The organism is Nonomuraea sp. NPDC059023, from assembly GCF_042740095.1.
Lineage (GTDB): Bacteria > Actinomycetota > Actinomycetes > Streptosporangiales > Streptosporangiaceae > Nonomuraea.
The window spans coordinates 55,687-164,803 of the sequence record NZ_JBHYIO010000018.1 but is presented as its reverse complement, the minus strand read 5'-3'; the positions used below and the strand labels follow the sequence as shown (position 1 = coordinate 164,803).

The following is a 109,117-nucleotide window of genomic DNA, read 5'->3' as shown; positions in this document are numbered from 1 at the left end:
CCGCTGCCCCAGGTCTCCGACAGCACGCGCGGCACGTTCAGTGATCGCGCGGGCGCGAAGCCGCGCCAGACGGTGTATCCGGCGAAGGCCGGCCCCGGATAGCCGGGAAACAGTTGTGCGCGCAGTGCGCTGTTGACCCCGTCGGCCGCCACGACCAGGTCGGCCGATTCCGCCACGACGCCGTCGAGTGCGCGCAGCACGACCGTGGCCTGCCCGGCGTCTGTGGTGACCTTCTCGGCACGGCGGCCCACGCGCAGCGTGCCGGGTTGGAGCCCGGCCAGGAGGAGGCGATGCAGTTCGGCCCGGTGCAGGGCGTAGAACGGGGCGCCGTAACGGCGTTCGACGCCTTCCGCCGGGATGTGCCCGACGCGGGCGCCCTTCTCCAGGCGGATCTCCAGGGCCTCCTGGCGCTGACCGCGCTCGCGCAGGGCCGCCCCGAGGCCGAGGTGGTCGAGGGCCTTGACCGCGTTGGGGGCGATGCCCACGCCCGCGCCGACCGGCGCGATGGCGGGCGCCCGCTCGTACACCGTCACCTGCCAGCCGCTCGATTGCAGGGCGTAAGCGGTGGTCAGCCCGCCGATTCCGGCGCCGACGACGATCGCCGTGTTCCCGCTCATCCAAGATCCTCCATTTCAAACGATCGCTTGAAACGATCGATTGAAACGCATGCTATAGCATGGCCGCGACACCCTGGAGCAGGAGGTACGGTGGCCACACCCACGCGGGAACGGTTGATCGAGACCGCCATCCGGCTGTTCGGCGACCACGGGGTGGAGGCGACGTCCCTGCGAACGCTGACCGAGGAGGCCCGCACCAACATCGCCGCGGTCAACTACCACTTCGGCTCCAAGGACGGCCTGCTCCGCGCCGTCATCGACCAGACCATGCACCCGGTCAACGACGAACGCCGCCACCGGCTGGACGCCCTCGAATCCGCCCCCGAGCCCCCCTCGGTCGCCGATCTGGTCCGCGCGTTCGTCGAGCCGGGAACCGAGCTTCTGGAAAGCCACGGCGACAACGGGCCCGCCGTGGCCCGCTTCATCGGCCGCCTGGTCACCGAGCCCGACCCCGCCGTCCGCCAACTCTTCGCCGACCAGGTCGACCCCGTGGAGGGCCGTTACCTCACCGCGCTCGGCCACGCCCTGCCCGGCCTCGACGACGACGCCGTCCGGTTCGCCTACACCAGCATGCTGGGCCTGCTCAGCCTCCACCAGTCCGGCGCCTTCACGGCACTCGACTGGCCGCACCGCCTCAGCCCCCGCACCGGCCGGACCGCCTCCGCCGACCGCGAGCGCCTCATCACCTTCATCACCGCCGGCATCCTCACCACAAGGGACAGGTCAAACGCTTAGCCCTTGAGATAGTCAATGCGCATGACTACAGTTCCGGCCATGGATTCCGCCGTGCTGTTCGAGCGCCTGTCCGCCCTGGTGACCGTCGAGTCTCCCTCCGGTCACGCGGAGGGGCTGGAGGACTGCTACGCCCTGATGCGCTCCTGGGGAGAGCCGCTGCTCGGCAGGCCGGCGGAGATCGTCACGGTGAACGGCACCCCGCACCTGCTGTGGCGCCCGCCCGCGGAGGGTGGAGTCCTGCTGCTCGGCCACGCCGACACGGTGTGGCCGCTCGGCACCACCGGCCGCCGCCCGTTCCGCGCAGAGGGCGGTCGCGCGTACGGGCCGGGGGTCTTCGACATGAAAGCCGGGCTCGTGACGGCGTTCGCCGCGCTTGCCGGGTGCCGCGATCCCGGGCCGGTGGGCATCCTGGTCACCGGTGACGAGGAGATCGGCTCGCCGACCTCGCGGGCGCTGGTCGAGGAGATGGCCGGGGCCCGCGACGCCGTACTCGTGCTGGAACCCAGTCAGGCGGGAGCGCTCAAGACGGCGCGCAAGGGCGGGGCGTTCTACAGCGTGGAGATCACCGGCAGAGCGGCCCACGCGGGGCTGGAGCCCGAACGCGGGGTCAACGCGCTGCTCGAACTCGCCGCGCAGGTGGTGGCGGTGTCGGAGCTGGCCGACCCCGAGCGCGGCACGACGGTCACCCCGACGGTCGCGCGCGCGGGCACCGCCACGAACACCGTGCCCGCGCGGGCGCACCTGCGCGTGGACGTCCGCGCGTGGGAACTGGCGGAGCTGGCACGCGTCGACGAGCGCCTGCGCGCGCTCGCCCCCGCCGTCCCGGGAGCGGTGATCCGGGTCGACGGCGAGATCAACCGTCCGCCGCTGGAGCCGGCGAGCTCCCGGGAACTGTACGCGGCGGCCCGCAAGGCCGCGGCCCACCTCGGACTGCCCGATCCCGGAGAGGTCGCGGTCGGAGGCGCGTCCGACGCCAACTTCACCGGCGCGCTGGGCATCCCCACGCTCGACGGGCTCGGCCCGCTGGGGGACGGCGCCCACGCCGAGCACGAGTGGGTCGACCTGGACTCACTCGCCGGCCGGGCCCGGCTCGTCGCCGCCCTGATCGACACGCTGACGCGCCCGTGACCGTTCGGCGCGTACCTCGATCGCGTCGAGCATCATCTCCAGGCCGACGTCGAAGGCGGACGGGCCGCCGAGGCTCGGGAGCCGGTCGGCATGATGGGCGATGGCGGGGTACTTGCCGGCGTCCAGTTGCCGGTACTCCACCTGCCAGGCGAGCTCGTCCCTGCGCCGCACCTCCGGGTCGAGCGCGTGGACGGCCGCCTCCAGGCTCGCCACGGAACGGACGAAGCTGCCGAACGCGCGCTGCACCACCGCCACCTCCTCGTCGGCGACTCCGGCCCGCCGTACGGCGTCCAGGGTGAAGTCGACGCTGGAGAACTCCGTGGGCCGCCGCGTGGTGCGCATGACCATCTGCTGGGCGAACGGCGCGTAGCGGAGGTAGTGCTCGCGTACCCGCTGGGCGATGTCGCGCAGGTCGGCCCGCCAGTCGTCGGTGGGCGTGACCGTGCCGCCGTAGGAGCGGGCCCTGAGGCCGTCGACCAGTTCGAGGAGCAGTTCGTCCTTGTCCTTGAAATGGCGATACAGCGAGGTCGGGTGGGCCTCGAGCTCGGCTCCGAGCTCCTGGAAGGTCAGCGCGTCCAGGCCGTCGCGCAGCGCGATCTTCTCGGCGGCCGCGAGGATCACCTCCCGGTTGAGGCTGTCACGCGCGCGGCGTGGCCGCGCCTCCCCCTTGGAACCCTTCTCCTTCGACTGGCGCGTTGATGCCACCAAAGCCTCCCTCGTCTGCCGATGCACGCATTTTCGCACCACCTGATCGCAGTGACGGGCTAAAGCATAGTCAATGCGAATGACTAGAAACATGCCTAATACCCTTGCCTGGGTTCTGACTTGCCCATACTCTCCCTCTCATCACCCCCAGAAAGGTCAGAGCATGAGCACCAGGTTCAGACTCGGAGCAATTGGGCTCGCCGCCCTCGCCCTCCTCGCGGCCTCGTGCACGAGCGGAGGCACCGGCACGGCCCTGAAGTCCGACGCCCGCCCCGCCACGGCCGCGCCGGTGCGTCAGGGGGGAAGCATCGTCATCGGCGCCGAGCAGGAACCGGACTGCACCGACTGGATCGCGAGCTGCGCCACCTCGATCTGGGGCACGTTCATCATGGACATCCCGACGATTCCCCGGGTGTTCGAGCCCAGGAAGATCGACGGCACGTGGGGGCTCGCGGCCACGAACGTCATGGCGTCGGAACCCGAGGTCACCGCCGGGCCGCCGCAGAAGGTCACCTACCGGATCAACCCGGCGGCCGTCTGGTCGGACGGCGAGCCGATCACCTCGGAGGACTTCGCCTATACGGCGCTGGCGATCCGCGACGGCAAGGACGTCCTGAACCGGACCGGATACAGCCACATCACCAAGATCGACACTCCTGACCCCAAGACGGCGGTCGTCACGTTCGACGCTCCGTACGCGAGCTGGAAGGGCCTGTTCAGCGACGGCGGCGGCCTGCTCCCCAGCCACCTGCTCAAGGGCAAGGACCGCAGCGCCCTGATGAAGGACGGCTACACCTGGAGCGGCGGCCCGTGGAAGATCGAGTCCTGGACGAAGGGCGTCTCGGTCGTCCTCGTGCCGAACCCGAACTACTGGGGCGACAAACCCAAGCTCGACAAGGTCACCTTCCAGTTCACGGCCGACACCGCCGCGGCGTTCCAGGCGTTCAAGACCGGCCAGCTCGACGCGCTCTACCCCACGCCCCAGCTCGATTCGATCGACCAGATCAAGAGCGGGCTGCCCAACGCCAGCTCGATCGTCGATCCCGAGTCGGGCAACCTTGAGGCGATCTGGTTCAACAACGCCAAGGCGCCCTTCGACTCCGTGACGTTCCGCAAGGCCGTCTCGCACGCGATCGACCGCAAGGCCGTCGTCACCCGCCTGTACGGCGCGCTCGGCGTCACCGAACCCGCCCAGAGCGCGCACACCCCGCTCGTCGGCCGCTACGGCGGCACCGACTTCGCCCAGTACACCCCCGACCTCGCCAAGGTCGACTCCCTGATGCGGGGCGACGGGTGGGCCAAGGGATCCGACGGCATCTGGGCCAAGGCGGGAACCCGGGCGGCGTTCTCCGTCAGCACGATGACCGGCAACAAGCGCCGCGAGCTGACCGAGCAGATCCTTCAGGAGCAACTGCGCGCCGCCGGCTTCGAGGTGAAGATCGACAACACCTCGGCCACGGACCTGTTCGCGAGCAAGCTCCCCAAGGGCGACTTCCAGATGGGCCTGTGGACCCTCGTCGACACCTTCCCCCAGCCATCGCTCGCCGCGTCCTTCTCCTCAAGCGCGATCCCCACCGAGGACAACGGCCGCTCCGGGCTCAACATGTCACGCATCGACCTGCCCGGTCTCGACAAGGTGCTCGACACGGCCGCGTCATCGCTCGACGAGGCCGAGCGCGTCGAGATCTCCCACCAGGCGGACAAGCTTCTCGCCGACTCCGCCGCCCTCCTGCCGCTCGACGTGATCCCCAACATCCTGCTGTGGAACAACAAGATCGGCGGCCCGCTGGCCATCGACCCCGCGCGCGGTCCGTTCTGGAACCTCGCCCAATGGGGCCTGGCGAGCTGAGACGCCGATGTTCGCCTACCTCGCACGGCGGCTGCTCTACTCGGTACCCGTCGTCCTCATCGCCTCCTTCCTGCTCTTCTGGGCGGTCAGGATCGCCTTCGACCCGCTGGCCAAACTGCGCGGCGGGCGTGACCCCGGCGCGCTCGCCCGCGCCGCCGAGCGCCTCGGCCTCGACCAGTCGATCCCCGTGCAGTACTGGCACTGGCTCACGCGGTTCGTCACCGGCGACTGGGGAGTCAGCTCGCGTACGGCGGGCCCGGTCCACGGCCTGATCCTGCCCGCCCTCGGGACCACCCTGCAGCTGATCGTCTGGGGTGTCCTCGTCGCCGCGGTGGTCGCGCTGGCCGTCGGCGTCTACTCGGCGGTGCGGCAGTACTCCGCCGGCGACCTGGCCTTCACCGGGCTGTCCTACCTCGGGGTCGCGATGCCGCCGTTCTGGCTCGGGCTGATCCTCATCCAGATCCTCGCGGCCTGGCCGCAGGAACTGCTCGGCCTGACCGATCCCCCGCTCTACTTCGTGGGCCTGCACTCCCCCGACGGCGGCGGCCCGCTCGACTACGCGCGCCATCTCGTCCTGCCCGTGCTGACGCTGACCGTGGGCCTGGTGGCGAGCTGGAGCAGATTCACCCGGGCCACCATGCTCGACGCCCTCACCAGCGAGTACGTGCGGACCGCGCGGGCCAAGGGAGTGCCGAAACGCCGGATCGTCACGCGGCACGCCCTTCGCACCTCGCTCGGCCCCTTCGTCAGCGTCACCGCCGTGGACGCCGGCCTGCTGTTCGGCGGGCTCGTGGTCACCGAGCAGATCTTCGCCATCCAGGGCATGGGCCGGTTGTTCCTCGACTCCCTGCTCGCGGGCGACGTGTTCGTCCTCGTGCCGTGGACGCTCGTGGTCGCGGTGGTCGTGATCGTGTTCAACCTGCTGGCCGACCTCGCCTACGCCGTACTCGACCCGAGAGTGAGGCTCCGATGACAGCGGAACGCACCCCGTGGCAACTCGCGCGCCGGCGGTTCCTGCGCCACCGTCTGGCCGTCGCGGGGCTCGCGGTGCTCCTCCTCCTGCTGCTCGGCTGCTTCGGCGCGGACCTGATCGCCCCCTACGAGCGCGGCGCCCAGAACCTGATGCTCGGGCCCGTGCCGCCGTCGGCGGCGCACTGGTTCGGCACCGACGAGCTGGGCCGCGACTACCTCACCGAACTCCTGTACGCGGGGCGGATCTCGCTCGCTATCGGCCTGTGCGTCGCCGTGCTCGCCACCGTGGTGGGCACCGCGCTGGGGGCCGCGGCGGGGTTCTTCGGCGGCTGGGCGGACGAGATCATCATGCGGATCACGGACCTGTTCATCGTCCTGCCCGCGATCGTGGTCCTGGCGGTCGTGCTCCAGGGCGCCGGCCGTTCCCCCGTCGTGATCGTCCCGGTGCTGGCGGCGATCGGCTGGACCACCGTGGCCAGGATCGTCCGCGGCCAGGTGCTGTCACTGCGGGAGAAGGAGTACGTCGCCGCGGCCACCGTGCTGGGCGTGACCAGGTGGCGCATCATCGTGCGACATATCCTGCCCAACCTCACCGGTGTCATCGCCGTCAGCACCTCTCTCGGCGCCGCGAGCGCGGTGATCGTCGAATCGACGCTCTCCTTCCTCGGGTACGGCGTGCAGCCTCCGGAATCCAGCTGGGGCAACCTGCTGAGCCAGGCGTCCGGGCTGATCGGCACCGGCAAGGTCTACCTGCTGTACTTCCCCGGCCTGTTCATCCTCCTGACGGCGCTGGCCATCAACTTCCTCGGCGACGGCCTCAGAGACGCCTTCGACCCGAAGGGAGCACGCCCGTGAACGCCCTGCTGGAGGTCGACGACCTCACCGTCCAGCTCCCCACGGACGCCGGCACGGTCGCGGCCGTCACCGGGCTGTCGTTCTCCGTCGCGCCCGGCGAGACGCTCGCCATCGTCGGCGAGTCGGGCTCGGGCAAGAGCGTCACGTCGATGGCGGTGCTCGGGATCCTGCCCGGCCGCGCCCTGGTCACGGGGTCGATCCGGTTCCGCGGCGAGGAGCTCCTGGGCCGCTCCGAGTCCGACCTGCGCGCCCTGCGGGGCAGCCGCATCGCGATGATCTTCCAGGACGCGCTGACCGCGCTCACGCCGGTGCACACCGTCGGCGCGCAGATCGCCGAGGCCATCAGCGTGCACGACGCCTCGCTCACCCGCGCCGCGCTGCGCGAGCGGGTCGTCGAGCTGCTCGACCTGGTCGGCATCCCCTCGCCGGCCAGGCGCGCGAGCCAGTACCCGCACGAGCTGTCCGGCGGCATGCGGCAGCGCGTCATGATCGCGATGAGCATCGCCAACGAACCGGACCTGCTCATCGCCGACGAGCCGACGACCGCCCTCGACGTGACCGTGCAGGCGCAGATCCTCGACGTGATCAGGCGGATCCAGCGACGCACGGCGACCGCGCTCATGCTGATCACCCACGACCTGGGCGTGGTGGCCGGGGTCGCCGACCGGGTGCTGGTGATGTACGCGGGCACCAAGGCCGAGGAGGCCGCCGTCGAACCGATCTTCTACACGCCCGCACACCCCTACACCAGGGGTCTGCTGGCCTCGCTCCCCCGGCTCGACGCCCGGCACGGCGAACGGCTCTACCAGATCCCCGGCCAGCCCTCGCGGGCGCCGGGCTGCCCGTTCCATCCGCGCTGCGAGCACGCGCGCGCCGGTCTGTGCGACACGACCGTCCCGTCGCCGGTCCGGATCGGCGACGGCCATACGGCGTCCTGCCTGCGCGCGGCGGAGCTGGAGGAGGTGCGGCCGCGATGACGGCGCTGGAGGTCACGGACCTGGTCAAGACCTATCCCGTGCGCGACGGGGCGTTCCGCCGCCGGTCCGGCACCGTGCGGGCGGTCTCCGGGGTGTCGCTGCGGATCGAGCGTGGCAAGACGCTCGGGCTCGTCGGGGAGAGCGGCTGCGGGAAGTCCACGCTGGCCGCGTGCCTGGTACGGCTCGTCGAACCGACCTCGGGCCAGGTGCTTCTCGACGGCACCGACTTCACGGCGCTGCCGTCCGACCGGTTGCGCCGGGCACGGCGGCGTATCCAGATGGTCTTCCAGGATCCGTACGCCTCGCTCAACCCCCGCATGACCGTCCGGGCGATCCTCACCGAGGCCCTCGAAACCCACGGCCTGGACACCGGGCGCGTCCCCGAACTGCTGGAGCTCGTCGGACTCGACCCCCTGCACGCCGGACGGTTCCCGCACGAGTTCTCCGGAGGGCAGCGCCAGCGCGTCGGCATCGCCCGCGCGCTCGCCGTCGAGCCCGACGTGATCGTGCTGGACGAGCCGGTCAGCGCGCTGGACGTCAGCATCCAGGCCGGCGTCATCAACCTCCTGGAGGACCTCCAGGACCAGCTCGGGCTGACGTATCTCCTCATCGCGCACGACCTGTCGGTGGTACGGCACGCCAGCGACGAGGTGGCCGTCATGTATCTCGGCCGGATCGTCGAGCAAGGACCGCCGGACGAGCTCTACCAGCGTCCCCGCCACCCCTACACCCAGGCGCTGCTGTCGGCGGTGCCGATCCCCGACCCGCGGGCCGAGCGCGCCCGCCGCCGGATCATCCTGACCGGCGACGTCCCGAGCCCGACCGACCCCCCGTCGGGCTGCCGCTTCCGGACCCTCTGCCCGAAGGCGAGCTCGATCTGCGCCGCCGAGGTCCCCCCGCTCGTCACCGACGCGCGGGGCCACGGCGTCGCCTGTCACAAACCGGAGTTGATCCATGTCCTCTGACGCCTGGCGCGACCGCTTCGACACTCCGATCATCCAGGACATCCGTCCCTGTCCCGGCGACCTCAACCTCGAAATGATCTACGCGGCCGGACTCAGCGACGCCGAGGTGTCCCTCTGGAATCCGGCCACCGGCGAGACCCTGCGGGTGCCGGATCTGCCGCCGCACGTCGCGAACCCGGTGCCCGCCGCGGACGGGCGCGCCATCCTGGTGCTGCGCGACGAGGACGGCGGCGAGGTCGGCCATCTGTGGTCCTGCCCGGTCGACGGCGAACCCGTGGACCTCACCCCCGGGCTGCCTCCTTACACGCTGCGCGGCATCGACGTCGCGCGCGACGGCTCGGCGGTCGTCATCGCGACGGTCACCGACGAGGGATTCACGCTCTACCACCTGACCGGCTCAGGCCCCCACCGGCTGTATCGCAGCAGGAACGAGGCCTGGAACAGCCTGGTCTCCGCCGACGGAACGCTGGCGAGCATCGACACCACGGACCACAACCCCGGCATCCGCCGCTTCGCCGTCACGGTGCTCGACGCCGCCGACGGCGCGGTGCTGGCGTCGGTCTCCGACGGGCCGCTCGCGCCCGTGCGCGGAGTCCGGTTCTCGCCGGTCGCCGGGGACCCCCGGATGCTGCTGAGCACCGAACGCACCGGGTACGCGCGGCCCGCCGTGTGGAACCCCCTCACCGGTGAGCGGACCGACGTCGAGGCGCCCGAGCTGGCGGGCGAACTCGTCCCGCTCGACTGGTCCGGCGACGGCGCCCGGCTGCTGCTCGTCCACGTCGACGGCGGCCTGCACCGCGTCTACGAGTACGACCTCCAGGCGGGCCGGCTGCTGCGCGTGTCCCATCCCGACGGCGCCTACTTCTTCCCCGAGGTGGCGTGCGCGGTGACGAACCAGTGGAGCTCGCACTACGGACCGGACGGTCAGATCCGGCTGCTGCGCCAGCGCGCCGACCTGCCGTTCGAGATGCTCCGCCTGGAGCGCGGCGACAGCGAGCCGCGCGTGGTCATGGCCCCGCGGAACGTCGTGCCGGGCATCCCGATGCGTTCGGTCACCGTCACCTCCAAGGACGGGACCGCGCTGCAGCTCTGGGTCGCGGCGCCGGCGGGCGCGAGCGGGCCGGTGCCGCTGGTCCTGCGGGTGCACGGCGGCCCGAACCTCGCCGACGTGGGCGGATACCACCCCGCCGCGCAGGCGTGGCTGGCCGAGGGCTTCGCCTACGCGTCGCTGAACTACCGGGGTTCCGTCACGTTCGGCAGGACGTTCCGCGAGGGGTTCTGGGGAGCCGTCGGCGACCGCGAGCTGGAGGACGTCGAGGCGGCCTGGCGGTGGCTGGTCGACGAGGGCATCGCCGACCCGTCTGCCGTGTTCATCCGCGGCTCCTCCTACGGCGGCTTCCTGACGCTGCTCTCACTCGGCCGGTTGCCCGGCCTGTTCGCGGGCGGATTCGCGTTCATCGCGCTGGCCGACTGGAAGCTCGCCTACGAGGACATGCACCCCGCCCTGCAGGCGGCCTGGCGCGGGTTCCTGGGCGGGCGGCCCGAGCTGGCGGAGGAACGTTTCCGGCTGAGCTCCCCCATGACCTACGTCGAGGACGTACGGGCGCCGGTGCTGATCAACCAGGGGCGCCACGACACCCGCACCCCGGCCCGCCAGGCCGAGGAGTACGCCCGCCGGCTGCGCGCCGCCGGCGGGGACGTGCTGCTGCGCTTCTTCGAGGGCGGGCACGGACCCGTCGGCAACGACGGCGTGGTGGGCAAGATCGAGCTGGAGATGGAGCTGGCCCGCAAGGCCTTGCGCGGGGAACGCTGGTCCTGAGGGGCCCTCCCGGCCGGGGTCCCGTCTCAGGCCCCGGTCAGGAACGCCTTCAGCTCCGCGGCGACCAGGGCGGGCGCCTCCTCCGGGAGGTAGTGGTCGCTCGGCAGGGCCGTACCGCTGAGATCGTCGGCGTAGTCGCGCCAGACCTTCAGGACGTCGTAGGTGCGGCCGACGAAGCTGTGCTCGCCCCACAGCGCCAGCACCGGGCAGCGCACGCGACGGCCCGCCGCGGCGTCGGCCTCGTCATGCTCCAGATCGACGCCCGCCGCCGCCCGGTAGTCGGCGCACGACGCGGCGATCGCGGCGGGCTCGGAGAAGCAGCGCACATACTCGCGGACCGCGGCCTCGTCGTACGCGGCGCCGCCGGAGTGCCGTGCGGTCATCCGGCCGCGGATCCAGAACTCGGGATCGTTGCCGATCAGCCGCTCGGGGATGCCGTTCCCGGCGGCGAGGAAGAACCAGTGGTAGTAGCCGAGGCCGAAGGCGGCGTCGGCGTGCGCGAACGTGTGCCGGGTCGGCACGATGTCCAGGACGGCGAGCGCCTCGACGGCATCGGGGTGGTCGAGGGCCATCCGGTGGCCCACCCTCGCCCCCCGGTCATGGCCCACCACGAAGAAGCGCTCGAACCCCAGCTCCCGCATCACGCCGAGCTGGTCACCGGCCATCGCCCGCTTGGAGTAGACGTCGTCGGTGACCGGCTCCGGTTTGGCGCTGTCGCCGTACCCGCGCAGGTCGGTCAGCACGACCGTGTGCCGGGACGCCAGCGCCGGGGCCACGTCGTGCCAGATGAGGTGCGTCTGCGGGTAGCCGTGCAGGAGCAGCACGGGCGGCCCGTCGCCTCCGGCGACCGTGTGGATGGCGACGCCGTCCACGTCGATGGTGCGTGCTCGGAACGTGCTGGGCAGCGGGACGCTCATGCTTTCCTTCACGGGGCTTCGGCAGTGGGTGGTACCGATTCGAGCAGGTCCGTCAGGTCGGCGTCCAAGAGCGGCTACCTATCTGACCGATCGTCGCTGCCTATCGGTGGAACCAGGGCGAACTCAGTACGCCGCCACCTGGTCGAGGTGTGCCCGGACGGCGGCACGGTCGACGCCCAGGTGGTTCAGGAGCTGCGCCACCGGGTCCGGCTCGCGTTGGGCGAGCAACGCCAGGAGCAGCTGGACGGGCGCCTGGGCGTTCCTGTTCTTACGTGTCGTTGCCTTGATCGCGTGATTGACGGCGGCTCGGGCACCGGTGGCGAGCGCGGTAACGGGCACCGGAGGGTGCCGGAGCGGCCCGGCTTGCGGCGCCTGGCCGACGTCCAGGCCGATCGCGCGCAGGGCCGCCGTATCCAGGTCGGCGAGCGCGGCCCGTGCGGTGGCCAGATCCACGCCGAGCGCGCGGCTCGTGACGGAGCCGGGGTCGCCGAGCAGGCCGAGCAGGAGGTGCTCGGTGCCGATGCGACGGTCGCCGCGCTGCCTGGCTTCTTGAGCCGCGGCCTTGACTGCCGCCGCGAAGGGACTCTTCTCGCTCGCGAACATCGCGGTGTCTCACTTTCCGTATCTGGCGTGCACGGATTGCCGGGACATGCCGAGTGCGTCGCCGATCTGCTCCCAGGTCCACCCCTGCTCGCGGGCCAGCGCCACCGAGACGGCCTCGACCTGTTCGGCCAGCCGGTGCAGCGCTCCCACCGCGCGCAGCCCGACGGCCGGGTCGTTCGACCTGATGTGTTCGGACAGCTTCTCCATATCCACGTTGTCAGGCTAGATTGACAGGCCAGCTATGTCAATCTAGCCTGACAAGCATGGACGATGTTGTGATCATCGGTGCGGGGCCCGTCGGGCTCATGCTGGCCTGCGAGCTGAGCCTGACCGGCGCCCGCCCCGTCGTACTGGACAAGCGAGCGGAGCCGGGCCAGACGCCCAAGGCCAACGGCCTGGGCGGGCAGATCATCGACCTGCTGGAGCACCGCGGCCTGCTGGAACGCCTGAGCGCCGACAGCCCCTTCTGCGGGGTCCCGCCGGGCTTCCCCTTCGGATCGGTCCCGCTGCGCTTCACCGGGGTCGCCGGCATCCCCCTGCGCATGCTGATGATTGCGCAGCCCCGGCTGGAGCGGCTGTTGCGCGAACGGGCGGCCGAGCTGGGCGTGTCGATCCGCTGGGGGCACGAGCTGGCCTCGCTCACGCAGGACGAGTCCGGAGTGAGCGCCCAAGGCGCCGGATTCGGCCTGCGCGCCCACTACGCCGTGGGCTGCGACGGAGGCGGCAGCCGGGTCCGCGAACTGGCCGGAATCGGTTTCCCCGGCACCACCGACGAGGAGGAACTGTGGATCGGCCACTTCACCGCCGGCACCGAGACCGGCGTGTTCGACCACCCTCAGCTGGCCGGGCTGAAACCGGGCTGGAACCGCACCCCGGCCGGGCGGATCCTGGCCGCCTCACTCCAGCCCGGCGTCCACATCGTCGGCGTGCGGGAGAAGGGCCGGCACCCGGCCGGGCCGGTGACCCTCGCCGGCTTCCGGGCGGCCATCCACCGCGTACTCGGCGACGACCTGCGGCTGGGCGAGCCGATCTGGCTGTCACGCACGAGCGCCCAGGCCCGGCTGGCCGACCACTACCGAGCCGGACGGGTGTTTCTCGCCGGTGACGCCGCCCACCTGTTCCCCGCGGGCGGCTCGGCGCTCAACGCCGGCATGACGGACGCGGTCAACCTCGGCTGGAAACTGTCCGCCACACTCAAGGGCCGAGGCCCGGAGCACCTGCTCGACAGCTATGAGTCCGAGCGCCGTCCCGCGGCTGAACGCGCCCTGCTGCAGACCCGCGCCCAGGCGGCCCTCGATCGCCTGCCGCGGGAGGAGGGCGAGGCCCTGCGGACGCTGCTCACCGAGGTCTTCGCCTACGAGCAGCCCCTGCGCCACATGGCGGCCCTGCTGCACGGCTCCGACCTCCCGTACGGCGCCGCCACCCACCCACTGACCGGCCGCCTGCTACCCGGCCTGCGCCTGACCACCGGCGCCGGTGAACGACGACTGACCGAATCCCTGCGGCAGGGCCGCCCCGTCCTGCTGGATCTCGGCGGTGAGGCCAGACTCGCCGACGACGCCCACCACTGGATCGACGTGGTCCGAGCGCACTGCGACAACCCTCCCGCCGACGCCCTCCTGATCCGTCCCGACGGAATCGTGGCCTGGGCGGGCACCGACGGGCTGGCGACGGCCGCAACGGAATGGTTCGCACCCCGCACCTGAAGGCGGGCCGTCGCGGGCAAACGCTCAAGACCGCCCGGAACCCGCACGCGAACCCGGCGACGGCACCGTGGACGTGGCGGGCAGGGTGAGGGTCAGGACGGCCCCGCCCCCCGCGTGGTTGGCCGCGGTGAGGGTGCCGCCGTGCAGGCGCGCGTTCTCCGCGGCGATGGCCAGGCCCAGGCCGCTGCCCTCGGTCCGGGCGCGGGCGGCGTCGCCCTTGGTGAACCGGTCGAAGACATGCGGCAGCAGGCCGGCGGGAATGCCGGGCCCGTCGTCGGAGACGGTGACGACGAGCCGGTCGGCATCAGCCCGTACCCGGACGAGCACCGGCACCGCCGCGCCGCCGTGCCGCAGCGCGTTGCCGACGAGGTTGGCCAGGATGACGTCCACGCGGCGCGGGTCGAGGCGGGCGCGCAGCCCGGCCGGGATCTCGGTGCGGACCCGCTCCTGCCAGTGCCGCAGCGCGAGCGTGTTGGTGATGAGCTCGCCCAGGTCGACCTCGTCGAGGTGGAGTACGGCGGCGCCGGCGTCGAACCGTGACACCTCGATCAGGTCCTCGACGAGGCGGGTGAGTCTGCGTGTCTCGTCGGATACCAGGTGCAGCGCCTCGGCGGTGAGCGGCGCGAGCCCGCCGCCGGAGGCGTCGGCGTCGAGGACCTCGGTCACCGCGCTCATGGCCGCGAGCGGGGTGCGCAGTTCGTGGGAGACGTCGGCGGCGAACCTGCGGGCCCGAGCCTCCATGGCGCGAAGCGTGTCGGCGTCGGCCTGGAGCGTGGCGGCCATTGTGTTGAAGGTCCGGCCGAGGTCGGCGAGCTCGTCCTCGCCGGCGACGTTCACCCGGGTGTCCAGCCGGCCGCCGGCCATCTGCACGGCGGCCGCACGCAGCCGCCGGACCGGCCGCAGCAGCCGGCGCGCCGCCAGCAGCGCGGCCAGGATGGAGGCCACGGCGACGGGCAGCGCGGCGGCGCGTGCGGCGGCGGCCAGCGTGTCCACGTCCTGCTGCTGGGAGGTCAGCGGGAAGGACGCGTAGACGACGAGCGGTGCGGGACCGTCCGGGCGGGCGGCGGCGGTGACGGGAAGGGCCACGGCCAGCCAGGGTGACCGGACGTGGTGGAAGCGCTGGGCCAGCGCCGTGGTCGCCGTGGCCGCGCGGGCGCGCAGCGGCGCGGGCAGCGGCGGTGCCGGCGCCCCGGCGGTGACGAGCGGGCCGCCGCGATAGGACAGGGCGGTGCGCTGACCGCGCGCGCCCATCGCACGGTCCAGTTGCAGCGCCAGGGTACGCAGGTCCGCCTCGGCGGGGTCGGCGGGCAGGTCGGGCGCGCGGGAGGTGACATGGGCGCGCAGTTCCTGCAGGGCGTCGGCTTGGGCGCGTTCCACGATCGCGGTGCGGCCCTGATGAAAGGTGACGGCGGCGGCGACCAGCGCGCTGAGCGCGGAGACCAGGAAGAACGCCACGACGAGCTGGGCTCGCAGGCCGCGGGCGAACGCCGGCCGGATCACAGCGGGCCGAACCGGTAGCCGAATCCGCGTACGGTCTGGATGTAGCGGGGATTGCGGGAGTCGTCCTCGATCTTGGCCCGCAGCCGCATGACGCACGCGTCGACCAGCCGGTAGTCGCCGTGGAAGGTGTGCTCCCACACCTGTTCGAGGAGCTGCTGGCGGCTGAAGGTCTGTTCGGGCGCGGCCGACAGGAACAGCAGCAGCTTCATCTCCGTGGGCGCCAGCGCGAGTTGCGCGCCCTTCTTGAGCACGCGCAGCGCGACCCGGTCGATGAGCAGGTCGCCCTGGGTGGTGCGCGCCTGGTTGCCGGAGGCCGGCGGTGCGGTACGGCGCAGCACCGCGCGCATCCGGGCCTCGATGACCTCGCCGCTGGCGGGTTTGATCACGTAGTCGTCGGCCCCCGCCTCCAGGCCCACGACGATGTCCACGTCGTCGTCGCGCGCCGACAGGATCACGATGGGCACCTGGCTGAAGGCGCGGATGCGGCGGCAGGTCTCCAGGCCGCTCATGCCGGGCAGCATCAGGTCGAGCAGCACGATGTCGGGGGCGCCGGCGACGAGTTCGGCCAGCCCGTCCTCACCGCTCGACACCGCCACGGGCTCGTGGCCGTGGTGGCGGAGGCCGAGGCTCACGCCCCGGCGTACGGCCGGGTCGTCCTCGATCAGCAGGACCCGGGTCATGAGAAGCCTCCCTGCCCGACGGGGTCGGCCGTCCCGTTCTCGTCACACCTGACCCGCCAGGGGTTGTCCCCCATGCCGGGTTCCAGCACCTCGATGACGGCATCGCCACCGGCGTCCGAGGCCGCGGCGGCCGTGCACACCACCTGACTCACCGCAATGGCCCGCATGTCGCGCACCAGCCACGGCAGGCGTACTTCCACTCCGCCCTCCGTGGCGCGGGCCTGGACCGGCCGCGCCGCCGGCGGCAGGTGCGTGATCAGCCCTCGGGCGCGCTCGTCCGCCGTGGGACCCGCCCACAGCTCCTTCATGGCCTGCGGCAGCCGGTCGCCGGCCAGGGCCGGGCGGGAGACCGGCCAGGTGCCCTGCGGCGTGACGAAGTACACCCGCAGGAGGCGGCTGCCGCTCGCGGTCAGGCTGCCCCGGACCAGCTGACCGGCGGGGTGGGCGTCGGTGTCGGTGATCCCGCAGCCCGCAAGCGTCGCCGCCACGACCACGACCGCCAAAACGCGGCGCAGGACCACCGGCATGTGTCGTCTCCTGTTCACTGGTCGAGTCTGCTCAGGTCCACCGTCCCGGCGCCCGGCACCGGTCGCGGGATCGCCGCCCACAGCCCCAGCGCGGTCACCGCCGTGACGGCCAGCGCCGCCCATCCGCGCCGCCCGGTGGCCCATCCGGCGCGCAGCCGTACCGGATCCTCGACGGCGGTCTTCGAGACTACCGCAGCCAGCAACGACAGCCCGATCGCGGCGATCGTCCAGGCCCAGTTCCAGGCCCAGCTACCGGGTCCGGGCGCCGGCCGCGGGAGCAGCAGGTAGATCGGCCAGTGCCACAGGTACAGGCTGTAGGACAGCTCGCCCAGCCGGCGCGGCGCGGCACTGCCGATCAGCCGGCCCATCCGCCCGTCCGGCACGTGGGACAGGAGCGCGATCAGCACGGCGCTGCCCAGGGAGTGGGCGAACATCCCTCCCTGGAACAGGCCAGGCGCCTTCTCCCCCGCGGTCACCACCCACGAGGCGCCCAGCCCGCACAGCAGCAGAACGCAGATCACGTCCGTGGCCGGGCGCGGCAGGCGGGCCACGACGTTCCGTGCGGGCGCGGTGGCGGCGGCGGCGCCGAGCAGCAGCGAGAACGCCCGGGTGTCGCTGCCCTCGTAGGCGCGGGTGGTGTCTACCGCCGCCCCGAGCTTGATCATGAGCAGGAGTGAGACGAGCGCGCCGGCGACCGCGACGAGAGCGACCCGCCGCTGCCCGCCCGGCCCCCGCCCGGCCACGGCGACGATCAAGGGCCAGGCCAGGTAGAACTGCCATTCGACGCCGATGCTCCACAAGTGGGCGAACAGGCGGGTGCCGGAGGCGTCCCAGTAGCCGATCTGCTCGCCGATGTAGTGCCAGTTGACGCTCTGGGCGGCCACCCACGGCGCGTCCTGCAGTGCGGACCTCAGCATGTCCGGCCTGGCGAACGCCCAGGCCAGCAGCAGTGTCGCCACCACCATCAGGGTCAGCGCGGGTAGCAGGCGGCGGGCCCGGCGCGCCCAGAAGGCCGCCAGGCCGAGCCGGCCGTGCCGGCCGAGCTCGTCCAGCAGCAGGCCGGTGATCAGAAAACCGGACAGGACGAAGAACAGGTCGACGCCCAGGAACCCGCCGCCCAGGTGCCCGGCGTGAAACAGCAGGACCGCGGCGACGGCGAGCCCGCGCAGCCCGTCGAGCGCGCCGATGTGCGCGCGGCGGGAGGTCGCGGGCATCAGCCGCAGCCGAGTTTGACGAACTGCTCGTCGCCGGTCCATGGCCCGGTGGCCCAGTCGGCGGGGGCGGCCGGGGTGAAGCCCGCCAGTTCCCCGAGTCGCTTGGTGAACCAGGTGGCGAAGGCCGCCGACCCCTGCTGGCAGGAGTGGATGCCGTCCTTGGCGCGCTGGGCCTTGCCGGCCGTGTAGTCGCTGCCCCACAGCTCGGCGGCGTCCAGATAGCGCACGTCAGCGCCTCCGGCGGCCTTGGCGGCCATCGCGGGCGCCCTCTTGATCGCGGCCTCGTGCGGCTTGAAGAACTCGTCGATCTTGAACGGCGGCGCGGACACCAGCACGAGCCGGGCACCGGCGTCCTTGGCCGTCCGGGCGAGCTTCTGATAGGCCGACAGTTGCTGGCGGGCGGTGCCCCAGTCGTAGCCGGTGAGCTGGTAGGCGATCACCGTCGGGCGGAAGGAGGAGAGGTCTTCCTTCAGCGCCTTCCAGGTGTCGGCGGCTATCTTGCTCGTCACCGGGTGGCCGCCGGCCACGAGGGTGCCGCCACCGGCGGAACTGGCGTTCTTGAACGCCGCCCCACCGGCCTTCAACGCGGCTTCCAGGGCCGGGGCCTGCGCGCCGGCGATGGAGTCGCCCATCCACAGCACCCGGACGTCGGTCGCGGCCTTCTGCGGGTTCCGGGCCGTCTCGTCGGCCGCCGCTTGTCCGTCGCCTGCCGACGCGCCGCAACCCGCGAGCATGACCACCGCCGCCATGGTCACGGCCGCCGCGGCACGGCGGCGACCCGCCGGCCCTTGGGCAAACCGGACATTCAGGGAGAGATTCATCGATCGCATGGCCGTCAGGCAACCAGGCGAACCCGGAGATCACCGGCGTTGTCATCGTTTCATCACACAATGAGAGACTTGCCGTCATAGAAGCGGGCGGGTACCCCGAGCGACGCCGGCAAGCCTTCCCCATCAGGTTAGACAATTACCCAGAAAAACATCATTCATGGATTATTGACGCCTTTCAGGGAAGGGCTCCAGCAGGTTTGGAGCCGGGCTCTAGTCACCCACGCCACTATGGGTAGATATGCCCAAAGTTCCGTTGTAGAAGAGGGTCACATGGCATTCCCCCACCGGTGGCTCGCGCTGCTGATCGTCCTTACGGCCATGTTCATGAACCAGCTCGATGTGACGATCGTCAACGTCGCCCTGCCCTACATTCAGCGCGAGCTGGGGGCGGGCGTCTCACTGCAGCAGTGGATCCTGGCCGGGTTCGCGCTCGCGTTCGCGTTGCTCCTGGTCACCGGGGGGCGCCTGGGGGACATCGCGGGCCGCAAGAAGGTCTTCCTCGTCGGCGTCGCGGGGTTCACCGCCGCGTCCGCGCTGGCGGGCCTCGCCCAGAACGGCCAGATGATGGCCGGCGCGAGGGTGGCGCAGGGGGTGTTCGCGGCGCTGATGGTGCCGCAGGTGCTGTCGGTGATCCAGGTGATGTTCCGGCCGCCCGAGCGCATCAAGGCGATGGGGCTGCTCGGTGTGGTCGTCCCGATCGCCTCGGTGGCCGGGCCCGTTGTCGGCGCCCTGCTCACCGCCGGGCCCGGCTGGCGCTGGATCTTCTGGGTGAACGTCCCGATCGGCGTGCTCACGTTCGCGGGCGCGGCGCGCATGGTGCCCGAGTCGAAGTCGGACCGGCCGCTGCGCCTCGACATCCCGAGCGTGCTGCTGCTCGGGCTCGCCTCGGTCATGCTGATGTTCCCGCTGGTGCAGGGGCACGAGCTGGGCTGGCCGCAATGGGCGGTGGTCTCGATGACCGCCTCGCTGCCGGTGTTCACGGTCTTCGGCCTGCGCCAGTTCCGCCGGGAGGGTTTCTCCCCGCTGGTCCCACCGGCGCTGTTTCGCAACCGGTCGTTCGTCGCCGGATCCATCCTGATGGCGCTGGTCTTCTCCGGCATCATGTCGTACATGATCGTGCTGGTATGGGACTTCCAGGTCGCGCACGGCTGGACTCCCCTGCGCATGGCGCTGACCGGCCTGGGCTGGACGATCGGCCTCGGCCTCACCGCCACCCTCGCGATCAGGTACGGCGCCGTCGCCGGCCGCCGGCTCATCGCCATCGGCCTGGTCGTCATGGCCGCGGGCATGGCCGCGCTGATCGTGGTGCTCCGGCTGCACGGCGGCGCCACGCACTCCTGGCAGGTCTTCGCCTGTCTCCTCGGGGCGGGCATGGGCTCCGGCCTGGTCGTGCCCATCCTGGTGGACCTGGTCCTGGCCGGAGTACCCGCCCGCGACGCGGGCGCGGGATCCGGCGTGGCCAACGCCACCATCCAGCTCGGCACCGCGGCGGGCGTGGCCGTCGTCGGCGCGATCTTCTTCGGCCTGGTCGGCGCCGGACCGCGCGACCCGGCGGCCTGGGCGGGCGCCACCTGGCAGACCCTGCTCTACAACGCCGGGGTGTTCCTCGCCGCGGTCCTGCTGGTCCCGCTCCTGCCCCGGCGCACCCGTACGCACGGTACGCCGGCGGGCGACCGGCAGGTGCCCACCGGCGCTTCCTGAATTCTTCCCGCCCATAATAGGAACAGGCGCACGCACAAATCGGGGAAAGAAAATCGTTTGCGCCTATTAAAAGGATCTCTGCATAATGGTGAGAGATTCTTGTCAAGGCGGTGCAACTTTGTAACACTGATCACGTGGGGTGGCGCGAGGACTCCGCAGCCCGGCGACGCGTGCACCAAGCGGCGGGCCGGCGGTGACCATCGCGTACGTAATGTTCGAGCGCACTTCATGTGCCATTCATTACAGTCCTGCACCGGGGGGCAATACCCATGGCTAAGGGGATACGGTTCGCAATCTTGGGACCGTTGGACGTGCAGCGTGGAAATCGGACGATCGCGGTCAACGCCGAGAAGCAAAGAGCGATCCTCGCCACGCTGCTGCTGTCGGCGAACCGTGTCGTGCTGGCGGACGACCTCATGGAACGGCTCTGGGAGGACCGCCTGCCGCGCTACGCGCGCGCCTCGCTGCAGACGCATCTGGCCCGGTTGCGCCGCACGCTCGGCGACGTGGAGGTGATCCACACCATCCCCGGCGGCTACCTCATCGAGTCCGACCAGGACCACCTCGACCTGCTGCGGTTCCGCGCCCTCGTCGATCGGGCCGCGAGGGTGGAGAACGCCGGCGACCTGCCGGGCGAGCTCAGCCTCCTGCACGAGGCGCTGGCGCTGTGGCGCGGCACCGCGCTGGCCGGCATCCGCTCCGACTCCATCCTGCGCGATGAGGTGCCGCAGCTCACCGAGGAGTGGTTCCGGTGCCTGCACCGGCGTTTCGACGTGGAACTCGTGCTGGGAAACCACGACGGCGTCGTCCCCGAACTGCGAAGGCTCGTCCGCAAGTATCCCTTGCGCGAGCGATTGTGCAGCCAGTTGATGATCGCGCTGTTCCGCTGCGGCCAGCAGGTGGAGGCGCTGAAGGCGTTCGCGTCCGTTTCCGCCGTGCTGCGCCACGAGTACGGGCTCGACGTCGGCGACGAACTGGAGCGCCTTCAACACGCCGTGCTGACCGGCGACCCCGACCTCGTCTCCGTAAACGGTTACCGAAGAGGAGGCAGGGATCTGGGCACGGCCGTCTCCTCATGGACGACGCCGCGCCAGTTGCCCGTCGGCATCTCCGACTTCGTGGGACGGACCGAGCTTCTGAAGCGGGTCGACACGGTCCTTGACCCCGGCGGGACCGGCTCGATGGCGATCGTCACGCTGACGGGGCCCGCCGGCGTGGGCAAGACCACCACGGCCGTCCGGATCGCCCATCATGTCCAGGACCGGTTCCCCGACGGCCAGATGTACGTCCGGCTGAACGGGACGGGCGAGCATCCGCGCACGCCCGCCGAGGTGCTGGGCGAACTGCTGGAGGCGACGGGGCTGAGCCTGCCGGCGATCCCGGAAGGCCAGGAGCAGCGATCGGCGCTCTTCCGGTCCCGGCTGGCCGACCGCCGGGTCCTGCTCGTCTTCGACGACGTGCGGGACGTCGAGCAGGTACGCCCGCTCCTTCCCGGCACGCGGACCTGTGCCGTGCTCATCACCAGCCGCCGCCTGTTGTCCGCGCTGGCCGGGACCGTCTCGGAGCGCCTGGTCTGCCTGTCGAAACGCGAGTCGCTCGACCTGCTGACCGTCCTGGCCGGACGCCGGCGGGTCCAGGAGGAGGCCCTGGCGGCCGAGGAGATCGTCGCCGCCTGCGGATACCTGCCGCTGGCGCTGCGGATCGCGGGGGCGAGGCTCGCGGCCCAGCCGCTGGCGCGCCTGGGGTCCCTCGCCGCCCGGCTGCAGGACGGGCACCGCCGTCTGGACGAGCTGCGGATCAGCGATCTCGACCTGCGGCGCAGCCTGGAGCGCAGCTACGTCGCGCTGGACTCGCCGGCCCGCGCCGCCTTCCGGCGGCTCGGCCTGCTGTCCGACACCGTGGTCACGCCGCTGACCCTGGCCGCGCTCGCCGACCCCGCCGACGAGCGGCTGGCCGACCGGCTCATCGAGCACAACCTGCTCGAACCGGTCGGCCTCAACACGCTGCTCGACCCGACGTACCGCCTGCACCCCCTGTCCTCCCTCTACGCGGCCGGCCTCGCCGAGCACGACGACCCGGTGATCACGAGCGCGGCCCTGCGCCGCTACACCGACTCCATCCTCGCCTTCGCCGAACGGGCGTCGGGGCACCTGCCCCGGGCGGTAGGCCAGCTCCCGCCGGAGAGCGGTATCGGCGCGCCGGTCCCCGCGCACGACATCTCCCGCGTCGACGAGCGCCCCTGGCGGTGGCTCGCCGCCGAGCGCGACCATCTCCGTGCGATGGTGGTCCGCTGCTGCCGGTACGGCTGGCACGAGCGGGCCGCCCGCATCACCGAGATCATCGCCCAGCTCGCCAGCCACAGCGACGACCTGGCGACGCTCATCCGGTTGTGCATCGTGGTCCGCGACACCGCGTGGGCCAACGGCGACGAGCGGACCGGGTGGCGGGCCGAGCACTGCCGCGCCCTGCTGCTGCTCAGGCAGGGCCGGGTGAGCGAGTCACACCGGCTGATCGTCAAGTGCGTGAGCAACTTCGAACGGCTTGAAGCCGCCGGGGAGCTGCCGTACAGCCTGGCGGTCCTGGCCTTCGTGAGCGTGACACGGTCGAAGGCCGGTGACGGGCTGACGCTGGCGAAGCGGGCGTACCAGCTGGCCAGGGGGCTCTCCGACCCGCACGCCGAGGTCCTCGCGCTCGGCACCACCGCCGACGCGCTGCTGGGCCTGCGGCGCAAGGCCGAGGCGCGCGCCGCGCTTGAGCGGGTGCTGCGGCAGTCGCGCGAGCTGGGCGAGACCCGTCTGGAGGCGGTGACGCTCAACCGGCTCGGCTGGTCGTCGCTGCGCGTCGGCGATCTGCGGTCGGCGCCCCTCCGGGCCCACGAGGCCAGGGAGCTCACCGGCATCGGCGACCGCTACGGCAAGGCGCGTCCGCTCGCGCTGCTCGGCGCCGTCGCGCTGGAGCAGGGGCAGTTCGCGGAGGCGATGCGGCTGGCCGAGGAGAGCCGCCGCACCTTCGCCCGGCTCGGGGACACCTGCGGCGAGGCGGAGGTCGCCTGCCTCGAAGGAGAGATCCATCTGCAGGCAGGCAGGGCGCGGGACGCCGTCGCCCTCCTGGTTCCGAGCCTGAGCCGGCTCAACGAACTGGGCGCGTACCGTGTGCGGGAGCGTGCCTCGCGCATCCTCGCCCAGGCCAACATCGCGCTCGGCGAGCACCAGCGGGGCGGCCGGTGGGCCGGGGAGTTCGCGGCGCGCTCGCTCAGGCGGGACGGTCGCAGCGGCGCCGCCTGAGCCGGGCGCGCACGACGCGGACCGCCACGACGGCGCCCACGATCGCCGGCGGGATCAGCGTGCCCCACAACCCCAGCTCGGAGCCGAACTCACGATAGGAGACGCCGACGGCCGCCCCCACCCCCACGTAGAGGCACGACCAGGCCACGGCCGCCGGCAGGGCCCAGCGGATGAACCGCCGGTACGGCATGGCCAGCGTGCCCGCCGCGATCGGCACCAGGGAGTGGATCACGGTGACGAACCGCGACCCGAAGACGGCGGGTCCGCCCCGGCGGCGGAGAAAGCTCTCGGCCTTGTCCCATTTGCCGGCTCCGATGCGCCGGCCCGCCCAGCTGTGCCGGATCGACGGCCCGAACCGGCGGCCCAGCACGTATCCGAGCGTCTCCCCCGCCAGGCACCCGACGGTGGTGGCCGCGACGAGCAGGACGAACCGGAGCGGCGAGTCGACGGTGGTCCCCGCCAGCAGGACCACCCCGTCGCCCGGGACGAAGAGCCCGACCAGCAGCGAGGTCTCCACGGACATGAACAGCAGCGTGGCTCCGCAGAGCAGCAGGGGGTGGGCGTCGGTCAAGTATTCGATCAGCCCCATGCTGGGCGATCTCCTCTGAATGGTGTGTTGACTGGCCGATAGCCGCGTTGTCAGGGTCATCTCAGGGGCGGCCGGGCAAACGTCAGGGTTGTTCCCGATGGCACCCGTCACCGTACCTGACGAGCATGGTGGTACGCGGTCGGTGACCGGCGCCCGCCTCTCCCGTGCGAACGACAGCTTCGAAGGAGTGGTCCCATGATCTCCTGTCCTTCGGGACATCCGATCGACGGTGCCGAGGACGAGCCTCGAGCGCTGCGGCTGCTCATCGGCACCGACACCTACCCGCCCGACGTGAACGGCACGGCCGGCTCCGCCTACCGGCTGGCCCACGCCCTGGCCGCACGAGGGTACGACGTGCACATCGTGTGCCAGTCCGAGCACGGGCCGCCCCGGGTGGAGAGGGCGGGCGGCGTGACGATGCACCGGCTGCGGTCGGTACGCACGCGGGCGCGGCGGGCGAAACGCGTCACCGTGCCGCTCCTGCTCATGGGCACGCTCACGAAGTTGCTGCGGCGGATCGCCCCCGACGTGGTCCACGTGCACAGCCACTTCCTGGTCGGGCGCACGCTGATCAACGCGGCCCGCCAGTTGTGCGTGCCCGTGGTGGCCACCACCCATGTCACGCCGCCGATCCACCCGCCGCCCCGCGCGCCGTCGCCGGCGGGGCGGGGGTCCGTGGCGAGCAGCGCGGTGGACGATCTCGTGGGGGCCCTGGCCTGGCGCGATCTCGCCCGGGTGTTCGGGCGCGCGGACCACGTCGCGGTCCCCACCCGGGGCGCCGCGGAACTGCTCGCCGACAAGGGCCTCACCCGGCCGGTCGAGGCGGTGCCGTGCGGCGTCGACCTGAGCCGGTTCCGGCCGAGGGAGGAGCCGAAGACGTGGGCGCGCGCGAAACTCGGCCTGCCCGACCGGGAGACCGCCTTGTTCGTCGGCCCGCTGGACGCGGAGAAGCGGCTCGACGACCTGCTCCGCGCCCTCCGGTACGTGTGCCGGCAGGCGGACGCGCAGGTCGTCCTGGTGGGCGCCGGACCCGAGCGACCGCAGCTGACGCGGCTGGCGGACTCGCTCGGCGTCGGCCGCCGCACCCACTTCCTCGGGCACGTCGCGGAGGACGACCTGCACCTCGCCTACGCCTCTGCCGACGTGTTCGCCATGCCGAACGTCTCCGGCCTCGAGAGCGTCGCCACTCTTGAGGCGATGGCCAGCGGCCTGCCGGTCGTCGCGGCCGAGGCGAACGCGCTCACGCACCTCGTCCAGCAGGGCAAGACCGGATATCTCTACCGCACCGGCGAGGTACCGGTGTTCGCCCGCCTCCTCACGCGGGTGCTGACCGACTCCGAACTGGCGGCGACGATGGGCGGGATCGCCCGCGCCGTCGCGGTCACCCACGACCATCTGCGCTCGCTCGCCAGGTTCGAGGAGATCTACACCGGCCTCACCCAGACGTACGGCCGGCGCGTCCAGCAACTGGCCTAACCGGCTGTCTTGTCCGCCACCAGGACCCGGAAGGCCAGGCCGGGGACCTCGTGCCGGCGGCCGTTGGTGAACCCGGCCGCGGCCAGCATCCGCGTGTAGGACTGGACGGTGTGCACCTCGCCTTCGAACGTCCAGGTCAGCATCAGGATCGAGAACAGGTGCGGGGCCGGGTCCTCGGCGGGCGGCGCGTCCAGGGTGAAGCCGACCAGCACGATCTTGCCGTCGGGCTTGACCGCCGGGGCGAGCCTGCGCAGCAGCTCTCCCGCGCGCTCCTCGGAGAAGTGGTGCAGCACGTTCGTGACCAGGACCACGTCGTACGGCCCGCCGAGCGGCACCTCGAACATGTCGCCCGGCAGCCGGTGGACGCGCTCGCGTACCCCCATGCGCTCGGCGTGCTGCTCGGTCAGCGGGAGCACGTTGGGCCAGTCGAGCGCCCACATCCGCGCGTGCGGGTTGCGCTGGGTCAGCGTCAGTCCGTACATGCCGTGGCCGCAGGCCACGTCCAGCACGTCGAGGCTGTCCCGCCCGACCGCCCAGGGCTCCAGCGCGTCGGCGACGACCCGGGCCGTGGGGCGGGCCACCGCGACCGCGTAGGACGCGAAGTCCTCCCAGTACGCGTAGCCGGGGGTTTCGGCGTGGACCTCCATGACGGTCCCGCCGTGGCGTACGGCCTGGTCCAGCCGCTTGAGCGCGTCCCACTCCCAGTCGCTGGCCATGACGTGGACCATGTCGCCGAAGTACGCCGGGCTCTTGCTCACCAGGAACTGCTCGGCTCCGGCGAGCAGGGCGAAGCGGCCGTCGTTCTCCTCGGCCAGGCCGACGGCGGCGAGGGCGTTCAGCAGGATGCGCATGCCGCGCACGTCGCTGCCCAGGCGGCCCGCCACGGTCTCGGCGTCGGCCGGCCCCTCCTCCAGGCAGTCGAACACGCCCATCGAGACGCCCGTCCTGAGCAGGCTCGTCGTCTTGTACGCCTGCATCATGCCGAGCAGCGACTCGCGGGTGATGGATTTCTTGCCGGCGTTCATCGTCCCTCCCTGTCGTCGACGAGGTGGACGGGAGAGCCTCCCGGCTCGGCCTCCCATCGGTAGAACTCCCTGGCCATCGCATCCCGCGGAGAGCGCCAGGTCTGCGGGTCGTACGGCTCGATGAACTCCGTGAGCCGCTCGCTCAGCCGCCGGAACTCCGGGTGCCGGCGGATCTGGCTCATCGTGTGCTGGGCGTTCTCGCGTACCTCCATGAGCTGGAAGTACAGGCCGTGGAAGGAGAAGAGGCTGCGGCTCACGGCGCCGCCGAGCCGGGGCAGGTCGGTTTGGTCTGATTCGGCGAATAACCGGGCGACGTCCGCCTCGGCGGAGGGCCGGATGCGCGCGACGACCAGGATGCGTTCCATGCGGTTTCTCCTCGGCGTTTCGCTGACGGCCCTCGGCCGCGCGTCGGGCGGAAGCGGGGAACGGAAACCAGACAACGATCTGGCCGTCAGTCTGCATCGGCGGGCTAGCACGGGGCTCGAATCCACCTCGAGGACCTCGACCGCCCTTCGACCTGCCCTCTAGTCGCGGCCACGAGCATGGCAGGTGTCCGCAAGCTTTGGAGGCGGCATGTACCCCCCTTCCAGCACCCCGAAGCCGCGCGAAAGGCCGCGCTGGATCGTCACGCTGTTCCTGACCGACATGTGGGAGAGGTTCAGCTTCTTCGGGATGCAGGCGATCTTGATCTTGTTCGCGGTCGCCCCCGCGAGGGAGGGCGGGCTGGGCCTGCCGCACTCGACCGCGGTCGCCCTGTACGGCGCCTACGTGGGCCTGATCTTCGTGCTGTCCCTGCCCGGCGGCTGGCTCGGCGACCGGGTCCTGGGCGAGCACCGCGCGACGCTGTACGGCGGGATCGTCATCGCGCTGGGCCACTACCTGCTGATGCTGCCGGTCCGGCCCACCGCCTACCTCGGGCTGGTGACGATCGCCGTGGGCACCGGGCTGCTGAAGCCCAACATGCTGGCGCTGCTGGGGCGGTTCTACGGCCCCCACGAGAGCAACCGGCGCGAGGCCGCGCTCGTCGTCTTCTACGTCGGCATCCAGATCAGCGCGCTGCTCGCGCCCCTGGTCACCGGTTTCCTGGGCGAGCGCATGGACTGGCACCTCGGATTCGGGGCCGCCGGGCTCGGCATGACGTTAGGGGTGATCCAGTACGCCGCCGGCTCACGGAGGTTCGGCGGGATCGGCAGCGTCCCGGCGCAGCGGGCGAGCCGGGCCGAGCTGCGCACCGTGGCGGTCCGGGTGGCGGTGACCGGCGGCGTCATCGGCGTGCTGCTCGCGGCGGCCGTCCTGTCGGGCGGCTTCGCGATCACCCACGGGATCGCGCTCGTCGGGCTCGTCACCCTGCTCGCGCCGTTCGCCTACCTCGCGATCCTGCGCCGGCGGGCGCGGCTCAGCCGGGCCGAGAACCGCCGGTTGTCGGCGTTCCGGTGGATGCTGCTCGCGGTGGCGCTCTTCTGGATGTTCGTCATCCAGGCCGGCTCGACGCTCAGCCTGTTCGCGCAGCGGCACACCGCGCGCGAGGTGGGCGGCTTCCTGATCCCGGCGAGCTGGTTCCAGGCGGCCATCCCCTTGTTCATCCTCGTGACCGCGCCCGTCGCGGCCTGGTTCTGGACCCGCGGAGGCGGGCGCGTCGGCGTGGTGGACAAGATCGCTTTCGGGCACGGGCTGGCGGCGGTCGGCTTCACCGCGATCAGCGTGGCGGCCGTGCTGGCGGCGGGCGGGCCGGCCGTCTCGCCCGTGTGGCTGCTGTTCGTGCTGCTCACGCTGGCGGTCGGGGAGGTGATCCTCGGGCCGACGGTCATGAGCGCGACCGTGGACCTGGCCCCTTCCGCGTTCGCCGGCCGTACCATGGCGCTCTACTGGATGTTCGCGGGTGTCGGTGGCGGGCTCGGCAGCCTGCTCGGCCGGGTGGTCTCCGGTGGGGATCCGCAGCCCGGGTATTTTCTCGGGCTCGCCGTACTCGCGCTCGTGACGGCCGTGGGGTTCGCCGTCGCCAGGCGGCGGCTCGCGGCCGCGATGTCGCCCTCGGACGCGGTGGCCGTATCCTCGGCGGTGTCCTGACCTCACGCCAAATAATGCGCGAAAGAAAGACGAAAGCGGCAGTTTACCAGCATCGACTACAAAGGGTGAAGGGACCGCACTCCCCGGTAGGCAGAACCCCGATCGTGCCGACGCCGCTACGTGAGGAAACGATGCGACATGCGCTTTCAAGTGCTCGGAACCCTGGAGGTACTGGAAGGTACGCGGCGGTTGACCCCGAGCGCGCCGAAGCAGCGGACCGTGCTCGCGCTCCTGCTGTCCTCGGCGAACGAGGTCATGCCGACCGACGCGCTGGTCCAGGAACTCTGGGAGGGGCACCCGCCGGTGAGCGCGCCCACCACCCTGCAGACCTACGTCTACCAACTGCGCAAACTGCTGTCGCGGGGCGACCGGGAGGCCGACGGGCCGCGGCTCGTCACCAAACACGGCGCGTACCTGCTGGCCGTCGAGGACGACCTGCTGGACGCCGTCCGCTTCGAACGGCTCGTCCACGCCGCACGGCAGCACCTCAAGACGAACAAGCTCGAACCCGCCTCGGCGGCGCTGTGCCAGGCCCTCGGCCTCTGGCACGGATCGGCGCTCGCGGACGTGGTCACCGGGCCCCGGCTGGCGATCTACACGACCCGGCTGGAGGAGCTGCGCGTACACGCCACCAAGCTCAAGATCGAGGCTTGGCTGCGGATGGGCCGGCACCACGAGGTGATCGCCGAGCTCAAACAGCTCACCGCGGTCCACCCGCTCGACGAGTGGTTCCATCTGCGGCTGATGGAGGCGCTCTCGCTGGCCAGCCGGCGGCATGAGGCGCTGGAGGTCTATCACCGGCTTCGCTACATCCTGCGCGAGGAACTGGGCCTTGAGCCCGGCTCGGAGATGCAGGAGCTGCAGCGGACGGTGCTGGCCACCGGCCATGTACCCGGCCTAGGCCACGGCCCGCTGTCCGGGCGGCACGGGCCGGCGTCCACGCGAAAGGCCGACTGCGTCCTGTGAGCTCACGACCTCATGGCCACCATGAGGTCGGCGAGCGCCGTGGTGTGCCGGGCGTCACGAAAGCGCGGATCCGCCAGCACGTCCTGGAGGAAGCCGATCGTCGTGCGGATGCCGCGCCCCGTGACCTGGAACTCGCTCAGCGCACGCGCCATCCGGGCGATCGCCTGGTCACGATCGGGCGCCCACACGATGACCTTGGCCAGGAGGGAGTCGTACTCGGCGCCGATCGTGACGCCGTCGGCGCCGTGGGTGTCGACCCGGGTGAACGGTCCCCCGGGCGGCACGAAGCGCTCGACGACGCCCGGCGTCGGGAGGAACCCCCGCCCCGGGTCCTCGGTGTTCACCCGGCACTCGATCGCCACGCCGCGCGGCACCACGTCCTCCTGGCGGAGGGAGAGCGGGCGGCCGGCGGCGATCAGCAGTTGCTCCCTGACGACGTCGACCCCGGTGACCATCTCGGTCACGGGGTGCTCGACCTGGACCCGGCAGTTGGCCTCGATGAAGAAGTACCCGCCCGCGTCGTCGACCAGGAACTCGAACGTCCCTGCGCTCACGTAGCCCACGCGCCGTGCCAGGGCGAGCGCGGCCTCCCGGATGCGCCCGGCGAGCCCGGCCGCCAGTCCGGGCGCCGGGGACTCCTCGATCAGCTTCTGCCTGCGCCGCTGGACGGTGCAGTCGCGCTCGCCCAGGCTCACGAGGCCGCCGTGGAGGTCGCCCAGAACCTGGACCTCGATGTGGCGGGCGTGCTCGACGTACTTCTCGACGAAGACCCGCGCGTCGCCGAACACCGCCTGGGCGTTCGCCCTCGTCTCGGCGAACGCCCGCGGGAAGTCCCGCGCGTCGCCGACCACCGCCATGCCGCGGCCGCCGCCGCCGGCCACGGCCTTGATGATGACGGGGTATCCGATCGTGTCGGCGACCTCCTTGGCCTCCGGCCCGCTGTGGAGCGGGCGCGGGCTACCGGGAAGGACGGGCAGCCCCGCGGCGGCGGCGAGGTTGCGCGCCTGTGTCTTGTCCCCCAGGGAGGCGATCACCACCGGTGACGGGCCGATGAAGGCCAGCCCCTTCGACGCGCACATCTCGGCGAAGTCGGCGTCCTCGGACAGGAAGCCGTAGCCGGGGTGGACGGCCTGCGCCCCCGTGCTCAGCGCCGCCTCCAGGATCGCGGGCGGGTAGAGGTAGCTGCGCTTGGCCATCGCCGGTCCGATCTGCACCCGCTGGTCGGCCAGCCGCAGCGCGGGCGAGTCGCGGTCCGCCGTCGAGTGGATCATGATGACGCGGAGGCCGAGCTCGCGGCAGCTCCGGGCGATGCGCAGCGCTATCTCGCCCCGGTTGGCGATGAGGACCGACGAGAACATGGAGCCTCCAGGCGCGCGGTCGTCCTTCACGAGGTGGCGAGCGGGGCGACGGCGAACAGCTTCTGCCCGTACTCGACCGGCGTGCCGTCGGGCACGAGGATGTCGACGAGCCGGCCGGAGGTGTCGGCCTCGATGGGATTCATGAGCTTCATGGCCTCGAGGATTCCGATCTGCTGCCCCTTCTCGACCATGTCGCCGATACCGGCGAACGGCGCGGCCCCGGGCTCGGGCGCCAGGTAGAAGGTGCCCACCATCGGCGCGCACACGTGGTGCACGCCGGGTCCGCCGGGCGCCGGATGCACCTCGTCGGGTGCGCCGGGCGCCGGAGCCGGGGCGGGTGCCGGAGCCCCGGCGGCCTCCGGCCGTTCCAGCTCGACGACCGTGTCGCCGGACCGCAGCCGCACTCTGCGCATGCCACCGCCGACGGCGATGAGCTCGGCGGCGTGGTGGCACAGCTCGGCGATCAGCGCCCGTTCCATCGGGTCCGCCGCGCTCATCGTGGCCTCGCGTCGTACTGGCGGAACCGCTGGCGGCGCTCCGCGATCAGCTTGCGCGGCTCATGGATGGCCAGATCCTCGAACGCCTCGGACACCGCCGCCGCCAGCAGTCGCGCGGTCGCCGCCGGGTCCGCGTGGGCGCCCTCCCCCGGCTCGGGGATCACGCCGTCGACGATCCGGTGCCGCAGCAACTCGCGGGCGTCCAGGCGGAGCGCCTCGGCGGCCAGCGGCGCGGCCGCCGGGCTCTTCCACAGAATGGACGCGCACCCCTCGGGGCTGATCACCGAGTACACGGCGTTGGACAGCGCCAGGACACGGTTGGCGACGCCGAGCGCGAGCGCCCCTCCGCTGCCGCCCTCCCCGGTGACGACGGTGACGACCGGCACGGGCAGCGCCGACATCAGGCGCAGGTTCTCGGCGATCGCCCACGCCTGGCCCTCCTCCTCCGCCTCGATTCCGGGGTACGCCCCGGGCGTGTCGACCAGCGTGAGAATCGGATGTCCCAGCTTGGCGGCCAGCCGCATCAACCGGGCCGCCTTGCGGTATCCGGCCGGCGTGGGCATGCCGAAGTTGCGCTCGACACGCTCCCTGGTGGTGTGGCCCTTCTGGTGGCCGATGAAGACGATCGGCCTGCCGCCGAGCCGGGCGAGCCCGCCGACGACCGCCGGGCAGTCACCGCTCAGCCGGTCACCGTGCAGTTCCAAGAACTCCTCCAGCATGTAGCCGGCGTAGTCGAGCGTCGTGGGCCGGTCGGCGTGCCGGGCGAGCTGAACGGCCGTCCAGCCGTCTCTGACCGGCAGCCGTTCCGGCTGGAAGACGAGCTGGACCGGCTCGGCGGCGGGCGCGCGCTCGGCCGGCTTCCGCAGGGAGCAGAGGCGGGCGAGCGTGGATCGCAGCGCGGCGCGGGGCCGTACGTCGTCGATGAGCCCTTTCGCGCGCAGGAACTCCGCGGTCTGGAATCCGCTGGGCAGTTCCTGGCCGATCGTCTGCTCGATCACGCGCGGGCCGGCGAACCCGATGTGGGCGCCCGGCTCGGAGAGGATGACGTCGGGAAGCGTCGCGAAGGACGCGGCCACCCCGCCGTAGGTCGGATCGGTGATCACCGCGATGGTCAGAATCCCGGCCTCGTCGAGCTCGGCCAGGGCCTGGCTGGTCCTGGCCATCTGCATGAGCGACAGCGCGCCCTCCTGCATACGCGCGCCGCCCGAGGCCGTCACCAGCAGGAACGGCACCTGCTCCACCAGCGCGACCTCGGCCGCGGCGACGATGCGCGCTCCCACGCCGACGCCGAGGCTGCCGCCCATGAACCGGAAGTCCATGGCGGCGGCGACGGCCGCGTGGCCCTCGATCGTGCCGCGCACGCACAGCACGGCCTCGTCCATCCCGGTCTTCGCGCGCGCCTCGCGCAGCCGGTCGGGATACGGCCGGCTGTCGACGAACCCGAGCGGGTCTTCGAGGGTCGGCGGCGCCTCGATCGCCCGCACCGATCCGTCGTCGAAGATCTGCTCGATCCGCTGCCGGGCGGTGAGCCGGGTGTGCGACGCGCACCCCGGGCACACGCCGAGATCGCGGGTGAACCGCTTGCCGTACACGATCTCCCCGCACCGCGCGCAGCGGATCCATTCGGCGGCTTCGGCCGTGGGGGGAAAAGTGATGGTCATCGTCGCTCCTCCTTTTCCTCGCTCGACCACCCGTCGGCGAAGTTCGTCCGCCCGATCGCCTGCAAACCGGCCCATACGTGCCGCCCCACCGCGTGCATGATCCGCCGCGGGTCCCCGGGGCCCGGCCGTCCTTCAGAACTGGTCCACGACTTCATAGATCCCGTAGCCTTTGCCGCTGTCGTGGTACGACCGGAGCGCGGACGTCTGCCCCTTGTGCCACGTGCCCTGCTCCCAGGCGGTGAACTGCGACAGGCTCGTCCACTCGCTGAGCACGGCGAACTCGCTCGGCTCCCGCGCCGACTGCAGGAGCTGGCTGCTCAGCAGCCCCCCGGTGCCGCGCATCCCCAGGCTGACCCGCCGGTAGGCGTCGATCACAGAGCCTTCGTCGCCGGCGGCGGCCGCGTAGTAGACCAGGACGCGGACCGCGCCGCTCACCGGCCCGCCTCCGAGCGATCGCGGCCGAGGTCGTACACCACGTGCAGGGTCGTCATCGTGCCGTGCGAGCGGTAGGGGTGCAGCTTCTCGCGGTGCTCGACGTGCGCGTCGCTCTTCTCGAACACGCGGAACGCGGCCTCGCCGGCCCAGTCGCTCATGATGTAGTAGACGCCCTCTTCCTCGGCGCTCTTCGACAGCCACTGGCCGACGTTGGCCGGATTGCCGCCGACCACGTCCGCGACGGAGTACCAGACCCGCTCGAAGTCCTTCTCCTTGCCCGGGAGGATCTGCATTCTCAGCATCACCCGGAACACCTGCGCCTTGTCGCCCATCTCAGATCCCTCCGTCGACGTGGACGGTCTCGCCGGACATGTAGCGGGAGCGGTCGCTCGCCAGGAACAGCACGACGTCGGCGATCTCCTCCGGCTCGCCGAGCCGGCCGAGCGCGGTCATGGCACGGTAGCGCTGCTCCTGCTCAGGGCTGAGGCCCTCCGCGGCGTGGGTGGAGATGATCCCGGGGGCGATCACGTTGATCCTGATCCCGCGCGGGCCGAGTTCCTTGCACAGCGATCTGGCCAGGCCGAGGACTCCCGCCTTCGAGGCCGTGTAGTGCGTACGCAGGGGCACGCCGGCCATCGCCGCCTTGGAGCCGATCGCGACCACGGAGCCGCCCTCCGACATCAGCGGCAGCGCGCCGCGTATCACGAGGTACATGCCGGTGAGGTTGGTGTTCAGCACCCGCTGCCACTCGTCCAGTTCGAGCTGGGCGAACGGGATGTGGCTGATGGCGCCGGCGTTGTGCACGACGACGTCCAGCGTGCCGAGCCGCGTACGGCATTCGTCGATCAGCCTGACGACCTCGTCCGCCTTGCCCACGTCGGCCTGGACGACGCCGTGCTTGCCCGGTGTGGCGGACAGGTCTTTCTCCAGCCGCGCCGCCGCCTCGTTGTCGGCGCGGTAGCAGGCGACGACGTTGCAGCCCTCCTGGGCCAGGCTGAGCACGACCGAGCGGCCGATCCCTCTCGTGCCTCCGGTGACCAGGACGTTCTTGCCCTCAAGCCGAAAGCTCATGATGGTTCTCCTCTGGGTTCGCGGTTCAGAGCAGCGCGACTGCGGCTCCGGTGTTCAGCGTGAGAGCGAGTACGGCCAGCCCTGTCCGGGTCCTGTTCCACCGCGCCCACCGGCGGCGGAAGGCGTCCAGGTCCCAGCCGGGCGGCAGCGCGTCCGGATCCTGCGCCTTGACCCAGCGGTTCATCGGAACGTTCCGGGTGAGCGAGACGGCCACCACCGAGCCGGCCGCCAGGGCGGCGGCCGCGCACAGCAGCCGCCCCGCCGGGCGCGGCTCCGCCGCCGCGACGAGCACGTCGGCCAGGACGGTGACCATCAGGCAGGCGGGCTGGAACGGGTCGTAGCGCCCGACGGCGAACGCGTGGGCCCTGACGTAGTCGCCGGCCGTGAGCGTCATGTAGAACGGCACGACCCCCAGCACGGTGGCCATCAGCACGCCCGCGGAAAGGCCGTTGGCCAGCAGGGCCAGCGGTAGCGCCACCTCGGTCATGGCCGGCTCACGGCTTCCCGGCCCGCTGCGCCGCCCGCTCGACCTTCTCCTTGATCAGTTTCATCTGGCCGGGCGAGCTGCCGTTGATCCGGTCGGTCATCTGCTCCAGGTTCACCGGGGAGTCCGGCCTCATGCGGAAGTCCTGGATCCAGCGCATCTCCACGCCGCCGGGCACCTCCGCGTACTCCCAGTGCAGGTGCATGTACTCGAACCAGCCCAGCTCGGTGCGGTGCGCCTGCACCGTGCGCGTCCTGGCGTTGGCGGTACGCTCCGACACCCACGACCAGGCGTTGCCGTCCTTGTCGGGATGCATGGTGAGGCGGAAGCGGACCATGTCGCCCTCGCGGTGCAGGACCTCGGCCTTCGCGTACTCGCTGAAGAGGTCCGGCCACGACTCGACGTCGTTGGTCATGGTCCAGACCAGCTCCATCGGAGCCGCGATCACGATCGCGTTCTCGGTGTGTCCCCCGGCCATCGCTAGTTCACCGCCGCCCGCTCGTTGACGTAGTCGAGGACCGCGCGCGGCGTCTCCAGCGTGGCCGCCACCTCGTCCGGCACGATCACGCCCCAGTCCCGCTCCACGCGGCTGGCCATTTCGAGCACGGCCAGGGAGTCGTAGGCGAGGTCCTTGAACGTGGTGTCGATGATGTCGCCGTCGAGGTCGATCGACTCGTCCTCACCGGCGCTGAGCCGCATCAGGGATCGCAGGTCGTCGAGCGTGAGTTCTTTCATCGGTCTCCTCCTGTCGCGGAGCTGTTGGGTGCGCGCAGCACGAGCGCGGCGTTGAACCCGCCGTACCCGCGGGCGATGATCAGCGCGGAGCGCACCCGGCAGGGACGGGGTTCGTCCCTGACCAGGTCGATCTCGTAGTCCGGGACGAGCTCGGCCACGCCGACCGTCGGCGGCAGCACCGAGTCGCGCATGGCCAGCAGCGCGGTGGCCACGTCCAGGGACGGCCCGCCCGCGTACATCCGGCCGGTCATGGTCTTGGGCGCCGTCACCGGCACCCCGTGCGCGCCGAAGACGGCCGCGATCACCCCGGCCTCGGCCCGGTCGAGCTCCGGGGTGCCCGCGGCGTCGGCGAAGACCACGTCGACGTCCCCCGGCGTCAGGCCCGCCTCGGCGAGTGCCAGCTCGACGGCCCGGCGCAGTCCGGGCGGGCGTCCGGTGCACGGGGCCGGATCGAACGTGGCGGCGTGGCCGGCGATCACGCCGTAGACCTTCTCCGCTCCGCGCGCCCGGGCGCTCGCGGCGTCCTCGACGATGAGGATGGCTCCGCCCTCGCCGGCCACGTAGCCGTTGGCGCCGGTGTCGAAGGGCCGGTAGGCGAGCGCGGGATCGCCCTGGGTGCTCATCAGGCCGTTGGCGATCTGGCAGGTCAGGCCGTACGGGCTGAACGGGGCCTCGGTGCCGCCGCTCACGACCAGGCGGGCGCCGTCCTCCAGCAGCCGCCGGGCCTGCGCGAGCGACTCCAGGCCGCCGGCCTGCTCGGCGACCACGACCCCGCACGGGCCGCGCATGCCGTGCCGGATCGAGATCTGGCCGGTGGTCGCCGCGTAGAACCAGGCGATCGACTGGTAGGCGCCCACGTGCCTCGGGCCCTTGCTCCACAGCTCCTGGATCTCGCGCTGGCCGAACTCCACCCCGCCCGCCGAACTCGCCGTGACCACGCCCATCTCGTACTCGGGCAGGGCCGACGGGTCCACGCCCGCGTCGGCGAGCGCCATGTCGGTGGCCACCAGCGCCAGGTGGGTCCAGTGGTCGGTCTGCGGGATCAACCGGCCGGGCACGTGGCCGGCCGCGACGAAGTTCCCGATCTCCCCGGCCACGCGCACCGGGTAGGAACCGCTCTCGAATCGCCTGATCGTGCCGATCGCCCTCGTCCCGCTCAGCGTGGCGGACCAGTGCGCCTCCGCGCCGAGACCGGTGGGGGCGACGACACCGATCCCGGTGATCACGGGGGCGCTCGTCATGCGACCTCCAGTCCCGGCGCGGTCAGCACCATCGCCGTCTGGAAGCCGCCGAAGCCGCTGCCCACACTGAGCACCACGTCGACGGGCTGCTCGCGCGCCACGTGGGGCACGTAGTCGAGGTCGCACTCCGGGTCCGGCGTTTCGAGGTTGGCCGTCGGCGGCACCGTGCCGTGCTCGATCGCCAGCGCGCTGGCGGCCACCTCGATGGCCCCGATCGCGCCGAGCGAGTGCCCGACCATCGACTTGATCGAGCTGACCGGGGTCCGGTAGGCGTGCTCGCCCAGGCCGCGCTTGAACGCCGCCGTCTCGTGCCGGTCGTTCTGCTTGGTGCCGGAGCCGTGGGCGTTGATGTAGCCGACGGCGTCCGGGTTCAGCCTGGCCTGGTCGAGGGCGACCCGGATGGCCTCCGCCATCTCCCGGCCGTCCGGCTTCAACCCGGTCATGTGGTACGCGTTGCCGCGCGTGGCGTACCCGGCGATCTCGCAGTAGACGTGAGCCTCGCGGCGCCGGGCGCGTTCCAGGTCCTCCAGCACGAACACGGCCGCGCCCTCGCCCAGCACGAAGCCGTTACGCTCGCGGTCGAACGGGCGGGAGGCATGGGCCGGGTCGTCGTTCCTGGGCGAGGTCGCCTTGATCGCGTCGAAGCAGGCCACGGTGATGGGCGAGATCGGGGCGTCGGTCGCACCTGCCAGTACGACGTCCGCCGAGCCCTCGGCGACCAGCCGCGCCCCGTACCCGACGGCGTCGAGCCCCGAGGTGCAGCCGGTCGAGATGAGCGTGACCTGGCCCTCCGCGCCGCACGCCCAGGCGACCTCGGCGGCCAGCGAGCTCGGCACCAGGTGCCCGTACAGGTGCGGGACGCCGTAGGAGGAGTCGACGAGCCAGCCGCGGCCGGAGTCGCTGACGACCACGTACTCCTCTTCGAGGCTCATCGTGCACCCGACCGCGCTGCCCAGGGTCACACCGGTGCGCGCCGGCTCCAGGTCGGAAAAGCCGAGGCCGCTGTCGGCCAGCGCCTCCCGCGTGGAGACGACCGCGAACTGCGCGGCGCGGTCCATGCGGCGGATCTCGCGCGCGCTGAGCCCCTCCGCGGCCGGGTCGAAGTCGCATTCGGCCGCGATGCGCGACCGGAACGCCCCGGCGTCGAACATCGAGATCCTCCGCGTCGCGGTACGGCCGGCCGTCAGCAGTTCCCAGAACGCCTTGCGGCCCGTGCCGCCAGGAGCCACGACACCGATGCCGGTGAGGGCCACCCGCCTGCGGTTCATCTCTTCTCCCCCACGTTGAGCGAGGGCTCGGCGGGGCTGGGCAGCGGCTCGGTGTCGACGTGGCCGAGGTCCGGCCGCGGCGCGAGCGGGCCGAGGTGGAAGACGACCATGGCCTGCGCGTCGCCGGTGTTCTCGACCCGGTGCCGGACGTCGATGGGAATGTGGAGCGCCTCGCCCGGACCGAGCCGGACCGGTGTTCCGTCCACCACGACGGTCAGGTCGCCCCGGACGAGACAAAGGAACTCCTCCGAGTAAGGGTGGTAATGCTCGGACACGAACTCCCCCGGTTCCAGCGTGAGCATTCCCATGAATCCGGACGTCGCGCCCACGGTCGCGGGGCCGAGCAGAACGCGAATTTCACCGCCACGCCGCCGATTGGGTGTGATCTCACTGGCTACGATCTTGGCTGCCCGAGTAATCGTCATGTCGAAGCCTCCCCTTCAGGCGGACTCTGCTTGAAGCAGCATGACCGCGCCGGCTAGAGGAATACTCGAAGCCTGCTCAAGCCCTTCGGCAAATGGCGCCCGGCGCCATTCCCCCACCGATATTCGAGTCCGCCTCAAGGTGCCGGACGGATACTTCGGGTGGCGACAGAGGGAGGAGCGACATACGTGATGGCCCACATTCTCACCGCAGCCGTGCTGGTCACCAGCGGGCTCGCCGCCGGTGTGCTGTTCACCCACGCCGTCGGCGTGTGGCCGGCCCTGCAGGCGATGACACCGGAGCGCTACGTCGCCGCCCACAAGTTGCTTGGCCGCGCCTACGACCCCATGATGCCGATCATCGTCGGCGTCTCCACGGTTCTCGACATCAGTCTGGCCTTTATCACAGAAAACAGCCTGACCCAGAATCTGTTCATCGCCTCGGCCGTATGCCTGGTCGGCGTCGGCGCGGTTTCACAGACCAGGAACGTGCCGATCAACAGGCGGGTGAAATCACTCGACCCCCAGGCCATTCCAGTCGACTGGAAAGACCCGAGAAGCGCCTGGGGCAAATGGAACATGGTCCGGACGACATTCGCCGTGCTCGCCCTCGTGGGAAATGCCGCGGCGGCCGTCTCCGCGTTCTGAAATCAGATCTCGGCCGAGAGGATTCACATGTCCGCGACCGGCAGTGTGCGGGGCGCCGGCCTCGCCCCGCCCCGCGACCCCGCCCAGCGCAAGGCCGACGTGCTCGGCGAACTCGAGACGGCGAGGTACGCCTGGCTGGCGACCGGCGGCGAGTCCGGCGCCCACCTCGTCCCGCTCGGCTGCGTGTGGGACGGGGCCCGCCTGGTGATGGCCACGCGCCAGCAGCACGTGACCGTGCACAACCTGCGCCGGCGCGCCGAATGCCGCGTCGCGCTCGGCGATCCCACCGACGTCGTCCTCATCGACGGCACCGTGGAGATCACCGCGCACCGCGACCTGCCGCCCGACGCCCCGGGCGTGCTCGCGGACCTGCCGGTGAACCCCACCCGGGTTCCGGGCTGCGTCTATCTCTTCCTCACGCCCCGGCGCATCCTCGCCTGGCGGCACCGCGGCGAGATCCCCGGCCGCACCGTGATGACCCGCGGCCGCTGGGTCGTCTGACCCGCTCGAGAAGACCTCGGAGGAGCACAGATGCCTGAGGTGACGGTGCCGATCGGCGGCATCCCTCATTCGGCCCTGACCGACCCGTATCCCTTCTATGAGCTGTTGCGGGCGCAGGGCCGGGTCCACCACCTGGACACCCCCATCGGGCTGAAGGCGTGGTTCGTCCCGCACTACGAGGACGCCCGCCCGCTGCTCGGCGATCCCCGCTTCAGTAAGGCCGTGCACCACTCCGACGTGGTCAGGGAGGACGGGCAGAAGGCCGAGAGCTCGTTCGCCGACAACATGGTCAGCACCGACCCTCCCGAGCACACCCGGCTGCGCAAGCTGGTGCAGAAGGCGTTCACCCGCCGCCGGATCGAGCTCCTGCGCCCCCAGGTGGAGCGGTTCACCGGCGAGCTGCTCGACAAGATGGAGACGGCGGGCGAGGTGGAGCTCATGGAGGACTTCTCCTTCCCGCTGCCCATGATGGTCATCGGGGAACTCCTGGGACTGCCCCCGAATGACCTCGCCGACCTGCGCGAGAAGAGCATCTTCTGGTTCATGGAGGAGGAGTTCACCGGCAGCCCGGTCGACGTCTTCCGGGCGCGGCAGGCCGGCATCGGGGCGTACGTGCGCGACCTGATCGAGCGTCGGAGGGGCACCCCCAGCGACGACCTCATCCAGGGGCTGATCGAGGCCCGCGACGGCGAGAACCGGCTCTCGGAGCGGGAGCTCGTCGCGACGGTGATGCTGCTCATCTTCGCCGGCTTCCTGACCACCGTGAACCTGATCACCAACGGCATGTACGCGCTGGTGCGCAACCCCGGCCAGCAGGCCCTGCTCGCCGCGCGGCCCGACCTCATCGGCTCCGCCGTGGAGGAGTTCCTCCGCTACGACAGCTCGCTGGCCGTGATCGAAGGCCATGCCACAGAGGACATCGAGATCGCCGGAACCCTGATCCCGGCGCACTCCCTGATCATCGTCCCCGTGCACTCGGTCAACCGCGACCCGGAGGCGTTTCCCGACCCGCACCGGCTGGACATCACCCGCAACCCCAACCCGCACCTGGCCTTCAGCCACGGTGTGCACCACTGCCTGGGCGCGCCGCTGGCGAGGCTCGAAGCGCAGGTGGCCATCACCGCGCTGCTGCGCCGGTTCCCGAACATGACGCTCGCCTGCGATCCCGGCGAGGTGCGCTGGCACCGCGACTTCTTCCAGCGGTCCCTGCACGCGCTTCCCCTGCGGCTCAACCCCTGACCGTTTTCCTCTGGACCGTTGAGAAAGGACGCCGGATGTCCGCAACACCCCTTGTCAGGACAGCAACGGGATTCTTCCAGGCGCAGGCCCTGTTCGCCGGGATCGAGCTGGGGCTGTTCGCCCGCATCTGCGCCGCGCCGGCCACCGCCGTGGAGATCCAGCGCGAGTTCGGCCTGCATCCCAAGCTGACGAGCGACTACCTGGACGCGCTGGTCGCGATGGACCTGCTCGTTCGGAACGGCTCCGCGTACGGCGCGGCCCCCCTGACCGCGGCCTACCTCGACCCGCGCCGGCCCGAGTACATCGGCGGCTTCCTCGCCCACAACCAGCGCCGGCTCTACCCGGCCTGGGGCAAGCTGCCCGGCTTCCTGCGCTCCGGCGAGAGCCTGGTGCGGCAGCTGTCGGAAGCCGACTTCACCGATGGCCTGTACGCCGACCCCACGCGCACCCGCCACTTCGCCGACGCGATGGACGGCTACGCGGTGCTGCTCGGCCGCCCGCTGGCGGAGAAGTACGCGTGGGACACGGTCAAGTCCTTCACCGACCTCGGCGGCTGCCGGGGACTGCTCACCATGCGGCTGGCCGCCGCCCACCCGCACCTGCGCGGGGTGACCTTCGACCTGCCCCCGCTGGAGCCGCTCTTCGACGAGCTCATCGAGAGGGAGAGCGGTGCGAGCGACCTGCGTGACCGGGTCAGCTACCAGGCGGGCAGCTTCTTCACCGACGACCTGCCCGACACCCAGGTGTACATCTTCGGCCACGTGCTGCACGACTGGGTGGACGAGCGCCGCAGGGCGCTGGTGAACCGGGCGTTCGAGCAGTTGCCCCCGGGCGGCACGCTGCTGATCTACGACAGCATGATCGACGACGAGCGGCGCGACGCGGCCTTCGGACTCCTGATGAGCCTCAACATGGCGATGATCAGTGGATCCTCGGAGTACACGGCCGCCGAGGGCCTCGGCTGGTTGAGGGAGGCCGGCTTCGAGGTCCGGCGGCCGGTCGCGCTGAACGAGCTCAGCACCCTGCTCATCGGCGACAAGCCGCTCTGACGGCACCGCGGTCTCCGGTCGGGGCTTCAGGCGGCTCCGGCGGAGAAGGCGCGTTCCTTCAGCATCGGGATCCGCTGGGCGGTGCGCAGGAAGGTGCGGAAGCCCAGGCGGGCCAGCGGGCTCCTGGTGACGAACCGCCTGGCCGTCTTCAGGGAGTCGCGCACGGCGGCGAAGCCGTACTCGGTCATCTGTCTCTCATAGGCGGCGATCGCCGCGACGACGTCCTTCCCCTGCGCGGCGGTCAGTTCCCGGCACAGCAGCCGGGCGTCGCGCAGCGCGGTGTTGGCCCCGAGGCCCAGGTGCGGGGCCATGGTGTGGATGGCGTCGCCGAGCAGCGTGACGTTCGTGGCGGCCCACGGCCCCGTCGGTACGGCACTGCGGATCGGCAGCAGCGACACCGTCTCCGGCGGGGTCAGGTCGATCATCCGGAGCAGGTCCGGGTGCCAGTTGCCGATCATACCGGTGACGAGGTCGCGGATCTCGGCGCCCGGCAGTTCGGCGGCGTCCGCGGGGAACTGCCGGGTTTCCGCGCCGAAGGCCCACAGGATGTAGCTGCTGGTGTTGTCGTGCATCGCGCCCTCGCGCTCGCTGGCTCCGATGCCACCGGGCAGCACGACCGGATCGCCGCCGAAGTCGTGGGGCGCGCAGAACATCGAGTAGCCCCTGGCCGGGACGATGTTGGTCAGGCCCTCGTACAGGTGGGCGGGGATGAGCCGCTTCGTCTCCTCGGTGAGCGGGAACTTGCCGGCGACGCGGGTGATGCCGGTGTCGATGCGCTCGGCCTGCGGAAGGTACTGCTGCCGCACCCGTGAGCCGCTGCCGTCGGCGGCCACCAGGACGTCGGTCGTCTCTGTGGAGCCGTCCGCGAAGTGCAGCGTGATCCGGCCGTCGGCCCCGCGCTCGTAGCGCTCGAACGTCCGGCCGAAGCGCACCACCTCGTCCAGGCCGGTGAGGAGGATCTGGCGCAGGGTGATCCGGCTGACCGAGTGGTGGTCGCGCCAGTTGGCGTCGCGCTCGCCGGCCTCCAGCTTGATCAGCGGCCGCAGCCGCTCGGTCATGAACACGAAGTCGAGCCCGCCCCTGCCGGTGGTGGCCAGGAACGCCTGCCACAACTCGGGGGACATGCACGCGCGCAGCGCCTGGGCGCCGAGGGGGTTGATGTGCAGCCGGTAGCCCTGGAGGCGGTTGGCCGGTGTGCGGTCTCGCTCGTACACGGTGACGTCGACGCCCGCGTTGTGCAGGCCCTGAGCCAGGCAGAGCCCGCCCACCCCGGCGCCGACGACTGCTACGTGGAAGGTCATGCTTCCCCGTCCCGACGATCATCCATTCGGATGACTGTCTCAACCAAACGTATGGATACTTAGAAGGTAACCCGGATCCTCGTACGCGGCAATCGCTTTCATCGGCGACGACCACCTTCGTGCCGTTGACGGTCTCGACGCCCGCCACTCGCCCTGACCAGCCATCACCCGCGACCGCGCCGGGCAATATTTACGTTTTCTTGACGCCTTGATCGCGCGGCATCGACCTTCGGGCTCAGTAGCGTGCATTCGTCTGACATGCCGCAAAAGTGGAGGTGGCCCGGTGGCCGGCGCTGTCCGGGAGCGTACGATGCGGCAATGGCTGCTGAAGGGGCTCAAACGCCCCGAAGGGCTGAGCAGCGCACCCCATGAGGAGGAAACGCCCGAACACCAGCATTCCTGGTGGCAGGTCATGTGCCTGACCGGCGTCGACTACTTCTCCACGCTGGGCTACCAGCCCGGCATCGCCGCCCTGGCCGCCGGCGCGCTGAGCCCCATCGCGACGCTCGTCCTGGTGGCGCTGACGCTCTTCGGCGCCCTGCCGACCTACCGGGCGGTGGCCGAGCAGAGCCCGCACGGGCTCGGGTCGCTGTCGATGCTGGAGCGGCTCCTGCCGGGCTGGCGCGGCAAGCTGCTGGTGCTGTTCCTGCTCGGGTTCGTGGCCACCGCCTTCATCGTCACCATCACCCTGTCGGCGGCCGACGCCACCGCGCACATCCTGCACAATCCGTTCGTGCCGGAGTTCCTGGCGAGCTGGCAGGTTCCCGTCACGCTGGTGCTGATCGCCGCGCTCGGCGGGGTGTTCCTGGCGGGATTCAGTGAGGCGATCTCCATCGCCGTCGTGCTGGTGGCCGTCTACCTGCTGCTCAACGTGGTCGTGGTGGGCTCGGCCGTCCAGCATGTGCTCACGGCGCCGGAGAAGGTGACCGGCTGGCAGAACGCGCTGAGCACCGACTACGCCAGCCCGCTCGCCATGGTCGCGGTCGCGCTGTACGTGATGCCGAAACTCGCCCTGGGCCTGTCCGGCTTCGAGACCGGCGTGGCCGTCATGCCGCTGGTCAAGGGTGACGTCGCCGAGCGGGTCAAGGGCGCGCGCAAGCTGCTGACCACGGCCGCGCTCATCATGAGCGTCTTCCTGATCACCTCCAGCTTCGCCACCACCGTGCTCATCCCGCCCGCGGAGTTCGCCGAGGGCGGCGCGGCCAACGGCCGGGCCCTGGCCTACCTCGCCCACCTGTACCTGGGCGACTGGTTCGGCACCGCCTACGACCTGTCCACCATCGCCATCCTGTGGTTCGCCGGAGCCTCCGCGCTGGCGGGCCTGCTCAACATCGTGCCGCGCTATCTCCCCCGGTACGGCATGGCCCCCGACTGGACCCGGGCCTCACGCCCGATGGTCCTGGTCTTCACCGCCATAGCGTTCGTCATCACCATGGTCTTCGACGCCGAAGTCGAGACCCAGGGCGGCGCCTACGCCACCGGCGTCCTGGCCCTCATCCTGTCCGCGGCCGTCGCCGTCACGCTCTCGGCCTGGACCGCACGCCGTACCCGGCCCGCCCTGTTCTTCGGCTTCGTCACCCTGGTCTTCGCCTACGCCACCGTCGCCAACATCATCGAACGTCCCGACGGGCTCGTCATCGCCCTGCTGTTCGTGCTGGCCATCGTGGTCGTCTCCCTCATCTCGCGGGCCACCCGCTCCACCGAACTGCGCGTCACCCGCATCTCCCTGGACGACGCGGCCCGCCGCTTCATCAACGAGGCGGCCGAGCTCTACCTCATCGCCAACGAACCCCATGGCAGGGACGCCAAGGAGTACGTCGACAAGGCCCGCGAAGCATGGGAACTGCACCGCCTGCGCACCAGCGAGGGACTCCTCTTCCTGGAGGTCACCGTCCCGGACGCCTCCGAGTTCGCCGGGGAACTCCGCGTCACCGGCGAGGAACGCCACGGCTTCCGCATCCTGCGCATGCACAGCACCACCGTCGCCAACTCCATCGCCGCCCTGCTGCTGCACCTGCGCGACCAGACGGGCAAGACCCCGCACGTCTACTTCCACTGGGCCGCCGAAGGCAACCCCATCGGCGCCCTGCTGCGCTATCTCGTCTTCGGCGGCGGCGACATCCCGCCTCTGACCCGCGAAGTCCTCCGCCAGGCCGAACCCGACCCCGACCGCCGCCCCGTCGTCCACGTCGGCTGACCTCCGTGGTCAGTACGGCTGGGCGGGGCGGGCGGCGTGGTGGCAGGCGGCGAAGTGGTCGCCGACCGGTTCCAGGACGGGTTCCCGGCTCGAGCACTCGTCGGTGGCCTTCCAGCAGCGGGTGTGAAAGCGGCATCCGGGCGGCGGCGCGACCGGGCTGGGCGGGTCGCCGCCGAGCATGATGCGCTGACGTCCCCGCAACGACGGCCGGGGCACCGGCGCGGCGGACAGCAGGGCGCTGGTGTAGGGGTGCGCCGGCGTGCCGTACACCTTGGCGGCGGGCCCGATCTCGGCCACGCGGCCGAGGTACATCACGCCGACGCGGTGCGAGACGTGCCTGACGACGGCGAGGTCGTGGGCGATGAAGACCAGCGCCACGCCGAGGGTGCGCTGGAGCTCGGCGAGGAGGTTCACGACCTGCGCCTGGACGGACATGTCGAGCGCGGAGACCGGCTCGTCGCAGACGATGACGTCGGGCTCTGTGGCCAGTGCGCGGGCGATGCCGATGCGCTGACGCTGGCCGCCGGAGAACTCGTGGGGGAAACGGTTCATGCGGTCGGGGTCCAGGCCGACGAGGTCGAGCAGCTCGCCGACCCGCGCCCGCCTGCCGGAGGCGCCGCCGGCCAGCCGGTGCACCTGCAGAGGCTCGGCGACCAGGTCCTGGACGGTCATGCGCGGGTTGAGCGAGGTGAGCGGGTCCTGGAAGACCATCTGGACGCTGCGCCGCACGTCGCGGGCGGGGAAGGGGCGGCCACGGAAGGTGACCTCGCCGCTGTCGGGCTTCTCCAGCCCGACGAGCATCCTGGCCAGCGTGGACTTGCCGCATCCCGACTCGCCGACGATACCGAACGTCTCACCGGCGTGCAGCTCCAGGCTCACCCCCGACACCGCGCGTACGGCGCCGCCCTTGGACAGCAGGCCGCCGCGGTAGGTCTTGTGCAGGTTCACCGCGCGCAGCACGGGCTCAGCCGACATCGAGCAGCTCCTTGGTGTGGTGACAGGCGGCGGCCCGGCCGGAGCCGCCGTCCAGGAGGGTGAGTTCCGGGCGGGTCCCGGTGCACAGCGCGGTGACCCGGTCGCAGCGGGGGGCGAAGGCGCAGCCGGCGGGCAGTGAGGACGGGCTGGGCGGCTGGCCGGGGATGGCGCGCAGCTCGCTGGCGGGGCGTTCAAGGTCGGGGATGGCGCCGAGCAGGGCCCGGGTGTAGGGGTGCGCGGGCCGTTCGAACAGCTCGTAGACGTCGCCGGTCTCCACGATCCGCCCGGCGTACATGACCGCGACGCGGTCGCTGACCTCCGCGGCCACGCCGAGGTCGTGGGTGATGAGCAGGACGGCGGTGCCGAGCTCGCGGCGCAGCCGTTCGATGAGCTCCAGGATCTGCGCCTGGACGGTCACGTCGAGGGCGGTGGTGGGCTCGTCGGCGATGATCAGGTCGGGTTCGAGGGCGACGGCCATGGCGATGAGGATGCGCTGGCGCATACCGCCGGAGAACTGGTGGGGGTAGTCGTCGATCCGCTTGCCGGGGGCGGGGATGCCGACGAGCTCCAGCATTTCGATCGAGCGTGCCCTGGCTTCGGCGCGTGTGGCGCCGACGTGGACCCGGAACAGCTCGCCGAGCTGGTCACCGATGCTCAGGACGGGGTTGAGCGCGGACAGCGCGTCCTGGAAGACCATCGTCATGTCGTTGCCGCGCAGCGCGCGCCGCCGCTCGGCGCTCATGGTCAGCAGGTCGTGCTCGCCGAGGCGGGCCACCCGCGAGCCGACCTGGACCCCGGGGTGGTCGAGCAACCCCATGATCGCCTTGGCCGTGACGGATTTTCCCGATCCGGACTCGCCCAGCAGGGCGAGGGTCTGGCCGCGCTCGATCACCAGGTCGACGCCGCGCACCGCGGGGAGCAGGCGTCCCGAGGCGGTGAACGTGACCTGGAGGTCACGCACCTCAAGAACCGTGTCGCTCACAACGCCTCCCCTATCCAGTGACGGAACTTTGCATCACCCTGATGCTTCATGCCTGAAAACACCTTCAGTATTGACCTGTATGAATGATTCTGGCAAGCTCCAAGAAAAATGCCGAGAGGAGACAAAGGGTGCTAGAAGCGGCAAAGGGCTACACCGGCTACCGTTCGTACGAATATCTGGAGGCGGGTCCCGACTACCGGGTCTTCGACCTCGCGCCCGAACTCGGCCGCGTCCCGGCCTACCAGGGGCTGGAGCTGAGCGCGGAACAGGAGACACGCGTACGCCGCCTGCTGACCGACAGCCTCGTCGTCTCCCTGCACGACCACCCCTCGGTCTTCCCCGAGGACATCGGCCAGACCGTCGACTACAACCGGACGGCGCGCCACCACACCGGGTACAAGGGTCTGGCCCACTCCGGCATTACGGTCGTGTTCGACAACCTCATGGACGGCACCTGCTGCATCACCAGCCAGGCCGGCTGGAAGTGGACCGACGTGGTGGCGGACATCGGCATGCGCCTGTCCGACCTCGCCCACCAGGACTACCTCCTCAAGGTCGAGCGCCTGGCCCACGTGCGCGAGGCGCACGAGAGCGGCCGGATGGGCCTGGTGCTCGCCCTGGAGGCGGCGACCATGATCGAGAACGAGGTGGACCGGATCGACATGCTGTACGGCTTCGGCGTACGGCAGATGGGCATCGCCTACAGCGAGGCCAACACCCTGGGCAGCGGCCTGAAGGAACGCCGTGACGGCGGCCTGACCACCTTCGGCGAGCGGGCCGTGCGCCGCATGAACAAGCTCGGCATCGCCATCGACGTCTCCCACTCCGGCGACCAGACCTCGCTCGACACCATCAGCCACTCCACCAAGCCGATCCTCATCACCCACGCCGGCGCCCGCTCCGTCTGGCCGACCAACCGGATGAAGCCGGACTCGGTCATCAAGGCGGCGGCCGAGCGCGGCGGCGTCATCGGCCTGGAGGCGGCCCCCCACACCACGCTCTCGCCCGACCACCCCAGGCACTCGCTGGAGTCGGTCATGGACCACTTCACCTACTGCGTGGACCTGGTCGGCATCGACCACGTGGCCTTCGGCCCCGACACCCTCTTCGGCGACCACGTCGGACTGCACGACGCCTTCGCCCAGCACCTGTCGATCAACGAGGCGCACGCGGGCACGACCTACCCCAAGGTCGAGTACGTCGACGGCCTGGAGAACCCGACCGAGTGCTTCTGGAACATCATCGGCTGGCTGGTCACCCACGGTTACTCCGACGAGGAGATCACCAAGGTGGTCGGCGGGAACGTCATGCGCGTCCTCGAGGAGGTCTGGATCTGATGCGACGTGGATTCCCCCTGGCGGCCGCGGCCGCGATCGCCCTGCTCACCGCGTGCAGCACCCCCAGCGTGCCCGGCTCCACCGGCCAGGGCGGATCCCAGGCGCCGGCGACGGGTGACCGCCTGACCATCGGCACCACCGCCGACGTGGTCAACTACAACCCGCTGGTCGGCAACAGCCGTACCGACTCGTGGGTGACGAACCTGATGTACCCGCACCTGACGCAGATGGACGAGGCGGGCAAGCGCATCCCCTACCTGGCCACCGAGTGGTCCTACTCCGAGGACGGCAAGACCGCCACCGTCAAGCTGCGCGACGACATGAAGTGGTCGGACGGCAAGCCGGTCACCGCCGACGACGTGGTGTTCGCCGTGACGGCCGTGCAGAAGGAGAAGTTCGGCGTGGTCGCCGGGCTCATCACCGCCATGGAGAAGGCGGAGGCGGTCTCCCCGACCGAGGTCAGGTTCACGCTCAGCCGGCCGGACGGCACCTTCCTGGACAACGTCGGCTTCTGGCTGCCGATCGTGCCCAAGCACGTCTTCGAGAAGGCGCCCAGCGTGCAGAAGTTCGCCAACGACGCCGACTGGGTGAGCGCGGGGCCGTACAAGCTGACCAAGGTCGAGCGCGGGCAGCGCTACATCATGGAGCGCGTGGAGCCCTTCGGGCCGGGGCAGCCGACCGTGAAGGAGATCGTCTTCCGGGTCTTCCCCGACGTCAACACCGAGGTGCTGGCGTTGCGCAACGGCGAGATCGACCTGATCGGCAACGTGCTGCCGCCCTCGACGGCCGCCGACCTGAAGAACGACCCGAAGCTCAAGCTGGTGCAGGTGCCCTCGCTCGGCTGGGCGCACCTGCAGTACAACACCAAGCGCAAACCCATGGACGACGTACGCGTCCGTCAGGCGCTGGCCCACGCCGTGGACTACGAGGCGATCAGGAACATCGCGCTCAAGGGCTACGCCAAGTCGGCCAACTCCAGCGTGCTCACCCCCTCCCAGCCCGACTACGCCGACCCGAGCGTGTCGGAGTACGCCTTCGACCCGGCCAAGTCCAAGCAGCTCCTGCGGGAGGCCGGGGTCACGAACCTGAGCCTGAGCATGATCTACGACCAGGCCGACCCGAACATCGCCCGCTGGGCGCCCATGGTCAGGGACGCGGCCAAGCAGGCCGGGATCGAGATCAAGCTGCAGGGCCTGGAGCGCAACACCTACCTGGACAAGACCCTCAAGCGCGACTTCGACATCTACGCCGGCTCCTGGGCGATCATGGACAACCCTCCCGCCAACCTCGGCCTGGCCTTCAAGACCGGCGGGTTCATCAACTACGCCCAGGTCAGCGACCCCAAGCTGGACAAGCTGATCGACGAGGGCCAGCGCGCGCTGACCCGGCAGGAGGCCAAGGCGCCCATCCAGGAGGCCGCGAAGATCATCCATGACCAGGTCTACGACAACGTCCTGTACGTCGAGACCTTCAACATCGCCCACTCCACCAAGTGGACCGGGTTCAAGCCGATGCCCAGCGAACTGCTGTCCATCGTCAACCCGCTCTCGCTGGCCGCAGTGAAGCCGGCGAGCTGATCCCGATGCGGTTCGTCGTCACCCGGCTGCTGCGCGGCCTGCTCACCCTGTGGTTCGCGGTCACCGTGACCTTCTTCCTGGTGCGCCTGCTGCCCGGCGATCCCGTGCTGGCCGTGGCCGACCCGAACATGACCGAGGAACTGCGCGCCAAGCTGCTGGCCGACTTCGGCCTGGACCAGCCGCTCGGCGTGCAGTACCTCAACTACCTGGCCCAGCTCGTCCAGGGCAACCTCGGGATGTCCTTCAGGCAGTCGATCCCGGTCACCACCGTGCTCATGGACCGGCTGCCGTGGACGCTGATCCTGACCGGCTCGGCGATGCTGGTGACGATCGTGCTCGGCATCCCGCTGGGCGTGCTGGCCGCCACCCGGGCCAAGGGCTGGGTGGACCGCGTCATCCAGCTGACCGGCATCACCGCCCAGTCGTTGTTCGTGCCGAGCGTCGGCATCTTCCTCATGTACGTCATGGGCGTCACGCTCGGCTGGTTCCCGATCGGCGGCGCCGTCGACCTCGACGCCACCGGCCCGGCCGCCTGGCTCAGCATGCTGCACCATCTGGTACTGCCCTGCCTGTCGCTGGTCCTGATCCAGCTCGGCGGCTACGTCCTCACCATGCGCTCGACGCTCATCGAGGCGCTCGGCGAGGACTACGTCGCGCTGGCCAAGGCCAAGGGGGTCAAACCGCGCGCGGTGGTGTGGAAGCACGCCCTGCGCAACGCGCTGCTGCCGACCACCACCATCGCCGGCCTCCAGCTCGGCACGCTCGTCGGCGGCGCGGTGCTGACCGAGACGATCTACGCCTACCCCGGCATCGGCCGGGCCATCTACGAGGCGGTCGGCCAGCTCGACTTCCCCGTACTCCAGGGCGCGTTCGTGCTGCTGGCGGCGGCCGTGGTGGCCGCGAACCTGCTGACCGACGTGGCCTACGGAATCCTCGACCCCCGGGTGCGCACCTCATGACGGCCGTCATCACCGACCTCACCCCCCGCCGGCGGACCTGGACCGCGTTCCGGAGCAACCCGCTCGGCCTGGCCAGCGCCGCGATCCTGCTCGCGCTGGCGGTCATCGCGCTGTGCGCGCCGCTCATCGCGCCCTTCCCCGAGGGGTACGGCGAGGACACCTTCCAGCCGCCCTCCGCCGAGCACTGGTTCGGCACCGACGACATCGGCCAGGACGTCTTCGCCCAGGTCATCTGGGGCACCAGGGTGAGCATGGCGGTCGGCCTCAGCGCCTCCGTGCTGGCCATCGTGATCGGCCTGGTGGTCGGCATCTGCGCCGCCTACTTCCGCCGCCTCGACACCCCGCTCGGCGTGCTGGTCGACCTGTCCCTGTCGCTGCCCGTGCTGCCGCTGATGATCCTGGTGGCGGCGCTGGCCGGGCCCAGCGTACGGACGCTGGTCGTGGTGATCGCGCTGTTCAGCTGGCCCGAGGTGGCCCGCGTGGTGCGCTCGTCGGCGATGGCGATCGTGCCCATGCCGTTCGTCTCGGCGGCGAAGGTGATCGGCGGGTCGGCGTTCTGGATCGTGCGCAAGCACCTGGTGCCCGGGGTCGTCCCCGTGGTCGGCGTCTCCGTGGTGCTGACCACCTCGCGGGCGGTGCTCGCCGAGGCCGGGCTCTCCTTCCTCGGCCTGGGCGACCCGAACAGCTGGTCCTGGGGGACCATCCTGCACAAGGCGCAGCAGTCGGGCGCGCTGGCCTCCGCGTGGTGGACCACGCTCTTCCCCTCACTCGCCATTCTCCTGCTCGTCCTGTCCACCACGCTGCTGTCGGTGGCCTACAACGACGCGCGCAACCACCGGAGCGCCTCATGAGCTTCTCCCAGCGCCTGCCCCTCTCCTTCTACGACACGGCACGCGAGCGGGTCAGGACCGCCATGGCCGAGCTGGGCCTGGACGCCCTGCTGCTCGACGACCCGCTCGACGTCGCCTACCTGACCGGGTTCACGCACTTCCCGAACGAGCGGCCCGTCGCCTGCTGGCTGCCGCTCGACGGCCCCACGGTCCTGCTGGTGCCCGACCTGGAGCGGGAGTACGCCGCCGACCAGGGAGCACACGCCGAGCTCGCGGTCTACCCGGAGTTCCCCGGCGTGCGCCCGCCGTTCGAGGTGCTGGCCGATCAGGTGCCCGCGCCCGGCGCGGCCGCGTACGCGCCCTCCACGAGCGTCGGCCGCGCCGCCGCGCTCGCGCGGGCCTTCCCCGGCACCCGCTGGCGGCCGGCCGACGTGCTCGGCCCGGTACGGCAGCGCAAACTGCCCGAGGAGGTCGTGCTGCACGAGGAGGCCGCGAGGATCGCCGACGCGATGATCGCGGCAGGCGTGGAGCTGGTGCGCGACGCCCTGGCCGCCGGCGGCGAGCTGCCCGCGGAGAGCGAACTGGCCGCCCACGTCATCGGCTACGGCTCCCGCCTCATGTACGCCGAGCACACCGACGTCGTCGTCGTGCCCATGCTCACCGGCGGCCTCGTCTACGGCGGCCCCAACTCCGCCCAGCCCCACCGCCTGCCCGGCGGCGAGCGGCTGCGCCGCGGTGAGACCTTCATGCTCTCGCTCGGCTGCGCCGTCGGCGGCCGGTTCGTCGAGAGCGAGCGCACCTTCGTGATCGGCGAGCCCACCGCCGAGCAGATCCTCTACTACGAGACCGTGCGCGAGGCCCAGGAGGTCGGCACCCAGACGCTGCTCGCGGGCGGCACCTGCGCGCAGGCCAACGGCCGCTGCCTGTCGGTGATCAGGGACGCCGGGCTGGGCGATTACCTCAGGCACCGCCAGGGCCACGGCATCGGCCTCGGCTTCCACGAGCCGCCCTGGCTGGAGGACGGCGACCCGACCGTGCTGGCCCCCGGCATGATCCTGTCCAGCGAGCCCGGAGTCTACGTGCCGGGGCACGCCGGTTACCGCATCTCGGACACCGTGCTGGTCACCGAGGGCGCGCCGCGCCGGCTCACCTCCTACCCGCGCGAGCTGTCCGACGTCGTCATCTGAAGGAGTCACGTGTTCGTCGAGATCAACGGCAACCCGCTCAACGTCGAGGTGCTCGGGGAAGGAGAGCACACGATCATCGCGCATCACGGCGCGCCGGGACTCGGCTCGCTGGCCGAGCCGCGTTCCAGTTTCGGCCGGCTGGCCGACGCCTACCGGGTCGTGGTCTTCGACGCCCGCGGCTCGGGGGCCAGCGGCGAGGCCGGGCCGTACACGCATGAGCAGTGGGTCGCCGACGTCGAGGCGCTGCGCGAGTGGGCGAGCGCCGAGCGGATCGTGATCGCGGGCGGCTCCTACGGCGGGTTCATCGCGATGGAGTACGCGGCCAGGCACCCCTCGCGCGTCAGCGCCATGGTGCTCCGCGACACCTCGGCCGACAACGCCAACCAGGAGCTCGCCACCCGCAACGCCGCCGCCTCCGCGCGGGTCAGCATCGACCGGGCCAAGCTCGACCGGATCATGACGGGGACCGTGCGCGACGACGCCGACCTGCGCGAGTGCTGGCTGGAGATCCTGCCGCTGTACGACCACGACTACGACCCGGCGGCCGTGCGCGCGCGGGCCGAGGCCACGCCGTACCACTACCGCACGCACAACTACGCCTTCGCCCACAACCAGCCGGACTACGACATCAAGCACCTGCTGCCGGGCATCACCGCGCCCGCCCTCGTCACCGTGGGCCGCCATGACTGGATCACCCCCGTCTCGTGCAGCGAGACCATCGCCGCGCTGATACCCGGCGCCGAGCTGCGCGTCTTCGAACACTCCGGGCACTCGCCGCAGGTCGAGGAGGCCGAGCTGTGGGAGGCGACCGTCCGCGCGTTCCTGGGCAAGGCGCTCGGCGCCCGGTGAACTCGCCTCAGCCAGAAGGTGCCCGCGCGGCGGTGAACGCGCGATGATGCCTCCGATGAATGATCTCGATGAGCTCGACCGCAGGATCCTCGCGGCACTGCACGTGAACGGCAGAGCCAGCTGGACCGACATCGCGCAGGTGATCGGCACCTCCACCACCACGGTGGCCCGGCGTGCCCAGCAGTTGTTCGCCTCCGGGGCCGTCCGCGTCGCGGTGCTGCCGAACCTGGAGCACGATGGGCCGGTGCACGTCTTCATGGTGCGCGTCAGTTGTGCCCCCGGCAGCCAGCTCCAGGTGGCGGGGCTGCTGGCGCGCAACCCCGACATCCGGTTCGTCGCCATCGTCACCGGCGCCCACGACATCGTCTTCGAGCTCGTCGCGCCCAAGGCGCGCGACCTGTACTCCATGCTCGTCGACTACGTCCACCACATCCCGGGCACGCTCAACAGCAGCGCCGACCTGGTCCTGCACACCTACAAGGTGACCTACGACTGGAGCCTGCAGCTGCTGGACCAGGCCGACAAGACGCTGGCCGTACCGCCGAAGCCGCAGTCGTGCGAGCCCGGCCACCTCGACGAGGTCGACCGCGGCATCCTCGCGGCCACCCGCGTCGACGGCCGCGCCAGCTTCCAGTCGATCGCCGACGGCCTGGGCATCAGCGAGAGCACCGCCAGGCGGCGGCTGGAGGCGATGCTCGAACGGGGCTGCGCGACCGTGGCGACCTTCATCCCGGCGGCCGCGCTGGGTTTCGAGGCGGAGATCCTCTTCTGGCTGTCGGTCGAACCGGCCATGCTGGACAGCGTCGCCGAACGGCTCAACGCCGAGCGCGGAGTCCGGCTCATCACGGCGACGCTGGGGCAGGCGTCGCTGATGTGCGAGGTGATCATGCCGACCACCGCCGACATCCACCACTTCACCTCGCGGACCCTGGCCTCCATCCCCGGCATCCAGTCATGGACGGCTAACGTGCAGGTGCTGGCGGTCAAGCGCGGCTACCTGATGTGGCCGTGGGCGGAGGCCCGCGTCGAAGCGGCACTCGCCGAGCCGCCCGGCTAGTCACGGTCGCACGCCGCTAGAGCGGGAGGGCGGTGATGTCGACGTTTCCACCGCAACTGAGGATCCCTACGACCTCATCGCGTACCGGCAGATAGGCGCCGTCGAGGACGGCGGCCAGGACGGTGTCCAGATCGGGGACCTGCTCGATGAATTCGGCGGCCGCCGTTCCGGCGCCGGCGACGGTCATGGGGTGGTCGAAGGGGTGGATGAGCGACGCGCCGGTACGCGCGGCGAAGTGCTCGGCGGCGGCGAGGCTCTCCTCGTAGACGGCGCCGGTGACCGTTACCGAGGCCTGGTACCCGGCGAGGCGGCGGAGCTTGATGGCCGGGCAGGTCGTCGGGACGAAGACCGTGGCCGGTACGCCGAGCAGGCCGGCCGCCCAGGCGACGGCCTGGCCGTGATTGCCGCCGCTGGCCGCGCAGACGCCGGCCCGCGGGATCTGGGCGGCGAGCAGGCTGTTGAGCGCGCCGCGCGCCTTGAACGCGCCAGTGACCTGCAGCGACTCGAGCTTGACCCAAAACCCCGGATGGGCGGTCCCGAGCTGGCCGGCCTCGATCCGCATCGCCGGTGTCCGCCGGACTCGGCCGTCCAGCCGGGCTCGGGCGACGGCGACGTCCGCGCCCGTCACCTCGGCGGGTCCGGCTACGAGCGCCGGCTCGGCGGGTGCGGCGCTACCGGCCACGGTGGGCGACCGCCTGGAGTTCGATCTTCGCGCCGAACGGCAGCGCGCCGGCCTGGAAGGTGAAACGCGCCGGAGCGACGGACGGGTCGGCGAACCTCCGCCGCCACCAGTCGTTGAACTCGCCGTAGTGGCCGATGTCGGCGAGCACGCACTGCACGAAAACGATGTCCCGGGCCGAATACCCGGCCGCCTCGGCGATGTTGGTGACGTTACGCCAGGCCAGATCGGCTTCGCTGGTGAACGTGCCGGCCGTGTAGGTGCCGTCGGCGCCGAGGGCGGGCATTCCGCTGATGAAGCAGAAGCCGTTCGCCGCGGCGGCGAGGCTGAACGGGAAACCGGACGGCAGGCCGGGTCCAGATGTCGTACGCATGACGGTCAAGACAAGGCTCCTTGTGGGCGGATGGTCACAGGGACCGCAGGGTCTCGCGCAGCGCCAGGGCGCCCTCGACGCCGAGGGACTCCTCGATCCGACGTTGCGCGCTCTCCCAGAGCGGCGTGGCCGCCTTCAGCGCTTCGGCGCCCGGCGGGCTCAGATGAATCATGGTCGTCCGCCGATCCGCGGCGGTGGTGGCGAGGCGGACGAACCCTGATTTCTCCAGGACGCGCACGTTGCGCGCCACCGTCGATCGCTCGAGCTCGACCGCCTCGGCGAGCCGTTGGATCGACACCGGACCGGTGGTGTGCAGCTTGCGCAGCAGCGCGAACTGTGCGGCGTTGATCGCCGCGGGCTGCAACGCGGCGTCATAAAGAGCCGTGACTCTGCGCGCCGCGGCACGCAGAGTCGTGCAATGACACTGGGCCTCCATGAACCACCCGGGCTGGCCCGGCTGCGCTCTGACAAGGCCCGACCTCAACCAACCCCTCACCGGATCCCGGGGTGTGGTCGCGCATCCCGAGTTGATCACGGCTGAGGAGACCCGGGGGCTCTGCACGCGGGGCATGGCGATCGCCGGACGGCGGCCCGGCCAGGACTCCGACGCCCGGCCCTGGGGTACCAGCCCACGGGTACGCATCGTTCGAGGTGGACCGGGCCACCTTCGTCAGGCGGTTCGTGGACAGGATTACCGGGAAAGGCGCGTGAGTGCGCCGCCGGCCGGCGTCCACGAGAATGCCGATCGCGCGGGCTTCGTGATCACCGTCAGCGAGCTGGGATGAGGCGAATGACCACCACTCTGTTCGACCGCCGGACGGGCGGGCTCCGCCCCGACCTGCCGACGGCGGTCTTGCACGATCACCTCGACGGCGGGCTACGGCCTGCGACGATCATCGAGCTGGCCGATGCCATCGGCCACCGGCTTCCGTCGGCCGACGAGCATGAGCTGGCCCGATGGTTCGTCCGCGGTGCCGAGCAGCGTGACCTGGTGGCCTATCTGGACACGTTCCAGCACACCACGGCCGTCATGCAGACGGCTGAGGGGCTGCGCCGGGTGGCCCGCGAGGCCGTTCTCGACCTGGCCGCCGACGGCGTCGTCTACGCGGAGGTGCGGTTCGCGCCGGAGCAACACCAGGAGCGGGGGCTGCGCCTGGACGAGGTCGTGCAAGCCGTGCAGGACGGGCTGGCGGAAGGGATGGCCGAGGCCTCGACCCCCGGTGGCTTCCCGATCGTCGTCAACACGATCATCTGCGCGTTGCGGACCGAGCGCCGCTCGCTGGAGATCGCCGAGCTGGCCGCCCGCCGGCGGCGCCGTGACCCCCGGGTCGCCGGGTTCGACCTGGCCGGCGCCGAGACGGGCTGGCCCGCCTCGCTGCACGCGGCGGCGCTCGGCCTGGTCCGTGCGGAGCTGGTCCGGCTGACCGTCCACGCCAGCGAGGAGCCGGCCCTGTGGCTCATCTCCGATGCGCTGGAGCACGGCGCGGAACGGATCGGGCACGGCGTCCGGCTGGCCCAGGACATCACGGATGTGGACGGCCCGGCTCCCCGGCTCGGCCGGTTGGCAGGCTATGTCCGGGACCGGCAGATCTGCCTGGAGATGGCGCCAACCTGCCATGTGCAGATCGGGGCCGTGGACTCCCTGGAACGTCATCCCATCGGGCCGATGCTCCGCCTCGGCTTCAACGTCACGGTGAACACCGACAACCGGCTGATGTCCGGAGTGAAGGTCAGCGGCGAGATGGCCGCCGTGGCCGACGCTCACCAGCTGACCGTCGCCGAACTGCACCGGCTGGTCGGCAACGCGATCCGCTCCGGTTTCGGCGACCTGGACGAGCGGCAGGAGATCATGACCACCATCGTCGACCCGGCCTGGCGGGCCGCCGGCGGATGACGACCGGGCCAGCGTCTTCGATGCTGCGGAAAACCACAGGTACGGACGGGTAAGCGCCTCATTCCACGCGGTGACCGGCCCGTCCTACCGTACCTCGTCATGATCGGAAAATTGCTCCACGTCCGACGACGCCTGGCGGCCGGACTGGCGGCCGTGCTCACCCTGGCCGTGGTGATCATGCTGTCGTTCATGACCGACAGCACCATGCAGTCCTTGCCGGCCGGCGCCCCGGGCGAGCAGTTCAGCGCCGAGCGCGCGCTGGTGCACCTGAAACGGTTCGCCGCCGAACCGCGGCCCATCGGCAGCCCCGCGAGCAAGCGCGCCCAAACCTACCTGGCGGGGCAACTGCGCGCGGCGGGGCTGCAGGTGGAGGTCCAGCGCGCGGTCGGCGCCTGGTCCGCGGCGGGGCTGGCGGCGTTCGGCCAGGTCGACAACATCGTGGCCCGGCTGCGGGGAACGGACCCGACCGGCACCGTGCTCATCGCCGCGCACTACGACTGCCCGGCTGCTGGTGGCCGTGGCATCGGCCGTGGTGCCGCCGGCGGTGTCGGCCGCCCTGGCGCAGGGGTTGTGGGAACTGCTGGTGTCCTGGCGGCCCGCCTACGACCTGATGGGCGGGCTGCTGCATCGCCCGCTGCCGTACCGGGCGGCGATCGCGGTCCTGTGCGCGCTGGCCGTCCTCGGCTGGTACCTGCTCCTGCGGCGCAGGCTCGGCCCGGCTGCGCTGGCGGTCGGGGCGCTGACCTGGCTCGCCGGGCTGGGTCTGCTGTGCTGCCAGGTCGCTCCCGGGGCGTCCTTCCTGTTCACGCTGCCGGCGCTGGCGGGCGCGGCCGGCTGGTCGGGCGCGCTCCTGCTCCGCGCCCCGGCCTGGGCGCGGGCGGCTGTGGCGCTGCTGGGTCCGGTCACGGCCGCGATGCTGCTGCCGGGGCTGGCCCGTGACGTCTTCGACGGAATGGGGCTGGCGCTGGGCGGGGTGAGCGCGCTGGTGCTGGCACTGTTCGGGCTGATCGTGGTGCCGGTCGGGGAACCGTTCCTGCCCGATCCCGCCACCCGGCCGAAGCGGGCCGCCGTCCTCGCGGCGCCGTTCACGGCCCTTCTCCTCGCGGCCGGGCTGGTCGCCGCCGGGCTCGTGGCGGACGTCTTCGACGCCGATCGCCCGCAACGCACCCATCTGGCGTACGTCATGGACGCCGGCACCCGTACCGCCCACTGGGTCAGCGCCGACGCGGACCCGGCGCGGTGGACCAGGCAGTACGTGTCCGGCCACGACGTCTCCGCGCTGCCCGCCGGGTACGCGCGGGGCACGCTGTGGACCGGCCCCGCACCGGCGATCGCCGCCGAGGGCCCGCGGGCCGACGTCCTGGCCCACCGAGCGGACACGCTGAAACTGCACGTGACCGCCGGGAAGGGCACGCGCTCGGTGACCCTGCGGTTCGACCGGCCGATCACCCACGCCACCGCCTCGGCCGGCCGGTTCGGGTCGGTGGGCGTGCCCGTCACCGGCGCACGAACCGGCACCTGGCCCGCGGAGATCCGCTTCCGCGGCCTCCCCGCTCAGGGCGTCCAGCTCACCGTACGTCTACGGGACAAGGACCGGATCCGCCTCACGGTGATCGCCGAGACCGACGGGCTGACGGGGGTGCCCGGCTTCGTCCCCCGACCTCCTGGCCTGGTCGCCGCCACCCGAGAGGACGGCGATCTCACCGCGGTCACCCGCGGCTACACCCTGACCGGGCCCTCCTAGATCTCGAAACCCCGGCGTGGCTCGGCCTGTCGGAACGATGGTCCCAGCCTCGCCGGACCAGCACGTCGCCGTCGATGACGTAGGCGTGGTCGAGTCATTCGGTGCGTCTCCGATGGGGTACGTCCGCGACCTCCGGCCGGACCGGATACGCCATGACATACTCTCGACCGGTGACCGGGCCGGAGAAATCGCGTTATCGCTGGGGCGGTACCCATCTGGCATTCGTGGCCCACCGCCGCCCGAAGGTGGTTCCCGTATGACGGTGCTGATGGGGGTGGTGGGGCCCGCCGTACACGGGCTGGACCCCGAGGACGACGAGCCGAAGGTGCTCGGGGTGTATCTCGCGGACGCCGAAGACGTCTGCGGACTGCACGGGCCGGCCGCACTCGCGCGCACATATGTGAGCCCGGGCGGCGACCTCACGATGCACGAGCTCCACAAGTTCGCGACCCTCGCGCTCGAAGCCGATCCGGCGGCGAGCGAACTGCTGTGGCTCGGCAGCCACACGGTCTGTACCGAAGCGGGGCACGCTCTCGTCGAGCTCCGCGAGGCGTTCTTGTCGGCGCCATGCGTGCGCAAAGCCTATGGAGGCGCGGCCCTGCGGCTGTTCCGCCGGCCTTCGCCGCCTGCCGACGAGGACGCCGAGCTCATCACCGCGTACGCACGAGACTGCCTCCGGCTCCTCCGGCAAGGGCGTGCACTGCTGACGAGCGGGCATCTGATCACCGACATGACGGCGCAGCGCGAGGACGTGCTCGCCGCGGCTGAGCTGGCCACGCGCAATCCGAAGGCGTTCTCCGCCGTCATCAGGACGGAGCTGGCGGCGCTCGACTCGATCGACTCGGTGCTGCCCGGCCGCCCTGACACCGCGCGGGTGAACGCCACACTGATCGAGCTGAGGCTGGCGAGCCTCCGGCAGGCGGCTCCCTAGCCTGCGCGACGCCGGCCTGGCGATCGTCCCGCTCGCGGGGCGGGACGTCCTCACACGGGGCTCTATGGGCGGCCGGCGACGGCCAGGTTGACGCCGAGGGCGATCAACGCCGTTCCGGTGAGCCCGTCAACGGCCTTGCGTACGGCCGGCTTCGCGAACAGCCGGCGCAGCGCCCCCACGAGGTTGGCCACCAGGAGGAACCACAGGACGGTCCCCACCACCGCGATCAGCGACAGCACCAGCGCGTCGCCCAGCACGGCCTCGCCGGAGACGAACTGGGGCACCAGCGCGATGAAGAACAGCGCCGCCTTGGGGTTGAGCACGTTCGTCAGCAGCCCCTCGCTGAACGCCGCCAGCGGGCCGCGCCTTCCGGGGTGGGGCAGGTCCAGCCGCAGGTCACCGTCTTTACGCAGCGCCGCGTGCCACGCCCTGACCCCGAGGTACAGCAGGTAGCCGGCCCCGACGACCTTGACCACGGTGAACGCCACGGCCGACGCCGCCAGCAGGGCCGCGATGCCGCTCGCCGCGGCCAGCACCCAGACGAACACACCGGCCGAGACCCCGGCCGCGGCGGCCATGCCGTACGCGCGACCGGAGACGGCGGAACGCCGGACGACCACGGCGAAGTCAGGCCCGGGAGACATCGCGCCGAGCATCATCACACCCGCGAAAGCCACCATTTCCGCCGCATTCATCACGACGGCCACCCTAGTACTTGTCATCGCAGGCACGCCCGAAACGGGCACTCCGGGGCCGGCGCAGAGATCGTCAACCTCGGCCATAGAATATCCGGGTGATCTTGGATCTTCCCCCGGGTGAGTTCGGCGCCTATCTGTTCGACTGCGACGGGACCATCGCGGATTCCATGCCGCTGCGCTTTCTCGCCTGGCGGCAGGCGCTGGGCGAGTGGGGATGCGAGCTCTCCGAGGAACTGTTCTACGCGTGGGCCGGTCGGACGGTGGCCGACATCATCGCCGATCTCAATGCGAGCCAAGGGCTGGCCATGCCGGTGCCGGCCGTCGCTCGCCGCGGTGAGGAGCTCTGCCAGGAGATGCTGCCCCGGCTGACGGCGGTGCCCGGCGTGCTTGAACACATCGAAGCCGCGTTCGGCCGCATCCCGTTCGCCGTCGTCTCCGGTAGCGACCGTGAGTCGGTGACGGCCACGCTGACCGCCCTGGGGCTGCTCGACAGGTTCGAGGTGATGGTCTGCGCCGGTGACTATCCGCGGGCCAAACCCGCCCCGGACCCGTTTCTGATCGCGGCCCGGCAGCTGGGCGTCGACCCGGAGCGCTGCCTGGTCTTCGAGGACGCCGACAACGGGATTCAGGCCGCTAAGGCCGCCGGCATGGCCTGGGTGCGCGTTCCTCCGCCGGGGCAGCGCTGACCGCGTCAGGCCGGGGACGGCTTCGGGTGCTGCACGATGGAGGAAGTGGAGCGGACGACGCCGATCCCGGAGACGGCGCGGCCGTCATTGTCCTTCCAGAGCTCGAAGTTGTAGCGGCCCGGGCGCAGGCCGGTCCAGGTGTGCACTTGCCAGGAGCCGCACTCGAAGCGGGCGGACGCGCCGCCGGGGCGTAAGGCGATCCAGTACTCGGTCATCCCGGTGGGACAGGAGAGGTTCGCCCAGACCTCGAGGTCGCCCTCCGCATGCTGCGTCCACTCGCGAGAGGTCACCTGCTTGTACATGTTCGTGACCTTCCAGGGGAAGCCGCTGGCCGGGGATACCGGCGGAGAGGCCGAGGCGGGAGTCGCGTTCGCGGGACCCGGTTCCCGGCTGGAGAGCCAGAGGTATCCGCTACCCCCGGCGACGGTCACGACGGCGAGCGCGGCGGCCAGCGGGAGCCGCCAGGACCCGCGCCGTGGCGGCTGGCCGGCCGGTTCTCCCGGAAGGCCGGGGGGCGATCCCGGCTCCCCCGCGACTGCGCGCCACCGGGCCTCCCAGGCGTCCGGATCCCCGCCACAGGCCTCGACATACGAGCGGACGAAGTCCAGCGGCGGCAGCTCCGCCGGATTCAGCCGCCGGGAGATCGTGCTGGAGTGGTAGCGCATCCGCTGCCCGACCTCCTGCAACGACATCTCGCCTCGCAGCCGGCGCAGATCGTCGACGAACTCCGCGACGGGACCCGTTTCGCGGTCGATCGGCTGATCCTTACGTCCACCTCGCGACATGGCCCGCTCCGGGTTGTTGCGGTTGTTGTTGCTATTGATGCGCAGCCCGGAAGCGATGACAAGAGCAGTCAGGTATGGCGAGCTGGCACTGTCCCCCCAACTCCCGACCAAAGGAGATGACGGATGTCAGGCCGAGTCCGGACACTGCTGGGCGCCCTCTCCATCATCGTGGCCACCCTGGCCCTCACACCGGCGGTGGCGTCCGCCGACAGCGTCCTGCACCGCGACACCTATTCCTACGCCGGCGGCTACAAGATCAACCTCACGATCTTCGGGAACGCCGCCCGGGCCCGGGGCATGTGCACCATCACCAACCTGCCGGAGTCGATGATCATCCGCGCCTGCCAGCTCCTCCGCAGCACCTCCGGCGGCGCCGGCACGGAAAGCGGCAACGGCTGGCAGCGGCACTTCCCCAGGGCCTACTCCAGGATGCTGGGGCTGGCCTGCGGCACCTTCTACCGGGTGTTCATCCGCTTCCAGGCCGTGAGCGCCAGTGCGCCGTCCACTGCCTACGGCTCGTGGTGGCGCCCCTGCTAGCAACCACGTGATGGCCCACCCGTAGATGCCGGGCATTCGCTCAAACGAGCCTGGGCGAATGCTCGGCACTTGACCTTGACACCGTGACAAGGCCTTCACTGTCGCCAAGGAGGTGGTTCCCATGCCCGACTCGAACAGATCCGGCCACGATCCGCTCGACATCGCCCGAGGGGCGATCTACAAGTCCCAAGCGGGCGAACGCGAGCTCCTCGACCACTACCGGCAGGTGCTGGACACCTGGCCGGTTCCCGCCGAGCACATACGGGTACCGACTCGCGAGGGCGAGACCTTCGTCCTCGCCTCCGGCCCGCGGGACGCGCCGCCCCTGGTGCTGCTGCACGGCTCGGGCGCGAACACGTCGATGTGGCGCGCGGACGTCGGCACCTGGTCGCGGCACTTTCGTACGTACGCGGTCGACCTCGTCGGCGAGCCCGGCCTGAGCGCGCCCTCGCGTCCCGCCCTGGACTCCGGCGCCGTGGCCCTCTGGCTGGACGACGTGCTGGACGGGCTCCAGGTCACCGGCGCCGCGTTCGCCGGCACGTCCCTCGGCGGCTGGACGGCCCTGGACTACGCGATCCGTCGTCCAGGACGCGTGACCCGCCTGGCCCTGATGTGTCCCGGTGGTGTGGGACGGCAGAAGGTCGGCTGGATCTTCAAGGCCCTCCTGGCCCGCCCCTTCCGGCGCGGCGGGCTACGCGAGTCGGCCATGGCCGTCGCGGGACTGGACGCGGACAGGGACCGGCAGGCGCTCGACGCCGTCGTCCTGACGTTCACACACTTCAACCCCCGCAGGGAAAAGCTCCCGGTCTTCCCCGACGACGCGTTGCGCGGCCTCACCATGCCCGTCCTGGTCATCGTCGGTGGCCAGGACGCCATGTTCGACTCCCACCAGAGCGCGCGGCGTGTCCGAGAGTGCGTCCCGCACGCGACCGTGACCCTGCTCCCCGAAGCCGGTCACGCCATCTTCGGCCAGAGCGAGCCGATCGCCGAGTTCCTCCGCCGAACCTGAGAACTCCTCGCCAAGGTGCAGTCACCCGGCGCAGGAGGAACGGCAGCTCACGGAGCGTGGGCCTCCAAGAAGCCGAACGCCCACAACCCCGGCCCGCCGCGCCGAGCCGCCGTAAGGTGATCACTGAGCACAACCTCGCCGCAACACCGGCGGGAGTGCGATGTGTGTGCTTATTCGCAGCCCTCTTTTCGGAGGAGTGTGCGCATGAGGTCCTCGGGCATCGGCGTTCTGCTGACGATGAGCCCGGCCTTGCCGTACTCGGTCAGTGAGCCGCCCGTGACGTACATGGAGTCGGGGACGGAGTCCTTCTCCTCCACCTCCGAGCCGTTCTGGACCGCGTAGTCCTTGACGGAAAGCCCCAGGGCGGCCAGGCTCGCGCGCACCTCGTTCACGCGGCGGTTGTAGAAGGGCTTGCAGTGCAAGGGTTCGCCCTGGCCGGTCAGGGCGGCGATGATCGCGTACTCCTCCCCCGGGCGGGCTTCGCGGCCGAGCCTGAGGGTGGCCGTGCCGGTGAAGTCCTTGGCCACGGTGATGCCGATCGGGCACGTACGGCCCACCCCCAGGTCACAGCCCAGGCGGTCGATCGTCTTGATCTGGTCGGCATGGGGGAAGGAGCCGCTGGTCCAGCCGGGGGCGTCGGGGCTGATCTCGCCGACGTTGCTCGGGGTGGCGGGCACCACCTCCAGGGAGATGTCGAGTCCGGCCTCGCGCAGCTGGCGTTCGTACACCCGGGAGTCGGCGTACAGGTCATTGACCTCGATGACGTAGCTGTCGGCCGTCTCCTTGATGGCCAGTGCCGAGGCGGGCTCGGAACTCAGGAGCGCGGCAGCCGACCAGCCCATCGCGGCGAGCGCCGCGGCCACCGGCAGTGCCACCAGCGGACTCCAGCGGACGCGGGCCGTACGCGGCTCGGGCTCGGCCGTGTCCATGATCTGCGTCATCAGGTCACGCGCGACCGGCGTGAGCCCGGGGCCGGGGTCGCGTGCCATCCGCTTGAGGAGTTCGTCCTGGGCGAGGGTCATGCTTTCTCCTTGACGAGGCTTACGGCGCGCCTGCCGTACACGCTGAGGTCGATGTCGGTGGCGGCCAGTTCGGCGGCCAGGCGTTTGCGGGCACGGTGCAGGCGCTGGCGGGCCGCCACGCGCGAGCACCCGAGCACCTTGGCGATGTCATCGGAGCCGAGCTCCTCCCATCCGGCCAGCGACAGCAGTTCCCTGTCGTCATCCGACAGGCGGGCGAACGCCTCCCACGCCCCCTGCGGCAGCGGGTCGGGCGGAGCGTCGGCATACAGCGCGAGTTCCTGCTGCAGGCGCTGGGTCAGCGCCGAGCGGCGCAGCGTGGTGCGGTGGTGGTTGGCCAGGGTCCGTCTGGCCGTCGCGTACAACCACAGCCTGGCCCCCTCGCCTTCCGGCACGTCCGCCAGGCGGCGCCAGGCCGTGGTGAACGTATCGGCGATCACGTCGGCGGTGTCGTCCGGGCGGCCGGTCCGCCGGCGGACGTAGGCGGCGACGGCCGCGTAGTGCTCGGTGTAAAGCTCCTCGAAACGCCGCCGGGACTCCGTCGGTGCCACATTGCCGTCCTTCCGATTGACCGTTGCCACATGCGAGTTGATGTCCGGCAATCTCCGGATGTGACAGGAGGGAGGCCCCGCGCTGGAGACAGAGCGCTTGTTCGGTCAGCGGGTGCGTTGGGCGATGAGGACCTCCAGGCCGTCGAGGAGGCGCTGGAGGCCGAATTCACGGCTTCTGTCCGGGGCCGGGTCGCCGGCGGACGCGATGGCGGCGCTCAGCGCGGGAAAGCCGTCGGCGACCTGGGTCGAGCAGGGCGCTGAGGGCGGGGCTGGGTGCAGGCCGAGGTGACGGATCGGGTGTTGCGGACGTGGCCGCCGAGCAGGAGGACGGCGTCCATCTGCCTGCTGCCCGACGGACTCGCCTCGGCCTGGCGGCTTTCCCACGCCACCACCATCCCCGCGACGGGCGCCGTCGCCCTGTGCCACCGCCGCCCCTAAAGTCACTTGGGGTCGTTGAGCGCCATGCGGGCGGCGCGCATCTCCGCGTACATCTCCCATGGTCCTTGCGGGAGGACGTGCCCGGTCTCCAGGAAGGTCTTGAGGTTGGCCAGCACGGACGGCCATCCGGCGGAGACCGAGACGTGTTCGCCGTGGTCGGACAGGTTCTCGTGGGTGACGGTGAGGCGGACGATGTCGCCGTGCGGCTCGATGTCGAAGGTGACCCGGCCGGGCCCGCCGGGCCGCTCCTCGTTCGGGCCGGACCGGGTGATCACCAGCCGCTTGGGCGGTACGGCCTCCAGTACCGTGCCCACGAGGTCGACGATCCCGGAACCATCGGTGCGCGGGTGCTCCCAGGCCGAGCCGACCTGCCAGTCGGAGACGTTGCGGTGCTCTGCCCAGTATTCGGCGGTCACGTCGGCGTCGGTCAGCGCGTGCCAGACGCGCTCCGGCGCAGCCTGGATGAAGGTGACGTACACAAAGGCCGGCAGGTCAGCCATTGTCGTGCTCCTCTCCTCGTCGCTTCAGGTGGCTCAGCGAAGACACTACCTTGACCCGTCAAGGTACGACAGCCCGATCAGGTCCTGCGTGAGATGACCATGACGTACTCGCAGGGGGCGTTGGTTCGGTTGGCGAAGCCGTGGTCCGCGTCGGCCTGGAAGACCAGGGAGTCGCCGGCGTTCAGGGTCTCGATGATCCCGCTCACCCACAAGCACGAAGACCACGTGAGCGGCCTGATCGCACCGGACGGGTCCGAGGCGTTCACCAAACTCGAACGCGTGTGGATCGGCGCGGGCGACACCTCGGTGTTCACGGGACGGCTCACGCCGATCCGCGACCGGGTCGTACCCGTGCCGGAGAGTGTCGCGATCAACGACTGGGTCACCGCGATCCCGACACCGGGCCACACCCCCGGCCACACCGTCTACGACGTCAGGAGCGGCACCGGCCACCTTCTCGCCTGGGGCGACACCGTCCACGTTCCCACGCTCCAATTCGATCAGCCGAAGGTCTCCTGGGAACTCGACGGGGACCAGTCCCAGGCCCGCACCGCGCGAGCGGCCCTCCTCGAACGGCTGACCCAGCCGCACCACTTCGTAGCCGGCGCCCACCTCGACTCACCAGGCATCGCCCGCGTAACCCCGTCCGGGGGCGGTTACGCGCTGGAATACCTCGCCCCGCCGATCGGCTGATCGAGCCTGTCGGCTCTCGAGCACCCGGACAGCCTCCAGAACCGTGCTCATTTCTCGTACGGCTCGGCCTCGATCCGCAGAACGTTCGCGAACTGCCCGAACATCCAGTAGTAGCCGATGACCTGAATCAGCTCGACGATCTGGCGGTCGCTCAGTCCGGCGCGGACCGGTGCGAACACCGCGTCGTCCACCGGCAGCCCGCGCGCCACCGCCGTCGCGAAGGTGAGCACGGCCAGATCGATGCCGCCGAACCCGGAGTGGTCGCCGCGGTAGACCGCCGCGCGCTCGTCCGGCGTGATCGGCACACCGGGCGGGTTGTGCCGGACGCGCAGATAGTCCGCGCCGAGCACGCAGGCGGTGGCGTTCGCCGCGAGTTCGCGCAGCCGCGCCGGCAGCTCCAGCTCTCTGATCTGCTGCAGACCCACCCGCATGAGCGTCGCCGCGCTCGCTTCGGAGTGAGCGACCATCATGAACAGATGGGAGTTCGGCGGCAACCTCGCATGCCACTCCCGCAGGTCGTCGGGCAAGGCGGACATGTCCGCGTACGGGATACGGGCCATGCCCAGAGCCTAGGTCACCGGGTACCTGGCGGGGCGGCGCCGATGGCGACCCGTATCGACCACGCTCGACCGCGTCAGAACGCCGATGCAAGGAGTCATCCAGGGTGCCGGCCACAACCGAAGTGTGGGTGGCAAACCTCAACAGAAGGATGAACATGGCCAACACCATCGAGAAGTTCCCCGTGGCCACCCCGGTCACCACCGAGGACGCGCAGCGCATCGTCGACCAGATCCGCGCCGACGACGAACTGGCCTGGCAGGTCGCCGCCGAGCTCGACCGCGATCCACGGCTGCTGCTCGCCAGGCTGTTCGCGCTCTCGAGGGCGCAGCAGACCGGGCTGTCCCGGATGAGGCTGGAGCGTACCCGTTCCGCGTTCGCGCCGGTCGCCCGGGCTCTGCGCGAGGGTGACCCGGTGTTCGTCCGGGTCGACCCGGCGCCCTCGGTCACCACCGCCATCACGGGGTCGTTCAAGGTCACGGTCGACAACGACGGCGTCAGCGTGGAGGCCTCCATCTCCTGCTGAGGACCGTCCGTAGTATCGGCCCGCTCCTGGTGGGGCGGGCCGTCCCCCTGCCGGCGCACCCAAGCCATGTCAGGTCATACACAAACCGCCCGTGTCAGCAGGGCGGAGGAGTCGGTGGACAGGCCTAGGGTGGCCGGTGGGTGCCCGGCCTCGGCCAGCAGGTCGCCGACGGCGGCGATCATCAGGCCGTTGTCCGTGCACAGCGCGGGCGGCGGGACACGCAGGGCGATGCCCGCCGCGGCGCAGCGCGCCGCCGCCACCTCGCGCAGGCGTGCGTTCGCGGCGACGCCGCCGACGATCAGCAGGGTACGCACGTCGTGCTCCAGGCAGGCGGCGACGGCCTTGCGGGTCAGGATGTCGACCACGGCCTCCTGGAAGGAGGCGGCTATGTCCGGCACGTTCCGCTCGCCGCGCTCGACGTGGCGGGCCACGGCGGTCTTCAGCCCGGAAAAGGAGAAATGGTAGCCCTGGCCGAGCATGGCGCGCGGGAAGGCGATGGCGGCCGGGTCGCCCTCGGTGGCCGCTCGGCTGACCGAGGGGCCGCCGGGGTAGCCGAGGCCGAGCAGGCGGGCCACCTTGTCGAACGCCTCCCCCGCGGCGTCGTCGCGGGTGTCGCCCAGGTGCGCGATCGGGTCGCGGGCCAGGTCGCCCAGCATGAGCAGCGAGGTGTGGCCGCCGGAGACGATCAGCGCGATCGAGCGCTCCGGCAGCGGCCCATGCTCCAGCGTGTCGGCGGCGACGTGCCCGGCCAGGTGGTGCACGCCGTACAACGGCTTGTTCCAGGCGAGCGCGAGTGACTTGGCGGCGGCCAGCCCGATCTGCAGCGCGCTGGCCAGTCCGGGGCCGGAGGTGACCGCTATCGCGTCGACGTCGCCGGGCTCGATCTTCGCCTGTTCCATGGCCGTGCGCAGGCAGGGGACCAGGGATTCCAGGTGCGCCCTGGCGGCGATCTCCGGCACCACGCCGCCGAACCGGGCGTGCTCGTCCATCGAGGAGGCCAGCGCCGCGCCCAGGACGCGCCCGCCGGCGACGACGCCGACGCCGGTCTCGTCGCACGAGGTCTCGATCCCCAGGACAACGGCCACACCGACTCCTTATCGCGATTGATTTGCAACTACGAATAATATGCGACTCATGAGAACGGCTGAGGTCAAACGGCGCTTCCTGGATCACTTCTCGGCCGCGGGGCACACCGTGGTCCCCAGCGCGCCCCTGCCCGCCGACGACCCGAACCTGCTGTTCGTCAACGCCGGGATGGTGCCGTTCAAGCCCTTTCTGCTCGGGCAGAACGCCCCGCCGTACCCCCGGGCGGCCAGCGTGCAGAAGTGCGTGCGCACCCTCGACATCGACGAGGTCGGCAAGACCACCAGGCACGGCACGTTCTTCCAGATGAACGGCAACTTCTCCTTCGGGGACTACTTCAAGGAGGAGGCCATCCGGCTGGCCTGGACGCTGTCCACCACGCCGGTCGCCGACGGCGGCTACGGCCTGGATCCGGCCAAGGTCTGGGCGACGGTCTACCACGAGGACGACGAGGCGTACACCATCTGGCGCGACGTCGTCGGCCTGCCCGAGGAGCGCATCGTGCGCCGGGGCAAGAAGGACAACTTCTGGTCCATGGGCGTGCCGGGACCGTGCGGCCCCTGCTCGGAGCTCTACTACGACCGCGGCCCCGCCTACGGCCCCGAAGGCGGTCCCGAGGTCGACGAGGACCGCTACCTGGAGTTCTGGAACCTCGTCTTCATGCAGTACGAGCGCGGGGAAGGCACCGGCAAGGAGGACTACCCGATCCTCGGCGAACTGCCCGCCCGCAACATCGACACCGGCATGGGCCTGGAACGCATGGCCGCGCTGCTGCAGGGCGTGGACAACATCTATGAGATCGACGAGACCCGCCCGATCCTCGACGCCGCCGCCGCGCTGACCGGCACGCCGTACGGGGCGAACAAGGATGACGACGTACGGCTGCGCATCGTCGCCGACCACGTCCGCACCGCGCTCATGCTGATCTCCGACGGCGTCACCCCCGCCAACGAGGGCCGGGGTTACGTCCTGCGCCGGATCCTGCGCCGCGCGGTGCGTGCCGTGCGGCTGCTCGGCCACGACGGACCGGCGCTGCCCGAGCTCCTTCCCGTGGCCCGCGACTGCATGGCGGCCTCCTATCCAGAGGTGGCCGCCGGCTTCGAGCGCATCTCCTCCTACGCCTACGGCGAGGAGCGGGCGTTCGACGCCACCCTCAAGCAGGGCAACGTCGTTCTCGACCGGGAACTGGCCGCCGCTCCCCTCCGGCTGCCGGGAGCCACCGCGTTCCGGTTGCACGACACCTACGGCTTCCCGATCGACCTGACCGTGGAGATCGCGGCCGAACGCGGCCTGGAGGTGGACGTGGACGGATTCCGGCGGCTGATGGGCGAGCAGCGCCGGCGTGCCAAGGACGACGCGCAGGCCAAGAAGCGTGGTCACGCCGGCACCGGCGTCTTCCGCGACGTGCTCGGCCGCGTGGGCCCCACCGACTGGCTGGCCTACCGGACGCTCGAAGCCGACGCCACCGTGGTGGCCATCCTGCGGGACGGCGTACCCGCCGAGACGGCCGCGGAAGGGGAGATCGTCGGGATCGTGCTCGATCGCACACCCTTCTACGCCGAGTCCGGCGGCCAGGACAGCGACGCCGGCGAGTTGCGCGGCCCCTCGTTCGCCGGGGCGGTCCTCGACGTGCAGCGGCCGCTCAAGGGGCTGATCGTGCACCAGGTCCGGATCACCGGCGGCTCGGTCGGCGTCGGCTCCGCCGTACATGCCGCTGTGGACGCGGACTGGCGGCTGGGCGCGCGGCAGGCGCACTCGGGCACCCACGTCGTGCACGCGGCGCTGCGCGAGGTGCTCGGACCCGCCGCCCTGCAGTCCGGCTCCTACAACCGGCCCGGCTACCTGCGGCTCGACTTCTCCTGGCGCGGCGGGCTGTCCACGGCCACGCGCAGCGAGATCGAGGAGGTCGCCAACCTCGCCGTCCGCCGGGACCTGCCGGTCGAGGTGCGGTTCATGCCGCTGCCCGAGGCCCGCGCCGAGGGCGCGCTGGCGTTGTTCGGCGAGACCTACGACGAGACGGTCCGCGTCGTCGAGATCGGCGGCGCCTGGTCGCGCGAGCTCTGCGGCGGCACCCACGTCGAGCACGCCGCGCAGATCGGCGCCATCGCGCTCACCGCCGAGTCCTCCGTCGGCGCCGGCCAGCGCCGCGTCGAGGCGGTCACCGGCATCGAGGCCTTCCGCTACCTGGCCCGCGAACGCGACCTCGTCGCCCGCCTGGCCGAACAGCTCAACGCGCCACGCGCCGAACTCCCCGACCGCGTCGCGGGCCTGCTCGAACGCATGAAGCAGGCCGAACGCCAAGCCCAGGAACTGCGCGAACGCCTGCTCACCGCCGAGGCGGCCGGCGTGGCCGACGCGGCCCGCGACCTCGGCCCCGCGCTGCTGGCCACGGCCCGCACCGACCTCGACCCGCGTGTGCTGGCCGAACTGGTCCGCGACCGCCTTCCGGCCCGCGCCGCCGTGGTGGCGGTGGCCTCACCCGGCGGCTTCGTCGTGGCGCTCAACGAGGCGGCGGGCGGCGCGGGACTGTCGGCCGGGACCCTGGTCAAGGCGGTGCTCGACGGCAAGGGCGGCGGCGGACCGCTGCTGGCCCAGGGCAGGGCGCCCGCGGACCCCGAGGCGGCCTTCACCGCGATCGCCACGCTCATCTCCCGATGATCACGGAGCAGCAATGCCAAGATTCCAGGGTGGACATGACCGACATCACGCGCGCGATCGCGGCCGCGACTTCGGTCGCCGCGTCACTCGACCTGCCGGCCGGCGACGCCATCGTTCTCCACAACTCGAACAGGGTGGCGCTGCGGCTGACGCCGTGCGACGTCCTTGCCCGGGTCGCCCCCGCGGAGCATGAGGCCGCGCAGTTCGAAGTCGAGCTCGCTGTACGGCTCGCCCGCGCCGGATGCCCGACCGGCCTCCTGGAACCTCGGGTGGAGCCACGCGTGTACACGCGCGACGGCTTCACGGTGACGCTGTGGACCTACTACGAACCCGTGACCCCTCACATCTCACCAGCCGACTACGCCAAGGCACTGGAGCAACTTCACGCCGGCATGCGCGAGGTCGACGTGCCGAGCCCGCGGTTCACGGATCGCATCGCGGAGGCGGAAGAGGTCGTCGCCCATCCGGCTCTCTCGCCAGGACTCGCCGCCGCGGACCGCGCGTTCCTCAGCGGCAGGCTGGGCAGCCTGCGACGGGCGATCGAGGACCGCGGCGCCGTGGAGCAACTGCTCCATGGCGAGCCGCATCCGGGCAACGTGCTCGCCACGATGAACGGCCCGTTGTTCATCGACCTGGAGACGTGCTGCCGTGGACCCGTCGAGTTCGATCTCGCCCATGTCGCCGAGGCGGTCTGCGCGCACTATCCGAACGTTGACCGAGGACTGCTGGACGAGTGCCGGCAGCTCGTGCTCGCGATGGTCGCGGCGTGGCGTTGGAAACGCGGCGACCAGCTTCCGAACGGGAGCCGGTTCGGGGAGGAACTCCTGCGGTCGCTGCGCGAGGGTCCTCCTTGGCCGACACTCGACACGGTCGCCAGGCGACTGGATGGTGGGTAGAGCGACAGGCCGAGGGCCGCTCTGGTGTTCGGGACGGCGGGGTCTGTTCGTAGGGACGCGGTGGGCTTTTCGTTCTTACGCACTCCGCGGGCCGCATATCACCACCAATGGCATGACCCGCTCCAAACGACCCGCCCGGCGGCGTCAGGTCAGGACGCTTCGAAACGGACGGATCTGATTGTCGTCAGGCCGCCGTCCCACGTTTCGTTGGGGATGAGCGCATGATGCAGGTGGTCTTCGTTGCACGAATATGTCGTATAAAGAAGCGCTTTGAAGTTGGTCTTGTTCTGCGCGAGGCTGACGTCCGCGTGGAGGTCGTAGCACCCCTCCTTTGGGTCCTGGATTGTCGTCCAGGAAGAGTCGGAGACGGTGCGGTAATAAAAGGCCGAGCTCATGTCAACCACCTCTCATAATGCCGCGTGATGGGCCGGACCGGAAATCTGACCTGCTTGCGCAGCCTCATGTACCCTCCTCGATCTCCCGCACCCTGGGATTGAGGTAATCGTTGCCAAAGGCGATCGCTATCTTGGACTATCCGGGTTCACCGATCAGAAATCCTCCGCCGCGTCGTCAGTTCTGGTAGCCCCTCACCACCCGTGGAAGGATTGACGACCATGACCGACGCCAGACCGCCGGGCGACGACGAGGCCACGTTCATCGCGGCGGTCCGATCGGACGACACGGCGACGTTCGCGCTCCTCACCGAGCGCCACCGCCGTGAGCTGCAGGTGCACTGCTACCGGATGCTCGCGAACTACGAGGACGCCCAGGACATGACGCAGGAGACGTTCCTGCGAGCGTGGAACAAGCGGGAGTCGTTCAAGGGCCACGCCACGCTGCGGACCTGGCTGTACCGGATCGCGACGAACGCCTGCCTCGACTTCCTGGACAAGCGCAACGACCGCACACCCGTGCCGGCCGAGTTGCTGAACCTGCAGCCGTACCCCGACCGGATGCTCCCCGAGGACCCGCAGGACTCGGTGGTGGCGCGGGAGACGATCGAGCTGGCGTTCATCGTGGCCGTCCAGCACCTGCCGCCGCGGCAGCGGGCGGTGCTCATCCTGCGCGACGTCCTGGGCTGGCCGGCGTCGAAGGCCGCCGACGCCCTCGAACTGACCGTCGCATCGGTGACCAGCGCGCTGCAGCGGGCGCGCGTGACGATGCGCGAGCAGCTACCCGGCCGCCGCCTCGACTGGCGCAGCCCCGCCACCCACGAGCTGTCGGATGACGAGCGCGGCGTGGTGAAGTCGTACATCGACGCCCATGAGCGCAACGACCTCGACGGGCTGATGGCCCTGCTGCGCGACGACCTGCGCTTCGCCATGCTGCCCGACCCTGGCACCTTGATCGTCACGGCCAGAGACGCGGTGGACGGCTGGGTCTCCGGCGGGCTCTTCCAGCGCGGCCACGACGACTGGCGCTGCGTCGCCACGACGGTCAACCGCATGCCCGCCGCCGCGCTGTACCTCCGCGCCCCCGGCGACGCGGAGTACCGGTTGTTCGCCATCGCGGTCCTGCACATCGTCGACGGGAAGATCGCCGAGCTCACCGGATTCGACGCCGCCGGCAAGCCATGGCTGGGCCTGCCCCCTGTGATCGGGCAAGTCCCCAACATCACCGAAGTCACTGGGGAATGAGCAAGGGGCCCGGGGAAGGCTCCCTCATCGCCTCGTCTGGTATCGGGTCAGGACCACGCCGCCGGGGAACGTCCGTGTCTCCAGCAGGGTCAGGTTCACCCAGCCGTCCAGTGCCGTGAAGAACGGCGTGCCGCCGCCGACCAGGACCGGGTAGGTGGCCAGGGCGTACTCGTCGATCAGCCCGGCCCGCATGGCCGCCCCGGCGAGCGTCGCGCCGGCGATGCCCATCGGGGCGCCGTCCTCGGCCTTGAGCCGGGTGATCTCGGCGACCGCGTCGCCGGTGACCAGGCGGGTGTTCCAGTCGACCTTGTCGACCGTCGAGGAGAACACCACCTTCGGCGTGTCCCGCCAGTTCCGCGCGAACGCGATCTCCGCCGGGGTCGCGCTGGGCTGTTGGTCGCCGGTCGGCCAGTAGGAGCTCATCGTCTCCCACAGCTTGCGCCCGTACAACGACAGCCCGATCGCCCGCTCCCGGTCGAGCCACCACTGGAACAGCTCGTCGCTCGGCGGCCCGCCCCAGCCGATGTCGTCGCCGGGCGCGGCGATGTAGCCGTCCAGGCTCAGGTTCATGGCGAAGATCAGTTTCCGCATCGTGCCGGCCTCCTTTGAGTCGCTCTCACACGTACAGACGGACGCGGCGCGGAAACCTAATCGGTCGCGGATGGTCCCCCGGGTTCCGGATTCAGCACGGCGTACGCGGTGAGCTCGAACACCACCTGAGCCGATCGGCCGCGCTCTGGCGTGTGGTTCACGTAGGAGGTCAGGCCGTGAGGGCGGCCTCTGCTTCCCGGTACATGACGCTCGGGTCCTCGGACAGCCACGCCTTCACCTGGCGGCTCCAGGCGTCGGCGAGCACCTCGGGCCGGTGCGCCTCGATGCCGTCGAGGGCCGCCGCGACGACCGCCTCGGGCGCGGTCTTGTCGCCGTCGTACCAGGCCATCATGTCGGTGTCGGCGGCGCCCAGGTGCAGGCCCGTCACCAGGGTACGCTGGCCGGCCAGCTCCAGGCGGACGCTGTTGGTGAGCGCCCACTCGGCGGCCTTGGCCGCGTGGTAGGCGCCCTGGCCGTTGAAGGCGAGCCAGGAGATCGCGGACAGGACGTTGAGGATCGCGCCGTCGGCCAGTTGCGGTGCGAAGGCGCGGATCACGTTGAGGGTGCCGTAGAAGTGGGTGTCCATCTCGCGGCGGATCGTGTCCAGGTCCCCGGCGATGAGGTTCGTGCCGGTGGAGATGCCCGCGTTGTTGATGACGATCTTGACGTCGGGTGCCGCGGTTGCCGCGGCGGCGACCGACGCCGGGTCCGTGATGTCCAGGCGCAGCGGGACGACTCCCGGTACGTCGATGAGGTCGGGACGGCGGGCGGTCGCGTACACCTTGCCGGCGCCACGGTCGAGGAGGGAAAGGATGAATTGCCGGCCCAGGCCCCGGTTGGCGCCGGTGACCAGCACATGTGCTCCGTTGATCTGCATACCGGTTAGGCTAAAACCTGACGTTGACGTCAGAGGCAAGTGTTGTGATGGAGGTCACGGTGCGTATCGGCGAGTTGGCGGCGCGATCGGGCGTCAGCGTGCGGGCCCTGCGTTACTACGAGGAACAGGGGCTGCTGGAGGCGGACCGGAGCGAGTCCGGGCAGCGTCACTATCCCGAGTCCGCGGCCGACCGCGTCGAGCTGATCCAGATGCTCTACTCCGCCGGTCTGTCCAGCCGGACCATCGCCGAACTGCTGCCCTGCGTCGATGCCCAGGTCAGCACTCCCGAATCGCGTGCCCGGCTGGCCGCCGAGCGTGATCGCATCAACGCGCAGATCACCGCGCTGACCCGCACCCGTGACAACCTGGACACGGTCATCGCCTCCACCGGAACCCCGGCCAGCGGCTGCGCGTGGATCGGGGACCAGGATGCCGCTGCGCGGACGGCTCACTCCGCCGCGCGGTGATGGCCGCGCTCTGGCCCGCACGCCGGCCGTACCTCGGCTGAACCCGATGCAGGCCCGGACGGCGGGACATGTGGCGACGAACGACACGCCTCCGGTGGGCCCGTCCAGGGCCGGAGCTTGTCGGGGTTGCGTACCGCCCAGATGCGCTTGATCCGGTCGCCCGCGATGTCGAAGGCGAACACCGTCGTGGTGACGCCGTCCTGCCGGGCGACCAGGCCGGGCTGGCCGTTGACCGTGTGCTCCACCAGCGTCAGGCCGGGCGCCCGGCCGAGAATGCCGATCCAGGTGTACGCGATCCGCTCGCCGCCTTCGATGGGCTGAAGCAGTGCGCTGACCAGGCCGCCACTGTCGGCGACCGACGTGGCGTGCGGGTCGAGCAGAGCGATGAGGGCGCCGATGTCCCTGGCCTCCCACGCCTGCTTGAACTCCCTGACGATGCCGGCCTTGCGCCCGTTCGGGGTCGCGGAGAGCTGGGCGGACTGGACGCGACGGCGGGCCGAGGAGGCCAGCTTGCGGCATGACTCAGGGGTACGCCCGACGATCTCGGCCACCTCGGCGAAGGGATAGCGGAAGACGTCGTGCAGGATGAACGCGACGCGCTCGGCCGGCGTCATCGCTTCGAGCACGACCAGGAAGGCCATGCCGACCGACTCGTCCAGGGTGACCCGGTCGGCCGGGTCGGCCGGGCGCGCGCTGTTCCACTCACCGGGTTCGGGCAGCGGCTCGGGGATCCACTGGCCCGTGTACCGCTCCCGCCGCGCCCGTGCCGAGCCGAGCAGGTCCAGGCAGATCCGGCCGGCGACCCTGGTCAGCCACGCGCTCGGGGACTCGATGTCCTCCCGCTGGCGCGGCGACAGGGCGTACCAGCGGGCGTAGGTCTCCTGCACGGCGTCCTCGGCGTCGGCCAGTGAGCCGAGGAGGCGGTAGGTGACGTTGATCAGCCGGCGCCGCTCCTCCGTGATCGCGCTCAGCCCGGGATCGATGGGGGTGGTCATGGTGTGAAGGACTCCCTTGGTCGCGTCTTCCTCACCGGTCAGACGACGTAGCGCCCCGGATTGTGAAGTGGCGCGTCACTTCACAATTCGCGGCACTGCATCGTCATAGCGGCGAATCCGCCATCCAGAAGGCGGACAACCAGGAGGCAGCGATGAACGACTTTCAGGCGGCCGCGGACCGCGTCGAGATCGAGGCGCTGCGCGGCGAGTTCACCGACGCGGCGATGATGGGCGACCACGACCGCTTGGCGTCCCTGTTCACCCGCGACGCCGTGTACCGCATCCCCGACGCCGGCATCGAGCATGCCGGCCGGGAGGCGATCCGCGCCGGCGCCGGGCAATTGTCGCAGGCGTGGGACTACTTCGTGCAGACCACGCATCCGGGTGCGATCCTGCTCGACGGCGACACCGCGTCCGGCCGCGCCTACATCTGCGAACTCGGACGCCTGCGCGACGGCGGCTCGATGCTCAACTACTCCCTCTTCCACGACCGCTACCGGCGTACCCCCGAGGGCTGGAAGTTCACCGAACGCGTCTTCGAGGTCAGGTATTACGACACCACCCCGCTACCGGGCTCGGCCCAGGTGATGGCGGCACCGTTCACGGAACCGGCGTCGGAGTAGCGCCTGGAGCGAACGGCGGCCGCGCTGAGGGCGCACAACTTCGCCGTCGAGATCCTCGACGACGTCGCCGCGCGTACCCACCTCAAAGCTTTGATCCCCGCGGGCGCCGGAGTGTTCACCGCGTCCAGCGAGCCCCTGCGCCTGTCCGGCATCGACGGCCTTCTCGTCCTCAACGCCGAACCCCACCCGGGACGCGCGACCGTCCTGCTGCTCCGCGAAGCCATCGGTTTCTGACCCACCCCGCGGCGGACCCTGGCGCGCGGGGGGTGGGTGGCTGTGATGGGTCAGGGGGTGATGGCGTACTCGGTGAAGTGGCCGCAGGCGGTGAAGCCGAGGCGACGGTAGACGGGTTCGCCGTCGGCCGATGCCTGCAGCACAGCGGTCTCGTAGCCCGCGGCGCGGGCGGTGCGCAGGGTGGCCAGGGTGATGGCGCCGCCGTAGCCGCGGCGACGGGCGGTGCGGAGAGTGGCGATGTTGTAGATGCCGGCGACGCCCGCGGACAGGAAAACCTCGGCCGAGCAGACGGGACGCTCGTCGACGTAGCCGACCAGGTACCGGGCCGGGCAGTCCGCGGCGAGCGCCCATGGAGCGGCGTCGGCGAAGAACCGGCGCACGGTGGCGGCGGGCGGGATCCAGTTCGCGGCGAGGACCGTGGCGTAGTCGGCGAGCTGGGTGGGGGTGGTCACCGGGCGGATGTCCAGGCCGTCGGCGTACGCCTCGGGGAGGGGCGCACGCAGGTCCTTCCACATGCCCGTCTCGGTCTCCGAGACTTCGAGCCCGGCGGTCTTGAGATGCTCGGCAAGGTCGGCCGGTGTGGAGGCGGGGCCCACCCACCAGGAGAAAGGGCGGCCGGTGGCGGCCAGGGTGCGGGCGGTTTCCGCGGTGCGCGCCAGGGCGGCGGCCGGGGTGAAGCGGGCCGCCGCGACGATGTTGAAGGTGTCGTCGGCCAGGCCGCTGTCGGCGATCAGCAGGTCTCCCGTCTCGGTGACGGACGCGCCTTCCAGGTTCCGGTGCAGGTGGCAGGCATGCTCGGCGAGATTCTGCTCCATCGCGAGCGCAAGGCCGGGTTCATTGATCGACGGATTCGTATCCACGACGATCATTGCAGCATTCCGGCCGCGGCACTCGCACGCGCATTCTCCGTTCCGGTCCGCGACCTCGGGTGAGGACCCGCTTACAGGAACCGCGCCGCCTGTCGTAGCGCTGTGAGTGCGCTGTCATCGTCGATCGGCATCGTCGAGAGCGTCAAGAACAGCTCGGTGACAAGAACAACTCGGTGACAAGAACAGCTCGGTGACAAGAACAGCTCGGTGAAAGGTACGACATGACAGGCAACGGGCACGACAAGACCCAGCAGATCCTCGACCGGGCGGTGGCCGAGCTCGACATCCCCGGCATCGCCATCGAGGTCAAGAACGCCGATGGTTCCTGGTTCGGCACCGCCGGGGTGTCCGACCTCACGACCGGAGCACCGCGCGTACCGGGAGAATTCCTGCCCATCGGCAGCGGCGCCAAGGGCATCACCGCCGCGACGCTCCTCACCCTGGAGGCCGAGGGCCGGGTGGACCTCGAGGACCCGGTGAACAAATGGCTGCCCGGAGTGCTGACCAATGGCTACGACGGCGACCGGATCACCATCAGGCACCTGCTCGGCAACACCAGCGGCCTGTTCGCCACGGGCCTCGCGCCGGGGCTGATCGGCAACTACGCCAGCCGGTCCACGTTCGACGAGCACCGCTTCGACGAATGGACCCGTGCGGAACTGCTGAAGCTGGCGGTCTCCGAGCCGCCCGTCGGGCAGCCCGGTGAGCGCTTCCTGTACGCCAACGGCGGCTTCTACATCGCCAATGCGATCATCGAGAAGATCACCGGCAACACCTACGCCGAGGAGATCCAGCGCGCCGTCATCCAGCCGCTCGGCCTGACCAACACCTACCCGCGCAGCGGAGGGGACACGGGATACCGCGGCCCGTCGCCGCGAGCGTACTCGACCCAGTTCTACAAGGACGGCGTCGACCCCGCGGACGTCACCACGGAGAACTGGGAGTCGATGTTCGAGGAGCCGGGGCTCGAACCCCTCGACGTCACCGAGTTCAACACTTCCTGGGAGACGGGGAACATCGTCTCGACCACCGGCGACGCCATCCGGCTCCTCGACGCCCTGGCCGGCGGCACCCTGCTGCCTCCGGGGCAACACCGCAAGATGTGGACCACGGTCTCGACCGAGGGCGCCGGCTGGCTGCCGCACACCCGCTACGGCCTCGGCATGTTCGAGCTCGACAAGACGGTGACGGGCGGACTCACCATCCGCGGCATGGCCGGCAGCTACTGGGGACACATGTTCTTCGCGTTGAGCAGCCCGGACAGCGGGGTCGCCTTCGCCTTCCACACCAACACCGAGGCGAAGAACTGGGACGTGCCCTTCAGCATCGCCGAAGCGGAGTTCGGCTTCACGATGGGCGCGTAAACACGGGGGCACGGGCAGCCGGGCGGAGATCCCGCCCGGCTGCCCGTTCACCGGCAACCCTCCAAAGGACCATCAGTCATTTCATCCTTACGTCGCATGGGCACACCTGTTGCACGTGATCAATAATCTGGACGAATCGCCCACCCGACAGTCGCGGTGCCCTGCCAATCCGCTTGATGACCGGAGAAGCATGCCAAGATCCGTTCGCATCCTCAGCGTCGTTCTGATGACGGTCACGGTCCTGAGTCCCCTCGAAACCGCGGCGGCGGTCGTTCCTGAGAGCGCCGCCACGCCCGCCGGCCGGGCCATCGCCTGGGCGCCGTGCGCCGCGGACCCGACCGCGGACTGCGGCACCTTGACCGTCCCCATCGATTGGGCGAAACCCGGCGGCCCCACCATCGACCTGGCCGTGGCCAGGCGGAAGGCCACCGATCCCACGGCCAGAACAGGCTCCCTGATCATCAACCCGGGTGGCCCCGGCGAATCCGGCGTCGACTTCGCCCTGAGCCGCAAGGGCTACTTCAGCGAAGAGATCACCCGAAGGTTCGACATCGTCGGGTTCGACCCTCGCGGCGTGGCGCGCAGCAACCCTGTGATCTGCTCCGCCGAACTCATGCGGCAGGCGCCGGCGGACCCGTTCCTGAAGAGCCAGGCCGACTTCGACCGATGGCTCGACTACAACGACCGGCTCCGCACCGACTGCCGGGCCAGGACCGGACCGCTGTTCGACCACGTCGACACGCTCAGCGTCGTCAACGACCTGGACACGCTGCGCGCCGCCGTCGGCGACAGGAAGCTCACCTACTACGGCCTTTCCTACGGCACGCTGATCGGGCAGCTTTACGCCGAGCGGTTCCCCCGCCGGGTCCGGGCGCTCGCCCTGGACAGCAACATCGACCACAGCCTGCGCACCACCGCGTTCCTCGACACAGGGGCCGCCGCGGCCCAGGACTCCTTCGCGGAGTTCGCGGCCTGGTGCGAACGAGACAGCGCCTGCGCACTGCATGGCAGCGACCTGCGCGCCTTCTGGGCGAAGCTGCTCGCCCGCGCCGAACGCGGCGAGTTGCACTTCCCCGGCGAACCCACCCGGGTGCTGACCAAGCTCGACCTCATCAGGCTCCCCTTCCAAGCCGCCTACGGGCCCTACTGGCGCGAACTCGCCGAGATGATGGTGACGATCAGCAACGGCGCCATGCCCTCGAAAGCGCTGCCGGAGATCTTCACACGTGAGCCGGCGCAGCGTCAGGCCCCGCACACCGCCAACCCCATGCGGATCGTCTGCCAGGACTTCCACCTGCCGATCCGGGACTACCGCGAGTTCGCGGCCCTCCTGCGCCGCTCGCAGCGCATCGCGCCTGACATGCGAGTGAGCCCGCTCACGTTCTCCTTCACCATGGCCTGCCTCGGCGAACCGGCCACGATCCCCAACCCCCAGCACCGGCTGAAGGTCGACGGAACCCCGGCCTTGCTGCTGGGCAACGCACGGCATGATCCAGCCACGGGCCACGCCTGGGCGGTGAACGCGGCCGGCCAGATCGGCGGTGAGGCGCGGCTGCTGACCTACGAAGGCTGGGGACACAGCATCTACAACCGCAGTGAGTGCACCCGCGGCGCGATCGACCGCTACCTCATCGAGCAGACGCTTCCCGCTCCTGGCATGCGCTGCCCGGCGGTGCCCTACCCGAGCACATCGACCCCGCCCACGCTCACCGCCCCCCTACCTGACCTGCCCGGCCGGTTCTGAAGGACGGCCGACAAGGTGACCCCCTCAGCCGCAGGAAACCGACGACACGGCCCCGTGGCGAACGCCGTCAAAGCCCGCCTCACCACGGCGGGCCAGGCGGCTCGGCAGGTGGAGTTCGGCGGAGGCGAACAGGTCGCGCTCTACGGGGAGGCCACTCTGCGACTTCTTCGCCGCGGTGCCGGGGCTTGCGCCGGACGGTGATGCCCAGGTCCCGGCGTAGGGCGGCGGCCATTCGCGGCGGTCAGGACCCGGCGGCGGCGCGGTCGCGGTGGGCGCGGATGTCGTCGTGGTGGTCGGAGGCCCAGCCGATCAGCTGTTTGACGATGTCGAGCAGGCCGTGGCTGAGGGGGGTGAGGGCGTACTCCACGCGCGGCGGGACCTCCGCGTAGGCCGTGCGGGTGACCAGTCCGTCCTGCTGAAGCTGGCGCAGGGTGTGAGTGAGCATGCGCTGGGAGATGCCGGGGACATCGCGCTGGAGGTCGGTGTAGCGCAGGGCGCCGTCCTCCAGGATCGCGATGATCAGCATGCTCCACTTGTCGCCGACCCGGTCCAGGATCTGGCGGATGAAGGCCATCTGGTCGGCCGGGATCGCCGCGCAGGGCCCCCGGCTCGCGGCGCTCGCCGGTCCCCCTGCGTGCTCCATGACGCACATCTCCCTCCGTGACGCACAGTGATGTGCCTTTTGTAAGCCTCTCCATACTGTCCTATCTTGACGTTACGCACAAATAGTAGGAATTAGAGGGGCTGCTGTGAAAGTCGCCCCTGATGCGGACTGGACAGCTCCGCCGACTCAAGTGAAAGCGAACTGATCATGCCTACTCTCGCCATCGTCGGCGCCGGCCCCGGCATGGGCCTCGCCATCGCCCGTACCTTCGGTTCCCAGGGCTACAACGTCGCTCTCATCGCCCGCAACCGGGCCAAGCTCGACGCGCTCGTCGGCCGGCTCACCGCGGAGGGCATCACCGCCGCCGCGTTCCCGGCGGACGTGCTCGACCACGACGCGCTGGCCCAGGCCCTCAAGGATGCCGCCGCTCGCTTCGGCGGCATCGATGTCCTGGAGCACTCCCCGGCCCCGAGCATCGGCTCCCTGGCCCTCGCCTCCCCGTCCGAGACCAAGCCGTCCGATGTGCAGGGGCTGATCGACTTGCTGTTCTACAGCGCCATCACCGCCACCCAGGCCGTCCTGCCCGCGATGCGCGAGGCCGGCGCGGGCACCCTGCTCTACACCAACGGAGGCGGCTCGGTCGATCCCCACCCGATACTCGGCAACGTCAACGCCGCCCAGGCAGCGTTGCGCAACTGGGTGCTCAACCTGCACAAGGAGCTGGCCGGCACCGGTATCCAGGCCGCGCACGTCGCCATCGGGGTGTGGATCGGCGGGGGCGGCCCTCCCGGAGCCCCGACCGCGGAGGCCGAGGAGATCGCCCCTCTCTACTGGGACCTGCACACCCAGCGCGACGAAGCCGAGCGCGTCTTCACCGTCTGACGTCTCCCAGCTCTCCCCATAAAGTCCCGATCCGCCGCGGCGTTCGTGTGGTGCGACCTGGCCGGCGCCGGGCTCAAGGCGTGATCCTTAGGCGTCTTGAACAGGCTAGGCTGGCGCTCGATGTCCTCCCAACCTCCTCACGCACGACCGAAACGGCTCAAAGCGCCGACCGCCCCGAAGCTGCCCTCGCCGCTGGCCGCGGCGCGACCGCCCGAACACGACCTGCAGGACGACGGCACCTACCGCGGCCTGGAATTCCACGGCAGCGACCTGGCCGACCGCCAAGCGGAAGCAGTCGACTACGAAGGCTGCCGTTTCGTCGTGACCAGCTTCGCCGGTACCCACTTGCGCCAGGCCGGGTTCGCTGACGTGGAACTGGAACGCTGCGACCTGTCCAACATGACGGCGAGGGCCTCGGGCATGCATCGCGCCCTGGCATCAGCGAGTCGGCTGACCGGCATGAGCTGGTCCGAAAGCACATTCCGCGAGGTGCTCTTCGACAACTGCCGCGCCGACCTGACCGGATTCCGATTCTCGACGTTCAAGAACACCGTCTTCCGCGACTGCGTCATGTCAGAAGCCAATTTCCAGAACGCCGACCTGCGCGGAGTCCGGTTTGAACGCTGCGATCTGAGCGGAGCCCAGTTCTCCCAGGCGCAAATGGACGGCACGCACTTCTCGGACTGCGTGTTGCTGGGCATCGGCGGGGTCACCAGCTTCAAGGGCGCGATCATCAAGAGCCGGGACGCGCAGGGGCTGGTTTTCGCCCTGGCCGGCGCGATGGGAATCACCATCGAGGAATAGCCACCCGCCTGGCCCAGGAAGTCTGTGACTGGTTCGACCGGATCATCGGGAAGCAGCCCTGACCTTCCGATGCCGGAGCGGCCCCAGGAGAAGCGGGCAGGGAACTCCCTGCAGCGGGGCTGACAGGTGATCTAGATCCCCGCCATCCACCGAACGGCTGATTCGAGGTTCAGCCTCGGGCGGCCCGTGGTGTGGCCGCACGGTCGATTCGGGAAAAGCGGCAGATCGCGATGCTTTTGCCATGGCAATCATCGAAGTCACCGGCCTCCGCAAGACCTACGGACAGCTGAACGTGCTGGAGGGTGTGTCGTTCTCCGTGGCGGAGGGCGAGATCTTCGGCATCCTGGGCCCCAACGGCGCCGGCAAGACCACCACCGTGGAGTGCGTGGAAGGGCTGCGCAAGCCCGACGGCGGCACGATCAGGGTGCTCGGCCTCGACCCGGCCGCCGACGGCCGGGCGCTGCGCGAGCAGATCGGCGTCCAGCTCCAGCACACCCAGCTGCCCGACACGATCAAGGTCTGGGAGGCCCTGGACCTCTACGCCGCCTTCTACTCCAGGCCGCGCGACTGGCGCGAGCTGCTGGAGCAGTGGGGGCTGGCCGACAAGCGCGACGCCCGCTTCGGCAAGCTGTCCGGCGGCCAGAAGCAGCGGCTGTTCATCGCCCTCGCGCTGATCGGCAACCCACGGGTGGCCTTCCTCGACGAGCTGACCACCGGCCTGGACCCGCAGGCCCGCCGCGCCACCTGGGAGCTGATCAAGCAAGTACGCGACAGCGGCGTCACCGTGGTGCTGGTCAGCCACTTCATGGACGAGGTCGAAGAGCTGTGCGACCGGGTCGCCGTGGTGGACCGGGGCCGGGTCGTGGCGCTGGACACACCGGCCGGCCTGGTCGACGGGCTCGACGCCGCCCACGAGATCCGCTTCACCCTGATGGCTCCCTGCGACCCGGTGGCGCTGCTGGCCGACCTGCCCGGCGTCGCGGAGGTCACCGTGACCGCCGACCGTGTGGTCGTCAGCGGCCGGGGCGACTTCGCCACCGCCGTCACCGCCCAGCTCGCCCGCCACCACGTGCTGGTCAGCGACCTGCGCATCGACAAGCGCACCCTCGACGACGCCTTCGTCGCCCTGACCGGCCGCTCCCTCTGACTCCGATTACGCAAAGGACTTCCGCCATGACCGCTCTCACCAAGCTCGCCACCGTCGAGGTCAAGCTGCTGGCCCGCGAGCCGGGCTCGATCGTCTCGATGCTCATCCCCCTGTTCGTCCTGCTGGTGTTCGGCAGCTCGATCCAGCCCGGTGACACCACGCTGCTGCCGATGACGCTGGCCATGTCGGTCGGCCTGGTGGGCCTGTACCTGCTGCCGACCACCCTGGCCTCCTATCGCGAGCGCGGGATCCTGCGCCGGATGTCCACCACGCCGGTCCGGCCGTACACGCTGCTGGTGGTGCAGTTGACCCTGCAACTGGTGCTCGTGGTCATCGCCTGCGCGCTGCTGGTGTCGGTCGCGGGCAGCGTGATCGGCGCCCACGTCCCCGGTGCCGCGCTGCCGCTCGCGGCGGCGCTCACGCTCGGTGTCGCGGCGATGTTCTCCATCGGCCTGCTCATCGCCGCCCTGGCCAAGACCGGCCGCTCCGCCAACGGCGTCGGTGTCCTGCTGTACTTCCCGATGGCCTACCTGGCCGGTCTGATCCAGCCGGTCAACCAGATGCCCGCCTTGGTGGCGGGGATTGGCGAATACACTCCTCTGGGTGCTTTCAGGCAGGTGCTCGCGCAGGTCTGGACAGGCCAGCCGCCGAGCCTGATGCTGCTGGTCGTCCTGGCCGGATACGCCGTGCTCATCGGTACGGCGGCGGCCAGGTTCTTCAGGTGGGAGTAGGGCATGACGACGGCGGATGGGCGCCTGGAGCGGTGGGAGCGGCTGGTCGCCCGCCAGCTTGAGGCCGCGCCGTACCTCTTGCTGGTGGTCTCCGCCGTCCTGGCCTGGCAGAACGAGTCGCAGGGGCGGATGCTGACGCTGGGCCTGGTGGCGCTGGCCGCCGTCTGGATCGCGGTGATGTCCCGCCTCGGGGCTGTCTACGTGATCGGGCTGATCGTCCTGATCGGGGTGCTCTGCACCCGCAGCACGTGGTTCGCGAGCTTCTTCGCCTTCACCGGCTACCTGCACTCCTGGAGCCATCTGCGGGGGCTGTGGCGGTTCGCCGGGGTGACCGCGACCGCCGCGATCAGCGTGGCCGCCTACCGGAGCGGGCTCCCCCGGAGCGCCGGAGACGTCATCTCCTTCCTGTTCTTCACCGCCGCGATCGTCGCGGCGGTCGGGCTGTTCAGCTTCGTCGGCGAGGTCACCACCGAGCGCAGCGCCGAACGCAAGCGCATGGTGGCGCAGCTTGAGGAGACGATGCGGGAGAACGCGGGTCTGCACGCCCAGCTGCTGGTCCAGGCCAGGGAGGCGGGCGTGTTCGACGAGCGGCAGCGCATGGCCGGCGAGATCCACGACACCATCGCCCAGGGACTGACCGGTGTGGTCACCCAGCTTCAGGCCGCCGTGCACGCCCGCGAGAGCGACACCGACTGGGAGCGGCACGTCGGCAACGCCATGACGCTGGCTCGCGAGAGCCTGGCGGAGGCTCGCCGCACCATCCACGCCGTCGGGCCCGCGCAACTGGAGTCCACGCCGCTGCCGCAGGCGCTCGACGAGCTCACCGCCCGCTGGGCCGCCCTGCACGAGGTGCGGGCCGACTTCACCGCCACCGGTACGGCTCGCCCGCTGCATCCCGAGGTGGAGGAGACCCTGCTGCGCACCGCCCAGGAGGCGCTGGCCAACATCGCCAAGCATGCCGGGGCCGCCAGGGTCGGGCTCACCCTGTCGTACATGGACGACACCGTCACCCTCGACGTGCGCGACGACGGCTCGGGCTTCGACCCGGGACACGCCGCCGACAGCGGCGGCTTCGGACTGACCGCGATGCGCAAGCGGGTCACCCGCCTGGCGGGCACGCTGGAGATCGAGTCGGAGTACGGCGGCGGCACGGCCGTGTCCGCCAGCGTGCCCGCCATCGCCCGGAGGGACACAGGTGTCTGACACCCCGATCACGCTGCTCATCGCCGACGACCACGTCATCGTGCGGGACGGAATCCGCGGCATGTTCACCGGCGACCCCGGCTTCGAGGTGCTCGGCGAGGCCGGCGACGGGGCGCAGGCCGTGCGGCTCGCCCGCGCCCTCGACCCGGACGTGGTGCTGATGGACCTGCGGATGCCCGTGATGGACGGCGTCACGGCCATCAGGGAGCTGGCCAGGATCGGGGTGCGTGCCCGGGTGCTGGTGCTGACCACGTACGACACGGACAAGGACGTCCTGCCCGCCATCGAGGCCGGGGCCACCGGGTATCTGCTCAAGGACGCCGGGCGTGACGACCTCATCCGGGCGGTGCGCTCGGCCGCCCGCGGTGAGGCCGTGTTGTCACCGTCCGTCGCCACCCGGCTGCTGGGTCAGGTGCGGGCTCCCGCCGATCCGCTGAGCGCCCGGGAGCTGGAGATCCTCCGCCTCATCGCCGACGGCGCGACCAACCGTGAGGCCGCCGCGCAGCTGTTCATCAGTGAGGCGACGGTCAAGAGCCATGTGTTGCACATCTACGCCAAGCTCGGGGTCAACGACCGGGCCGCCGCTGTGGCGGTCGCCTTCCGCCGGGGGTTGCTCTCCGTCGACGGCGCCTAGTCAGGGGCCTGTCTCAGAGTCGAGCTTATCGATCTTGTGGCGAGCGCGTCCTCACGTCGAGGCGGCGAAGCGGCAGTGCCCAGCCTCGGGCTCGGCCCCGGAGGGGCGGCCGGAGGTGCAGCCGCCCCTGTCTCCCCTGCCAGCAGGCGACCATCACGAAGGTGACGCTGACCAGCAGCGCCCACGCTCCGAACTTGGCCGGATGGACCGGCTGCCACGTGTCCCGCTGATGGGGGTACTGCCAGGCGCCCAGGTAGGTCGCGATGTTCTCGGCCACCCACAGGAAGAATCCGATGAGGACGAGCGACTGTGCCAGCGGCATCTGGTAGCGGTGCCCGCCCACCGTGAAATGCACCACCGTCCCCCACGTGGCCAGGACGAGCGCGAGGGCGAGCGGGACGCGCAGGTCGATCCACCAGTGCTGGGTGATGAAGTTCGCGTAGATCGCCAGCGCGACCAGCGTCACCGGCACCGTTCGGTAGGCCACCAGGCGCAACGAGAAGATCCGCCAGGCCGCGCAGACGTAGCTGCCCACGGCGGCGTAGAGGAATCCGCTGTACAGCGGCACCCCGCCAACCTTGGTGAAGGCGTGCCCGGGATAGCTCCACGACCCGAACCTCACCTTGATCAGCTCGAAGGCCAGCCCGACCAGATGGAACCCGGCGATGACCACCGTCTCCTGGGTGCTCTCCCATCGCAGGGTGCGGAAGATCACCGTCACGGCCACGGCGTAGACCAGGAGTGCGTCATAGCGCGGGATCGGCAGCGGCAGCACCGACGAGGCGGCCAGGCCGGCGAACATGGCCACCGCGAATCGGCACGACCTGGCCTCGGCGTACGCGAAGCGGATCAGTTGGGCGGCAGAGAACGTCATGCTCTGTCCGATTGCCCCCGCGACGCCGGAGTTCTGGGGGCATAGGGGAGGTTCGGTGCAGAAATCAGGAAGCCGTACGATCGATCACCAGGCGAATCCGCCGGCATAGGTGTCGCCGCGCCAGACGACCCTGTGCGGGAAGGCTCCGGCGGCCGTCGGGGTGAGGCCGACGCGGAGCAGTTCGTGGTTCTTGCCCCCGCACGGCCGGTTGCCGGCCGTGGGTTCGTTCTCGTTGTCCTTGCCGACCAGGAGATGGCGGCCGGATCGGTCGAGTGCCATCGACACGATCTCGCCGCAGGTCAGAGTCAGCACCGTGGCCACCTTCCGGTCCCCCTCGTAGAGGTGCAACTCGGACGGCTGTTCGTAGCTGCCCTTGCGCACCCGCAGGGTCCGCCCGTCCGGCAGAGGATGGGGCAGGGTGTGGCTGCCGTTCTCGCGGGGCGCACGGACGAGGAGCGCCGCGGGTGACGGGCCCGACGCGGGGGTACGCACGTCGATGGCGCCTTCCCAGGCCTTCACCGACTCCGGCTTCGGCGGGTGGGTGACCCCGGTGAAGTGGATGTCGTCGGGGAGCACCAGCGTGTGGGCGTCCTTCCAGTAGAAGCCGTGCGCGGCCACCCGCCACTCGACACCTGGTCCGAGGACGCCGACGTAGGTGGTCTGCTTGCGATCACGGCCTTCGGTCCAGCGGCTGTAGGCGACGCGGCCCTCGGGCGAGAGCACGATCCGGTCGACGCTCCCGTTCAGCTTGCCGGACAGCGCTTGGCCGAGCTTCGCCTGGCCGTCGGCGTCCACCGTCAGGCGGTGGATGCGCGAGACGAAGCCGCGCGGCGACCACGAGTCCCGGCCCTGCCGTAAGGTCACGCTGACCACGTAGTCCCCCGGGTCGCGACCGGCGGCCACCGCGTTGATCTGGGTGGTGCGCCTGCCCAGGTAGGGCAGGTACTCATGGGCGACGCGGCCCGTGTCCAGGTTCACCGTCTCCAGGTAGCCGGCGGCGATCAACGCGTACCGGGGGGTGCCGTCGTCGGCGACCGGTGGCGCAGCCAGCCGTTCCGGCAGGATCCTCACGGCCGGCACGGCGATCGCGATCACCCCGAGCGCCGCGCACAGCCGCAGCACCGAGCCCCGGTCCGGGCGTACGCGCAACCCGGCGGCGCCCGCGAGCATGACCATCGTCAGCGGAGAGACGACCCAGCTCAGGACCACCGGCAGGACACGGAACGGCGCCGGCTCCGGCAGGCAGCCCGGCGGCGGTTCCGCGGGCGGCCTGAGCACCTCCCCGGCGACGGCCAGCGCCTCGGGCAGCGCCAGGAGCCCGAACCCGAGAACCGCGGCCACCAGGTGGACGCGGGCGTTGTCCCGCCCGGCCACGTACAGGGCGATCACCACCAGGAGGAACGGCCCCGCCAGAAACAGCACATCCGCGGCCATCTCGGCCAGGGCGGCGGCCGTGCGGCGGACGGGGCCCACCGGGTGCGAGATCGGCGCCCCGGCACACAGAACCCGCCGCGGCGGCGTCAGCACCTCCCAGACGATCTCCCATAACGCGTACGAGGCCGCCAGCCACCACCAGAACACCGGAGGGTGTCGCCGCGGCCGGGGAGCCGACACGGAGAGCACGGGCGGCCCACCCTTTCTCCCCGATCCTGCCGAATGATCACGAACCTTACCGCGCCGAGCGTCGGGCAGTGGCCGCGGCCCTCTTGACCCTGGTCAGGGTGCCCTCCTATAGTCAGCCGCCTAACCGTCTGGAAAGTATCCAGACGGTTGTGCTCAGGAGGAGCCATGTCCCCCAACCGCCGCGACGTCCTGCGCGGGCTCGGCCTGGCCGCGTTGGCCGCCCCCCTCGCCGCCTGCGCGACCGCGAGCCGTACCGCCGCTCCTGCTCCCACCGCCACCGCCGCCGCGACGTCGGCGGCCAACCCGCTCGGCGTGCAGGCCGCGAGCCCGCTCGAAGTGGTCATCTTCAGCGGCGGCAACGGCGACAAGTACGCCGTCGACCTGCACGAGGCCGCCTACAGCAAGGCCTACCCGAAGGCGAAGATCAAGCACGTCGCCACCCAGAAGGTCGGTACGCAGCTGCGCCCGCGCTTCATCGCCGGCGACGTCCCCGATGTGATCAACAACTCCGGGCCCGAGGCCCTCGACCTGCAGGCCCTCGTCCAGGAAGGCCACCTGGCCGACCTCACCCCGCTGTTCGAAGCCCCCTCACTCGCCTTCCCCGGCAAGAAGGTCAAGGACACCCTCGTCGGCGGCGTCTACGAGAACTCCCTGATCGACGGCGTGCCGCGGGTGCTGCAGTACACCGTCGCCCACCGCGCCCTCTGGTACAACGCCAAGCTCTTCGAGGCCAAGGGCTGGGCGGTGCCGAGGACCTGGGCGGAGTTCAACGCCCTCGGCGAGGAGGCCAGGAAGGCGGGGATCGCCCTGTTCGCCTACCCCGGTCAGGTCGGCCCCTTCTACCAGCTCTGGAACCTCGTCTACAGCGCCGCCAAGATCGGTGGCAACAAGGTCATCATCGACATCGACAACCTCGCCGACGGCGCCTGGACCGCCGAGCCGGTACGGCAGGCCGTAGCGGCCTGGGCGCAGATCCAGAAGGACTTCGGCGACAAGGCCTACTTCGGCCTCGACCACACGCAGACCCAGATCAAACACCTGCAGGACAAGGTCCTGTTCTACCCGTGCGGCTCCTGGCTGGAGAACGAGATGGCCAAGGACAAGCCGGACAGCTTCGAGTACGCCATCGCCCCCGTCCCCAGCATCGGGGCCGCCGACGCCATGCCGTACGAGGCGATCTTCGTCGGGGTGTCCGAGGCCTTCTTCGTCGGCGCCAAGGGCAAGAACCCCCAGGGCGGCCTGGAGTACCTGCGGCTGATGCTCTCCAGGGAGGGCGCGCGCGGCTACACCGAACTCACCAAGAACCTCACCGTGGTCAACGGCGTCGTCGACGGTCTCCGGCTCACCTCGGCGGTCGACAGCGCGGCCAAGGCCCAGGAGGCGGCGGGCCGGAACACCATCACCGACGCCCGCTTCGAGACCTGGTACAAGGAGCTGTTCGACTACGCCCAGACCCAGACCAACTCGGTCATGGCCGGGCGCAGCAGCGCCGAGCAGTTCTGCGCGAACATGCAGAAGAAGGCGGACGAGCTCAAGAACGACTCCGCGATCACCAAGCAGACCCGGAGCGTCTGACCGATGCGGCGGCACGGCTTCGTCGCGGGGTTCCTGCTCCTGCCCGTCGCGCTCTACCTCGTCTTCGTGATCAGCCCGTACGCGCAGGCGTTCCAGATCGCGCTGACCGACTGGCGGGGCGTGTCGGCCGGGCTCGACTACGTCGGGCTGGACAACTTCGGGCGGCTGTTCGGCAACGACGCCTTCTGGCAGGCGATCCGCAACCACATGGTCCTGCTCGTCGCCATGCCGCTCGCCACCGTCGCCCTGGCCCTGGCCTTCTCCTACCTGCTCCACGCGCAGGGCGGAGTCAAGGGCTCGGGCTTCTACCGGGTCGTCTTCTTCCTTCCCCAGGTGCTGGCGGTCGCGGTGGTCGGCGTGCTGTTCAAGGCCGTCTACCGCCCCGACGCCGGCGGCGTGCTCAACGGCGCGCTGATGAAGGTCGGGCTGGAGCCCGCCGGCTGGCTGACCGACCAGCGGCTCGCCCTCTGGTCGATCATCGCCGTCATGGTCTGGCAGGCGGTCGGCTTCTACGTGGTGCTCTTCTCCGCGGGCATGGCGGCCATCCCCAAGGACGTCTTCGAGGCGGCCTCGCTGGACGGCGCTGGCCGGCTGACCCTGTTCTTCCGCATCACGCTGCCGCTGATCTGGGACACCGTCCAGGTTGGCTGGATCTACCTCGGCATCGCCGCCTTCGATGCCTTCGCCCTGGTCAACGTGCTCTCCATCGAGCAGGGCGGCCCCGACGGCGCCACCACGGTGCTGGCCACCGAGATCTACAAGAACGCCTTCGGTTACTCGCGCTTCGGCTACGCCTCGGCGATGGGCGTGGCGCTGTTCTTCCTCACCCTCACCTTCGCCGCGGTGACGATGCGGGTCACCAGGCGCGAGAGGATCGTGTACTGATGCGCCGCAGGCTCTTCGGCGGCCTGTCCCAGGCCGTGCTCGCCGTGTGGGCGCTGCTCATCATCGGCCCGCTGATCTGGACGCTGCTCGCCTCCTTCAAGAGCAACTCCGAGATCTTCGGCGACGCCCTGCAACTGCCCGGTGAGCTGCGCTGGGACAACTGGCTGCGGGCCTGGGAGAAGGCGAACGTCGGCACGTACCTGCTCAACACCGTGGTCGTGGTCTTCTTCGGCGTGCTCGGCACCATGCTGCTCAGCTCGATGGCCGCGTACGTGCTGGCCCGCTACCGTTTCCCCGGCAACCGGGCGATCTACTTCCTGTTCGTCTCCGGGATGGCGTTCCCGGTCTTCCTGGCCCTCGTCCCGCTGTTCTTCGTGGTCGACGGGCTCGGGCTGCTCGACTCGCACGTCGGGCTGGTGCTGGTGTACATCGCGTACTCGCTGCCGTTCACCGTCTTCTTCCTGACCTCCTTCTTCCGCGGCCTGCCGGACGCGGTCGCGGAGGCGGCGATGATGGACGGCGCCTCGCACACCCGCACCTTCTTCCAGATCATGCTGCCCATGGCCAAGCCCGGCCTGGTCAGCCTGACCATCTTCAACGTGCTCGGCCAGTGGAACCAGTACCTCCTGCCGCTCGTGCTCCTGCCCGGCGACAAGCACAAATGGGTCATCACCCAGGGCATCGCCGACATCTCCACCATCGCCGGATACGAGGCCGACTGGCCCGCCCTGTTCGCGGCGCTGAGCATGACGGTCCTGCCGGTCGTCGTCGCCTATATCGTCTTCCAGCGACACATCCAGTCCGGGCTGACCTCAGGAGCCGTGAAGTAAGCATGTCCACCGGGAACCCCACGGTCTTCCGCACCCTCAACGAACGCGCCGCACTCGAACTCCTGCTCCGCCACGGCGGGCTCACCCGCGCCGAGCTGGAACAGCACACCGGCCTGTCCAAGGCGTCGGCCGCGGAGGTGCTGCGCCGCCTGGAGAACGGCGGGCTGGCACGCAAGGCCGGCACCAAGCCGGGCAACGCCGGGCCGGCCGCGCAGATGTGGGAGCTGGAGGGCGGCGCCGCGCTCGTCGCCGGGGCCGACCTGACCGCGAGCTCGGTGGAGGTCTCCGTCGCCGACCTGACCGGTACGACCCTGGGCCGCCACCGCGCCGAGGCGCCCGGCCCCGGGGCCGACGCCGTGGAGTTCCTGACCGCCGCGGTCGCCGCGGCCGCCGCCGAGGCCGGGCTCGGGCTCGACGACCTCGACCAGATCGTGCTCGGCGTGCCCGGCATCGTCGAGGCCGGCGGGCAGCGGCTGCGCCAGGCGGTCCAGTTGTCCGGCTGGTCCCACCTCGACGACCTCGCCGACCTGTGCGACGCGCTCGGGGCCGAACGGTTCCGGCTGGAGAACGACGTCAACCTGGTCGCCATCCGCGAACTGGCCGACCGCGAGGGACAGAGCTTCGTCCTGCTGTGGATCGGCGGCGGCGTCGGCGCGGGCGCCGTGCTCGACGGCGCGCTCTGGCGCGGCGTCACCGGGCGCGGTGGCGAGGTCGGCTCCGTGACCGTGCCCGACCCGGCCCGCCGCGGCCGCCTCTACGGCCCGGAGGGCGGTCCGCTCGGCGCCCTCCTCGGCGCCGCCCCCCTCGCCGCCCTCGCCGCCGCCCACGGCCTGCCCGCCTCCGCGGGCAGCGGGCTGGCAGAGGTGTCCGCCCTCCTGAGCGCCGGCACCTCGCCCGCCTTCCTCGACGACGTCGCCGCCCGCGTCGCGGTCGCCGTCACCGCCGCCGTCGGCGTGCTCGACCCCGGCTGCGTCGTCCTTTCCGGCCCCCTCTGCGTGGCCGGCGCCGAGCCGCTGCGCGCCCGCGTCGCCGCGCTGCTCGCTCCCACCGGCCTGGCCCCGGTCACCGTGGCCGTCGGCCGCGCGGGCGGCGGCAGCGTGCTCGAAGGCGCCGTCCGCTACGCCCTCGATCTGGCCCGCGAGCGGGTCTTCCAAGCCGGTACGGCAGGCCGTACCGGAGAGCAAATCCCCTAACGAAAGCTGAGACATGTTGCGCACGCTGGTCATCGCCGCCCATCCCGACGAACCCGAGATCTACGCCGGCGGCACCGCCGCCCTGCTTGCCGGGGCCGGGCACGCGGTGAAGTTTCTGACGCTCACCAACGGCGACGCCGGCCACCACGAGATGGAACGCGCCCCCCTGGCCCGCCGCCGCGCCGAGGAGGCCTGGCGCGCGGCCGACGCGCTCGGCGTGACCACGTACGAGATCTTCGACGACGTGCACGACGGTTTCCTCGAACCCAGCGTGGAGCTGCGCGTGCGCGTCCTGCGCGAGATCCGCGGCTGGCGTCCCGACCTGGTGATCGCCCTGCACTCCGACGGTGGCGGCCACCCCGACAACCGCGCCGCGGGCGTGCTCGCCGGGCAGGCGGTGGAGTTCTCCACCACCCGCAACGTCGAGTGCGGCAAGCCCGCCCTGGACCGGCAGCCGGTCTGCCTGCTGATGACCGACTACGTCTCCGGCCCCGTCCACCGGGACGACGTCGTCGTTGACGTCGCCCCGGTGCGGGAGGCCAAGCTTGACGCCTGCCTGGCGCACGCCTCCCAGTTCCTGGAGTACGCGCCTTTCCAGCGTGGGCTGCTGGCCAAGGTGCCCGGCCCCGCTGACGTGGCGGCCTGCCGTACGTTCGTGAGCGAGTACTGGGCCGAGCACATCGGGCCGGAGACCTTCCAGCTCGCCCCCTACGGCCGGCGGCCCGCCGAGGGCGAACTGCTCGACCTGCTGCCCTTCGCCACGGTACGGCCGGCTGACACAGCGCCGGTCAGCGGTTGACCAGGACGAAGGCGTTCGGCGGGTCGCCCGGGGCCCGCCGCGGCTCCCCGTCCTGATCGGCGTGGCCTACTTGGTGGACCAGAGCGGCTTGTTGCTCTTGGTGTAGATCACGACGTTGCCCTCGTTCTGGACCGCCAGGTACGCGCCGGGGTTGCCTGCGGTCTTGGTGGTCCACACCGCCTGGTTGGTGGCGCTGTAGATCACCAGGTTTCCCTCGTTCTGCATGACGGCGCGAGAGCCAGGCCGGTCGGCCGTGGGCGTGGTCCAGAGCGGCTTGTTCGCCCGGTTGTACAGGACGAGGTTGCCCTCTTTCTGCATGATCAGCCGGTATTCGCCGTTGCGTGACTGGACGCCCTGGCCGGCCTTGAGCGTGTGGCCCGAGGGCAGCGAGCCGAGGTAGCCGTGCCTCGACCACAGCACCTCGTTGGCGGCGGAGTAGAGGACGAGGTTGCCGTCATTGTGCACCGCCAGGTACGCGCCGGGGTTGCCGGCCGTGTTGGTGCTCCACAGCGGCTTGTTCGTGACGCTGTAGATCACCAGGTTGCCCTCGCGCTGCATCGTCGCGTACGCCGCGGCCCCCGCGGTGGGGCTCGACCAAAGAGCGTCGTTGCCCGGACCGTAGAGGACGAGGTTGCCCTGGACCTGCTGGATCAGCTTGTACGCGCCGTTCGCCGACTTCACGGCCTGATTCGGCTTGAGTTTCTCCCCCGCTGTCAGCTTGTTGTCCGCAGGATCGGCCCAGGCGGAAGGCGCAAGCGCCGCCCCCATGACCGCCGTCAGCAGGACACTCGTCCCCAAACCGCCCAGCACCGCTCGCTTGAGTGAAGCCATCGACAACACCGTCTCCGTATCTTTCGTGTAGTGACGTGGCCAACCACCCTAGGGACGGATGATCTACGGGGTTGACGGTCGTTCGACCCGCAATGCGTTACGCGTCCGTCCGGTTACAGATCGTCGATGCCGATCAGGCCGTCCTGCAAGGCGCGCGCGACGAGGGTCGCCTTGGTCCTGGCCTCCCTGCCCACGCTCGCGTACTTGATCCGCACGCGGTCCAGGTAGGAGCTGACCGTGCGCGGCGTGATGCCCAGCCGCTCGGCGACGAGTTCCTTGGACTCGCACTGAAACCACTCGATCAGCACCTCTTCCTCGCGCAGGGAGAGCTGCGGCCGGTCGGGGCGGGTGTTCACGCCGAACGCCCCGGCCAGCGCCGGCGGCGTGTACGGCCGGCCATGGGCGGCGGCGACCGTGGCCGCGACCAGATGCTCCTTGCCCTCGGCCTTGGTCAGAAAGGTGAAAGCGCCGAGGTCCAAGCAGGTCAGCGCGGTGTTCTCGTCCTCGCGCATGGTGTACACGATGACCTGCCTGCCGTCGTCGGCAAGGCGCCTCAGCTCGTCGTAGGCCGGCTGCGGCCCGGAAAGCTGGAGATCGAACACGACGACCGCGGCGGAGTCGCCCGGCGGCGTCCAGGCGACCTCCGCGCCGGCTCCGGCGGCGACCACGTCGATCGGCGGCGTCGCCGCGGCGAACCATGCCTGTGCCCCGGCCACCACCACCGGATGGTCCTCGACCAGAGTCACCGTGATCGCCAGCTCGTCTCCACCCACGCTCGACCCTCCGATTCCACATGATGAACCTGTACTCGCCCCGGCCGGTGACCCGGCCGCGCGTAATCCTTCGCGTCGCCGACGGCGCTGACCCGGACCCGGTCAGACGCCCGGACCAGGGTGACCCGCGCGTCGGCGGTGACCGCGGCCAGCATGGCCGACACCGGCTCGATCAGCTCGCGCCTGACCTCCTTCGGCGGCGTCCGGGGGACGCCCCGGACGGCGAACCGCACCGCGACCCCGCGGCGCTCGGCGACCGCGATCACCGCCCGCAGTTCGTGCGCCAGCGGATCGGGCACGTCGTCGCTCTCGGCGAACAGCCGGCGCATCTTGGCCGCTTCGTGCACGCTCCGACGCCGGACGTCCGGATCGCCGGGATCGAGCGAGCCGTATCCGAGCCCGGCCAGCAGCGGGACCAGCGTGGGCAGCAGCGCCGCGTACCGCTGCCGGTGATCGCGGTGCCGGTGCTCGGCCGCCTCCTCCTCCGTCCGGATCAGCTCCTCCTGCGCCGCGGCCTTCCGCGCCCGCACGGAGATCCGCTGTACGGCGTGGCCCAGCAGCCCGAGCGCCAGCTGGAACCCGTACACCGACACCGCGGCCACGGCCATCGCCGCCCAGGTCCTGAGGTCGGGCATCCCGGGCGCCGCCATCTTGACCACGGTCAGGCCAAGGACCGTGGCGAGGAACGCGGCCAGGAAGCGCAGGCGAAGGTCGAACAGCAGCAGCACGCCGTGCCAGCCGGTCAGCCCGAAGTACCAGTCGGCCGGCTCCAGGTGGCTGCCCGGCGGAGCGGATCCGGCCGCCGCGGCGGCGGCGAGCAGCGCCAGGCCCACCCCGGCCGCGCGGGCCCCGTGCGGGATACGCCCGCCGCGGGCCAGGAAGACGGCGGCGCCGGCGGCCACGACAACGAACAGGACGAATGCCGTGACCTGCGGCCAGAGCAGGCTGTAGCGGGAGCCGTTCCGCAAGAGCTCAGGCAGGGACAGGCTGAACTGCACGGTCACCGCGACCGCCAGCACGGAGATCCGCACGCCGCGCAGCAGCCGATCTTCGATCTGTGTGGCGAGCCGGTCGATGCTCTCCTCAGCCATCGCCCTCCACCGGCCACATCCAGCGGAGCGTGGTGCCCTCGCCGACCCGCGAGATCACCGTCGCCCGGCCACCGGCGTCGGCCATCCGGCCCACGATCGAACCGGAGATGCCGCGCCGGTGCGGCCCCACGTCATCGGGTACGAAGCCGCGGCCACGGTCACGCACCTCGACGATCACCGTGCCGTGCTCGTCGAGTCCGGCGCGCAACGACGCCTCCGCGACGCCCGCGTGCCGCGCCACGTTGGTCAGCGCCTCGCGGACGCCGTGAAAGATCGCGAGCGCGGGCCGGGCGGGCAGCGGCGGCATGGCGTCGGGCCCGCCCCGGACCAGAACGTCGTCGTGACGTGCCGCGGTGGTGAGAAGGGCCGCCAGGTCGACTGGGCCGGCGCCCGCCTCGGGTACGCCGGCGATCGCCTCCAGGTCGTGGCGTGCCCGCTCGGCCACCTCCGCTTCGCCGTACCCCTCGGCGACCATCAACAGCGTCGTGCTCGCGGTGTCGTGCAGCGTCACCAGGTACTCGCGCTCGGCCGCCCGCCTGGCCGCCGCGACGGCGGCCTGCCTGCGGCGGGCGGCGATCCGCGCGCTCAACCGGTCCGCCACCCGCGCCTGAGACCTGACCAGCAGATAGGACAACCGTGACAGGATGATCTCGACCAGCACCCGCACGCCCGGCAACACGGCCGGCGCCCACACGCCGGACTGCGCGGCGAATCCCGCGACGTAGGACCCGAGCCCCAGCATGGCCAGCCCGATGCCGACCCGCGGCCTGCTCGGCCACTCATACGACGAGGTCACGGCGGCGATCGAGATCAGCGCCAGCGTCCACCCACCGGCGTACCCCGGACCGGCCAGCGCCTGCGCGGCCCCGATCGCGACGAGTACCACCGCATCCATAGCGATGACACCCCCGGCCCATCCCGGGGTACGGCGCCCAAGGGCGAGCAGGCGGAAGACGGACCAGGCGAGCACGACCGCCGCCACCGCGAGCGCCAGCGGCCGTCGTTCGGCCGGTACCTCCAGCACCCCGAACACCGCGCAGGCGGCGCTCACCGCCGAGCGCAGCCACACCGCGTACCGGATCGCCGTCCGGTTCAGCTCCCGCTCGGCCGGACCCGCCTGCCCGGCCGGTGACTCATCCCCGCGCCCCGGTTTCCCGCCCGGACGCGGTCCACGCAGCACCCCGATGCGGCGATACCCCCACTTCTCACCGAATAACCGAACATCACCCGTGTGTGGCAGCCTACCGACGCCGCGGCAACGTCTCGAAGGCCCGCTCCATGCGGCAGGCGCCACCCTGTGTTGTGGTGGTACGGCAGGGTGCCGGCCGGTCGCTGCGGGACCGGGCTCACAGCGGTCTCGCCGAGACGACGGCGCGTGCGCCCAGGAACGCGCCCAGCTCGTCAGCCGCGGCCTGCAGCGCGGCGCGCTCAGCGGCGTCGAACGGCCGGTACAGCACCGCCTCGACCACGACGGCGCCGCCCCGAACCGTGCGCTTCCACCGGCCGGCCACCTGCGTGTCGACCACGACGACCCCGTTCGGCAAGGCCGGCCTGTCCGGTGCCGCCGGCGTCAGGCCGCCGAGGTCGAGCAGGTACTTGCTCTGCCGGTAGCCGACGATGTACTCGTCGTAGGCCTGCAGCAGCCGCACCTCCGGGGACGCGGCCGGCACGGGGTCGTGGCCCGGCGCGGACCAGTAGGTGACGCCGTCGGCGTCGGTGCTTTCCAGCGCCTCGCCGGCCAGCGACAGCCCGGTCGCGATGTCGGCGCGCGTGAGGCTTGACCACCACGCCAGGTCCTTCGCCGTCGCCGGACCGTGGCCGGCGAAGAACCGGCGCACCAACTCGGCCAGCGCCGCCTCACGCTCCAGGCTCGCCGCCCGCGGAGCCCGCTCCTCGAACAGCGCGTACGTATGCAGCGCGCCCCGCAGCGGACCGCTGCAGATCACCCGCTCCAGCTCGGCGTGGATGAGGAGGTAGCCGAGCCGGAATCCCCGCGCGACGATGCCGTGGCGGGCGAGCAACGCCGCGATCTCCGTGCGGGTCAGATGGTTCCCGCCGGCGACGGCATCGGCGATCAGGTCCGCGGTACGGCGCAGCAACGGGCCGTCGAGCTCGCCTCGCCGGTAGGCATAGCCGTTGAGCGCGTGCACCCGCGGCGCCGTCAGCTCCAGCAGCCAGCGCAGGTCGGCGCGGGCCACGAAGTGCCACGTCGGCCGCAACACGTGCGTCCGCAGGATCACCCCGTCATCGAACGCGCGATCGAGGTCCGCGTCGGTGACACCGGGACCGAGCCGCTGAGCGACCGCCCACTTCGCCGGGTGGTAATCCTGCGCCTGCAACGCCCCGAACCAACCGACCACCTCGGCAGGCCCGGCGAAGGCGGCGGGCCGTACCCCACCCAGACCGACCGAACAGATGCGGCGACAGGCCAGCCCAAGCCCCTCCACCGTCACGACCGCCCTCCGACACACCTACACCCCACCGCCTGCCCAGCATCGCACCCTATGCCTTCCGTCGGGCGGCCGGAACGTGGGTCAGCTCTCCCGGTACAGCACCAGGTGTTCGTGGTAGAGCACGTTGTCGCGTACGTCTCCGGTGGCGGTGAAGCCCAGGTCGTCGTGGTAGTCGATGTGGGTGCCGGTCACGGTGTAGCGGCCGGTGTAGGCGCGCTTGCGACCGTCTCGTTCCTCTTCGTAGCGGCCGTTGGGAAGAAGCTCCTGGCGAATGCGGCCGTCGGCGGTGACCCACATCCCGACGTAGGGGTGAGGGGCGCTCTGGCCGGAGGCGGCGCAGGCGAGCAGCGTGACGACCAGCCCGAGGAGGTGTAGGGACATCTTGAACATGGGTGGAGATCCTTGAGGTGAAGGACCGTCGGTCAGTGAAGGGTGAGGACGCGGTCGCGTGAGGCGCGCACGTCCTCGCGCAGTTCGGTCAGGTCGATGTCGAGTACGGCCCCGCCCCACTTGCGGACCTGGCCGGCGATGAAGACGACGTCGATGTTGCGCGCGCAGGGTGAGGAGCCCGCCGGCGTACGTCTCCTGGAGCCGGGCCAGGTCAGCAGGCCACTGGCCGTCCCAGTCGCCGAAATGCGGGCGCATCGACGCGTGTACGCCGCGGATGCCGGTGTCGATCAGCGCCCGGATGGCCGCGTCGGAATGGGCGGCGGTGCGGGAGTTGTGGGAGAAGTCCAGCATGGTGGTGATGCCGCTGTCGATGGCGGTCAGCGCGGCCAGCTTGGTGCCGATGTACATGTCCTTCGGCTGGTACGCCGGGGCGATCCCGGCCAGGGTGGAGGTCACGTACTCACCGAGGTCGTTGACGTCGGGCATGATCCGGCGTAGCTGCGCCTCCCAGGCGTGCCGGTGGGTGTCGACGAAGCCGGGCGCCAGGACGGCACCGGCCACGTCGACGACCAGGGCGCCCTCGGCCGGGAGATCAGGGCCGACGGCGGCGATCCCGGTCGCCTTCGATGAGCAGGTCGGCGCGGGGCAGGACGCCGAGGCCGGGGTCCATGGTGACGATGGCGGCACCGGTGAGCAGGATGCGGCGTGCGGGGTCGCCGTCGCGGCGCCGTAGTTCGTCCAAGATGGTGGTCATGTTCAGGTCCTTCGAGAGCGCAGGATGGTGATCTCGGTAAGGAGCTTGCCGAGGTCGGCGAGGCGGAAGAAGGCCGTGAACTTCCTGGGAGCTGCACACCCAGGAACCGTGCGCGGACGTCGAAAAGGCCGGAGCGGTGGCTCCGGCCTCGTCGTTGTGCCGATCGTTAGCTTCCGGCCTCCAGGGCGACGGCCTGGTCCGTCCGTGCCCGGAGGCGCTCGAACGCGGCGGCGGTCGTGGAGGCGGGCTCGGCCTGGTAGACGACGAGCTGCTGGTGAGGGGCGCCGTTGACGGTGAAGGCCGAGAACTGGATGTGCAGGTCGCCGACGCGCGGGTGGCGCAGGTGCTTGCCCTCCTCGGTTTTGGGCTTCACGTCGTGCCGGCTCCACAGGCCGGCGAACTCCCGGCTCGCGGCCGACAACTCGTGCACGACCTCGCCGAGCCGTACCGACTCTGGATCGTGGCCGTAGGCCGCGCGCAGCTCAGCCGCGCACGCGTGCGCCGCCCGCTCCCAATCCTGGTAGAAGTCGCGTCCGGCCGGGTCCAGGAAGACCATGCGGGCCAGGTTGTCAGCTACGGCGAAGCCTTCGTGCAACGCGGCGGCCATGGTGTTGCACGCCAGGATGTCCAGCGCCGGCCCCAGCACGAACGCCGGGGCGGTGGTCCAGATGTCCATGAGCTGGGCCAGCTGGGGGCTGATGGAGGTGCTTTGGCCCCGGCTCCAGGCGCGGGCCGCCGGCGGCTGGAGCAGCCGCCACAGGTGCGCGGTGGCCGCCGGGTCAAGCAGGAGCGCTCGGGCCACGGCCTCGACCACCTGCGGAGACGGGCTGGACTCGCGTCCCTGCTCCAGCCGTACGTAGTAGTCGGCGCTCATCCCCGCCAGCATGGCCACCTCTTCGCGGCGCAGGCCCTTGACCCTCCGGCGCCCGTACTCGGGCAGGCCCACATCCTCGGGTTTGCGCGCTTCCCGGCGCGCACGCAGGAAGTCGCCCAAGGGCGTGCCGCTGCTCATCCGACCACCTGGATCCCATTCCGACGTCCATTGCACGCCACGCTACATAACGGGCGCCGGGTCAACCTGGGTGTAACTCACCCAGTCTGCGCAGGGAGACGAGGACGGCTTCGCCTTTACTCTCAACCCATGGACAGTGAGCGGAACCACCGGCTGGGAGAGTTCCTGCGCGCCCGCCGCGCGCAGGCGCAGCCCCAGCAGATCGGACTGGCCGTGGACGGCCGGCGCCGGGTACCGGGGTTGCGCCGTGAAGAGGTCGCCAGGCTCGCCGGCCTGAGCCCCGGCCACTACGCCCGGCTGGAGCAGGGACGAGGGCCCCGCCCGACACATCAGACCTTGCGGAGTCTGAGCCGGGTGCTCCGGCTGAGCGGCGATGACGCGGTCACGTTGTACCGCCTCGCCCGCCCCGTGTCGCAGCGGCGGCGGCCGGACCGCGTGGAACGGGTGAACCCGGACGTCCTCGCCCTGCTGAACGACTGGACCGTGGCTCCCGCCTACGTTCTGGGCTGGTCTCTCGACATTCTGGTGCGAAACCCGCTGGCAGCGGCCCTGCACAGCCATTTCGTCCTCGGCGACAACCTGCTGCGAATGATCTTCCTTGATCCGGCGGGCGGAGAGTTCTTCCGCGACTGGACCATCGCCGCTCGGGCCGCCGTCCAGGAACTGCACAAGGCAGCCGACCAGGCGCCGGAGGCCCGGCAGGTACGGGAGCTGGTCGGCGAGCTGTCGATCGCCAGCCCGGATTTCCGCAGGTTGTGGGCCGAGCCCGAGCCGCGTGGAGCGATGGTGCACGGCCGCCGGTTCTTCCAGCCCCACGTCGGCGAGTTGCGCCTGAGCACCGAGGTGTTCCCGATCGTCAGCAGTCCCGGCCAGCGATTGATCGCGCACCCCGCCGAGCCGGGCTCCCGCTCCGCCGAGGCCCTGACCCTGCTGGGCACGCTGACCGTCCAGAGGTGATCGCCGGCTCGCTTCAGCCGAGCAACCAGCGAGGCCGGGCACGATGGGCGGCCGGCGCTGGGTGGTTTGCAGGCGGAGCTTCATCACGGCACTTTCCCGAAGAATTTTTGCAAAAGTACTTTGGGAAAGTGGCCGGGAGATCTACGCTTCCGTTATGGGCAGCGAAGTGGACAAGCGCGTACTGGATCCTGAGCATGATGCCGCAGCGCTGAAGGCGCTCACCCACCCCCTGCGCATTCGCCTGCTCGGGCTGCTGCGGCAGGACGGACCCGCCACCGCGAGCGAGCTCGCGGTCAGGACCGGAGAGCCATCCGCTTCCACCAGCTATCACCTGCGGGTCCTGGCGAAGTACGCGTTCGTCGCCGAGGCCGAGCACCGCGACAGGCGGGAGCGCCGGTGGCGGGCGGTGCACCTGGTGACGTCCTGGAACAACAAGGCGATGGACGCCACGCCGGAAAGCCGCGCCTTCGTCAGCTTCGCGCGCAGGCGCCAGATCGAGCACCTGGAGACGTCTCTCGTCCGGCACGAGGCCGACGTCGCCGCCGGGCGGCTCGGCCAAGAGTGGCTGGAACCATCGGGCATCACCGACCGGATGCTGCGGCTGACCCCCGAGTCTCTCGCCGAGCTGTGGCAGGTGCTCGATCGGAAAGTGGAGGAACTGACCACCCGGGACGCGGTCGACCCGCGGGCCGTGCAGGTCATCCTTCTGTCCGCCGGGGTGCCCCTCGCTCCATACACTCCCCCGCCGAGCGAGGACGCGGCCGTTCCCGCCGACACATCGTGACCGAGCCGCTGAATCGGGATGCCGCCCGTCGCCGCGCGCTCTCTTACTGCCGGCACGGCAACGTGTCGCCGATGTGGCTCCGCCGCGGCAATCGCCCAGCACCTCGCCGTACCACGTACGGCTTCCCGTTCTGACCGAAATGGCCCCCCAGGAGACCATGATGTATCCAGACCTCTACCTGTTCGTGGAAGGCGTGCGAGGTCGTGAGCTGCGCGAGGCGGCTGCCCGGCAGCGCAGGGCCCGCGCGTTCGCCTCCGCGTCGGTAGTCAGCGTTTTCGAAGAGCAACTCGGCTGGGCGCTGGTGAGGGCGGGCCTACGGCTCCTGGACCGCCACGCCTGCCGGCCGAACTGGTCACCATTCGCGCCGCACCGGTGATCCTTCAGGGGCGATGTTTCGCGGAACCCGGCGGCTCATCGCCTACCTGGCTTCGATCCCGGCTGCCACTCGTTCGACCGTCCGCTCGGCGAAGGAGCTTGATCGGAATCTCGATGCCGAAAGAGACGCTCATCAGGACGGTGATGCGAATGACGAGCAGGGAGTGACCGCCGATCTTGAGAAGTCATCGAGTGCGCCAGGCCCGGCCGACACCCCAGGCCTGTCGGGGCTCGCTCCCGACCCGGAGGGCCTCAAGCAGTACCTGGCCACGCAGATCTGACTTCCGCGGGCGCTCACCCGACGAAGACGACGCCGGGCCGTCGACGGGTCAGGACGTCGCGGGGTTCAGGACCGCATCGACGGCCATGTAGAGGGTGTCGGTCTCGGACCGCAGGATCGAGCCGTCGGAGGGCAGGGCTCGCTCCAGTGCGAGGCCGTTCAGGACGGTAAGGAGGAATTTCGCGCGCCGAGAGGTGTCGCCGGGGACGAGTGCGCCTTCCTGCGTGAGCACCGTCAGCCAGTACTCCACGCGACGTCGCCCCTCCCGTTCGAGGGCGAAATAGGCTTCCCGCACCTGCTCGGTCGGTTCCGAGGCGATGAAGTGCTCGTGGATCGTGCGGTGCGCTTCGCGTGCGCCGGCGCCGACTCCGGCGGGGGCGAGGACCTGGCGCAGGCAGTCGACGAGCCGGTCCCGGGCCGGCGCGTCCCGATCGTGGATCCGGTCTTCGGAGACGACCACGTCGTACAGACGAGTGAGCACCTCGTCCTGGAGCGCGCGCTGCGTCGGGAAGTGGAAGCGGAGGGATCCGGTGCTCACTCCCGCGCGCGCGGCGACCGCTCGCACGCTGAGCTTCGCCCCGGGATTTTCTCCGATCAGCTGCATCGCCGCCAGGAGAACCTTGTCCCGGCTGCTCAACTGCTCGTTCTGATCCGTCATCGCATGAGCCTCCGCCTCACTCGTTCACAGCACTATCACACTGTACTAGCACGCTGTGATAGATTGGCCGTCAGAGCGACTAACACAGTGTGTTAGTCGAGTTGAGGCGACCCAGGGAGCACATGGTGAAGGCATGGCGGCGCAGCCGGGCGATCCGGCGGGTCAAGCGGGGCGACGGGCGTCCTCTTCAGCGCTTCCGCTGGTGGCAGTTGCCGTCAGGGCGCGCACTGTTCCACCTCCGGCCCTCAGCCGATGGCCGACGAACTGGGACGTATGCCGTCGACGTGCGGCGCTGGGACAACCGGTCGGGCGGCGAGAGCACGGCACACCTGTATCTCGACGGCCGCCATCACGCCCAGTCCAGGATCCCCGCCGCGTTCCCGCTGGAGGACGGCGTCATCGAGGTCGCGACGAGCAGCTTCGGGATCAAGCGCTGCCACTACGTCACCACCACCGGCGAGGAGCACCAGCTTGTTCCCGACCCGAAATCGGGAGAGGGCAGGCGGGCCCGTCTCGAACGTGATCATCCGACGGCGAGCCGCGTGGTCGCCGCCGCCTCGGTCGTGCTGCTCGTGATCGGCCTAGGGCTGAACCTCCCGCAGATCATCGGGCCGATCTCGCAGGCGCCGCCCATCGCCGAGAACCTCGGCACCTTCACCTCCCCCATCCACCTGCCGCTCTGGCTCAACGTCACGCTCGCCCTCGGCGCCGCGCTGGCCAGCGTGGAAAGGGCGCTGCGACTGCGCTACCACTGGCTGCTCGACGCCGGGGGCAACTGACAGGCCGGGTCCGGCACATCATCCGAGAAACGGACACGACACCCATGAACCTCCTTCTTCGGCCATTCCCGATCATCCGTGCCGACGTGCGCGCGTACCTGCTGATCAACGCCCTCGTCTACGGGGCGCTCCTCCTGGGCATGGGCCTGGCCATGATCTTCCCCGATCTCCACGCCGCGCGGACGTCCTCGTTCGTCGACGGCGGCCAAGGGGCGCTCGTCGACACCGTGATCGGTAGCCCCTGGACCTTCGGCGTGACCATCTTCCTGGTCAACGTGTTCGCGACAGCGCTACTGCTCATCGTCCTGCCGTCGCTCGTGATCCCCTTCGCGGGCCTCCTAGTCTTCGTGATCAAGACGATCGACATCGGAATCATCCTGGCGCCCGTCAACCGGACATCGGCGCTGATCCTCATCCCGCACTCGCCGACCATCCTCATCGAGTTCCAGGCCTACGTACTGGTGATGTTCGGCGCCTACCTGCTGGGCAGGTCGTGGCTCCGGCCGGCGACAGTGGGCGCCACCACGCGACGACAGGCCTATGTGCGCGGCCTGAGCCGACTCGGCCGGCTCTGGCCCACGGCGCTCGCGCTCTTCGTCATCGGTGCCGTCTACGAGGCCATAGAGATCTACTACCTCGTACCGCTGGTGCTCGGCGCCTGACCGTCCCCATGGAACGCGCCGACCGGCGCCCGCAAGCAGATCAGTCCTTCGCTTCGCGGACGTCCTTTCCCAGTTCGGCGAATGCCTTGAAGTCCTGCATGTGCTGTAGCGACTGCTTGCGGAAGGCGCCGGGCATCAGGAGCCCCACCAGCCGCATCAGCACGCCGCTGAACCGGTACTCGCTCTCGCTCACCCAGAGCGTCGTCTCCGGACCGGCTTCGGTCAGCCGCTCGCGCGCGACGCTCCACATGCCCTCGCCGGCGATCTCGCGGTCGAAGGAGACGACGCTTCCCACCGGAATCTCGCGC

118 protein-coding genes (2 of these 118 running past the window's edge) are annotated in these 109,117 nt (G+C 70.7%); 60 read left to right on the top strand and 58 right to left on the bottom strand.

Annotation, left to right across the window (positions count from 1 at the left end; translation table 11 throughout):
• Positions 1–617, bottom strand: the 5' portion of a protein-coding gene (locus tag ACFWYW_RS29345) for an FAD-dependent monooxygenase (RefSeq protein WP_379616065.1). It extends 595 nt beyond the left edge of the window; 617 of the gene's 1,212 nt are visible here — the first part of the coding sequence; it begins with the start codon at positions 615–617; the stop codon falls past the left edge of the window.
• A gap of 90 nt (positions 618–707) precedes the next feature.
• Between ACFWYW_RS29345 and ACFWYW_RS29340 the strand changes: the two genes are divergently transcribed.
• Together ACFWYW_RS29340 and ACFWYW_RS29335 are read left to right on the top strand one after the other, a co-directional pair.
• Entirely contained in the window at positions 708–1,352 is a 645-nt protein-coding gene (locus ACFWYW_RS29340) for a TetR/AcrR family transcriptional regulator (RefSeq protein ID WP_379616063.1), read from the top strand.
• Positions 1,353–1,391: 39 nt separating this feature from the next.
• A complete protein-coding gene (locus ACFWYW_RS29335; protein WP_379616061.1) occupies positions 1,392–2,480 on the top strand; it encodes a M20 family metallopeptidase in 1,089 nt (362 codons plus the stop codon).
• Here ACFWYW_RS29335 and ACFWYW_RS29330 read toward each other — a convergent pair.
• The gene (locus ACFWYW_RS29330; RefSeq protein WP_379616059.1) at positions 2,421–3,185 is read right to left on the bottom strand and encodes a TetR/AcrR family transcriptional regulator; all 765 of its coding nucleotides are present in this window, start codon (positions 3,183–3,185) and stop codon (positions 2,421–2,423) included. The two genes, ACFWYW_RS29335 and ACFWYW_RS29330, sit on opposite strands and share 60 nt — an antisense overlap.
• A gap of 163 nt (positions 3,186–3,348) precedes the next feature.
• Here ACFWYW_RS29330 and ACFWYW_RS29325 point away from each other — a divergent pair, with 163 nt between their 5' ends.
• The 6 genes from ACFWYW_RS29325 to ACFWYW_RS29300 are packed head-to-tail and all read left to right on the top strand — an operon-like array spanning position 3,349 to position 10,622.
• On the top strand, positions 3,349–5,034 hold the full coding sequence (locus ACFWYW_RS29325; protein ID WP_379616057.1) for an ABC transporter substrate-binding protein: 1,686 nt from the start codon (positions 3,349–3,351) through the stop codon (positions 5,032–5,034).
• A 7-nt stretch (positions 5,035–5,041) separates the two neighbouring features.
• Positions 5,042–6,007 (top strand): ABC transporter permease, encoded by a 966-nt coding sequence (locus ACFWYW_RS29320; protein WP_379616055.1) that lies wholly within the window; start codon positions 5,042–5,044, stop codon positions 6,005–6,007.
• Positions 6,004–6,861 (top strand): ABC transporter permease, encoded by an 858-nt coding sequence (locus ACFWYW_RS29315; protein ID WP_379616053.1) that lies wholly within the window; start codon positions 6,004–6,006, stop codon positions 6,859–6,861. The genes ACFWYW_RS29320 and ACFWYW_RS29315 overlap by 4 nt, the downstream gene beginning before the upstream one ends.
• Complete coding sequence (locus ACFWYW_RS29310; RefSeq protein WP_379616051.1) at positions 6,858–7,838, top strand: ABC transporter ATP-binding protein; 981 nt, start codon at positions 6,858–6,860, stop codon at positions 7,836–7,838. The genes ACFWYW_RS29315 and ACFWYW_RS29310 overlap by 4 nt, the downstream gene beginning before the upstream one ends.
• Positions 7,835–8,803, top strand: a complete 969-nt coding sequence (locus tag ACFWYW_RS29305) for an ABC transporter ATP-binding protein (RefSeq protein WP_379616049.1) — start codon at positions 7,835–7,837, stop codon at positions 8,801–8,803. Before ACFWYW_RS29310 ends, ACFWYW_RS29305 begins: the two co-directional genes overlap by 4 nt.
• Positions 8,793–10,622 (top strand): S9 family peptidase, encoded by a 1,830-nt coding sequence (locus ACFWYW_RS29300; protein ID WP_379616047.1) that lies wholly within the window; start codon positions 8,793–8,795, stop codon positions 10,620–10,622. Before ACFWYW_RS29305 ends, ACFWYW_RS29300 begins: the two co-directional genes overlap by 11 nt.
• Positions 10,623–10,648: 26 nt before the next feature.
• Here ACFWYW_RS29300 and ACFWYW_RS29295 read toward each other — a convergent pair whose 3' ends face one another.
• The 3 genes from ACFWYW_RS29295 to ACFWYW_RS29285 all read right to left on the bottom strand — a co-directional run bounded on the left by ACFWYW_RS29295 (position 10,649) and on the right by ACFWYW_RS29285 (position 12,349).
• Complete coding sequence (locus ACFWYW_RS29295) at positions 10,649–11,539, bottom strand: alpha/beta fold hydrolase (protein ID WP_379616045.1); 891 nt, start codon at positions 11,537–11,539, stop codon at positions 10,649–10,651.
• A 123-nt stretch (positions 11,540–11,662) separates the two neighbouring features.
• Positions 11,663–12,142, bottom strand: coding sequence for a Clp protease N-terminal domain-containing protein (locus ACFWYW_RS29290; RefSeq protein ID WP_379616043.1), 480 nt, complete (start codon positions 12,140–12,142; stop codon positions 11,663–11,665).
• A gap of 9 nt (positions 12,143–12,151) precedes the next feature.
• Positions 12,152–12,349, bottom strand: a complete 198-nt coding sequence (locus tag ACFWYW_RS29285; protein WP_379616130.1) for a helix-turn-helix domain-containing protein — start codon at positions 12,347–12,349, stop codon at positions 12,152–12,154.
• A gap of 56 nt (positions 12,350–12,405) precedes the next feature.
• Here ACFWYW_RS29285 and ACFWYW_RS29280 point away from each other — a divergent pair, with 56 nt between their 5' ends.
• Positions 12,406–13,848 (top strand): FAD-dependent oxidoreductase, encoded by a 1,443-nt coding sequence (locus tag ACFWYW_RS29280; protein WP_379616041.1) that lies wholly within the window; start codon positions 12,406–12,408, stop codon positions 13,846–13,848.
• 24 nt (positions 13,849–13,872) lie between these two features.
• Here ACFWYW_RS29280 and ACFWYW_RS29275 read toward each other — a convergent pair whose 3' ends face one another.
• The 5 genes from ACFWYW_RS29275 to ACFWYW_RS29255 are packed head-to-tail and all read right to left on the bottom strand — an operon-like array spanning position 13,873 to position 18,503.
• Positions 13,873–15,348 (bottom strand): sensor histidine kinase, encoded by a 1,476-nt coding sequence (locus ACFWYW_RS29275; protein ID WP_379616039.1) that lies wholly within the window; start codon positions 15,346–15,348, stop codon positions 13,873–13,875.
• The gene (locus tag ACFWYW_RS29270; RefSeq protein ID WP_379616037.1) at positions 15,345–16,028 is read right to left on the bottom strand and encodes a response regulator transcription factor; all 684 of its coding nucleotides are present in this window, start codon (positions 16,026–16,028) and stop codon (positions 15,345–15,347) included. The genes ACFWYW_RS29275 and ACFWYW_RS29270 overlap by 4 nt, the downstream gene beginning before the upstream one ends.
• Complete coding sequence (locus ACFWYW_RS29265) at positions 16,025–16,555, bottom strand: hypothetical protein (RefSeq protein ID WP_379616035.1); 531 nt, start codon at positions 16,553–16,555, stop codon at positions 16,025–16,027. Before ACFWYW_RS29265 ends, ACFWYW_RS29270 begins: the two co-directional genes overlap by 4 nt.
• A 14-nt stretch (positions 16,556–16,569) precedes the next feature.
• Positions 16,570–17,769, bottom strand: a complete 1,200-nt coding sequence (locus ACFWYW_RS29260) for an acyltransferase family protein (protein ID WP_379616033.1) — start codon at positions 17,767–17,769, stop codon at positions 16,570–16,572.
• Positions 17,769–18,503 carry an SGNH hydrolase domain-containing protein gene (locus ACFWYW_RS29255; protein WP_379616128.1) on the bottom strand — a complete coding sequence of 245 codons (735 nt, stop codon included), beginning with the start codon at positions 18,501–18,503 and terminating at the stop codon, positions 17,769–17,771. The genes ACFWYW_RS29260 and ACFWYW_RS29255 overlap by 1 nt, the downstream gene beginning before the upstream one ends.
• 366 nt (positions 18,504–18,869) lie before the next feature.
• Between ACFWYW_RS29255 and ACFWYW_RS29250 the strand changes: the two genes are divergently transcribed.
• On the top strand, positions 18,870–20,300 hold the full coding sequence (locus tag ACFWYW_RS29250) for an MFS transporter (RefSeq protein WP_379616031.1): 1,431 nt from the start codon (positions 18,870–18,872) through the stop codon (positions 20,298–20,300).
• Positions 20,301–20,611: 311 nt separating this feature from the next.
• Positions 20,612–23,584: a BTAD domain-containing putative transcriptional regulator gene (locus tag ACFWYW_RS29245; RefSeq protein WP_379616126.1), complete on the top strand. Its 2,973-nt coding sequence runs from the start codon at positions 20,612–20,614 to the stop codon at positions 23,582–23,584.
• Here the strand turns inward: ACFWYW_RS29245 and ACFWYW_RS29240 are convergent.
• A complete protein-coding gene (locus ACFWYW_RS29240; RefSeq protein WP_379616029.1) occupies positions 23,553–24,173 on the bottom strand; it encodes a DedA family protein in 621 nt (206 codons plus the stop codon). The two genes, ACFWYW_RS29245 and ACFWYW_RS29240, sit on opposite strands and share 32 nt — an antisense overlap.
• A 195-nt stretch (positions 24,174–24,368) precedes the next feature.
• On the opposite strand from ACFWYW_RS29240, the gene ACFWYW_RS29235 reads away from it, so the two are divergent.
• Positions 24,369–25,649 carry a glycosyltransferase gene (locus ACFWYW_RS29235; protein WP_379616027.1) on the top strand — a complete coding sequence of 427 codons (1,281 nt, stop codon included), beginning with the start codon at positions 24,369–24,371 and terminating at the stop codon, positions 25,647–25,649.
• Here the strand turns inward: ACFWYW_RS29235 and ACFWYW_RS29230 are convergent.
• Both ACFWYW_RS29230 and ACFWYW_RS29225 read right to left on the bottom strand, forming a co-directional pair.
• Positions 25,646–26,674 carry a methyltransferase gene (locus ACFWYW_RS29230; protein WP_379616025.1) on the bottom strand — a complete coding sequence of 343 codons (1,029 nt, stop codon included), beginning with the start codon at positions 26,672–26,674 and terminating at the stop codon, positions 25,646–25,648. The two genes, ACFWYW_RS29235 and ACFWYW_RS29230, sit on opposite strands and share 4 nt — an antisense overlap.
• Positions 26,671–27,039, bottom strand: coding sequence for a TcmI family type II polyketide cyclase (locus tag ACFWYW_RS29225; RefSeq protein WP_379616023.1), 369 nt, complete (start codon positions 27,037–27,039; stop codon positions 26,671–26,673). Before ACFWYW_RS29225 ends, ACFWYW_RS29230 begins: the two co-directional genes overlap by 4 nt.
• A gap of 208 nt (positions 27,040–27,247) precedes the next feature.
• Here ACFWYW_RS29225 and ACFWYW_RS29220 point away from each other — a divergent pair, with 208 nt between their 5' ends.
• Positions 27,248–28,741 carry a peptide MFS transporter gene (locus ACFWYW_RS29220; protein WP_379616021.1) on the top strand — a complete coding sequence of 498 codons (1,494 nt, stop codon included), beginning with the start codon at positions 27,248–27,250 and terminating at the stop codon, positions 28,739–28,741.
• Between the two features lie 138 nt (positions 28,742–28,879).
• A complete protein-coding gene (locus ACFWYW_RS29215; protein ID WP_379616019.1) occupies positions 28,880–29,707 on the top strand; it encodes a BTAD domain-containing putative transcriptional regulator in 828 nt (275 codons plus the stop codon).
• A gap of 2 nt (positions 29,708–29,709) precedes the next feature.
• Here the strand turns inward: ACFWYW_RS29215 and ACFWYW_RS29210 are convergent, their stop codons facing one another.
• The 12 genes from ACFWYW_RS29210 to ACFWYW_RS29155 form a co-directional block, all read right to left on the bottom strand.
• The gene (locus ACFWYW_RS29210; RefSeq protein ID WP_379616017.1) at positions 29,710–31,065 is read right to left on the bottom strand and encodes an acetyl/propionyl/methylcrotonyl-CoA carboxylase subunit alpha; all 1,356 of its coding nucleotides are present in this window, start codon (positions 31,063–31,065) and stop codon (positions 29,710–29,712) included.
• Between the two features lie 26 nt (positions 31,066–31,091).
• Positions 31,092–31,562 carry an acetyl-CoA carboxylase biotin carboxyl carrier protein gene (locus tag ACFWYW_RS29205; RefSeq protein WP_379616015.1) on the bottom strand — a complete coding sequence of 157 codons (471 nt, stop codon included), beginning with the start codon at positions 31,560–31,562 and terminating at the stop codon, positions 31,092–31,094.
• Positions 31,559–33,223, bottom strand: a complete 1,665-nt coding sequence (locus tag ACFWYW_RS29200) for an acetyl-CoA carboxylase carboxyltransferase subunit alpha (RefSeq protein ID WP_379616013.1) — start codon at positions 33,221–33,223, stop codon at positions 31,559–31,561. The genes ACFWYW_RS29205 and ACFWYW_RS29200 overlap by 4 nt, the downstream gene beginning before the upstream one ends.
• Before the next feature lie 132 nt (positions 33,224–33,355).
• Positions 33,356–33,658 (bottom strand): antibiotic biosynthesis monooxygenase family protein, encoded by a 303-nt coding sequence (locus tag ACFWYW_RS29195; RefSeq protein ID WP_379616011.1) that lies wholly within the window; start codon positions 33,656–33,658, stop codon positions 33,356–33,358.
• On the bottom strand, positions 33,655–33,990 hold the full coding sequence (locus tag ACFWYW_RS29190) for an antibiotic biosynthesis monooxygenase family protein (RefSeq protein ID WP_379616009.1): 336 nt from the start codon (positions 33,988–33,990) through the stop codon (positions 33,655–33,657). The genes ACFWYW_RS29195 and ACFWYW_RS29190 overlap by 4 nt, the downstream gene beginning before the upstream one ends.
• Before the next feature lies 1 nt (position 33,991).
• On the bottom strand, positions 33,992–34,729 hold the full coding sequence (locus ACFWYW_RS29185) for an SDR family NAD(P)-dependent oxidoreductase (RefSeq protein ID WP_379616006.1): 738 nt from the start codon (positions 34,727–34,729) through the stop codon (positions 33,992–33,994).
• A 25-nt stretch (positions 34,730–34,754) separates the two neighbouring features.
• Positions 34,755–35,216 carry an anthrone oxygenase family protein gene (locus tag ACFWYW_RS29180; protein WP_379616004.1) on the bottom strand — a complete coding sequence of 154 codons (462 nt, stop codon included), beginning with the start codon at positions 35,214–35,216 and terminating at the stop codon, positions 34,755–34,757.
• 7 nt (positions 35,217–35,223) lie between these two features.
• A complete protein-coding gene (locus tag ACFWYW_RS29175; protein ID WP_379616002.1) occupies positions 35,224–35,691 on the bottom strand; it encodes an SRPBCC family protein in 468 nt (155 codons plus the stop codon).
• A gap of 2 nt (positions 35,692–35,693) precedes the next feature.
• On the bottom strand, positions 35,694–35,948 hold the full coding sequence (locus tag ACFWYW_RS29170; protein WP_379616000.1) for a phosphopantetheine-binding protein: 255 nt from the start codon (positions 35,946–35,948) through the stop codon (positions 35,694–35,696).
• Complete coding sequence (locus ACFWYW_RS29165; RefSeq protein ID WP_379615998.1) at positions 35,945–37,189, bottom strand: ketosynthase chain-length factor; 1,245 nt, start codon at positions 37,187–37,189, stop codon at positions 35,945–35,947. The genes ACFWYW_RS29170 and ACFWYW_RS29165 overlap by 4 nt, the downstream gene beginning before the upstream one ends.
• Entirely contained in the window at positions 37,186–38,457 is a 1,272-nt protein-coding gene (locus tag ACFWYW_RS29160) for a beta-ketoacyl-[acyl-carrier-protein] synthase family protein (RefSeq protein WP_379615996.1), read from the bottom strand. Before ACFWYW_RS29160 ends, ACFWYW_RS29165 begins: the two co-directional genes overlap by 4 nt.
• A complete protein-coding gene (locus ACFWYW_RS29155) occupies positions 38,454–38,765 on the bottom strand; it encodes a cupin domain-containing protein (RefSeq protein WP_379615994.1) in 312 nt (103 codons plus the stop codon). Before ACFWYW_RS29155 ends, ACFWYW_RS29160 begins: the two co-directional genes overlap by 4 nt.
• Before the next feature lie 306 nt (positions 38,766–39,071).
• Between ACFWYW_RS29155 and ACFWYW_RS29150 the strand changes: the two genes are divergently transcribed.
• The 4 genes from ACFWYW_RS29150 to ACFWYW_RS29135 are packed head-to-tail and all read left to right on the top strand — an operon-like array spanning position 39,072 to position 42,316.
• Positions 39,072–39,527, top strand: a complete 456-nt coding sequence (locus ACFWYW_RS29150; RefSeq protein WP_379615992.1) for a DUF1772 domain-containing protein — start codon at positions 39,072–39,074, stop codon at positions 39,525–39,527.
• Positions 39,528–39,554: 27 nt separating this feature from the next.
• Positions 39,555–40,028 (top strand): pyridoxamine 5'-phosphate oxidase family protein, encoded by a 474-nt coding sequence (locus tag ACFWYW_RS29145; RefSeq protein ID WP_379615990.1) that lies wholly within the window; start codon positions 39,555–39,557, stop codon positions 40,026–40,028.
• A gap of 30 nt (positions 40,029–40,058) precedes the next feature.
• Complete coding sequence (locus ACFWYW_RS29140) at positions 40,059–41,267, top strand: cytochrome P450 (protein WP_379615989.1); 1,209 nt, start codon at positions 40,059–40,061, stop codon at positions 41,265–41,267.
• 35 nt (positions 41,268–41,302) lie between these two features.
• Positions 41,303–42,316 (top strand): methyltransferase, encoded by a 1,014-nt coding sequence (locus ACFWYW_RS29135; RefSeq protein ID WP_379615988.1) that lies wholly within the window; start codon positions 41,303–41,305, stop codon positions 42,314–42,316.
• Between the two features lie 26 nt (positions 42,317–42,342).
• Here the strand turns inward: ACFWYW_RS29135 and ACFWYW_RS29130 are convergent, their stop codons facing one another.
• The gene (locus ACFWYW_RS29130) at positions 42,343–43,617 is read right to left on the bottom strand and encodes an FAD-dependent oxidoreductase (protein WP_379615987.1); all 1,275 of its coding nucleotides are present in this window, start codon (positions 43,615–43,617) and stop codon (positions 42,343–42,345) included.
• A gap of 310 nt (positions 43,618–43,927) precedes the next feature.
• Here ACFWYW_RS29130 and ACFWYW_RS29125 point away from each other — a divergent pair, with 310 nt between their 5' ends.
• On the top strand, positions 43,928–45,814 hold the full coding sequence (locus ACFWYW_RS29125; protein ID WP_379615986.1) for an amino acid transporter: 1,887 nt from the start codon (positions 43,928–43,930) through the stop codon (positions 45,812–45,814).
• Between the two features lie 9 nt (positions 45,815–45,823).
• Here the strand turns inward: ACFWYW_RS29125 and ACFWYW_RS29120 are convergent, their stop codons facing one another.
• Together ACFWYW_RS29120 and ACFWYW_RS29115 are read right to left on the bottom strand one after the other, a co-directional pair.
• A complete protein-coding gene (locus tag ACFWYW_RS29120; protein WP_379615985.1) occupies positions 45,824–46,789 on the bottom strand; it encodes an ABC transporter ATP-binding protein in 966 nt (321 codons plus the stop codon).
• Positions 46,779–47,771 carry an ABC transporter ATP-binding protein gene (locus ACFWYW_RS29115; RefSeq protein WP_379615984.1) on the bottom strand — a complete coding sequence of 331 codons (993 nt, stop codon included), beginning with the start codon at positions 47,769–47,771 and terminating at the stop codon, positions 46,779–46,781. The genes ACFWYW_RS29120 and ACFWYW_RS29115 overlap by 11 nt, the downstream gene beginning before the upstream one ends.
• A 128-nt stretch (positions 47,772–47,899) precedes the next feature.
• Here ACFWYW_RS29115 and ACFWYW_RS29110 point away from each other — a divergent pair, with 128 nt between their 5' ends.
• The 7 genes from ACFWYW_RS29110 to ACFWYW_RS29080 are packed head-to-tail and all read left to right on the top strand — an operon-like array spanning position 47,900 to position 55,567.
• Positions 47,900–49,108 carry a dipeptidase gene (locus ACFWYW_RS29110; RefSeq protein ID WP_379615983.1) on the top strand — a complete coding sequence of 403 codons (1,209 nt, stop codon included), beginning with the start codon at positions 47,900–47,902 and terminating at the stop codon, positions 49,106–49,108.
• Entirely contained in the window at positions 49,108–50,685 is a 1,578-nt protein-coding gene (locus ACFWYW_RS29105) for an ABC transporter substrate-binding protein (protein WP_379615981.1), read from the top strand. Before ACFWYW_RS29110 ends, ACFWYW_RS29105 begins: the two co-directional genes overlap by 1 nt.
• A 5-nt stretch (positions 50,686–50,690) precedes the next feature.
• Positions 50,691–51,644, top strand: a complete 954-nt coding sequence (locus ACFWYW_RS29100) for an ABC transporter permease (protein WP_379615979.1) — start codon at positions 50,691–50,693, stop codon at positions 51,642–51,644.
• Positions 51,641–52,495 (top strand): ABC transporter permease, encoded by an 855-nt coding sequence (locus tag ACFWYW_RS29095; protein WP_379615977.1) that lies wholly within the window; start codon positions 51,641–51,643, stop codon positions 52,493–52,495. The genes ACFWYW_RS29100 and ACFWYW_RS29095 overlap by 4 nt, the downstream gene beginning before the upstream one ends.
• Entirely contained in the window at positions 52,492–53,661 is a 1,170-nt protein-coding gene (locus tag ACFWYW_RS29090; protein WP_379615975.1) for a M24 family metallopeptidase, read from the top strand. The genes ACFWYW_RS29095 and ACFWYW_RS29090 overlap by 4 nt, the downstream gene beginning before the upstream one ends.
• A gap of 9 nt (positions 53,662–53,670) precedes the next feature.
• Positions 53,671–54,510, top strand: coding sequence for an alpha/beta fold hydrolase (locus ACFWYW_RS29085; RefSeq protein ID WP_379615973.1), 840 nt, complete (start codon positions 53,671–53,673; stop codon positions 54,508–54,510).
• A gap of 55 nt (positions 54,511–54,565) precedes the next feature.
• Positions 54,566–55,567 (top strand): Lrp/AsnC family transcriptional regulator, encoded by a 1,002-nt coding sequence (locus tag ACFWYW_RS29080; protein ID WP_379615971.1) that lies wholly within the window; start codon positions 54,566–54,568, stop codon positions 55,565–55,567.
• A 16-nt stretch (positions 55,568–55,583) separates the two neighbouring features.
• On the opposite strand, the gene ACFWYW_RS29075 is transcribed toward ACFWYW_RS29080, so the two are convergent.
• The 3 genes from ACFWYW_RS29075 to ACFWYW_RS29065 are packed head-to-tail and all read right to left on the bottom strand — an operon-like array spanning position 55,584 to position 57,055.
• Positions 55,584–56,249, bottom strand: coding sequence for a pyridoxal-phosphate dependent enzyme (locus ACFWYW_RS29075; RefSeq protein WP_379615969.1), 666 nt, complete (start codon positions 56,247–56,249; stop codon positions 55,584–55,586).
• A complete protein-coding gene (locus tag ACFWYW_RS29070; protein WP_379616124.1) occupies positions 56,239–56,619 on the bottom strand; it encodes a RidA family protein in 381 nt (126 codons plus the stop codon). The genes ACFWYW_RS29075 and ACFWYW_RS29070 overlap by 11 nt, the downstream gene beginning before the upstream one ends.
• Positions 56,620–56,653: 34 nt before the next feature.
• Positions 56,654–57,055, bottom strand: a complete 402-nt coding sequence (locus tag ACFWYW_RS29065) for a MarR family winged helix-turn-helix transcriptional regulator (protein WP_379615967.1) — start codon at positions 57,053–57,055, stop codon at positions 56,654–56,656.
• Positions 57,056–57,409: 354 nt separating this feature from the next.
• Between ACFWYW_RS29065 and ACFWYW_RS29060 the strand changes: the two genes are divergently transcribed.
• Entirely contained in the window at positions 57,410–58,513 is a 1,104-nt protein-coding gene (locus ACFWYW_RS29060) for an adenosine deaminase (protein WP_379615965.1), read from the top strand.
• Positions 58,514–58,597: 84 nt separating this feature from the next.
• Here the strand turns inward: ACFWYW_RS29060 and ACFWYW_RS29055 are convergent, their stop codons facing one another.
• The gene (locus tag ACFWYW_RS29055) at positions 58,598–59,005 is read right to left on the bottom strand and encodes a hypothetical protein (protein ID WP_379641109.1); all 408 of its coding nucleotides are present in this window, start codon (positions 59,003–59,005) and stop codon (positions 58,598–58,600) included.
• 19 nt (positions 59,006–59,024) lie between these two features.
• On the opposite strand from ACFWYW_RS29055, the gene ACFWYW_RS29050 reads away from it, so the two are divergent.
• Positions 59,025–60,257 carry a hypothetical protein gene (locus tag ACFWYW_RS29050; protein ID WP_379641108.1) on the top strand — a complete coding sequence of 411 codons (1,233 nt, stop codon included), beginning with the start codon at positions 59,025–59,027 and terminating at the stop codon, positions 60,255–60,257.
• Between the two features lie 256 nt (positions 60,258–60,513).
• The gene (locus ACFWYW_RS29045) at positions 60,514–61,188 is read left to right on the top strand and encodes a DNA polymerase beta superfamily protein (RefSeq protein WP_379615961.1); all 675 of its coding nucleotides are present in this window, start codon (positions 60,514–60,516) and stop codon (positions 61,186–61,188) included.
• A 62-nt stretch (positions 61,189–61,250) separates the two neighbouring features.
• Here the strand turns inward: ACFWYW_RS29045 and ACFWYW_RS29040 are convergent, their stop codons facing one another.
• Entirely contained in the window at positions 61,251–61,832 is a 582-nt protein-coding gene (locus ACFWYW_RS29040) for a LysE family translocator (RefSeq protein WP_379615959.1), read from the bottom strand.
• Between the two features lie 149 nt (positions 61,833–61,981).
• Between ACFWYW_RS29040 and ACFWYW_RS29035 the strand changes: the two genes are divergently transcribed.
• Positions 61,982–62,572, top strand: coding sequence for an HAD family hydrolase (locus tag ACFWYW_RS29035; RefSeq protein ID WP_379615957.1), 591 nt, complete (start codon positions 61,982–61,984; stop codon positions 62,570–62,572).
• Between the two features lie 5 nt (positions 62,573–62,577).
• Here the strand turns inward: ACFWYW_RS29035 and ACFWYW_RS29030 are convergent, their stop codons facing one another.
• A complete protein-coding gene (locus ACFWYW_RS29030; RefSeq protein ID WP_379615955.1) occupies positions 62,578–63,357 on the bottom strand; it encodes a helix-turn-helix domain-containing protein in 780 nt (259 codons plus the stop codon).
• 123 nt (positions 63,358–63,480) lie between these two features.
• Between ACFWYW_RS29030 and ACFWYW_RS29025 the strand changes: the two genes are divergently transcribed.
• Positions 63,481–63,894: a hypothetical protein gene (locus ACFWYW_RS29025; RefSeq protein WP_379615953.1), complete on the top strand. Its 414-nt coding sequence runs from the start codon at positions 63,481–63,483 to the stop codon at positions 63,892–63,894.
• Positions 63,895–64,015: 121 nt separating this feature from the next.
• Positions 64,016–64,903: an alpha/beta fold hydrolase gene (locus tag ACFWYW_RS29020; RefSeq protein WP_379615951.1), complete on the top strand. Its 888-nt coding sequence runs from the start codon at positions 64,016–64,018 to the stop codon at positions 64,901–64,903.
• Between the two features lie 170 nt (positions 64,904–65,073).
• Here the strand turns inward: ACFWYW_RS29020 and ACFWYW_RS29015 are convergent, their stop codons facing one another.
• A complete protein-coding gene (locus tag ACFWYW_RS29015) occupies positions 65,074–65,925 on the bottom strand; it encodes a hypothetical protein (protein ID WP_379615949.1) in 852 nt (283 codons plus the stop codon).
• Positions 65,922–66,473 carry an RNA polymerase sigma factor gene (locus ACFWYW_RS29010; RefSeq protein WP_379615947.1) on the bottom strand — a complete coding sequence of 184 codons (552 nt, stop codon included), beginning with the start codon at positions 66,471–66,473 and terminating at the stop codon, positions 65,922–65,924. The genes ACFWYW_RS29015 and ACFWYW_RS29010 overlap by 4 nt, the downstream gene beginning before the upstream one ends.
• 285 nt (positions 66,474–66,758) lie before the next feature.
• Between ACFWYW_RS29010 and ACFWYW_RS29005 the strand changes: the two genes are divergently transcribed.
• Complete coding sequence (locus ACFWYW_RS29005) at positions 66,759–66,911, top strand: hypothetical protein (RefSeq protein ID WP_379615945.1); 153 nt, start codon at positions 66,759–66,761, stop codon at positions 66,909–66,911.
• Positions 66,912–66,913: 2 nt separating this feature from the next.
• On the opposite strand, the gene ACFWYW_RS29000 is transcribed toward ACFWYW_RS29005, so the two are convergent.
• On the bottom strand, positions 66,914–67,411 hold the full coding sequence (locus ACFWYW_RS29000) for an SRPBCC family protein (protein WP_379615943.1): 498 nt from the start codon (positions 67,409–67,411) through the stop codon (positions 66,914–66,916).
• Between the two features lie 77 nt (positions 67,412–67,488).
• Positions 67,489–67,617, bottom strand: a complete 129-nt coding sequence (locus ACFWYW_RS28995; RefSeq protein WP_379615941.1) for a cupin domain-containing protein — start codon at positions 67,615–67,617, stop codon at positions 67,489–67,491.
• Between the two features lie 19 nt (positions 67,618–67,636).
• Here ACFWYW_RS28995 and ACFWYW_RS28990 point away from each other — a divergent pair, with 19 nt between their 5' ends.
• A complete protein-coding gene (locus ACFWYW_RS28990; protein ID WP_379615939.1) occupies positions 67,637–68,104 on the top strand; it encodes an MBL fold metallo-hydrolase in 468 nt (155 codons plus the stop codon).
• Between the two features lie 47 nt (positions 68,105–68,151).
• Here the strand turns inward: ACFWYW_RS28990 and ACFWYW_RS28985 are convergent, their stop codons facing one another.
• Positions 68,152–68,664, bottom strand: a complete 513-nt coding sequence (locus ACFWYW_RS28985; protein WP_379615937.1) for a carboxymuconolactone decarboxylase family protein — start codon at positions 68,662–68,664, stop codon at positions 68,152–68,154.
• 155 nt (positions 68,665–68,819) lie between these two features.
• On the opposite strand from ACFWYW_RS28985, the gene ACFWYW_RS28980 reads away from it, so the two are divergent.
• Positions 68,820–69,188 (top strand): hypothetical protein, encoded by a 369-nt coding sequence (locus ACFWYW_RS28980; RefSeq protein ID WP_379615935.1) that lies wholly within the window; start codon positions 68,820–68,822, stop codon positions 69,186–69,188.
• 74 nt (positions 69,189–69,262) lie between these two features.
• Here the strand turns inward: ACFWYW_RS28980 and tsaD are convergent, their stop codons facing one another.
• Complete coding sequence (tsaD, locus tag ACFWYW_RS28975) at positions 69,263–70,273, bottom strand: tRNA (adenosine(37)-N6)-threonylcarbamoyltransferase complex transferase subunit TsaD (RefSeq protein ID WP_379615933.1); 1,011 nt, start codon at positions 70,271–70,273, stop codon at positions 69,263–69,265.
• Positions 70,274–70,322: 49 nt separating this feature from the next.
• Between tsaD and alaS the strand changes: the two genes are divergently transcribed.
• Both alaS and ACFWYW_RS28965 read left to right on the top strand, forming a co-directional pair.
• The gene (gene alaS, locus ACFWYW_RS28970) at positions 70,323–72,929 is read left to right on the top strand and encodes an alanine--tRNA ligase (protein ID WP_379615931.1); all 2,607 of its coding nucleotides are present in this window, start codon (positions 70,323–70,325) and stop codon (positions 72,927–72,929) included.
• A 35-nt stretch (positions 72,930–72,964) separates the two neighbouring features.
• On the top strand, positions 72,965–73,825 hold the full coding sequence (locus ACFWYW_RS28965; RefSeq protein WP_379615929.1) for a phosphotransferase: 861 nt from the start codon (positions 72,965–72,967) through the stop codon (positions 73,823–73,825).
• Positions 73,826–73,974: 149 nt separating this feature from the next.
• On the opposite strand, the gene ACFWYW_RS28960 is transcribed toward ACFWYW_RS28965, so the two are convergent.
• Positions 73,975–74,220: a hypothetical protein gene (locus ACFWYW_RS28960; RefSeq protein ID WP_379615927.1), complete on the bottom strand. Its 246-nt coding sequence runs from the start codon at positions 74,218–74,220 to the stop codon at positions 73,975–73,977.
• Between the two features lie 219 nt (positions 74,221–74,439).
• On the opposite strand from ACFWYW_RS28960, the gene ACFWYW_RS28955 reads away from it, so the two are divergent.
• On the top strand, positions 74,440–75,462 hold the full coding sequence (locus ACFWYW_RS28955; protein ID WP_379615925.1) for an RNA polymerase subunit sigma-70: 1,023 nt from the start codon (positions 74,440–74,442) through the stop codon (positions 75,460–75,462).
• A gap of 24 nt (positions 75,463–75,486) precedes the next feature.
• On the opposite strand, the gene ACFWYW_RS28950 is transcribed toward ACFWYW_RS28955, so the two are convergent.
• On the bottom strand, positions 75,487–76,053 hold the full coding sequence (locus ACFWYW_RS28950; RefSeq protein WP_379615923.1) for a dihydrofolate reductase family protein: 567 nt from the start codon (positions 76,051–76,053) through the stop codon (positions 75,487–75,489).
• 169 nt (positions 76,054–76,222) lie between these two features.
• The gene (locus tag ACFWYW_RS28945) at positions 76,223–76,930 is read right to left on the bottom strand and encodes an SDR family oxidoreductase (protein WP_379615921.1); all 708 of its coding nucleotides are present in this window, start codon (positions 76,928–76,930) and stop codon (positions 76,223–76,225) included.
• A 59-nt stretch (positions 76,931–76,989) separates the two neighbouring features.
• Here ACFWYW_RS28945 and ACFWYW_RS28940 point away from each other — a divergent pair, with 59 nt between their 5' ends.
• Complete coding sequence (locus ACFWYW_RS28940) at positions 76,990–77,397, top strand: MerR family transcriptional regulator (RefSeq protein ID WP_379615919.1); 408 nt, start codon at positions 76,990–76,992, stop codon at positions 77,395–77,397.
• On the opposite strand, the gene sigJ is transcribed toward ACFWYW_RS28940, so the two are convergent.
• Positions 77,379–78,392, bottom strand: a complete 1,014-nt coding sequence (gene sigJ / locus ACFWYW_RS28935) for an RNA polymerase sigma factor SigJ (protein ID WP_379615917.1) — start codon at positions 78,390–78,392, stop codon at positions 77,379–77,381. The genes ACFWYW_RS28940 and sigJ overlap by 19 nt on opposite strands.
• A 152-nt stretch (positions 78,393–78,544) precedes the next feature.
• Between sigJ and ACFWYW_RS28930 the strand changes: the two genes are divergently transcribed.
• On the top strand, positions 78,545–79,015 hold the full coding sequence (locus ACFWYW_RS28930) for a nuclear transport factor 2 family protein (RefSeq protein ID WP_379615915.1): 471 nt from the start codon (positions 78,545–78,547) through the stop codon (positions 79,013–79,015).
• A gap of 90 nt (positions 79,016–79,105) precedes the next feature.
• Positions 79,106–79,249 (top strand): hypothetical protein, encoded by a 144-nt coding sequence (locus ACFWYW_RS28925; RefSeq protein ID WP_379615913.1) that lies wholly within the window; start codon positions 79,106–79,108, stop codon positions 79,247–79,249.
• 50 nt (positions 79,250–79,299) lie between these two features.
• On the opposite strand, the gene ACFWYW_RS28920 is transcribed toward ACFWYW_RS28925, so the two are convergent.
• A complete protein-coding gene (locus tag ACFWYW_RS28920; RefSeq protein WP_379615911.1) occupies positions 79,300–80,109 on the bottom strand; it encodes a GNAT family N-acetyltransferase in 810 nt (269 codons plus the stop codon).
• Positions 80,110–80,339: 230 nt separating this feature from the next.
• Here ACFWYW_RS28920 and ACFWYW_RS28915 point away from each other — a divergent pair, with 230 nt between their 5' ends.
• On the top strand, positions 80,340–81,482 hold the full coding sequence (locus ACFWYW_RS28915) for a serine hydrolase domain-containing protein (protein ID WP_379615909.1): 1,143 nt from the start codon (positions 80,340–80,342) through the stop codon (positions 81,480–81,482).
• Positions 81,483–81,708: 226 nt separating this feature from the next.
• Positions 81,709–83,226 carry an alpha/beta hydrolase gene (locus ACFWYW_RS28910; protein ID WP_379615907.1) on the top strand — a complete coding sequence of 506 codons (1,518 nt, stop codon included), beginning with the start codon at positions 81,709–81,711 and terminating at the stop codon, positions 83,224–83,226.
• Positions 83,227–83,467: 241 nt separating this feature from the next.
• Here the strand turns inward: ACFWYW_RS28910 and ACFWYW_RS28905 are convergent, their stop codons facing one another.
• Positions 83,468–83,869 carry a winged helix-turn-helix transcriptional regulator gene (locus tag ACFWYW_RS28905; protein ID WP_379615905.1) on the bottom strand — a complete coding sequence of 134 codons (402 nt, stop codon included), beginning with the start codon at positions 83,867–83,869 and terminating at the stop codon, positions 83,468–83,470.
• Between the two features lie 168 nt (positions 83,870–84,037).
• Here ACFWYW_RS28905 and ACFWYW_RS28900 point away from each other — a divergent pair, with 168 nt between their 5' ends.
• The 6 genes from ACFWYW_RS28900 (at position 84,038) to ACFWYW_RS28875 (ending at position 89,231) form a co-directional block, all read left to right on the top strand.
• Complete coding sequence (locus tag ACFWYW_RS28900) at positions 84,038–84,712, top strand: SDR family NAD(P)-dependent oxidoreductase (protein WP_379615903.1); 675 nt, start codon at positions 84,038–84,040, stop codon at positions 84,710–84,712.
• A 120-nt stretch (positions 84,713–84,832) separates the two neighbouring features.
• Positions 84,833–85,516, top strand: coding sequence for a pentapeptide repeat-containing protein (locus ACFWYW_RS28895; RefSeq protein ID WP_379615901.1), 684 nt, complete (start codon positions 84,833–84,835; stop codon positions 85,514–85,516).
• A 241-nt stretch (positions 85,517–85,757) separates the two neighbouring features.
• Positions 85,758–86,663 (top strand): ABC transporter ATP-binding protein, encoded by a 906-nt coding sequence (locus ACFWYW_RS28890; protein ID WP_379615899.1) that lies wholly within the window; start codon positions 85,758–85,760, stop codon positions 86,661–86,663.
• A gap of 26 nt (positions 86,664–86,689) precedes the next feature.
• A complete protein-coding gene (locus ACFWYW_RS28885) occupies positions 86,690–87,394 on the top strand; it encodes an ABC transporter permease (RefSeq protein WP_379615897.1) in 705 nt (234 codons plus the stop codon).
• A gap of 3 nt (positions 87,395–87,397) precedes the next feature.
• Positions 87,398–88,597: a sensor histidine kinase gene (locus ACFWYW_RS28880; protein WP_379615895.1), complete on the top strand. Its 1,200-nt coding sequence runs from the start codon at positions 87,398–87,400 to the stop codon at positions 88,595–88,597.
• On the top strand, positions 88,590–89,231 hold the full coding sequence (locus tag ACFWYW_RS28875) for a response regulator (RefSeq protein WP_379615893.1): 642 nt from the start codon (positions 88,590–88,592) through the stop codon (positions 89,229–89,231). Before ACFWYW_RS28880 ends, ACFWYW_RS28875 begins: the two co-directional genes overlap by 8 nt.
• 25 nt (positions 89,232–89,256) lie before the next feature.
• On the opposite strand, the gene ACFWYW_RS28870 is transcribed toward ACFWYW_RS28875, so the two are convergent.
• Positions 89,257–90,105 carry a DUF817 domain-containing protein gene (locus ACFWYW_RS28870; protein WP_379615891.1) on the bottom strand — a complete coding sequence of 283 codons (849 nt, stop codon included), beginning with the start codon at positions 90,103–90,105 and terminating at the stop codon, positions 89,257–89,259.
• 84 nt (positions 90,106–90,189) lie between these two features.
• Positions 90,190–91,728, bottom strand: a complete 1,539-nt coding sequence (locus tag ACFWYW_RS28865; RefSeq protein WP_379615889.1) for a hypothetical protein — start codon at positions 91,726–91,728, stop codon at positions 90,190–90,192.
• A 165-nt stretch (positions 91,729–91,893) separates the two neighbouring features.
• On the opposite strand from ACFWYW_RS28865, the gene ngcE reads away from it, so the two are divergent.
• The 5 genes from ngcE to ACFWYW_RS28840 are packed head-to-tail and all read left to right on the top strand — an operon-like array spanning position 91,894 to position 97,010.
• The gene (ngcE, locus tag ACFWYW_RS28860; RefSeq protein WP_379615887.1) at positions 91,894–93,303 is read left to right on the top strand and encodes an N-acetylglucosamine/diacetylchitobiose ABC transporter substrate-binding protein; all 1,410 of its coding nucleotides are present in this window, start codon (positions 91,894–91,896) and stop codon (positions 93,301–93,303) included.
• Positions 93,304–93,306: 3 nt separating this feature from the next.
• Positions 93,307–94,188, top strand: a complete 882-nt coding sequence (locus ACFWYW_RS28855) for a carbohydrate ABC transporter permease (protein WP_379615885.1) — start codon at positions 93,307–93,309, stop codon at positions 94,186–94,188.
• Positions 94,188–95,018, top strand: a complete 831-nt coding sequence (locus ACFWYW_RS28850; protein ID WP_379615882.1) for a carbohydrate ABC transporter permease — start codon at positions 94,188–94,190, stop codon at positions 95,016–95,018. Before ACFWYW_RS28855 ends, ACFWYW_RS28850 begins: the two co-directional genes overlap by 1 nt.
• Positions 95,019–95,020: 2 nt before the next feature.
• Entirely contained in the window at positions 95,021–96,211 is a 1,191-nt protein-coding gene (locus tag ACFWYW_RS28845; RefSeq protein ID WP_379615880.1) for an ROK family protein, read from the top strand.
• Between the two features lie 13 nt (positions 96,212–96,224).
• Entirely contained in the window at positions 96,225–97,010 is a 786-nt protein-coding gene (locus ACFWYW_RS28840) for a PIG-L deacetylase family protein (protein ID WP_379615878.1), read from the top strand.
• Between the two features lie 66 nt (positions 97,011–97,076).
• Here the strand turns inward: ACFWYW_RS28840 and ACFWYW_RS28835 are convergent, their stop codons facing one another.
• The 8 genes from ACFWYW_RS28835 to ACFWYW_RS28800 all read right to left on the bottom strand — a co-directional run bounded on the left by ACFWYW_RS28835 (position 97,077) and on the right by ACFWYW_RS28800 (position 104,314).
• Complete coding sequence (locus ACFWYW_RS28835) at positions 97,077–97,841, bottom strand: hypothetical protein (RefSeq protein ID WP_379615876.1); 765 nt, start codon at positions 97,839–97,841, stop codon at positions 97,077–97,079.
• 113 nt (positions 97,842–97,954) lie between these two features.
• Complete coding sequence (locus ACFWYW_RS28830) at positions 97,955–98,614, bottom strand: DNA-binding response regulator (RefSeq protein WP_379615874.1); 660 nt, start codon at positions 98,612–98,614, stop codon at positions 97,955–97,957.
• Entirely contained in the window at positions 98,584–99,705 is a 1,122-nt protein-coding gene (locus ACFWYW_RS28825) for a hypothetical protein (protein ID WP_379615872.1), read from the bottom strand. The genes ACFWYW_RS28830 and ACFWYW_RS28825 overlap by 31 nt, the downstream gene beginning before the upstream one ends.
• Positions 99,698–100,885, bottom strand: coding sequence for a sensor histidine kinase (locus ACFWYW_RS28820; protein ID WP_379615870.1), 1,188 nt, complete (start codon positions 100,883–100,885; stop codon positions 99,698–99,700). Before ACFWYW_RS28820 ends, ACFWYW_RS28825 begins: the two co-directional genes overlap by 8 nt.
• Before the next feature lie 166 nt (positions 100,886–101,051).
• Positions 101,052–102,158 (bottom strand): winged helix DNA-binding domain-containing protein, encoded by a 1,107-nt coding sequence (locus ACFWYW_RS28815; RefSeq protein ID WP_379615868.1) that lies wholly within the window; start codon positions 102,156–102,158, stop codon positions 101,052–101,054.
• An 81-nt stretch (positions 102,159–102,239) separates the two neighbouring features.
• A complete protein-coding gene (locus ACFWYW_RS28810; protein ID WP_379615866.1) occupies positions 102,240–103,109 on the bottom strand; it encodes an Atu4866 domain-containing protein in 870 nt (289 codons plus the stop codon).
• A 31-nt stretch (positions 103,110–103,140) separates the two neighbouring features.
• Entirely contained in the window at positions 103,141–103,302 is a 162-nt protein-coding gene (locus ACFWYW_RS28805; protein ID WP_379615864.1) for a hypothetical protein, read from the bottom strand.
• A gap of 166 nt (positions 103,303–103,468) precedes the next feature.
• Entirely contained in the window at positions 103,469–104,314 is an 846-nt protein-coding gene (locus ACFWYW_RS28800) for a helix-turn-helix transcriptional regulator (RefSeq protein WP_379615862.1), read from the bottom strand.
• Positions 104,315–104,443: 129 nt separating this feature from the next.
• Here ACFWYW_RS28800 and ACFWYW_RS28795 point away from each other — a divergent pair, with 129 nt between their 5' ends.
• The 4 genes from ACFWYW_RS28795 (at position 104,444) to ACFWYW_RS28780 (ending at position 106,711) form a co-directional block, all read left to right on the top strand.
• Positions 104,444–105,271, top strand: a complete 828-nt coding sequence (locus tag ACFWYW_RS28795; protein ID WP_379615860.1) for a helix-turn-helix domain-containing protein — start codon at positions 104,444–104,446, stop codon at positions 105,269–105,271.
• A gap of 154 nt (positions 105,272–105,425) precedes the next feature.
• Complete coding sequence (locus ACFWYW_RS28790; protein WP_379615858.1) at positions 105,426–106,055, top strand: helix-turn-helix domain-containing protein; 630 nt, start codon at positions 105,426–105,428, stop codon at positions 106,053–106,055.
• A gap of 157 nt (positions 106,056–106,212) precedes the next feature.
• Positions 106,213–106,431 (top strand): hypothetical protein, encoded by a 219-nt coding sequence (locus ACFWYW_RS28785; protein WP_379615856.1) that lies wholly within the window; start codon positions 106,213–106,215, stop codon positions 106,429–106,431.
• A gap of 13 nt (positions 106,432–106,444) precedes the next feature.
• Positions 106,445–106,711 carry a hypothetical protein gene (locus ACFWYW_RS28780; RefSeq protein WP_379615854.1) on the top strand — a complete coding sequence of 89 codons (267 nt, stop codon included), beginning with the start codon at positions 106,445–106,447 and terminating at the stop codon, positions 106,709–106,711.
• Between the two features lie 48 nt (positions 106,712–106,759).
• Here the strand turns inward: ACFWYW_RS28780 and ACFWYW_RS28775 are convergent, their stop codons facing one another.
• Positions 106,760–107,368, bottom strand: coding sequence for a TetR/AcrR family transcriptional regulator (locus ACFWYW_RS28775; protein WP_379615852.1), 609 nt, complete (start codon positions 107,366–107,368; stop codon positions 106,760–106,762).
• Between the two features lie 284 nt (positions 107,369–107,652).
• On the opposite strand from ACFWYW_RS28775, the gene ACFWYW_RS28770 reads away from it, so the two are divergent.
• Both ACFWYW_RS28770 and ACFWYW_RS28765 read left to right on the top strand, forming a co-directional pair.
• Complete coding sequence (locus ACFWYW_RS28770) at positions 107,653–108,147, top strand: hypothetical protein (protein ID WP_379615850.1); 495 nt, start codon at positions 107,653–107,655, stop codon at positions 108,145–108,147.
• Between the two features lie 44 nt (positions 108,148–108,191).
• On the top strand, positions 108,192–108,809 hold the full coding sequence (locus ACFWYW_RS28765; protein WP_379615848.1) for a stage II sporulation protein M: 618 nt from the start codon (positions 108,192–108,194) through the stop codon (positions 108,807–108,809).
• A 40-nt stretch (positions 108,810–108,849) separates the two neighbouring features.
• Here the strand turns inward: ACFWYW_RS28765 and ACFWYW_RS28760 are convergent, their stop codons facing one another.
• On the bottom strand, positions 108,850–109,117 hold the 3' portion of the coding sequence (locus ACFWYW_RS28760; RefSeq protein ID WP_379615846.1) for an SRPBCC family protein. The gene runs 224 nt beyond the window's last position; only the last 268 of its 492 coding nucleotides appear in the window; its start codon lies beyond the right edge, outside the window — the gene reads right to left on this strand; the stop codon is at positions 108,850–108,852.

Excerpts from the sequence above, each read along its gene's own strand:
- ACFWYW_RS29030 (WP_379615955.1), bottom strand. The coding sequence starts at position 63,357 with ATGTCGCGAGGTGGACGTAAGGATCAGCCGATCGACCGCGAAACGGGT.
- ACFWYW_RS29180 (WP_379616004.1), bottom strand. The coding sequence starts at position 35,216 with ATGACCGAGGTGGCGCTACCGCTGGCCCTGCTGGCCAACGGCCTTTCC.
- ACFWYW_RS29105 (WP_379615981.1), top strand. The coding sequence starts at position 49,108 with ATGCGACGTGGATTCCCCCTGGCGGCCGCGGCCGCGATCGCCCTGCTC.
- ACFWYW_RS29295 (WP_379616045.1), bottom strand. The coding sequence starts at position 11,539 with ATGAGCGTCCCGCTGCCCAGCACGTTCCGAGCACGCACCATCGACGTG.
- ACFWYW_RS28785 (WP_379615856.1), top strand. The coding sequence starts at position 106,213 with ATGATGTATCCAGACCTCTACCTGTTCGTGGAAGGCGTGCGAGGTCGT.
- ACFWYW_RS29070 (WP_379616124.1), bottom strand. The coding sequence starts at position 56,619 with ATGCGTACGACATCTGGACCCGGCCTGCCGTCCGGTTTCCCGTTCAGC.
- ACFWYW_RS29015 (WP_379615949.1), bottom strand. The coding sequence starts at position 65,925 with ATGACCCTCGCCCAGGACGAACTCCTCAAGCGGATGGCACGCGACCCC.
- ACFWYW_RS29165 (WP_379615998.1), bottom strand. The coding sequence starts at position 37,189 with ATGACGAGCGCCCCCGTGATCACCGGGATCGGTGTCGTCGCCCCCACC.
- ACFWYW_RS28890 (WP_379615899.1), top strand. The coding sequence starts at position 85,758 with ATGGCAATCATCGAAGTCACCGGCCTCCGCAAGACCTACGGACAGCTG.
- ACFWYW_RS28915 (WP_379615909.1), top strand. The coding sequence starts at position 80,340 with ATGACAGGCAACGGGCACGACAAGACCCAGCAGATCCTCGACCGGGCG.
- ACFWYW_RS29120 (WP_379615985.1), bottom strand. The coding sequence starts at position 46,789 with ATGTCGGCTGAGCCCGTGCTGCGCGCGGTGAACCTGCACAAGACCTAC.
- ACFWYW_RS29285 (WP_379616130.1), bottom strand. The coding sequence starts at position 12,349 with ATGGAGAAGCTGTCCGAACACATCAGGTCGAACGACCCGGCCGTCGGG.
- ACFWYW_RS29095 (WP_379615977.1), top strand. The coding sequence starts at position 51,641 with ATGACGGCCGTCATCACCGACCTCACCCCCCGCCGGCGGACCTGGACC.
- ACFWYW_RS28955 (WP_379615925.1), top strand. The coding sequence starts at position 74,440 with ATGACCGACGCCAGACCGCCGGGCGACGACGAGGCCACGTTCATCGCG.
- ACFWYW_RS28980 (WP_379615935.1), top strand. The coding sequence starts at position 68,820 with ATGGCCAACACCATCGAGAAGTTCCCCGTGGCCACCCCGGTCACCACC.
- ACFWYW_RS29060 (WP_379615965.1), top strand. The coding sequence starts at position 57,410 with ATGACCACCACTCTGTTCGACCGCCGGACGGGCGGGCTCCGCCCCGAC.
- ACFWYW_RS28985 (WP_379615937.1), bottom strand. The coding sequence starts at position 68,664 with ATGGCCCGTATCCCGTACGCGGACATGTCCGCCTTGCCCGACGACCTG.
- ACFWYW_RS29020 (WP_379615951.1), top strand. The coding sequence starts at position 64,016 with ATGCCCGACTCGAACAGATCCGGCCACGATCCGCTCGACATCGCCCGA.
- ACFWYW_RS28800 (WP_379615862.1), bottom strand. The coding sequence starts at position 104,314 with ATGAGCAGCGGCACGCCCTTGGGCGACTTCCTGCGTGCGCGCCGGGAA.
- ACFWYW_RS29300 (WP_379616047.1), top strand. The coding sequence starts at position 8,793 with ATGTCCTCTGACGCCTGGCGCGACCGCTTCGACACTCCGATCATCCAG.
- alaS (WP_379615931.1), top strand. The coding sequence starts at position 70,323 with ATGAGAACGGCTGAGGTCAAACGGCGCTTCCTGGATCACTTCTCGGCC.
- ACFWYW_RS28910 (WP_379615907.1), top strand. The coding sequence starts at position 81,709 with ATGACGGTCACGGTCCTGAGTCCCCTCGAAACCGCGGCGGCGGTCGTT.
- ACFWYW_RS29090 (WP_379615975.1), top strand. The coding sequence starts at position 52,492 with ATGAGCTTCTCCCAGCGCCTGCCCCTCTCCTTCTACGACACGGCACGC.
- ACFWYW_RS28825 (WP_379615872.1), bottom strand. The coding sequence starts at position 99,705 with ATGGCTGAGGAGAGCATCGACCGGCTCGCCACACAGATCGAAGATCGG.
- ACFWYW_RS28795 (WP_379615860.1), top strand. The coding sequence starts at position 104,444 with ATGGACAGTGAGCGGAACCACCGGCTGGGAGAGTTCCTGCGCGCCCGC.
- ACFWYW_RS29025 (WP_379615953.1), top strand. The coding sequence starts at position 63,481 with ATGTCAGGCCGAGTCCGGACACTGCTGGGCGCCCTCTCCATCATCGTG.
- ACFWYW_RS29205 (WP_379616015.1), bottom strand. The coding sequence starts at position 31,562 with ATGAGCGCGGCGGACCCGATGGAACGGGCGCTGATCGCCGAGCTGTGC.
- ACFWYW_RS29255 (WP_379616128.1), bottom strand. The coding sequence starts at position 18,503 with ATGCTCGCGGGTTGCGGCGCGTCGGCAGGCGACGGACAAGCGGCGGCC.
- ACFWYW_RS29265 (WP_379616035.1), bottom strand. The coding sequence starts at position 16,555 with ATGCCGGTGGTCCTGCGCCGCGTTTTGGCGGTCGTGGTCGTGGCGGCG.
- ACFWYW_RS29235 (WP_379616027.1), top strand. The coding sequence starts at position 24,369 with ATGATCTCCTGTCCTTCGGGACATCCGATCGACGGTGCCGAGGACGAG.
- ACFWYW_RS28950 (WP_379615923.1), bottom strand. The coding sequence starts at position 76,053 with ATGCGGAAACTGATCTTCGCCATGAACCTGAGCCTGGACGGCTACATC.
- ACFWYW_RS28835 (WP_379615876.1), bottom strand. The coding sequence starts at position 97,841 with ATGGCTTCACTCAAGCGAGCGGTGCTGGGCGGTTTGGGGACGAGTGTC.
- ACFWYW_RS29335 (WP_379616061.1), top strand. The coding sequence starts at position 1,392 with ATGGATTCCGCCGTGCTGTTCGAGCGCCTGTCCGCCCTGGTGACCGTC.
- ACFWYW_RS29250 (WP_379616031.1), top strand. The coding sequence starts at position 18,870 with ATGGCATTCCCCCACCGGTGGCTCGCGCTGCTGATCGTCCTTACGGCC.
- ACFWYW_RS28840 (WP_379615878.1), top strand. The coding sequence starts at position 96,225 with ATGTTGCGCACGCTGGTCATCGCCGCCCATCCCGACGAACCCGAGATC.
- ACFWYW_RS29175 (WP_379616002.1), bottom strand. The coding sequence starts at position 35,691 with ATGGCCGGGGGACACACCGAGAACGCGATCGTGATCGCGGCTCCGATG.
- sigJ (WP_379615917.1), bottom strand. The coding sequence starts at position 78,392 with ATGACCACCCCCATCGATCCCGGGCTGAGCGCGATCACGGAGGAGCGG.
- ACFWYW_RS29270 (WP_379616037.1), bottom strand. The coding sequence starts at position 16,028 with ATGACCCGGGTCCTGCTGATCGAGGACGACCCGGCCGTACGCCGGGGC.
- ACFWYW_RS28905 (WP_379615905.1), bottom strand. The coding sequence starts at position 83,869 with ATGGAGCACGCAGGGGGACCGGCGAGCGCCGCGAGCCGGGGGCCCTGC.
- ACFWYW_RS28845 (WP_379615880.1), top strand. The coding sequence starts at position 95,021 with ATGTCCACCGGGAACCCCACGGTCTTCCGCACCCTCAACGAACGCGCC.
- ACFWYW_RS29130 (WP_379615987.1), bottom strand. The coding sequence starts at position 43,617 with ATGACCTTCCACGTAGCAGTCGTCGGCGCCGGGGTGGGCGGGCTCTGC.
- ACFWYW_RS28855 (WP_379615885.1), top strand. The coding sequence starts at position 93,307 with ATGCGGCGGCACGGCTTCGTCGCGGGGTTCCTGCTCCTGCCCGTCGCG.
- ACFWYW_RS28965 (WP_379615929.1), top strand. The coding sequence starts at position 72,965 with ATGACCGACATCACGCGCGCGATCGCGGCCGCGACTTCGGTCGCCGCG.
- ACFWYW_RS28885 (WP_379615897.1), top strand. The coding sequence starts at position 86,690 with ATGACCGCTCTCACCAAGCTCGCCACCGTCGAGGTCAAGCTGCTGGCC.
- ACFWYW_RS29215 (WP_379616019.1), top strand. The coding sequence starts at position 28,880 with ATGCGCTTTCAAGTGCTCGGAACCCTGGAGGTACTGGAAGGTACGCGG.
- ACFWYW_RS28805 (WP_379615864.1), bottom strand. The coding sequence starts at position 103,302 with ATGACCACCATCTTGGACGAACTACGGCGCCGCGACGGCGACCCCGCA.
- ACFWYW_RS28960 (WP_379615927.1), bottom strand. The coding sequence starts at position 74,220 with ATGAGCTCGGCCTTTTATTACCGCACCGTCTCCGACTCTTCCTGGACG.
- ACFWYW_RS29045 (WP_379615961.1), top strand. The coding sequence starts at position 60,514 with ATGACGGTGCTGATGGGGGTGGTGGGGCCCGCCGTACACGGGCTGGAC.
- ACFWYW_RS29210 (WP_379616017.1), bottom strand. The coding sequence starts at position 31,065 with ATGTTCTCGTCGGTCCTCATCGCCAACCGGGGCGAGATAGCGCTGCGC.
- ACFWYW_RS28775 (WP_379615852.1), bottom strand. The coding sequence starts at position 107,368 with ATGACGGATCAGAACGAGCAGTTGAGCAGCCGGGACAAGGTTCTCCTG.
- ACFWYW_RS28945 (WP_379615921.1), bottom strand. The coding sequence starts at position 76,930 with ATGCAGATCAACGGAGCACATGTGCTGGTCACCGGCGCCAACCGGGGC.
- ACFWYW_RS29315 (WP_379616053.1), top strand. The coding sequence starts at position 6,004 with ATGACAGCGGAACGCACCCCGTGGCAACTCGCGCGCCGGCGGTTCCTG.
- ACFWYW_RS29065 (WP_379615967.1), bottom strand. The coding sequence starts at position 57,055 with ATGGAGGCCCAGTGTCATTGCACGACTCTGCGTGCCGCGGCGCGCAGA.
- ACFWYW_RS29190 (WP_379616009.1), bottom strand. The coding sequence starts at position 33,990 with ATGGGCGACAAGGCGCAGGTGTTCCGGGTGATGCTGAGAATGCAGATC.
- ACFWYW_RS29260 (WP_379616033.1), bottom strand. The coding sequence starts at position 17,769 with ATGCCCGCGACCTCCCGCCGCGCGCACATCGGCGCGCTCGACGGGCTG.
- ACFWYW_RS29290 (WP_379616043.1), bottom strand. The coding sequence starts at position 12,142 with ATGTTCGCGAGCGAGAAGAGTCCCTTCGCGGCGGCAGTCAAGGCCGCG.
- ACFWYW_RS29100 (WP_379615979.1), top strand. The coding sequence starts at position 50,691 with ATGCGGTTCGTCGTCACCCGGCTGCTGCGCGGCCTGCTCACCCTGTGG.
- ACFWYW_RS29325 (WP_379616057.1), top strand. The coding sequence starts at position 3,349 with ATGAGCACCAGGTTCAGACTCGGAGCAATTGGGCTCGCCGCCCTCGCC.
- ACFWYW_RS29185 (WP_379616006.1), bottom strand. The coding sequence starts at position 34,729 with ATGAGCTTTCGGCTTGAGGGCAAGAACGTCCTGGTCACCGGAGGCACG.
- ACFWYW_RS28930 (WP_379615915.1), top strand. The coding sequence starts at position 78,545 with ATGAACGACTTTCAGGCGGCCGCGGACCGCGTCGAGATCGAGGCGCTG.
- ngcE (WP_379615887.1), top strand. The coding sequence starts at position 91,894 with ATGTCCCCCAACCGCCGCGACGTCCTGCGCGGGCTCGGCCTGGCCGCG.
- ACFWYW_RS29040 (WP_379615959.1), bottom strand. The coding sequence starts at position 61,832 with ATGTCTCCCGGGCCTGACTTCGCCGTGGTCGTCCGGCGTTCCGCCGTC.
- ACFWYW_RS29080 (WP_379615971.1), top strand. The coding sequence starts at position 54,566 with ATGAATGATCTCGATGAGCTCGACCGCAGGATCCTCGCGGCACTGCAC.
- ACFWYW_RS28880 (WP_379615895.1), top strand. The coding sequence starts at position 87,398 with ATGACGACGGCGGATGGGCGCCTGGAGCGGTGGGAGCGGCTGGTCGCC.
- ACFWYW_RS29000 (WP_379615943.1), bottom strand. The coding sequence starts at position 67,411 with ATGGCTGACCTGCCGGCCTTTGTGTACGTCACCTTCATCCAGGCTGCG.
- ACFWYW_RS28895 (WP_379615901.1), top strand. The coding sequence starts at position 84,833 with ATGTCCTCCCAACCTCCTCACGCACGACCGAAACGGCTCAAAGCGCCG.
- ACFWYW_RS28900 (WP_379615903.1), top strand. The coding sequence starts at position 84,038 with ATGCCTACTCTCGCCATCGTCGGCGCCGGCCCCGGCATGGGCCTCGCC.
- ACFWYW_RS29280 (WP_379616041.1), top strand. The coding sequence starts at position 12,406 with ATGGACGATGTTGTGATCATCGGTGCGGGGCCCGTCGGGCTCATGCTG.
- ACFWYW_RS28850 (WP_379615882.1), top strand. The coding sequence starts at position 94,188 with ATGCGCCGCAGGCTCTTCGGCGGCCTGTCCCAGGCCGTGCTCGCCGTG.
- ACFWYW_RS28790 (WP_379615858.1), top strand. The coding sequence starts at position 105,426 with ATGGGCAGCGAAGTGGACAAGCGCGTACTGGATCCTGAGCATGATGCC.
- ACFWYW_RS29225 (WP_379616023.1), bottom strand. The coding sequence starts at position 27,039 with ATGGAACGCATCCTGGTCGTCGCGCGCATCCGGCCCTCCGCCGAGGCG.
- ACFWYW_RS29230 (WP_379616025.1), bottom strand. The coding sequence starts at position 26,674 with ATGAACGCCGGCAAGAAATCCATCACCCGCGAGTCGCTGCTCGGCATG.
- ACFWYW_RS28765 (WP_379615848.1), top strand. The coding sequence starts at position 108,192 with ATGAACCTCCTTCTTCGGCCATTCCCGATCATCCGTGCCGACGTGCGC.
- ACFWYW_RS29170 (WP_379616000.1), bottom strand. The coding sequence starts at position 35,948 with ATGAAAGAACTCACGCTCGACGACCTGCGATCCCTGATGCGGCTCAGC.
- ACFWYW_RS28780 (WP_379615854.1), top strand. The coding sequence starts at position 106,445 with ATGTTTCGCGGAACCCGGCGGCTCATCGCCTACCTGGCTTCGATCCCG.
- ACFWYW_RS29220 (WP_379616021.1), top strand. The coding sequence starts at position 27,248 with ATGTACCCCCCTTCCAGCACCCCGAAGCCGCGCGAAAGGCCGCGCTGG.
- ACFWYW_RS29200 (WP_379616013.1), bottom strand. The coding sequence starts at position 33,223 with ATGACCATCACTTTTCCCCCCACGGCCGAAGCCGCCGAATGGATCCGC.
- ACFWYW_RS29155 (WP_379615994.1), bottom strand. The coding sequence starts at position 38,765 with ATGGGAATGCTCACGCTGGAACCGGGGGAGTTCGTGTCCGAGCATTAC.
- ACFWYW_RS29150 (WP_379615992.1), top strand. The coding sequence starts at position 39,072 with ATGGCCCACATTCTCACCGCAGCCGTGCTGGTCACCAGCGGGCTCGCC.
- ACFWYW_RS29135 (WP_379615988.1), top strand. The coding sequence starts at position 41,303 with ATGTCCGCAACACCCCTTGTCAGGACAGCAACGGGATTCTTCCAGGCG.
- ACFWYW_RS29320 (WP_379616055.1), top strand. The coding sequence starts at position 5,042 with ATGTTCGCCTACCTCGCACGGCGGCTGCTCTACTCGGTACCCGTCGTC.
- ACFWYW_RS29305 (WP_379616049.1), top strand. The coding sequence starts at position 7,835 with ATGACGGCGCTGGAGGTCACGGACCTGGTCAAGACCTATCCCGTGCGC.
- ACFWYW_RS29240 (WP_379616029.1), bottom strand. The coding sequence starts at position 24,173 with ATGGGGCTGATCGAATACTTGACCGACGCCCACCCCCTGCTGCTCTGC.
- ACFWYW_RS29140 (WP_379615989.1), top strand. The coding sequence starts at position 40,059 with ATGCCTGAGGTGACGGTGCCGATCGGCGGCATCCCTCATTCGGCCCTG.
- ACFWYW_RS28870 (WP_379615891.1), bottom strand. The coding sequence starts at position 90,105 with ATGACGTTCTCTGCCGCCCAACTGATCCGCTTCGCGTACGCCGAGGCC.
- ACFWYW_RS29125 (WP_379615986.1), top strand. The coding sequence starts at position 43,928 with ATGCGGCAATGGCTGCTGAAGGGGCTCAAACGCCCCGAAGGGCTGAGC.
- ACFWYW_RS29160 (WP_379615996.1), bottom strand. The coding sequence starts at position 38,457 with ATGAACCGCAGGCGGGTGGCCCTCACCGGCATCGGTGTCGTGGCTCCT.
- ACFWYW_RS29145 (WP_379615990.1), top strand. The coding sequence starts at position 39,555 with ATGTCCGCGACCGGCAGTGTGCGGGGCGCCGGCCTCGCCCCGCCCCGC.